Origin of the sequence: Rhizobium sp. YJ-22 (assembly GCF_029601685.1) — a bacterium.
In the GTDB taxonomy this organism is placed as follows: domain Bacteria; phylum Pseudomonadota; class Alphaproteobacteria; order Rhizobiales; family Rhizobiaceae; genus Metarhizobium.
On record NZ_JARRIR010000014.1, the window covers coordinates 1 to 113,770 of the forward strand.

The window sequence follows — 113,770 nt, forward strand, 5'->3', positions numbered from 1 at the left end:
TCGCCGATCTCGACCTTGGAGGCAAAGGTGCCCTGCGCCCAGCCGGTCAGCGCCGCCAGCATCTGGCCGGTCTGGTTGCTATCGTCGTCGATCGCCTGCTTGCCGACGATCACCAGGCCGGGCTGTTCGGCGTCTGCGACGCCCTTCAGCAGCTTGGCGACGGCGAGCGGCTCGGCCGTCTCGTCGGTCTCGATGAGGATGGCGCGGTCGGCGCCCATGGCGAGCGCGGTGCGCAACGTTTCCTCGGCCTTGGCCGGGCCGATGGAGACGACGACGACTTCCGACGCCTTGCCGGCTTCCTTCAGCCGCAGCGCCTCTTCCACGGAGATCTCGTCGAACGGGTTCATCGACATCTTCACATTCGCAAGCTCGACGCCAGAACCGTCGCCCTTGACGCGGATCTTCACGTTGTAGTCAACAACGCGTTTGACCGGGACGAGAATTTTCATGGAATGCCTCCTGAATTCATTAACAAAGCGTGCGGAAACGCTCGACCATCACATCGAGAACCTCGCCGGGATCCCGCTTCCACCAATTTTGCGCCGAGAAAATCTCGACCTCGCAGGGGCCGGCATAGCCGGCGCTCTCGACACTGTTGCGGATCGCCCTGAGATCGGCGACGCCGTCTCCCATCATGCCGCGGTCGAGCAGCACGTCATGCGTATCGGCAAGCCAGTCGCAGAGGTGGTAGCCGAAAATCCGCCCTGCTCCGGCACGCTTTAACTGGGTATCGAGATCATTGTCCCACCAGACATGGTAGACATCGACGGCAATGCCGAGGTTCGGGGCGCCGATGGCATCGCAGATGTCGAGAGCGTCCCGCACCGTCGTCAGGCAGGAGCGATTGCCGGCATAGACGGGGTTCAGCGGCTCCAGCGCCAGTTTGACACCGCGCTCGGCCGCATAGGTCACGATCTCACCGACGCGGTCGGTGAGGATCTTCAGGCTTTCGGCCGTGCCTTTGGTGCCCGGATGCACGCCGCCGACCACGATGGTCAGCACCGCAGCACCAAGGCCGGCCGCCATGTCGATGGCGGCTTTCGCGCCGTCGATCACCGTCTGCCGGTCCATCGCCTCGGCGCCGACGAGGAACGGCGTCCGGCAGAGTCCTGCGACCGAAAGTCCGGCCGCCCGCGCCCGCGCTCCGATCTCCACCGCTCTTGAGCCGATTTCTCGGCGCCAGAAGACGATGGAACCGAAACCGCGTTCCGCGCAGGCATCGATCACCCGCTCCGGCGGCCACCCTGCCCCATGGCCATCGAGATTATGGCCGAGGCTCGCCGTATTGAGGGCAAGCGCCGAGTGATCGTTGCTGAAATCGCGCATCCCCTCAGGCTCCGTAGAGCGCGAGCAGCGTCTTCATGCGCTGGACGGCAAGCGCCGGATCGCGCAGCAGGCCGCATTGATCCGCCAGCCGGAAAATCTCTACGAAATAAGGCAGCGGCCGCATGGCCTGCGCCCCGTTCAGCATGACGAAATGATCCTGAAAACCATTCAGCCAGGCGAGGAAAACGACGCCAGTCTTATAGTATTGCGTCGGCGCGCGAAAAATCAGCCGGGCGAGCGGCACGGTCGGATCGAGCGTCGCGCGGAAGCCGGCGCTGTCGCCCGCGCCCAGCCGCTCCACGGCGTAGGCCGCCGCCGGCGCCAGCGGATCGAAGATGCCGAGCAGCGCATGGGAAAAACCTTGCGCGTCGCCTTCGATGAGTTCGGGATAGTTGAAATCGTCACCGGTATACATCTTCACGCCCGCCGGCAGACGGCGGCGCATGACGATCTCCTTCTCCTTGTCGAGCAGCGAAATCTTGATGCCGTCGACCTTGGCCGCATTCTCCTCGATGACGGCGAGCGCGGCCTGCATCGCCGGATCGAAATCGGCACCGCCCCAATAGCCGGCGAGCTGCGGATCGAACATGTCGCCCAGCCAATGCAGGACCACCGGCTCGTCGCAGGTTTTGAGTACATCCGAATAGACCCGGATGTAATCCTCAGGCCCCTTGGCGACGCGCACCAGGGCGCGCGAGGCCATGAGGATGAGCCGGCCGCCGAGTTTCTGGATGGCCTCCGCCTGTTCCAGATAGGCGCGGCGCACCTCGTCGAGGCTGGTGACCGTCGTCGGGTCGAGATGGTCGGTGCCGCAGCCATTGGCGACCAGCGCGTCGGGCAGTTCTTCCCGCGTGCGGCGGATCAGTTCGAGGGCGCCGGGCCAATCGAGGCCCATGCCGCGTTGCGCCGTATCCATGGCCTCGGCGATGCCGAGCCCAAGGCCGGCGAGATAGCGGCGGAATTCCATCGTCTTGCCCCAATCGACCGTCGCCCGACCGGAAGGATCGTTGGCGGTGAAGGGATCGGCGACGACATGGGCAGCGGAATAGACGACGCGGGCGGGATTTTTGCCGAGCGTGGCGGCGGCAATCGGCGTGCCCGTCAGGTGGTAATCGGAGCGGCGGCCATCGGTATCGGGAAGCGATATCTTCATGGGAAAACCTCAGAAGCGCGGGACGAGCATGCCGGCATCGGCCGGGATTGCCAGTCCGGTGGTGTAGGGCAGCCGCCCGGATGCCAGCGAGGCGATCAGGGTGCCGATGTCGTCGGGCTGGCCGACGCGGGGAAACAAGGTGAGGCCCTGCTCGGCCCGCTCGCGATAACTGTCGATGACCGGCGCGGTCATCTCGGTGGCGATGAGACCCGGCTGGACGTCGTAGACGGCGATCTCCTCGCGCCCGAGCCGCACGGCGAGCGTCTTCGAAACCATCGATGCCGCCGCCTTCGAGGCGCAATATTCCGCACGATGCTCGGCGGCGGCGACGGCATTCGACGAGGTGACGTTGACGATCGAATGGAACAGCGGCGGCCGCTTGCGCGACAGAAGCCGCCGGGCAAAAGCCTGGCTCAGGAAAAACAGGGCCTTGGCATTGACAGAAAGGCAACGATCCCAGCTTTCTTCCGAAACCTCCAGCAGGTCGCCGCGCCTGAGGACGCCGACGCCGGCATTGTTGACCAGTGTCGTCAAGGGGCCGAGTTTCTGCTCGATCCGTTCGAGGGCGGCGTCATGCTCGCCGATGGCGGTGACATCAAAGGGCGCAGCAACGGCCGGCACACCAAGCGCCGTAATGTGCGCGACGGCGGCGGACAGTTCCGCATCGTCAGCCGGACCGTTGACGGCAACGGCAAAACCTTCGCGCGCCAGCGCCTGCGCCACGGCAAAGCCGATGCCGCGCGACGAGCCGGTGACGAGCGCGACCGGGCGGGCGACGCTCATGCCCGTGCCCCCTTCTTCAGCAGTTCGCGCGCGATGATCATGCGCTGGATCTGGTTGGTGCCCTCGTAGATCTGGGTGATCTTGGCGTCGCGGTAGAGGCGTTCGACCTCGAAGCCTCGGATGTAACCGGAGCCGCCGAAAATCTGCACGGCATCGGCGGTGCGCTGCACGGCCATGTCGCCGGCAAAACATTTGGCGATGGAGCAGGCCTTGGTCGCATCCGCGCCGGCATCGATCTTCGAGGCGGCGGAATGGACGAGCAGGCGGGCGGCCTCGATATCCTTGGCCATGTCGGCGAGCAGCCATTGCACGCCCTGGAAATCGGATATCGTCTTGCCGAACTGTTTTCGCGTGCCGGCATAATCGAGCGCGGCCTCAAGGCCGGCCTGGGCGATGCCGACGGCCAGCGAGGCGATGCCGACGCGGCCCTTGTCGAGGACGGACATCATCATGTGGAAACCCCGGCCCTCCACGCCGAGCAGGGCGTCGGCCGAAAGGCGCACATCCGAAAAATTCAGCGCGCCGACCTGGCTGGCGCGCTGGCCCATCTTGTGTTCCTTCGGCCCCTTCTCGACGCCATCGGCATGCAGGTCGACGATGAAGATCGACATGCCGCGATTGCCGGCTTCCTTGTCGGTGCGCGCCAGAACGAAGCCGTAATCGGCGACCGGCGCATTGTGGATCCAGATCTTGCCGCCATTCAGCCGCCAGCCGTCGCCGTCGCGCACCGCCGTGGTGCGGATGCCGGAGACATCGGTGCCGGCTTCCGGCTCGGTGATGCAATAGGCGACCTTGGCGCGCATGCCGAGAATTTCCGGCAGCATCGCCTGCTGGCGTTCCGTGCCGTGGCGCACCAGCAGCGACGAGATCAGCTCGATCAGGCCGCACTGATCGGCGACGGAGGCATAACCGCGGCTCAGTTCCTCCATGACGAGGGCATAGGTCAGCGTGTCGAAACCCGGCCCGCCTAAGGCCTCCGGCACGCCGATGCCGAACAGGCCGAGCTTGGCCATCTCCTCATAGAGATCAGCCGGAAAGCGCTCCTCGCGGTCCAACTCCTCGGCCAGCGGCCGGATCGTTTCATCGGCAAAGGCGCGCGCCATCTCGCGCACCTGCTCCTGCGTTTCGGTGAGATACATCGCCCTCGGCTCCCATCTAGTAACTATCTGGTTACATACATTTGCAATACCGGAGCCGTCAAGACGGAAAAATCCGCGAGACCCAAGGAAGCCGCTTGCACGGGCGTTTGGCGCATGCTTATTATTCACTAATTGGTTACTTATGGAGGAAAATCATGCATCCTGGCGAAAAGAGGAAATTCGGCCGCACGGATCTGGAGGTCACCGCATTCGGCTTCGGCACCGCGCCGCTCGGCAATATTTTCCGCGAGGTCGACGAGGCGACGTCGCTAGCCATGTTCGACCGCGCCTGGGAGGCCGGCGTGCGTTTCTTCGACAGCGCGCCGATGTATGGCCACGGGCTGGCCGAGCTGCGCACCGGCCATGCACTACGCTGGAAGAAGCGCGACGATTTCGTCCTCGCCTCCAAGGTCGGGCGGCTTCTACGGCCGGCCAAGCGCGAGACCATCGACTTCGCGCCATGGGTGAATGCGGCGCCCTTCACCATGCATTTCGACTACAGCTATGACGGCACGATGCGGGCTTTCGAGGACAGCCTGCAAAGGCTGGGGCTGGAGCGGATGGACATGTGCTTCATCCACGATATCGACGTTTTCACCCGCGGCGACGCACAGCCAGAGGTCTTCGAGCAGGCCATGGACGGCGCCTGGCGGGCGCTGGAAAAGCTGCGGTCGGAAAAGCTGGTGAAAGCCATCGGCGTCGGGGTCAACGAATGGGAAGTCTGCCATGAAGCCCTGAAGCGTCACGATTTCGACTGCTTCCTGCTGGCCGGCCGCTACACCCTGCTGGAACAGGAGGCGCTCGATACCTTCCTGCCGCTGTGCGAGGCGCGCGGCGTCGCCGTCGTCGTGGGCGGCGGCTTCAATTCGGGTATCCTCGCCACCGGGGCAAAGGACGGCGCGAAATACAATTATGCGTCGGCGCCGCGCGATATTCTGGAAAAGGTCGCCAAGATCGAGGCGGTCTGCGCCGAATATGGCGTGCCGCTTGCCGCCGCCGCGCTGCAATTCGTCGTCGCCCATCCCGCCGTCCCCTCCTTCATGGCCGGCACGCGCACGGTCGAGCAGCTGGAGCAGAACCTCGCCTGGTTCGCTCACCCGATCCCGGCCGCCTTCTGGGCGGACCTCAAGCATAAGGGATTGTTGCGCGAGGATGCGCCCGTTCCCGCCTGACCATCCGTCCCCCGCGCGGCAGAACGCCCGTGCGGGGGCCAGGTTCTGATCACGCGCCGAAACGTGGGGGACGCTTCTGCCGATAGGCCGCAAGACCTTCCGAGAGGTCGACGGATGCGGCCGCGGCCGCACCGGCCAGCGCATCCACCACCCGCTCGTTTTCCTCGCCTTCGGCAGCATTGATCAGCATTTTCGTCAGTTCCGTCGCGCGCGGCGCGCGTTGCAGCACCCGAGCGGCGGCGGCTTCGGCCGCAATCTGCCCCTCGCCCGTCGCCACGACCTGATCGACCAGCCCGAGCGCCAGCGCCTGCTCGGCCGAATAGACCTCGCCGAATAGCGCCATGCGGCGAACAAGCTGGGCGCCAAAACGCCGCGCCGCCCGCTGGGTGCCGGACCAGCCAGGAATGATGCCGAGGCCGGATTCCGGCTGGCCGATCTTCACATGCGCTTCCGCGATGCGCAGGTCCGCACAGGCGGCAAGCTCCAGCCCGCCGCCGAGTGCATGCCCGTTCAGCACCGCGATCAGCGGCACGGTCAATCGCGCCAGCGCATTGAAGGCATCGTGACCGTCGCGCAGCCAGCGGCGCGAAAACGCCTCCGCATCGAGACGGCTCCACGCCTCGATATCGCCGCCGGCGCAGAACGACCGGCCGCCCTCGCCCGAGAGGATAGCGACGCGCGCATCCGACCGCTCGATGACGCGGCAGGCCTGCAGCAGCGCGTCGATCATGTCGGCATCGATGGCGTTCAGCTTTTCCGGGCGGCGCAGCGTCAGCCGGGCAATGCGGTTGTCGATGACGAGTTCGATCCGTGGATCGCTCACAGCGCCAACCCCATGATTTCCGGCCGGAACAGGGCAACGTCCATGGTCTTGAGCGTTTTGGAGACACCGAGCGGCGTGGCCGCCTGATCGAGGATATCGCGCTGGAGATCGAGACCCGGCGCAATCTCGGTGACGACAAGCCCCTTCTGCTCAAGCCGGATCACGCAGCGCTCGGTGACATAGGTGATATCCTGCCCCTGCGCGCGGGCGCGCTTGCCGGAGAAGCTGACCTGATCGACCTTGGGCACGAATTTGGCGATGCGGCCTTCCTTGTCGATGACGAGGCGGCCATCCTCGATGCGCATCTTCGCGCCGGCATTGAAATTGCCGGAAAACACGATCCGCTTTGCCCGCGAGGTGATATCGACGAACCCGCCGGCACCGGCGGTTCGATGCGGCGTCGCCGCCAGGCGGCTGACATTGACCGAACCTTCGGCATCGATTTCGAGGAAGGACAGCAGCGAACAATCGAAACCGCCGGCCTGGAAATAGCAGAACTGGTGCGGCGAGGCGACGAAGGCCTCGGCATTCGAGGCGCAGCCGAACTTGAAATCGAGCAGCGGCACGCCACCGACGGCGCCCTGCTCGATCACCCAGGTGATCTTGCCGTGAAGCCCTTCCTCGATGAGGATGCGCGGCACGTTGGCCGAGATGCCGAAGCCGATATTGACGGCCCAATCGGCTTTCAACTCCTGCGCTACCCGGCGCGCGATCACCTTGCCGACATCGAGCGCTGGCAGGCGGAAGGTTTCGAGCGGCCGAAACAGTTCCCCCGAAATCGCCGGATCATAGGGCGTTGCCGTGGTCTGCAACTGGTCGGGGGCCTCGACGATGACATCGACGAGGATGCCGGGAACCCGCACATCATGCGGGCGAAACGTGCCGCTGGCCGCCACGCGCTTGACCTGGGCGATGACCACGCCGCCGGAATTGCGGGCGGCGAGCGCCATTTCCATGGCGCCGAGCGTTGCGCCCTCGTGTTCGAAAGTCAGGTTGCCCTTCTCGTCGGCGGTGGTGGCGCGGATGATCGCCACATCCGGCTGCAGGGCCGGGAAATGCAGCCAGTCCTCGCCGGCGAATTCGACGCGTTTGACGAGCGGCTCCGCCCGCGCGCTGGCATTCATAGCGCAGCCGTCCTGGTCGGGATCGACGAAGGTTTCCATGCCGACCTTGGTGAGCACGCCGGGGCGCTTGGCGGCCCCCTCGCGCAGCATGTCGAAGACGATACCGGAGGGCACGTTCCAGGCGGCAAGCTCCTCTTTGAGGATCATCTGCCAGACGAGCGGCGGCTCGGCATTGCTGGGGCCGGAGGGATAGGAGCCGCCGATGATTTTTCTCAGCATGCCCGGCTTGGCGATGTGATCGACGCCCTTGGTGCCAAAAAAGTCGCCGGCGGCGATCGGATGGATGGAGGTGAGGCCGCGCGGATGTCCCTCGCGGTCGAAGCGCTCGCCGAGCGCCTTCAGCACCGCATCGGGGCAGCAGAGGCCCGAGGAAGAATTGACGGCGACGACCGCACCGTCCTTGACGAGTTTTGCCGCCTCTTGCGCGCTCTTCACTTTCCTCATCGCCGAAACCTCCGTTCGCCATTGCATTAAGTAACTAACTAGTTATACATTAAATGCGATAAGATCAATCCGTCGAACGCGATTTTCCATCGCGCCACCGGCCCGCCGGGCCAATGAAGGAGGAGGCATGAGCATCTATTTCCAGAAAAGTTTCCAGCGGGGCTTCGGCACCTATCCGCTGAAGGGAGACGATCTCAGGAATGCCATCGACGCGGCCATCGCCGCCGGTTACCGGGCGTTCGATACGGCGCAGATGTATGGCAACGAGGCCGAGACCGGCGCGGCGCTCGCCGCCTGCGGCGTGGCGCGCGGCGAACTCTGCATCACCACCAAGGTGCATCCCGACAATTACACCGAGGAGAAGTTCCTCCCCTCCGTGGAAGCCAGCCTAAAGACATTGCAGGTCGAGCGCGCCGACGTGCTTCTCCTGCATTGGCCGCCGGTCGGCGGCGATGTCGCCCCGTCGCTGCGCCTGCTGCAATCCGCAAGGGACAGGGGGCTTGCCGACGCCATCGGCGTGTCGAACTATACGGCGCAGATGATGCGGACGGCCCGCGCCGTTGTCGACGGGCCGCTGGTCACCAACCAGGTGGAGTTCCACCCGCTGCTCGACCAGAAAAAGCTGCTCGCCGCCGCGACGGAAACCGGCATTCCGCTCTCGTCCTATGCATCGGTGGCGCGCGGCGAGGTCTTCAAGCACAGGCTTTTTGCCGAGATCGGCAAGACCTACGGCAAATCCGCCGCCCAGGTGGTGGTGCGCTGGATCCTGCAGAAGGGCGTGCCGCTCAACACCATGTCGACCAAGCCGGAGAATATCCGCGCCAACTTCGAAATCATGGATTTCACCCTGTCATCCATCGACATGGACCGCATCGACGCCCTGACGGCGACCAACCACCGCATCGTCAGCACGGGGCTTCTGCCCTGGGTTCCCGAATGGGACTGATGCAAAAGGGCGGCCGCGAGGCCGCCCTTTCCATTTGGAATCGGATCAAGGCTCAGGCATTGCCGCGGATCATATCCGCCGCCTTCTCCCCGATCATGATCGTCGCCGCATTGGTGTTGGAGCCGACGAGGCTCGGCATGGTGGAACTGTCGCAGATGCGGATGCCGTCGAGGCCGTGGACGCGCAGGTGCGGATCGACCACCGACATCTCGTCGCGCCCCATCTTGCAGGTGCAGGTCGGATGATAGGAGGTGCGGCCATATTGGCGCGTATAGGCGATATAGTCTTCCTGCGTGCGCACGTTCCGGTCCGGGAAACGCAGCGTCTTGATGTATTTCTGCAGGGAGGGCTGGCTGAAGATTTCCTGGCTGATCTTCACGCCTTCGGCGGAGATCTTCACGTCCTCGGGATCATCGAGGAAATTCGGATCGATGACCGGCAGGTCGCGCGGATCGGCCGAGCGCAGCGTGACCGTCCCCCGCGATTTCGGCCGCAGCGTATAGGAATTCAGCGTGATGCCGGAGGCGCCCTTCGGCACGCTGGGGACGCCGGCTTCCGCGCCGGCACCGGCGAGGAAATGGAATTGCAGGTCGGGAGAGGGATTATCCCTGTCGCCATACCAGAAGGCGCCGCCCTCCACCACGTTCGAGGTGATCGGGCCGGAGCGGAACAGGGCATATTGAATGCCCGCCCAGAGCGACCAGTGCAGCCTGTTATATTTGTCGAGGCTGTCATGGTTCTTCAGTTCCGCGACGATATCGACGCCGAAATGGTCCTGCAGGTTCCGCCCGACGCCGGCCATGTCCTGCACGACGGCGATGCCATGCTTCTTCAGCGCGTCGGCCGGGCCGACGCCCGAGAGCATCATCAGTTTCGGCGTGCCGATGGCCCCGGAGGTCAGCAGCACCTCGCTCTCCGCCCGCGCCGTCATGCGGTTACCGCCGAGCTGATAGTCGACACCGACGGCCCGACGGCCCTCGAAGACGACGCGCAGGACGAGCGCGCCGGTGACGACCGTCAGGTTCGAGCGCTTCAGGGCCGGCCGCAGATAACCGACGGCGGCCGAGCAGCGGCGGTTGTCACGCGTCGTCGTCTGGTAGACGCCGGCGCCCTCCTGCACCGGGCCGTTGAAATCCGGATTGTAGGGAATGCCGAATTCCTGGCAGCTCTGCACGAAGGCCCGCGTCATGCGCTGCGGTTCCGGGATATTCGAGACGCCGAGCGGCCCGTCCGTCCCATGCCATGCGCCGGAGAGGATCGCATTGCCCTCCGAGCGCAAAAAGTATTTCTGGATGTCTTTAAAACCCCAGCCCTCGGCGCCCTCCTCGGCCCAGCGGTCGAAATCGGCGGGAACGCCGCGTGTAAACACCTCGGCATTGATGGAGGAGCCGCCGCCCAGCACCTTGGCCTGGGCGTAGAGGATCTCGCGGTTGTTGGCGTGTTTCTGCGGCGCGGTCTTCAGACCCCAGGTCAGCGGTCCTGTCGTCATCTTGGCGAAGCCGACGGGCATATGGATCAGCGGATTGGTATCGCGTCCGCCCGCCTCGATCAGGCAGACCTTTGCGGCCGGATTTTCCGAAAGTCGCGCCGCCAGCACACAGCCGGCGCTGCCGCCACCGACGATGACGTAATCATAGCCATCAGCCATCATGCGATCCAATGCCTGCGTTTGCCGATCTCGACATGAACGGATTTCACCTGCGTATACTCCTCCACGCCGTACATGCCGGCCTCGCGGCCCCAGCCGGATTGCTTGAAACCGCCGAGTGGCATTTCGGGACCGCCGGCCATGATGGTGTTGACCCAGAAGCGCCCGGCGCGAACCCGGCGGCTCACCGTCAGCGCCTTGTCGATATTCTTCGTCCAGACGCTCGCCGCAAGCCCGTAAACGGTGTCATTGGCAAGCTGGATGGCTTCTTCCACGGTATCGAAATGCATCGAGCACAGCACGGGGCCGAAAATCTCGTCCCGCGCGATGGCCATGTCACGGGACACGCCGGAGAACAGCGTCGGCGCGATATACTGGCCGCGACCGAGATCGAGCGCCTCGCCGCCGGCCAGCAGCGTCGCGCCCGCCGCCTTGCCCTTGGCGATATAGTCGAGGATCGTGGCGTTCTGCGCTTCCGTCGTGATGGCGCCGACCTGCGTCGCTTCGTCCAGCGGATCGCCGACGCGGATCCTGGCCATCTTCTCGGCGAGCAGCTTTTCGAATTCGGCGGCGACCGAGCGCTCGACGATCAGCAGCGAGGACGAGACACAGCACTGCCCGGTGTTGAAGCTGATGCCGAAGGCAGCGCCGTCTGCGGCGTCCTCCAGATCGGAATCGGCGAAGACGATGATCGGGTTCTTGCCCCCGAGCTCCAGGCCGAGTTTCTTGAAATTGCTGTCGGCAGCGGCGTGAACGCAGGAGCGGCCGACCGCCGTCGAGCCGGTGAAGGACAGCATGTCGACATCGGGATGCTCCGTCAGCGCCTGACCGATGACGCGGCCGGAGCCGGTAATCACATTGTAAGCGCCGGCCGGCAATCCGGCTTCGTCCAGCACCTCGGCCAGCAGCAGCGTGGTGGCGGAGGTGACTTCCGAGGGCTTCACCACCATGGTGCAGCCGGAGGCGAGGATGAAGGGCACCCGCTCGCACAGGATCAGGAAGGGGAAATTCCACGGCGTGATCAGGCCGACGACGCCGATCGGCTCGCGCAACACCATGCCGAACAGGTCGTCACCCAGCGAATTGAAGCTGTCGCCATGCAGCATGCGCGCAGCCCCCGCGCCCACCTCGAAGCAGGCGATGCAATGGTCGATCTCGCCGCGCGCCTGGGAAATCGGCTTGCCGTTTTCCAGCGTCTCCCAATAGGCGATCTCGTCGCGGCGGCGGCGCAGGATTTCGGCGGCACGCAGCAGGACGCTCGCTCGCGCCGCACCCGAGAGGCCCGACCAGCGGCGATCCTCGAAGGCGCGGCGCGCGGATGCGACGGCGGCGTCGAGATCGTCGACGGTGCAGCGGACCGTGCGAGTGACCGGCAGGCCATGGCCCGGCGAGGCCCGTTCGAAATGATCAGCCCCCTCCTTCCACTGGCCGTCGATAAAGAAGCCGAAGGTGCGGGCGGCGGCGGGGGGAGAAAGGAACGGGGTCTTCTGGTCCATCGGATAGCTCCACTTCAAAAATTTACGCCGCGACGGCGATCTGCGTCTTCAGGTCTTGCGGCCGGTCGGCCAGCGTTTCGAAAGCCTGCTGGATCCGCTCCAGCGGATAGCTTGCCTTCGTGAAATCGCCGATGCGGAAGCGGCCATGCGACAGCAGGGTCAGAGCGTCGTGCATATCCTCGCCCATGCCGGCGACGGAGCCCTTGAGGCTGCCCTCCTCGAGAACGGTGCGGAGAATATCGACCGGCAGCGTTTCGCCGGGCGGCGTGATGCCGAAAAAGGCGACATGGCCGCCGCGACGGGTCAGGTCGAAGGCCTGTTCGTAAAGCTTTTTGCTGCCGACGCTCTCGATCACCAGATCGGCGCCGCGCCCGTCGGTCATCCGGCGCACGGTTTCCTTGAGTTCGGCCGGGTCGGATACCGCCGCATCCGCACCGGCCTCAAGCGCCATGCGGCAACGCTCGGCCGAGAGATCGGCGACGATGATGGGAGCTGCGCCGACGAGCCGCATCATCTGCACATGCAGGTTGCCGATTGGCCCCGCCCCGAAGATGACGACCGATTGCCCGAACGTTACCCCTGCCTTTCGGGCGGCACGGACGACGCAAGCGACTGGCTCGGTCAGGACGAGAACGTCGTCGGCGATATCGGCCGTGACCGGGATTGCGAGGCGCGCCGGCACGGCGACATAGTCGGCAAAGGCCCCATCCCGGCCGATGCCGACCTGCGTGACCTCGGCGCAGTTCAGGACCTCGTTGCGCCGGCACCAGAAGCAGGCGCCGCAGCCGATATTGATATCGACCACGACCCGCGTGCCGATATCGAGATGGCGAACATTGGCACCGCGCTCCGCAATCGTTCCACAGAATTCATGGCCGGGAACCAACGGTAGCCGGTCGGCGGCATAATGGCCGTTGAAGATATGGATATCCGTGCCGCAGATGCCGGTGCGCGTCACCTTGACCAGCACATCCTCCGGGCCGATCTCGGGCAGGGGGACGTCACGAAGTTCGAAGCGTTTCGGTGCGGTGAGGACGGCGGCACGCATGGTGGTCATCGAAGCCGTCTCACTTCACGGTGCGCAGCTTGGCGCGGTCGATGGTCAGCGCGATGGCGACGATCAGCACGATGCCGAACACCATCTGCTGGCGGGTCGCATCGATCTCGAAATAGAGCATCGAGGCGCGAATGACGGCGACGATCAGCGTGCCGACCACCGTGTTCACCACGCCGCCGACACCGCCGGTCAGCGGCGTGCCACCGACCAGCACCGCGACGATGGCCGGCAGCAGGAACCCGTTGGCAATCGTCGGCGCGCCGCCGGAGAGCTTGACGGCAAACATCAGGCCGGCGATCGCGGCGAGCGCCCCGGAGATGGCGAAGGCGAGGATCTTGTAGCGCGCCACGTTGAGCCCCGATGCGGCGGCGGCAAGCTCGCCGGCCCCCACGGCCTTCAGTGCGCGGCCGAGTGTCGTGCGGCGCTCGATGAACAGGCACAGCGCTACCAGCACGGCGGCGATCAGCAGTTCATGCGGCACGCCGAAACTGCGGCCGATCATCCAGCCGAAGGTGTCGTTGCGCTGGGCCGCGTCCATATTGAGCGCCCGCTGGCCGGAGAGCCATTGCGCAATCGAGAAGGCGATGCCGCCGACGGCGAGCGTCGAGATGAAGGACGGCACGAAAAGCCTTGTCGTCACATAGCCCGAGAGCATGCCCAGAAGAAAACCCGAGGCCACGCAGAGCACGGCGACCCAGGCGCCCATCGAGGCGAGATAGACGGAGGCGATCACCGTCACCATATTGGCCATCGACTGGGCCGAGAGATCGATGCCGCCGATATAGATGGCGAAGGTCAAGCCCAGCGCCATGATGAACAGCGGCACGATATCGCCCGCGAGACCGAGCAGATTTGACGGGCGCAGAAATCCGGGATCGGTGATGCCGACGATGGCGACGAGCACGACCAGCGTGATCCAGGGCAAATGCGGCTTGAGGCGCTGAATATCCATCTTGTCCCTCAGATCATGTAGTGCAGTAGGTCGAAGGGCGTCGGCTTGGCACCCGGCTCGCAGGGAAACTGCTTCTGGATGCGCCCGTCCTTGACGACGATGATGGTGTGCGACAGGCCGATGGCCTCCTCCAGCGTATCGGCGACCAGCACGATGCCGACGCCAGCCGCGCTCATGGCGCGGATCATGTCGTAGACATCCTCCTTGGCGCCGATATCGAGGCCGCGCGTCGGATGGTCGAGCAGCATGATATCGGAGCCGCCCGACCGCCATTTGGCGAGCACGACCTTCTGCTGATTGCCGCCGGAGAGGTTGCCGCAATCGGCGAATTCGGAATGCGCCTTGATCGACAGTTTCTTGATCCAGTCGCGCGCCAGCGCCCGCTCCTGCGCCACCCGCAGCACGCCGCCGCCGGAATGGTTCTTCATCTGCGAAAGCGTCATGTTCTCATAGACGTTCATGCCGGCGACGATGCCCTCGATCTTGCGCTCGCGCGGGACATAGCCGACACCATGGGCAACGGCCTGGCGCGGGGTGAAACCGGTGGCATCCGCGCCCTTGATGCGCAGGCGCCCGGCGGTCGCCGTCAGCATGCCATAGATGATGCGCAGGATCGCCTCGCGGCCGGAGCCTTCCGTTCCGACAAGGCACAGGACTTCGCCGGCATGCAGCTTCAGCGAGATGTCCCTGATGCGGCCGGGAAGGCCGATGCCGTCCATCTCGACCAGCACCTTGGCGTCATCATAGGGCTTCTGCAGATGCTCACGGTAATATTGCTTGTCGACGTTGCGCCCGACCATCTTGTGCTGGATGGCTTCGGCCGTCGCCCCGCCGCGCTCGACCACGTCGACCACCTCGCCGTCTTTCATCACGTAGATGCGGTCGGAGAGATCCATGACCTCGTCCATGCGGTGCGAGACGAAGATGAAGGAGGCGCGGGTCGTCAGTTCGCGCACCAGCTTGAACAGCAGTTGCACCTCTTCCTTAGAGAGTACCGACGTCGGTTCGTCGAGCAGGATGACGAGATCGCCGTCGACCCGCTCCTCCAGGGTCAAGACCTTGGCAAGCTCGACGAGCTGGCGCTGGGCGAAGGAGAGTTTCGACGTCACCATTGCGGGATCGATGTCGAGCTTCACCTTGGCGAGCTGCGCCTTGGCGGCCCGCGCCATCGCCTTCCAGTCGACGACGCCGAAGCGCACGAATTGCCGCTCGTAACCGAGAAAGATGTTCTCCATGACGGTCAGGTTGGGGATCAGCGATTGCTCCTGGAACACCATCCCGATGCCCTTTTCCATCGCCTGGCGGGGATTGGAAAACTTGACCGGCGCACCTTTGATCAACACCTGGCCGCCATCCGGCTGATAGGCGCCGTAGATGACCTTCATCAGGGTGGATTTGCCGGCGCCGTTCTCTCCGACCAGGCCGACGATCTCGCCGCGCCGGATTTGGAAATCGATGGCTTTCAGCGCGTGGACGCCGGGGAATTTCTTGTCGACCGCTTTCAGTTCGTACATGGCGCGCCTCACTTCACGAAGGAAACCATCTTGCGGTCGGTCGACAGCACGACGGCAAGGATGACGAGGATACCGAGCACGCCGGCCTGGATGAAATCGGGCAGGCCGATAACGACCATGCCGTTATCGATGACGCCGACGATCAGCACGCCGACCAGCGCATTCCACACGCCGCCGATGCCGCCCCACAGCGCCACGCCGCCGACGACCACCGAGGTGATCGAGACGAACATGAAATTCGCACCCGTCACCGATTCCGCCTGCCCGATGCGGGCGACGACCAGAATGGCCGCGATGGCATAGAAGATACCGGCCAGCGCAAAGCCGGTGACGCGGACGCGGGTGACGTTGAGACCAGAGGCATGCGCCAGATCCTCACCGCCGCCAACCGCATAGAAATTGCGCCCGAGCGTCGTGTGCGTCTGGATGAACCAGGCGACCAGCAAGAAGAAGGCCGCGACATAGACCATGAGCGGAAAGCCGAGCCAGCGCACCGTCAGCAGGCCGCGAAAGCTTGCATCGCCGACCTTGACGATATCGCCACCGGTCAGCAGCACGGCCGCCCCCGTGCCGACGAAGCCGATGGCGAGGCTTGCCATGAAGGACGGTATTTTGAGTTTCACATGCACGAGCCCGTTGAGAAGCCCGATCAGGCCGCCAAGCGCGATGACCAGCGGGATCGCGACCCAGCCGAGGCCGCCGAGCGATCCGCCGAGCCAGGCAAAGATGAAGGCGAAGGCGACCGCCGTCAGCGACACTGTTCCCTCCATCGAAAGATCGATCGAGCCCATGATGATAATGAAGGTCACGCCGATGGCGACCATCAGCGCCGGCGCCGCCGCGATCGCGATGCGGGCGAAATTCCTCAGCGAGAAGAATGTCGGATTGAGCGCCGTGAAAAAGATCACGAGTGTCAGCAGCACCAGAAACGGCGCCCATTTGATCAAGGTTTCGCGCGATAGGCGACGTGTCACGTCAGACATCCCTCTTCAGGAATTTCTCGGGGAAAGCGGCGGCAGCACAGGCGGCTGCCGCCCTGGAGCATTGCCAACCGAAGCGGAACCGCTTCGGCGTCGGGATAATGCGGTAAGAACAAAAACCGGGAGCGTCCCAGCCAAATCAGGCCTTGTACTGGATCTGGCCGTTCGACGGCCCCCAGAAATCCTTCCAGTCGTAGGCTGGCACGGAATCGAGATACTTCGCCTTGAAATCCGCTGCATCCTTGGCGGTGACAAGGATCGTCGGACCATAGAATTCGCGGTGTTCCTTCGGCTCGGCGGACGGTTTGAAGGTGCCGATGGCGGCATGATAGGCAAGCGCCGCGCTGATGCCGCCGCCCCAATGCGGATTGGTGAAGACGGTTGCCAGCAACTGGCCGTCCATCACCATCTTCACCGCCTCCGGGTTGCCGTCATAGGAAACGATCGGCATGTTCTCGATACCCTCGGCGCGCAACGCCTCGATGACGCCATAGGCGATGTTGTCGTTGGCGCAATGCACGCCCTTGATCTTGTCGCCGTAGCGGGTCAGGAACGAGGACATCAGGGCCGCGCCCTTCTGGGTGTCCCAATCGGCCGGCTGCGCATCGAGCAACTCGATCTTCGGGAAATCCTTCAGCGCGTTCTTGAGACCGGCAAGGCGCTCGACGGCCGGGTTGTTGGCGGCGATGCCGCCGAGATGCACGACGCCGCCTTCGCCGCCCATGGCCTCGAAGAGGATACGGGCGGTCTGTTCGGCCGGCTTCTCGTCCGACCAGGTCATGTGGGAGACGTAGTTGTCGCCGAAATCCCAGGGATGCAGGTCGTCCGTCTTGTTCCAGATGGTCGAGATATAGGCGCCGGCCGCCTGCACCGCCTCGACAACGGGGCGGGCATTCGGGCTGTCGTTGGGATCGCAGGCGATCGCGCAATTGCCGTTGTTCTTGGCGAGGAAGGCCTTGATGTCGGCCAGCGACTTTTCGGTCGAGCCTTCGTTGATCAGGCTGACCAGCGCGCTCTTCGGCTTGCCGAGCGACTCCACGAAAGCCTCGCCGCCGGAGACGACCGAGTTCCAGTAGGCCGAGGCCCGGTCGCGGTAGCTCCAGGCGATCGCCGGATCGGTCAGCGCCGCCCGCGCCGCGCCGTTGGCGAACAGGCCGGGCACGGCCGCAGCACCGAGACCGGCTGCCGCCGCAAACAGAAAATTGCGACGGCTGACCGTCTCGCGTTCGATGAAATCCTTGATAAAGGTCGACATTGGTTCCTCCCCAAAATCCGCGATTGAATTGCATCCGCGTTACGGCCGGCCTGATGCCCTGCAAGCGTCTCCCACGCCGCTTAACGCACTAACTAGTTACTTCTTTATTTTTACGCAAGTCAAGTGCTTTTCCATGCGGCGCCGGGTGCGATGTGCGACAACTGGCTTTGACGCACGCCGATCCATGCGTGTATGACTCCGACGACAGACATACCGACCCCGGCAAAGGACAGGCCTGAGCATGATGACCGACCAGACAGAAAAACCGGGACGCAAACCACGAATCCGCGATGCCGAAGCCACCAAGGCCCGCATTCTCGAAGCGGCGAAAAAAGAGTTTGCGAAGAATGGCTTGGGCGGTGCGCGGGTGGACGACATCGCCGAAAAGGCCAAGGCGAACAAGCGGATGATCTACCACTATTTCGAGAGCAAGGAAGGCTTGTTCCAGACCGTGCTCGAGGAGGCTTACCTCGACATTCGCAGTGCCGAGCAGAAGCTGAATCTGGAGGATCTGGATCCCACCACCGCGCTCGAAAGGCTGGTCCGCTTCACATGGGAATACTACCTCAGGAATCCGGAATTCCTGACGCTGGTCAACAGCGAGAACCTGCATCGGGCGAAGCATTTGAAGAAATCGGAGATCGTCAAATCCTCCAGCCGCAAGCTGGTCGGCATGGTCTCGGATATCCTTGAGCGTGGCGTCAAGGCAGGCGTCTTCCGCCACGGCATTGATCCCGTGCAACTCAACATCACGATCGCCGCCGTCGGATACTACTATCTGACCAACCGCTTCACCGGTTCGATCATTTATGAGCGAGACCTTATGGCCAAGGAAGCCCTGGAGGAGCGCATCCGGTTCAACATCGAAACGATCATGCACCTGGTCGCGGCTTGATATCGGCCCTCGGTCCAAACCTGGCAGCCGCCGATGCGCCCGATCTCACGGGCAATGCATTGGCGGTCCCGCACCCGCAAGCCCGGTGACGAGGACGCGACTATCGTGTGTCTTGCGCAGACCGCAAGCAGCCCGAGCATCCGCCGAGACCGTCGCGGATCGCATCGATGATCCCGTCAGCACGGTCGGACGTCAACGCACGCGGCGCCGCTGCCTCCTTTTCCCGGCAATACACCCGGAAGCCTGCTTGTTACGCCCGCTGGGTCTTCTTTTGCGCCAGAAGGACAAGTCCCGCGATGACAACCGTTCCGACGATGAAGAGGAATGCGGCGGCGGCAATCGCAGGGCTGATGTTCTCTCTGATCGTCGAGAACATCTGGCGAGCGACGGTTCGCTGGTTGGGCCCTGCGACGAAAAGGGTCAGAACCACTTCATCCAGCGAGGTGGCGAAGGCAAATACCGCGCCGGAGACGATCCCCGGCATCGCCAGAGGCAACGTCACCTGCTGGAGAACGACAGCGGGGGACGCGCCCAGACTCGCGGCCGCATTCTCCAGGCGACGGTCGATGCCCTGAAGTGCTGCCGTCACATTGACCACCACGAATGGGATGGCAATGACCGTATGGGCGATGATGACGCCCACATAGGTATTGGCAAGCCCGTACTGAGCGAACATCAGCTGCATGCCGACCCCGAGAACGACGGCAGGAACGACCATCGGCAGCAGGAAGGCGGTGCGGAAGAAACTGAAAAACAGCGATGCCGAGTTTCCACGCAGGCCAAGCGCAGCAATCGTTCCAAGGACGGTCGCCAGGATCGTCGTGCCACAGCCGATCACCAGACTGTTCAGGATCGACCGGCGCCAGGCGTTGGCCGTGAACAGCTCATGGAACCATCGGAAGGAGAACCCGGGGATCGGGTAGTTCAGGAAGATGCTGTCCGTGAACGCGAGCGGGAGGATGGCGAACAGGGGCGCCATCAGGAAAATGACGACCGCCGTCCCGAAGACTGCCTTGCTGACGGGAAGTGTTTTCATGTGCGCACCTCCTCAGAGGACAGACGGAGATAGACGACGTAGAGGATCATGGTCGCGGCCAGGAGCACGATGCCCAGAGCCCCGGCCATGCCCCAGTTTGCAGCACCGGTTGCGTAATAGGCGATCACCGAGCTGATCATCTGGTCCTTTGCGCCGCCGATGAGCGCGGGCGTGATGTAGTAGCCGAGAGCACTCATGAACACCAGGAGCGCGCCGGAGACGACGCCGCGCAGACTGAGCGGCAGAAGCACCAGGAGGAAAGCTCTGATCGGGTGGGCGCCAAGCGATGCGGCGGCGGGCATCAGGTTCTTGGGGATGCCGATCAGGACGCTGAAGATCGGCAGCACCATGAACGGCAGCAGGACGTGCGTCATCGCGATCACGACCCCAAGCCTGTTGAAAATCAAGGGCACCGGCCCGTTCGTCAAACCCAGCGTCTGCAGCGTGAGGTTGATCAAGCCGTTATCCTGCAGGATGATGTACCAGGCCGCCGTTCGCACCAGCAGCGAGGTCCAGAGCGGGAGGAGCACGGCGCCAAGAAGAAGCTGACGCTTCCAGCCCGTCGTCGAAGCCGCGACCATCGCGAACGGAAGCCCGACCGCGATGCAGCAGAGGGTCACGATGCCCGCCATGATCATCGTGCGGAACAGGGTGGTGCGGTTGGCGGACGTGCCCTCCGGCGCATCGATGATATCGCCGTTGGCATCGCGCTGGAGATCGACGGCGGCGAGCAGGTTGCGATCGGTCAGAGACGCTCCCGCCGCATCCTGAACCGCGACCCAGAAACCGGGATCGGACCAGCGCCTATCGACAGAGACGAGATCGCTGAGGTTCGGGTCCTCGATCACGGCGTTGCGTGTCTTCGTCATCAGGGTGCGGAAGCCGGATTTCGCACTGTTCAGGCGGCGTACCAGGTCACCGAAAAGCTCGTCGTTGCTGACGTTCCTGATGTCGTTCGCCAGAGCCTGCTGAGCCTCCACAGGCGGAGCGCCTTCACGATCCCAGCCATCCAAGGCCGCCGATACGGTCGGCAATGCAATCGAAGCAACCGGATCGGACACCGCCGTCTTCATCATCGTGACCAGGGGAGCCACGAAGAAGAACGCCAGGAAAAGAGCGAGTGGCGCAATGAGCGCGAAGGATGTGATGCGTTTCGAGAGCCGTGGCTGCCGGGTCATGAAACGATCCAGCATTGTTCGGGGCTGAACGACGCGATGATCTCCTGCCCGACTTGCGGGGCGACGGCCTTGCGCGTGGCCTTGACGACAAACGACCGGTGACCGGAATCGACGAGAACCTGAAGGTGGTCGCCGTGGTAGACGATATCGGTCACCCGCACCTTCAATTCGTTTTGCCCGTCGCCCGGCGAATCAAGCTCTATGCGCTCCGGGCGAACCGAAACCTTCACGTGCTGTCCAGGCTCCTGAGTCGTGGCGGATGCAACGCTGATCGGCTGGCCGCCATCCAGGATGACGTTCAGGACACCGTTCGAGCTGGAAGCAACCTTTCCGCCGAGCAGATTGGTCTCACCAATGAACTCGGCCACGAACTGGGTCTTTGGGCGGTCATAAATCTCTGAAGGCCTGCCGATCTGTTCAATCTTCCCATGATTGAAGATCGCGATACGGTCGGACATCGTCAGGGCTTCCGTCTGATCGTGCGTCACGAAGACGATGGTGAGGCCCAGGCGGTGATGAATATCGCGGATATCCATCTGCATCTGCTCGCGCAGCTTCTTGTCGAGTGCGCCCAGCGGTTCGTCCATGAGGACCACTTCCGGTTCGAAGACCAGGGCACGCGCCAGCGCGACGCGCTGCTGCTGGCCACCGGAGAGCTGGATCGGCTTGCGCTCATGGAAGGCGCCCAGTTGCACCATGTCGAGGGCCTTGGTGACACGCTCGACGATTTCGCTCCTGGACGCTCCCCGCATCTTGAGCGGAAACGCCACGTTGTCCGCAACGGACATATGAGGAAACAGAGCGTAGTTTTGAAAGACCACGCCCATGTTTCGCTTATGCGGCGGCAGCGCGTCCACGCGCTTGCCACCGACGGAAATCGCGCCGCTGGTCGGGTTTTCGAAGCCTGCCAGCATCATCAGAAGCGTCGTCTTGCCGGACCCGGATGGTCCGAGCATGCTGACGAATTCTCCCCTGCCAATAGACAGGTCGAGATTGTCAACGACGGTCACGATGCCGAACGCTTTGCTGACCTTGTCGAAATGTATGAATGCGTCGCTCATCATGACCTACGTTCGTTTGGATAACGCAACCTACCCCTCTCACATGCAAAGGATATTCCGTTGCCCGCCGAAAGCAGGCAACGGAAGTCGAGGCATGAGAATGCCGGCACTTACTGAGCGAGCCAGGCGTTGAAGCGCTGCGTCAACTCTTCCGAGTTGTCGGTCCAGAAGTCGACATCGAGCGGGATGGCGCCGCTGATGTTCTCCTCGGTGGTCGGAAGTTCCTTCTGGAACTGTTCCGGCACAAGCTTGGTCGCGCCGAGGTTCGGCAGGCCATATGCGATGAATTCGGGAAGCTTGGCCTGGTTCTCAGCCTTGCTGGCATAGGCGATGAAATCCATGCCTGCGTCCTTGTTCGGGCTGTCCTTCAGGATGACCCAGCTGTCGATGGCGTAAACGCTGCCCGGGAAGACGAAGCCGAACTTCTTGCCTTCGGTCCGGTTGATGCCGCTGATACGACCGTTATAAGCGGAGGTCATGACGACCTGGCCGGACGACAGGAGCTGGAGCGGCTGCGCACCGGCATCCCACCAGATGATGTCGGCCTTCAGCGCGTCGAGCTTCTTGAATGCCCTGTCGACACCGCCTTCGCCGCTCAAGACCTTGTAGACCTGATCAGCGGGAACGCCGTCGGCCATAAGGGCGAATTCGAGGGCGTATTTCGGGCCCTTGCGAAGGCCGCGCTTTCCGGGGAACTTCTTCGTATCCCAGAAATCGGCCCAGGTCTTCGGACCGTCCTTGAGCTTGTCGCCATCGTAGGAAAGGCCGGTCGACCAGACGATGTTGCCGACGCCGCAATCGCTGACGGCTGCGGGAAGGTATGCGGCCTTGCCGCCGAGCTTGTCCCAATCGATCTTTTCATAGATGCCGTCGGCACAACCGAGCGCCAGTTCTTCGGCTTCGACTTCGACGACATCCCAGTTCGGAACGCCAGCCTTCACCTTCGCCTGGAGAACGCCGTAACCACCATCCCAGCTTTCATCGAGAACCGGCTTGCCGGTCTGCGCTGCGAAGGGTTCGAAGAAGATTTTGCGCTGAGCATCCTGGAAATTTCCGCCCCACGACACCACGGTCAGATCGCGGGCCTGCGCACCGAAACCGCCTGCCATCAGGACGGTGGATGCAATGATAGTCGCCTTGAAAATATTCATCGGAAGCTCCCCTTGATGTTGTCGATCAGCCACTAGGAAAGCACGTTTCGGAACTTTGGGAAGCGGCGTTAACCACTGTGGTCACTATACTCACCAGCGTAGCAGCTCAGTATGTCGGTGGCGTGATCGCGCTCAAGATCTCGCTTGGGCCATCGTCGACGTTGCGGAAGCGATGCGGCAGGCGACTGTCGAAATAGTAGCCGTCCCCCGCTTTCAGAATCTTCCTCTGGTTTCCGACCGTGATCTCCACCATGCCGGACAACACCATGCCGGCCTCCTGCGCCGCATGTGTGAATTCTTCCCCCGTGTCGGCGCCGGGCGCATAGCGTTCATGAAGCATCAACAGCTGCCGATTGGGATGGTCCAAGCCGATGACCCGATAGGAAATCGTGTCGACCTTGCCAATTTCAACGAGGTCCCCCGCTGCATAGAACGGCGAGTAGGGCAAGCTGGACTGCAGATCGGAAAAGAAGCCGGTGAGTGTGGTGCCAAGCGCGTCGAGCACCGCTCCAAGCGTGTCGACCGAAGGGCTCATGCGGTCGCGCTCGATCAGAGATATCGTGGAATGCGATATCCCGGAGCGCGCTGCGAGCTCTCGAACGCCCAGGTCGCGGCGGCGCCGAAGTTCACGAAGCTTACTGCCGATCTTGGGCATTGATGAATTCCGATTCCTGCTTTTCGAAGACAATGACACCCGAAAGAGGGCCATGATACCCGGCCCACCGAACAGCGTCCGGGCTGGTGAATATAATGAACAGGTGGTTTGCGGGCAATTGCCGGGGAGCCGACCTTGAATGATGCTGACGCCCATCATCCCACACAGGAGGTTTTGATGACGTCGCGTCTCGATGCGCTGAAAGGCAAGTTCACCCAGATCAAGGAACCGACCCGAGACGCCGTCTCCGACACGGCCCCGGTCGAGAAGACCGTGAAGGACATTATCGCGAACGTGCGCGAGCGCGGCGATGCTGCCGTTCGTGAATATTCCATCGCCTTCGACAAGGCCGACGTCGCACATTTCGAGGTGACCGAGGAAGAGAAGCTGAAGGCCATTGCCGATCTCGATCCGCAGACCCGGGAAGACACCGAGTTCGCCATCGCGAACGTCCGCCGTTTCGCCGAGGCCCAGCTCGGCACGATCCTGCCGCTCGAAATCGAAAGCTTGCCGGGTCTGCATCTCGGCCACCGCGTCATTCCGATCGAGATCGTCGGCTGCTATGTTCCGGGCGGGCGTTACCCGCTGCTCTCGGCCCCGGTCATGACGATCGTTCCGGCAAAGGTCGCCGGTTGCGACCAGGTCATCGCCTGCCTTCCGCCGAATGCCCATCCGGCAATGATTGCCGGCTGCCACCTTGCTGGTGCTGACCGCATTTTCCGCGTCGGCGGCGCCCAGGCGATCGCCGCAATGGCATATGGCACCGAGACCATTCCGGCGGTCGACAAGATCGTCGGGCCGGGCAATGCGTTCGTCAACGAAGCCAAGCGCCAGGTCTTCGGCCAGGTCGGCATCGACCAGTTGGCGGGCCCGAGCGAGATCTTCATCGTCGCCGACGAGACCGCCAATCCGGCTACGCTTGCGACCGACATGCTGGCCCAGGCCGAGCATGACGTGCGCACCCGCGTCGGTCTGGTAACGACCGACCGCAAGCTCGCCGAAGAGACCATCAAGGAAGTCGAGAAGCAGCTCGAAACGCTCTCCACGGCTGCCGTCGCAGGCGTTGCCTGGAGGGACTACGGCGAAGTGACCATCGTCGATGACGAAGAAACCATGATCGCCTATTCCGACTACATCGCCACCGAGCACCTGCAGGTCCACACCCGTGACCCGCAGGCGATGGCGAAGAAGCTGCGCAACTACGGCTCCATCTTCATCGGTGAACTGGCCAGCGTCGTGTATTCCGACAAATGCTCGGGCACGAACCACACCCTGCCGACGATGGCCGCAGGCCGTTACACTGGCGGCCTCTGGGTCGGTTCCTATGTCAAGATCGCCACCCATCAGTGGCTCGACGAGCGCGGTGTTGCTGCCGTCGCTCCGGCAGCCGTTCGCCAGAGCGCGACCGAACAGCTCGAAGGCCATCGCCGCGCCGCAGCACTGCGCTTAAGCCCGAAGCAACTCGCAGCGGAATGATTTGATCCTCCCAAGCAAACGGCCGCGAAGGCGGGTGTCGCCGAGGCAATTCGGCGGCACGGACTGCTCACAAACCCCCGTCATTTTTGGCGGGGGTTTTGTTTTGGACATCGGCTGGTTGGTCGGTGCGTCATGACGGAGGGTGAAAAGCATCCTTGCGGTCAAGCGCGTGCCGGTTGATCGGATGACAGCCCCGGCTCCGATTGCGGCAATGATCCGCGCAAGGCATTGCGAGCCCGTCAAGCCGCCGGGCTGGACCCGGCGACTGGCCCCGTTCTTCCACTGGATCAGCTGTGGATTATCTTGGTGCCGAGCACGTTCAGGCACTCGCGCATGAAGGCGGCGAGACCTGTCCAACCCTTGGCGGAAACCATGTTGCCATCGACATAGGCCTCGTTCGGCTTGACGTCGACATAGATGCCGCCGACCGCAGTCACTTCGGGCTCGCAGGCGCCCAGCCCTGCGACCTTCTTACCCTTGAGGACACCAGGCACGGCCATCAGGATCTGCACGCCATGGCAGATCGTGAAGATCGGCTTTCCCGTCTCGTGGAAATGGCGAACCATGTCCTGAACGCGCTTGTCTGTGCGGATATATTCCGGGCCGCGGCCGCCGGCGGCGTAGACTGCGTCATATTCCTCGACGCGCACTTCGGAAAAGGTCTTGTTGATGTCGGCATAATGGCCGAGCTTTTCGGTATAGGTCTGGTCGCCTTCGAAATCGTGCAGCGAAGTCTTGATGCGATCGCCGGCCTTCTTGTCCGGGCAGACCACATGCACCGTGTGGCCGACAGCCTCCATCCCCTGCTGGTAGACGTAGATTTCATATTCCTCGGTGAATTCACCGGTCAGCATGAGGATTTTCTTGCCGCTCATGTCTTGTCTCCTTTGTCATGAATATGGGATGGCGCCCGGCCGTGACCGGGCGCCTGTTCGGATCAGAATGGCGAATCGGGGAAGTAGAACTGATCGGCGTTTTCCGGCGTGATCAGCGGCGCGCCGAGCAGGAACGAGCCACGGACCGGAGCCTGGCCGTTGAACTGCGCGGCGGTCATGTAGATCGCCGATTTGATCATCGACGGCGGATAGGGCGTCGAGATCGGCGTACGCTCGTTCTTTTCCTTCACCATCTCGATGATCTGCTTCATGCCGTTGCCGCCAAGCGCATATTTGATGTCCTTGCGGCCGGCATTGTCGACGGCCTCCAGCACGCCGAGCAGCATATCGTCGTCATTGGCCCAGACGGCATCGATCTTGGGATACTTCGCCAGATAGTCCTGCATCAGCTTGAAGGCTTCGTCCTGGTTCCAGTTGGCGTACTGGATATCGAGGATCTTGATGTTGGACTTGCCGATGACGTCGGAGAACCCCTTGATGCGCTCATCGTCGATGACCGTCGGGATACCGCGAAGGACGACGATCTGGCCGTCGCCACCGAGCTTGTCGACAAGCCAATGGGCCGTGTTGGCGCCGACCGCGATATTGTCGCCGGCGACATAGAGATCCTGAACCTTGGGATCGGTCAGCCCGCGGTCGACGACGGTGATGAACGTCCCCTTCTCCTTGATCTGCTCGACCGGCCCGGTCAGTTCCTCTGACGTGAAGGGCAGGATGACGAGGGCATCGAGCTTGCGGCTTGCAGAAAGGTCTTCCAGGGCGGAAACCTGGGCAGGCGCCGAGGATGCCGTCGACAGCACGACGTCGATGTTGGGGAATGCGGCCTCGATCTCCTTCTCGGCCTGCTGGGCATGGTAGACGACTCCTCCCGTCCATCCATGGGTCGCGGCCGGGATCGAGACGGCGATCGTCACCTTCTTGTCCTCGGCCTGCGCGCCGCCGAGCGGCACGGCCAGGACAATGGCGGCCGACAGCAACAATGCGGCTTTCTGCATCATAGACTTCATTTTCTCCTCCTTTGAAGTCGGTTCGGCATCGACCCTTGGGTCGATATCAGCGGTTGGCGGTAAAGCGGTGGGCCAGCATGGCGATGATGATGATCGCGCCCTGAACGGCGGCGACCAGATATTCCGAGACCATGTCGGACAGGACCATGACATTGGCGATGACCTCCAGGATGAGGGCGCCGGCGATCGTGCCGCCGATGCGTCCGCGTCCGCCGCGCAGCAGCGTTCCGCCGATCACCACCGAGGTGATGACCTGCAATTCCCACAATTGCCCGGTCGTCGGGGTCGCAGCGCCGAGGCGCGGCACGTAACAGATGGCGGCGATGGCGACGCAAACGCCCTGAATCACGTAGGCGGTGGTGCGCACGGCCGCCACGTTGACGCCGGAGAACCTGGCGACCTCGACGTTCGATCCGGCCGATGTCAGCCGCCGGCCGAACTTCGTCTTGTAGAGCAGGAAGGCGCCGGCAAGCACGACGACGGCCGTGATCAGCACCGGATAGGGAATGCCGAACAGGCTGCCGAAATAGACCGGCCGATAGGCCTCGCGCAGGCTGCGGTCGATGGGCAGCGAGCCGCCATCGGTCATGAAGGTGATGAGGGCGCGGAAGATACCCATGGTGCCCAACGTGACGATGAACGGCTCGATGCGGCCGACCGTCACGATCAACCCGTTGAACAGGCCGCAGAGCGAGCCGACAATCAGCCCGACGCCGGCGCCGATGGGGATGGCCCAGCCGCCGAAGGCAGGGGCGAGATGGTTCATCACCATGATCATGATGCCGGTGACGAAGGCCATCATCGACCCGACGGACAGATCCAGACCGCCGGAGGCGATGACGAAGGTCGCGCCGATGGCGATGATCGCGATGAAGGCGCTGCGCGTGATCACGTTGATCAGGTTGGCCGACGACACGAAGTTGGAATTGACCAGCGCGCCGACCAGCACGATCAGTGCAAGCGCGATGAAGGGCGCCAGCTCGCCCCAGCGAATGCGGCCCGCCTCGTCAGCCGGCGGGATTGTCAGGGTTGCTGCGGTGTTCATGCTCATCCTCCCGGCCGTCGCCGCTTCCACCCGTCGTGGCCGCGTAGACGACGTTCTCCTCGTTGATGTCATTGCCGCGAAGCTCGGCGACGATCCGGCCGGCCCGCATGACGAGAACCCGGTCGGCGAGGCCGACGAGTTCGGGCATTTCCGACGAGATGACGATGCAGGCCTTGCCGCCGCGCACCATCGCGTCGATGAATTCGTAGATCTGGCTCTTGTTACCGATGTCGATACCGCGCGTCGGTTCGTCGATGATCACCACGCAGGGATCGGCCAGCATCACCTTGGCCAGCAGCAGCTTCTGCTGGTTGCCGCCCGAAAGCTTGCCGGCGTCCAGCCGCAATGAGCGCACGCGGATATCGTAGTCCGTCACCGCCTGCTCAAGCCGCGCAAACTCCGCCCGCTTGTCGAGCACGGCGCGTGGATTGACGGCATCAAGCGCCTGCAGCGTGAGGTTCGGGCCGAGCTTCTCCTCCAGAAGCAGGCCTTTGCCCTTGCGGTCCTCGGTCAGGTAGACGAGGCCGGCATCCATGAGCGTGCGCACCGAGCGATGGGACATCTCCCTGCCGTTGAGGGTGACGCTCGCCGCATGCGAAGGGCGAAGCCCCATCAACCCCTCGATCAGTTCGGTGCGGCCCGCCCCGATCATGCCGCCGATGCCGAGCACCTCACCCGGGCGGATCTCGAAGGAAACCCTCTGCGCGCCATGGTCGACGGCAAGATCGGTGACGGTCAGGATCGGTGCGGCTGTCGGTTGCGGCCGCTTGTGCGGGTAGAGCATATCGAGTTCGCGGCCGACCATCAGTTCGGCCATTTCGCGCTGGCCGAGCCCCGCCGCCGGCCAGGTGCCGATCATCCGGCCATCGCGCAAGACCGTGATGCGGTCGGCCAGCGCCTGCACTTCGTCGAGGCGGTGCGAGATATAGAGAACGGCGACGCCGTGATCGCGCAGGCCGCGCACGATGTCGAGCAGCGCCGCTACCTCGTCATTGGCCAGCACGGCCGTCGGCTCATCGAGGATCACCACCTTTCGCTCGTCCAGCAACGCGCGTGCGATCTGCACGAGCTGGCGCTGGGCGAGCGGCAAGTCGCTAACGCGGTCGCGCGGCCGGGCCGTCGAGCCCACCCTCGCCAGAAGTTCGGCGGTGCGGCGGTTCATCGACCGGTCGTCCACCATGAACCCGCGGCCGACCTCGCGGCCGAGAAACAGATTTTCGGCAACCGTCAGGTCGCCCGCCAGCAGGATTTCCTGATGCACCAGCACGATGCCGGCGGCCTCCGCCTCCACGGCATTGCGAAACGCGACCGGCCGGCCTTCCATCGAGAGGCTGCCGGCGCTCGGCGCGACATAACCGGACAGGAGCTTCATCAGCGTGGACTTGCCAGCGCCATTCTCGCCGATCACCGCATGAACCTCGCCCGGCAGGATGTCGAGCGTGACGTCCGACAGTACCGTGATCTGGCCGTAGGTCTTGCCGAGCCCTTCGGCGCCGAGTGCGGCGGTCAAGGCGCTTGCCGGCGGCTCGACCGGCTTTGGAGAGACGACCGCGTTCATTCGAAGGCCGACAGCAGGCGATCACGCGAGCGCTCGATATGGAGGCGCATCGCATCATAAGCCGCCTGCGGCTCGCCGGAACGGAACGCCGCCAACAGGTTTTCGTGTTCCTCCAGAGCCTCCTGCGTGACCCGCGTGTGGAACATCAGCCGGAAGATATGCAGGTGGACATGCTGGTTCGAAAGCGTGCTGCGGATGATCTCGTTGCCCGCGATCTTCAGGATGGCGTCATGAAACTGCGCGTCGGCGCGCGCGAAGCGGGAATAGCGCGTGTTGCGGTCGACCGGCGGTTCGCCGTGCCCCATGTCGGCCGCCGAGGTCTCAAGTTCCGACAGCGCCTTCGGCGTCATGTGGACGGCGGCAAGCCGGGCAGCCTCAGGCTCGACCAGCAGGCGGAAGGCGTAGAGATCCTCGAACTGCTTGCGTGTCCATTGCGGCGCCGCGCTGTAGCCGACGAGGTGCTCCTTGCGCACAAGTCCCTCGCGCTCGAGCCGGCTGAGCGCCTCGCGGATCGGCGTCTGCGAGACGCCGAGGTCACGGGAGAGGACATCGATCGGAATACGCGCGCCGGGTGCAATCTCCAGCGACATCAGCCGATGATAGATGCTGTCGTAGACGCCATCGACCACGCTGGTTGGGCGAATGCTCGACGCCCTGCCATCCCGTTCCGCTGCAATTGCCACGCTCGCTCTCCGACTGCTTATTGACATGCGATCTTTTGTTGCAAATAAGATATCCTATGTCAAATACAATATCGTATATGATCTGATATAGGATATGAAAATGCATCATCACCCCGACCGGCTGCGACGGCTGGCGACAGGGCTCCTCGAAAGCCGGGGAACGCCGAAAGAGGCTGCACGGCTGCAGGCGGACCTGCTTGTGGAGGCGGAGTTGCGCGGATTGGCCTCGCATGGCCTTCAGCGACTTCCGCTCCTGCTCTCCCGCATCGAAAAAGGCTTGGCAAACCCCCGAACGCAGGGCGCAGAAACCTGGTCGCGTCAATCCTTCATGACTGTGGACGGCGAGCGTGGGCTCGGTCCGGTGGTCATGATGAACGCCCTGCGCCTCCTGAAGCAGCCGCTTGCGCAGACCGGAATTGTCCTCGCGGCGATCCGCAACACAAACCATATCGGCATGCTCGCCTATTACGCCGAAGCGGCGGCGCGCGATGGCCTGATCGCGCTCGTGATGTCGACGAGCGAGGCGCTCGTTCATCCCTTCGGCGGCACCGAGGCGATGCTCGGCACCAACCCGGTGGCGATCGGCATTCCCACCGGCGGCGACCCCTTCGTGCTCGATCTGGCGACGAGCGTGGTCTCTATGGGCAAGATCAACAATCACGCGCTGCGCGGCGCGCCGATCCCATTCGGCTGGGCCGTGGATGCCGAGGGACGGCCGACCGACGACCCGGTGGCGGCTCAGCGCGGCGCCATCGCGCCATTCGGCGACACCAAGGGGTATGGGCTTGGCCTCGCCATAGAGCTTCTCGTTGCCGCACTGGCTGGCTCGGACATGTCGCCGAAGGTGCGCGGTACGCTCGATGACGCCCAGCCGGCCAACAAGGGCGATCTACTGGTGCTGATCGACCCCGCTTCGGGGATGGGCGCGATCTCCGTGCTGGCGTCCTATCTCGACAGCCTGCGCCTGTCGCGCCCGCTCGATCCGGGCCGGCCGGTCGCCGTCCCGGGCGATGGCGCGCGCGCCCGCCGCGCAGCCGCGATGCGGGAGGGGATCGCGTTGCCGCAACCGCTTTTCGAACAGCTTATGGCCCTTGAGGCCGCCTGAATCACTGGAGGAGACACGGAATGAACCTATTCGGCACATTGAGGGCGCCGCGCGAACTGCTCTTCGGAGCCGGCCAACGCCATGCGCTCGGGACAGTCGCCCCAAAGCTCGGGCAGCGCGCGCTGGTCGTCACCGACGCGCGCCTTGCCGCGGACGCCGATTTGCGCGCGCTGGTCGGCCAGTTGGAAGCCGCAAACCTTGCCGTCCTGGTGGACAGCTCGACCTTGCCGGACGTCCCCGTCGAATCGGCGGTTTCGAGCGCCGACAACGCCCGCAATTTCCAGCCGGACCTCGTCATCGGCATCGGCGGCGGCTCCTGCCTGGACATGGCGAAGTGCGTCGCGCTTCTTCTCGCCCATGGCGGGCGGCCCCAGCAATATTACGGCGAACATACCGTTCCAGGACCCGTCCTGCCGCTGATCGCGATTCCCACCACCGCCGGAACGGGATCGGAGGTGACGCCCGTCGCCGTTCTGTCGGACGCGGAGCGCAGCCTGAAAGTCGGCATATCGAGCCCTTATCTCATCCCGACGGTTTCCATCTGCGATCCCGAACTCACGCTTTCCTGCCCGCCAGGGCTGACGGCGATTGCCGGCGCGGATGCGCTGACCCATGCCCTGGAGGCCTTTACCGCCATCCGCCGCGAGCCCGTACCGGGCATTGCGCAGCAGCGTGTCTTCGTCGGAAAGAACGCGCTGTCCGACCAGTTTGCGCTGAGCGCCATCGGACTTCTCTGGCAGGGGCTCGAAGCCGCCTGCAAGGATGGCGCCGATCGGGCAGCACGCGAAAAGGTCATGCTCGGCGCGACGCTCGCCGGCCTTGCCTTCGGGGTCGCCGGCACCGCCGCAGCCCACGCCATCCAGTATCCGGTCGGCGCCCTCACCCACACCGCCCATGGCCTCGGCGTCGCCTGCCTCATGCCCTATGTCATGACGTGGAACGCACCGGCCATCGAGCCGGAACTGGCCCAGATCGCGGCCGCCGCCGGATTGAAAGGCCCCGGCGAGGTCGTCCCCGCCCTCGCCGCCCTCTTCGCGCGCATCGGGATTCCCGCGACCCTGCGCGATCTCGGCCTTGCCGAAGAACGGATCGACTGGGTAGCCGAGCAGAGCTGCGGCATCACCCGCCTTATCCAGAACAATCCCCGCCCGCTGAACGCGCAGGAGATGCGCAATCTCGTCGCCGCCGCTCATGGCGGAGACCGCGCAAGCCTCACCTGATCTGAAAGGACAACCCATGACGTTCCATGCCAAGGTTTCCGGCTATGCCGATCCCGCCCTTCACGCTCACGGCCTCTATATCGGCGGCGCCTGGCACAGCGGCGGCGGCATTCCGGTTCTCGACCCTTCGACCGGAAGCACGCTTGCAGAAGTGGCAGACGCCTCGATCGACGACGCTCTCCGCGCCGTCGATGCGGCGCAGGCCGCCGCGGCCGGATGGCGCGCCACCCCTGCCCGCCAGCGGGCAGAGATCCTGCGCCGCTGGTTCGAACTGATGACGCAGCATGGCGAGGAGCTCGCCATGCTGATCTCGCTCGAAAACGGCAAGGCGCTGCCCGATGCGCGCGGCGAGGTGGCTTATGCGGCGGAATTCTTCCGCTGGTATGCCGAGGAAGCGGTGCGCATTCCGGGCGAATATCGCCACACACCATCGGGTTCGCACAACATCCTCGTGGACCACGAGCCGATCGGCATCGCCGTGCTGATCACCCCGTGGAATTTTCCGGCCGCCATGGCCACCCGCAAGATCGGCCCGGCGCTTGCCGCCGGCTGCACGGTGATCCTCAAGCCCGCTTCCGAGACGCCGCTGACGGCCTATGCCATGGCGCGTCTTGGCGAAGAGGCCGGTGTTCCGGCCGGCGTCGTCAACGTTCTGACGACCAGAGACGCTGCCGGCGTCACCAATGCCATGCTGGCCGATCCGCGCGTGCGCAAGCTGTCCTTCACCGGCTCGACCGGCGTCGGCCGCACCCTGCTGGCCGAAGCGGCCAGGTCGGTCGTCAGTTGCTCGATGGAGCTTGGCGGAAACGCGCCCTTCCTCGTCTTCGACGACGCGGATCTGGATGCGGCGCTCGACGGGGCGATGATCGCCAAGATGCGCAATGCCGGGGAAGCCTGCACGGCGGCCAATCGCTTCTATGTGCAGGCCGGCATTCACGACACCTTCGTTGCGGGATTGACGGCGCGCATGGCCGCGCTCAAGGTCGGGCCCGGCTACGATCCGGCCACGCAATGCGGCCCGATGATCACGACCAACGCCGTGCGCAAGATCGACCGGCTGGTTTCCGAGGCGGTGGCTGCCGGCGCTCGAGCCACGACCGGAGGCAAGCCATTGACTGAGAACGGCTATTTCTATCCCCCGACGGTGCTTGAAAACGTACCGGTCGACGCCGCCATCGCCCGTGAGGAGATCTTCGGCCCGGTCGCGCCGGTCTACAGGTTCGAAACCGATGACGAGGCGGTTCGCCTTGCCAACGACACCGAATACGGCCTGGCGGCCTACATCTATTCCGGCGACCTGAAGCGGGCGCTCAGAGTCGGCAAGCGTCTCGAAACCGGTATGCTCGGCATCAACCGGGGACTGATGTCCGACCCGGCCGCGCCGTTCGGCGGCGTCAAGCAAAGCGGGCTCGGCCGCGAAGGCGGCGTGACCGGCATTCTTGAATTCATGGAAGCAAAATATTACGCGGTTGAATACTGACGTGAGGGGAGCCAGAGGATGACGTCACAAGATCTTTACCGGATTCGCGATTTCGTGCCCGATTTCGACGCGATTGCCGCCGAGTTCGCGGCACGTAGCCGCGCGCTTTCGGCAAACGCGGACATGCTGGCGGATATTCGCTACGGTTCGCGGCACCGGGAAATCCTCGATGTCATCCTCCCGGCGAGCCCCAGAGCCGGCGCGCCGCTGCATGTCTTCGTTCACGGCGGATACTGGCGCTCCGGCGAAAAGGAAAACTATCGTTTCGTCGCCGCGCCGGTTCTGGCCGCCGGCGGTATCGCTGCCCTTGTCGAATACGATCTGATGCCGGGCGAGCGTCTCGACGTGCTGGTCGGCCAGGTGCGACGGTCCGTCGTCTGGCTCCAGCAGCATGCCAGCGATTTTGGCGCCGATCCGGCACGGCTGTCGGTCAGCGGCCATTCGGCAGGCGCACATCTCGCCTCATTCCTGGCGGCGACCGGCCCGGCAGAAACGGAAGCGCCGCGGTTGCCCGATTTGAAAGGGCTCCTGCTGATCAGCGGCATCTATGACCTCTCGGGAATACCGGACAGCTTCCTTCGGGATGAAGCCCGGATGACACCGACCGAAGCACAGGCCTGGTCACCTCTGACCTCGCAGCAACGAGCATGCCCCAAGCGCATCATAGCCTTTGGCGGTGACGAGACGCCACCGTTCCACGAACAGGCGTCGGAGTTCCAGGCGCGGCTGAACAATCAGAACAACCAATCCCGGCTCCTCTCGGTGCCCGGTCTCAACCATATGAGCGTGGTCCTCGACCTGGCTGATCCGGATGGCGAACTCGGTCGCTGCCTCGCGGATATGGTCTCCTCAAGCTGACGCTTCAGGCCCGCAGGGATGCGCCAAGAGAAGGCGGACCGCGTTCGACACAACCAAGTTCCAGAAGCCAGTCGAGGACGGCCGACGCCCTCGGCGTGAGCGGCCGGCCTTTCCTGTAAACCAGCAGGAAATCGTTCTCGGTCGTCTGAAACTCTTCCAGCGGGCGCACCAGTGCGCCGCTGGCGACGAGATCGCCAACCGAATGTTGCCAGCCGAGGCCGATCCCTGCCCCGGCCAGGACGGCGTGGACGACAAGGATGTAGTTGTTGAAAGTCGAGGCGCCGCTGGAAACGGCGTAGTCGATGCCATAATGGGCCAGAAATTCCCGCCACGTATGGCCTTCGTGATAGTGACTGTCCAGATGAAGCAGGTTGTGCGCCAGAAGCGCCGCGAGCGATGATATCGGTCCATGCTTCGCCAGATAGTCGGGACTGCAAACGGGAAACATCGTCTCCCGGGTGAACGGCAGCACCTCATAGCCAGGCCAATCCACGCGCCCGTTCGTAATCGCCATCGATACTCCATCGGCTGGCAATTCGAGCTTCTTGTCGGAATTGTAGAGCTGCATCTCGATACGGGCGTCGTTGCCGGGATAGGTGGAGATCCGCGGCAGAAGCCAGTAGGTGCCGACGGTGATGGACGCATAGACCTTGATGTCCGACGCCGCCGTCGAATGGATCTCCAGCGCCGCACGCTCGATCTGGTCCAGCCCGGCTTCGACCGATCGATAGAGTTTTTCCCCGTCATCCGTCAGTTGCAGTTGCCGGTGTTTGCGATGAAACAGCGATGCGCCGAGGCCGGTTTCAAGCTGGCGGATGGCATGGCTGATGGCGGCCGGCGTGACGTTCAGCTCTTCGGAGGCCTTTGTGAAGCTTTCCAGGCGCGCGGCCGCGTCGAATACGTAGAGCAGGTTCCCCGAGGGGATGAAGCGGCGCATGTCTCGCATGAGCTGAATTCAACCAAATATGAGTTTTTTTGCCAGTCACAGTCGTGCTTCTTTGCACTAGCAATAGCTGACAGTCAAATTCTGTTTGCAGATTGCCAGCTGTCCGGGGAGGTGGCGGGATGGAAATGCTCCATGCGGAAGGCATTCGCAAGTCGTTCGGCCATCTCGAGGTCCTGCGCGACGTCAGCCTGACGGCGAACAAGGGCGATGTCATCTCGCTGATCGGCGGCAGCGGCTCGGGCAAGTCGACATTCCTGCGATGTCTCAACTGTCTGGAGCATCCGACCCGGGGCGAGATCCGCGTCGACGGCGAAGCGATCGTCTTCAGGCCTGACGGCAATGGCAACATGGAGCCGGCCTCGAAGGCGCAGATGCGCCGCATCCGCTCCCGGCTGGCGATGGTGTTCCAGAGCTTCAACCTGTGGAGCCACATGACGCTGATCGAAAACGTCATCGAGGCGCCGATCCATGTTCTCGGCGTCGAGCGCCGGCAGGCGGTCGATGAGGGGCTGCGGCTGCTGGAGCGCGTCGGTCTCCACGACAAGCGCGACGTCTATCCGGCCTTCCTGTCGGGCGGGCAGCAACAGCGCGGCGCCATCGCACGTGCGCTGGCCGTCCAGCCGCTCGCCATGCTGTTCGACGAGCCGACCTCGGCGCTCGATCCCGAGCTGGTCGGCGAGGTGCTGAAAGTCATCCGGGAGCTCGCGGAGGAAGGCAGGACGATGATCCTTGTCACGCATGAAATGTCCTTCGCGCGCGAGGTCTCCAGCCAGGTGCTTTTCCTCCATGGCGGCCGGGTCGAGGAAGCGGGAGCGCCGGCGGAGGTCTTCGGCAATCCCACCTCCGAACGGCTCGCACGCTTTCTGGGCAATCTCAATTAACGTTCCAAGACAAAAAGGGGAGTAGAATGAAGAAAATCATGCTGGGCATGATCGCGGGCGCCGTGCTCGCGATGACCGGAACCGCCTATGCCGAAAAGACCCGTGTCGGCTTTGCGCCGGAGCCTTATCCGCCGTTCTGGGTGGCGGATGCCAACGGCAACTGGACGGGCTGGGAGGTCGAGATGATCGATGCGGTCTGTGCCGAAGCCAAGCTCGACTGCGAACGCGTTCCCGTCGCATGGGAAGGGATCATTCCCGCCCTTCTCGGCGGCAAGATCGACATGATCATGAACTCGATGCGCATCAACGACGAACGCCGCAAGGTCATCGATTTCTCCGACAAGTATTACGAGGTGCCGACCGTGGTCGTGGCCGCCAAGTCCGCCACGATCGACACGACGCCCGAGAGCATGGACGGCAAGGTCATCGGCGTTCAGGTCTCGACCGGCCAGCAGGCCTATGCGGAAAAGAACTTCGCCGCACACGCCTCCGACATCCGCGGCTACAACACCCAGGACGAGGCCTACCAGGATCTCGCCGCCGGCCGCATCGACGTCGTCATCGACGGCGTGGTCGCCATCAACGAGTTCCTCAAGTCGCCATCCGGCGCCTGCTGCGAATCCAAGGGCGTGCTCAAGCGCGATCCGTCGACGCTTGGCGAGGGTTATGGCGTCGGCCTGCGCAAGGACGATGCCGCGCTCAAGGCGAAGATCAACGCCGCGATTGCCACGATCCGCAAGAACGGAACCTACGACGCCATCACCAAGAAGTATTTCGACTTCGACATCTACGGTGGCGACTGAGAGCTGCGCCCGGGGTTCGATGCCCCGGGGCCTGATGCTGGAGAACGACGATTAACGAACTGTTCGACACGATCTGGTCTCCCGCCGCCGCCAGCATCGAGCTGCTGACGGCGGGAGGGTGGGCGAGCGCCATGCTCGTCGGACTCATGCGCTCCCTGACCATCGCCTTCGGCGCCTTTGCCCTCGGACTGGTCATCGGCGTCGCCGGCGCGCTGGGCAAGCTCGGTGGCGGCGGCGCGACGCGGCAGGCCCTCGACCTTTATACGACGATCGTGCGGTCGGTGCCGGAGCTGGTGCTGATCCTCATCGTCTATTTCGCCGGCGCCGATCTGATCAACGGCGTGCTCACCGCCTTCGGCCAGGAGAAGATCGATTTCAACGGGGCGGTCGCCGGGATCGTCGTGCTGGCCGTCGTGCAAGGGGCCTATTCCACCGAGGTGATCCGCGGCGCAATCCTTTCCGTTCCCTACGGCCAGATCGAAGCGGCCCATGCCTACGGCATGTCGCCGTGGCTGACGCTGCGGCGCGTCACGCTGCCGGCGCTGCTGCCCTTCGCCCTGCCGGGGCTCTCGAACCTCTGGCTGATCGCGATGAAGGATACGGCATTGCTCGCGGTGCTCGGCTTCGGCGAGCTGACACAGGTCACCCGCCAGGCGGCGGGCACCACGAAAGCCTATTTCACCTTCTTCATCGCCGCCGGCGGCATGTATCTGCTGGCGACGATGCTCTCCAATCTCCTCTCCCGCCGGCTGGAAGCCTGGGCGACGAAGGGCGTGGCGCATGTCTAGCGGATCAAATGGAATGGTCCATCGCGAGAAAGTCGCCGCCGGGCGCCTTCGCATGGATACGGGCACACTGACGCCCATCGTGGCGGCCGCCGTTCTCGCCATCTATGCCGCGCTGCGGATGCGCTGGGATTGGCTCGGCGATTATTATCCGCTTCTGGTGCGCGGGCTGGGCATGACGGTGCTGCTGGTGGTCATCACCAGTTCGCTCGGCATGCTCCTGGCGATCCCCATCGGCCTCGTGCAGGTGGTCGGCCCGAAATGGCTGGCGCTGCCGGCGCGCGCATTTTGCACCGTGATCCGTGGAACTCCGCTGCTGCTCCAGCTCTGGCTGCTCTATTACGGCCTTGGATCGCTGTTCCCGCAGTTTCCCTGGATTCGCGAATCCGGACTGTGGCCGATCCTGAGGCAGGCGTGGCCCTATGCATTGCTCGGGCTGACACTATCCTATGCGGCCTATGAGGGCGAGGTTTTCCGCGGCGCCTTCAAGGGCGTGCCCAAGGGCCAGCTCGATGCCGCGCGGGCCTATGGCATGTCCGGCTTCCTGACGTTCCGGCGCATATGGCTGCCGCAGGCCTTCCGCCGGGCGATGCCGACGCTGGCCGGAGAAACGATCCTCCAGCTTAAGGCCACGCCGCTGGTGGCGACGATCACGGTGGTCGATGTCTATTCGGTGGCCGCACAGGTTCGCCAGCAAACCTATCTGACATACGAGCCACTTCTCCTCATCTGCGCGATCTACATCGTCTTGGCGGTGGTGATCACCAGGGTCTTCACCCTTCTTTCCGGGAAAAGCCGGGACAACACTGCATTCCGCAAAACCTGACGGCAAAAGAGCACGCATCATGTCACTTACTCTGGGCAAAAGCCTGAAAGCGCGACTTCGCAGCGAAAAGCCGGTCTTCGGCGCTTGGGTGGGAATTCCCCATCCCATCGTCATTGAACTGATGGCGCGGGCGCAGTTCGGCTTCCTCCTCCTCGACGGCGAGCATTCTCCAATCGACGTCAACGCGCTCGGGGGCCTTCTGCCGGCAGCCGAACTGCACGGCGCGCCGACGATCTTCCGCACGCGGTCGAAATCGGCCGGTGACATCAAGGCCGCGCTCGATGCGGGCGTATCCGGCATCATGGTGCCGATGATCGAAACCGCGGAGGAAGCCGCGTCGATCGTTGCCCATTGCCGCTATGCACCGGCGGGCGCGCGTGGCATCGGCCCTTGGCGGGCCTCGGGTTATTACGAGGATTTCGACGCCTATCTTGCGGGCGCCAACGACGCGACGACGCTGTTCCTGCAGCTCGAAAGCGTCAAGGGTCTTGCCAATCTGGAGGCGATCCTGGCCGTGGAAGGGTTCGACGTCCTGTTCGTCGGTCCGGCCGATCTCGCCAGCTCGCTGGGGCTGCCGATCGGCCGGTTCGATGGCGAACTGCGCAAGGTGTTGCGCCGTGTCGCCGAAGCGGCGCGGCGGGCGGGCAAGCTGGCGGCCATCGATGCGCCGAACACGTCCCTCATTCCCGATCTGATCGATATGGGTTATTCGCTCTTCACCATCGGTTCCGACACCGGCTTCGTCCAGGCATCGGGGCGCAGCCTGGTCAGCGAGCTGGCCGCCATCGCGGAAAGGTAAGCATATGGTCGATCTCGATGACATCAGGCAACTCGTGGGCGCGCGCAACGTCGTGGACGGGCCGGCGCTGCGCCAGCGGCCGCAGGACTTCTGGATTCATGCGCCGACCGAGGCGCTGGGACTGGCACGGCCGGCGGACGTGCGGGAACTCTCCGTCCTGCTCGGGCTCTGCCATGCGCAAGGTCAGGCCGTCATCGTCGAGGGTGGGCGCACCAATCTCGTGAGCGCGACGCAATCGACGGCCGAAACGCTGCTGATCTCGCTCGACCGCCTCGACGACATCGACGCGCCGGACCGGCAGGCAATGACCGTCGAGGTCGGCGCCGGCGCGATCGTCGAGACGATCCAGCAGCGCTGCGTCGCCGACGGCCTTCGTTTCGGCCTCGATTTCGGGGCAAGGGGCAGCGCCACGCTGGGCGGGGCGCTCTCCACCAATGCCGGCGGCTTCCAGGCGCTGCGCTACGGGGTGGCGCGCGACCAGGTTCTCGGCCTCGAATGCGTGCTGGCGGACGGCACCGTGCTCAGCCATCTCACGCCCTTCGTCAAGGACAATACCGGCTACGACCTGAAGCATCTGTTCATCGGCTCGGAGGGAACGCTCGGCGTCATCACGCGGGCCGTGCTCAAGCTGCATCCCGCGCCACAATCGGTCAACACCGCCCTGCTCGCCTTCGGGAGTTTTGACGCGGTCGCGGAAACGCTCGGCCTGATGGGGCGTGATCTGCACGGCACGCTGTCCTCCTTCGAGATCATGTGGGCCGAGTTCTTCCATTTCAACGTCGATGCGCTCCTGAACGGGCGCTCGCCGATCACAGGCCGCTTTCCCTATTATGTCCTGTGCGAATCGGAAGGCTTCGAGGCCGACGTGGATGCAGCACTCTTCGAGAGCGTCGTCGGCCGGGCCGTCGAGAAAGGGCTGGTCGCCGATGCGGTCATCGCATCTTCCTCGCGCCAGCGGCAGGAACTGTGGAAGATTCGCGAGGATTTCGAAGCCGAGATGCGCCTGTTCACGACGATGATCGATTTCGATGTGTCGCTCCCGCTCGGCCGCATGGAGGCTTTCGTCGACGACGTCGCGCGCTGCCTGAACGAGGAGGTGCCCGATAATCTCGGCCTTCATGTGCTCGGGCATCTTGGCGACGGCAACCTGCATGTCACGACCGGCCTTCCCACGCCGGAAGGCAAGAGCGCGGTCCGCCGGCTGGTCTACGGACTGATTTCCCACTATGGCGGATCGATCTCAGCCGAACACGGCATCGGCCTCGCCAAGCGCGACTATCTGCATCATTCCCGGACGGCGGCGGAGGTCGCCACCATGCGGCTGCTGAAGAATGCGCTCGACCCGAAGGGCATCCTCAATCCCGGCAAGATCATCTGACTTGCCGTCACAGCCATGAAGGCTCCGATTTTCAACCCGACTGGAAGACGATGTTCAAGCCGCCCCTCGACAAGATCGTGAATACCGACGACCTGGAGCGTTCGGCCAGACGCTATCTCCCAAGGATGCTCTACGACTGGATCGCCGGCGGGGCGGGCGACGAAAGCGGCCTGCGCGAGAATAGCGAAACCTTCCGGCGCTTCCGCTTCCTGCCGCGCTATCTGCGTGACGTCAGCGCCTGTTCGATTTCCAGGCGCGTGCTCGACCGCGTGTTCTCCGGGCCGCTGGGGATTGCCCCAATGGGCTATGCGGGCCTGTTCCGGCCGCAGGCGGAGCTGTTCTTCGCGCGGACGGCGAAGCGACATGACGTGCCCTATATCATGTCCGGCGTCAGCGTCGCCTCGATGGAGGCCGCCGCCGAGATCGCCGGCGCGAACCTCTGGTACCAGCTTTATACGACTGCCGACGACGCCATCAATACCGACATGATCCGGCGTGCCGAGGCTTGTGGCTGCGGCGCGCTGGTGATCACGGTGGACATTCCCGTGGCGGCCAAGCGCGAGCGCGACATCCGCAACGGCATCGACATTCCGCCAAAACTCTCCGCACGGACCATCCTCGACGGCCTGCTTCATCCGGGCTGGACGCTGCGCTATCTTCGCACGGGCGGCCTGCCGGTGATGGAGAACTGGGCGCCCTATCTGCCCAAGGGCTCTTCCGGGCTCGATGTCGCGAAATTCTCGATCGAGCACGGCTATGCGCTACAGACCTGGGACCACCTCCGGCGGTTCCGCCAGCTCTGGCCGGGCGCGCTCGTCGTCAAGGGCATCCTGCATCCGGAGGACGCGCGCCTTGTGCGCGAGGAAGGAGCGGACGCGATCATCGTCTCCAACCATGGCGGTCGGCAGTTCGATCGCGCGGCACGGTCCATCGATTGCCTGCCGGCGATCCGAGCGGCCGTTGGACCGGATTTTCCGGTGATGTTCGATGGCGGCGTTCGCCGGGGATCGGATATCCTCGCGCTGCTGTGCCTTGGGGTCGACTATGTCTTCGCCGGTCGGGCCTTCCTCTACGGCGCCGCCGGCCTCGGACAAGACGGCGTCGACCGGGCGATGGAGATATTCAACGACGAACTCTCTGGCCTGATGCGGCAGATCGGATGCTTCGACCTGGATAGCCCCAGTCTGGAAGCCGTCATGATCGACAGCTTCGAACAGACCAAACGCCATCCTTGAGGAATGACATGAAACAAGACCGAAAGCCTCACATTGGGCTTGTCGCACATTTTCCTGGCTATCGCCGGAGAGGCAATAGATCTTTCGGATCAATCTTCATCCTGTTGCCGCCGGCCGGGCCTGCTCGCCTCACTCGCCACCGCCCTGCCGAAGTGTCAGCGCCAGTTTTGCGCGCGCCGCAAGGCATCCTGGAAGCGGTGGCGGAGGTCCGGCGTGAAGGCTTGCGGTCGAAACAGCGTTGCCGGTTCGGTTTCAAGACTTAATGTTCGCCCAAGAGCCAGTGCAGCGAGCGAAGCAGCGCCGAAGGCGGTTCGCTCTGCAAAACCGTCGACCCTGATCGTCTTGCCGAGGCAATTCGCCAGGAACTGCGCGAAATAGCGGTTGTTCGACAGGCCGCCGTCGATGGAAAGCGTGTCTCCTATCGGGCAGATGTCTTCCATGGCCTCGATGACGTCGGCGGTCAGGAAAGCGATACCTTCCAGCAACGCCTGGCGCATGTCCGCCTTGCCCATATCCGGTTGCAGGCCGAGTAGGATGGGCGCGGCGCTCCTGTCCCAATGCGGGCAGCCGAGGCCGGAAAACAGCGGCGCAAACACCAGCCCGCGCGCGATGGCCGATCGGTCCGGCACGGCATCGAAATCCGCCAGTTTCTCGGCCAGCCCGGCCCGCAAGGCCCATTCCACCGCCGAGCCGGCATCCTGCACGCCGCCGTCGATGGCATGGACGGGGCCGTTCCCGAGGTTCCAGGCGAGCGTCGGCAATATCCCCTTGTCGAGGGCTCCGCGATGCAGCGTGCCGCCGGTGACGGCGAGCGCGAAGGCGCCGGTGCCGAAGGTGATTTTCGCATCGCCGTTTCCCCGCGCGCCATGGCCGTAAAGGGCGGCCTGCTGATCGACGATGGCGGCGGCGACCGGGACGCCGCCGACGGCGCCGAAACCGGCGATGTTGGTGCGTATCTCCGGCAGGCTTTCCGGCGGCACGCCGAACAGGGCGCAAAGCCGGCTATCCCATTGCCCGGTTTCGATATTCATCAGCCCGGTGCGCGAGGCCGTGGCGCAATCGGTGGCGAAGGCGCCGGCGAGGCGGTCGAGGAAGTAGGCATCCGTGGTGCCCATCCGCAGCCGGCCCTTGGCCGCTGCCCGTTTCACCGCCTCGTTTTCCCGCAGCAGCCAGCCGAGCTTGGAGGCGGAGAAATAGGGGTCGAGCGGCAGGGCGGCGAGATCGCGGCTGAGCGCCGCCGCATCGGTCTGTGCCATCCGAGCGAGGTCTTCGGCGGTGCGCACATCTTGCCAGACGACGACCGGCGACAGCGGTTCGCCACTGCGGGCATCCCAGGCGAGGCAGCTCTCGCCTTGATTGTCGAGCGCGATGGCATCGACGTGGCCTGCGGCATCAACGAGCGCGGCGATATTGGCGAAAATTTCCGAGGCATCCTGCTCCACCCGGCCGGGCTGCGGATGGCGGGTCCGGTGCCTGCGGGCGCCGACCGGCCTGTGCCGGCCGTCCTCGAACAGGATGGCGCGGGTGGAGGTCGTGCCCTGGTCGATGGCCAGAATGCGCATCAGCTTTTTCCTTTCCGCACGGAAACGACGAGCGGCGCATCGCCCGATATCGGCAGTTGCGCGCGGGGAATGCGCACGCGCCGCTCCGGGCCGCTTGAAATGCGGGTGTTATACAGGCAGACGCCGGATTGCGTCACGGAGAGTTCGCCGGAAACCCAGTCGCTCAGGCGCAGGTCGAGATGCGAAAAGGCTTTCGGGCCGCTCCCCGTCAGTTTTTGCGGATAGACATATCCGATCCCCTCGCCCGCATGGACGGCGAGGGAGGCCGTTTGCGCCGCCGCGCCGGCAAGGTCGGCGGCGATGACCTCGGCGACGCGCCGGCCCTCGGCCCAGCACCAGCCGGCCGTTTCGACGCCGCGCAGGGCATTGCCGGCCGCATAGACGCCGGGCAGGCTGGTGCGGGCATGATCGTCGATCTCGGGGCCGCCGGTTCCGGCCGCGATCCGCCCGCCGGAAAGCCGCAGCAAGGCGGCTTCAGGCGTGAAACGACCGCTGAACAACACGCCGTCGCAGGCAATCTCGCGGACCGAGCCGTCGGTGAAATTGCGGATTTTGACGCCCTCCACCTGCGATGCGCCGATGATATCGGCGATCTCCGCGCCGCAATGGACGGGAATGCCCAGCAGCGGCGGCAGCCAGCGGAAAGGCCAGCGCGCGATGGGTTTCGGGCCGCTTTCGATCAGGGCGGCGACCGTGCCGCCGACGCCGCGCATGGTCAGGATCGCCGACATGGCGACCAGTTCCGTGCCGACGACGACCGGGTTCCTGAACGGTCGCCGGTGCCGGAGATAGACCATGTCCTGCAAAGCGGCGGTGTTGATGATACCGCTCGGGCGACTTCCCGAGGCCAGCAGGCCGGCGCGGGTGGTTTCGCGCGCGCCGGTGGCGAGGAGCACGGCGCGCGCCCTGCAGCGATAGACGCCTTCGGGCGAGGCGATCAGCAGCGACGGCCCCGCCTCGACGGCGAGCACGGAATGGCGCAGCCGGATCTGCGCGCCGGCGGCGAGCGCCGTTTCGGTCAGGCGGCGGCCATAGGCGCGACCGCCCATGATCCGGGAAAATTCCCGCATGCCGAAGGGTGAATGGCCGCAATGGCGCGGCACGCCGCCGCTCTCCGTCTGGCGTTCGAGAAGCACGACGCGGCCGACGCCGAGCGCGGCCAGGCGGGCGGCGGCGGCCAGCCCCGTCGGCCCGCCGCCGACGATCAGCACATCGGCGGTTTCGGCCGGCGTCTCGACCACCGGCAGGAAGGCGGCCGGCGCGTTCATAGCGCCTCTCCCAATCCCGCCAGCCTGTCGCCGGCAAGCTCAGAAAGGCGGCCGAGGCAATTGAAGCCCTGACAGCGGCCCATGGCGCAGCGGGTGCGGCGCTTGAGGCCGGCGAGATCGCGCGGCGGCGGCGAGGAGGCCAGCGCGGCGGTGACTTCCCGGTCGGTCACCATTTCGCAATGGCAGAGGATTTCGCCATAGCCGGGCGTCGACCAGTCGCGCGGCAGATGCTCGGCGAGGTTCGGCATCACCGGCGGTTTCGGCGCATCCTGCGGCACGCTGTCTTCGCCGAGGATCAGACGGGCGACCAGTTGCGCCAGCCCCAGCGACGCGGTCATGCCGGTCGAGCGGATGCCGCCGACCGTCAGCCAGTTACGGTCCGGTTCGTGGCGGATGCGGTATTCCTTCCTTTCGGTCGCGGGGCGCAGGCCGGCATAGACGGCGGTGACCGGAATATCCTTCAGCCCCGGCAGCATGGCTTCGGCGCGGGCCAGCAGCTTTTGCAACTCCGCCCGCTCGACGGTCGGGCGGTCGCGATCCTGTTGCTCCTCGGCGGTCGGGCCGATGATGACATTGCCGAAGGCTGTGCGGCAGAGGACGACGCCCTTGGTGGTTTCCGAGGGCACAGGCAGGATGATGGCGTCAACCAGCCGGCTGGCCGCCTTGTCGTAGACGGCGAACTGGCCCCTGCGTGGCCGGATTTCGAAGCTGGCATCGCCCAGCAGCCGCTGTTCGATGAGATCGCCGCCGAGGCCGGCGCAATTGACGATATGACGGGCCGTCCAGCGGGCCTTCACGGTTTCGACGGTCCAGCGCGCGCCATCGAAAGCGCCGCGCAGCACCTCGTCCTTGAAGGAAAAGACGGCGCCGGCGGCAATGGCCTGGCGGGCATAACCGAGGAAAGGCGACCAGGGATCGATGACATATTCGCCAGGCACCAGCAGCGCGCCCAGCGCGGACGGGTCGAGGTTCGGCTCGCGCCGGCGCACATCGCCCGCATCCAGCAGCACCACATCGGCGACGCCGTTGCGGCGGGCGATTTCGGCAAGCTGCGGCAGGCGCAAAAACTCGGCCTCGTTCCAGGCGACGACCATGGCTCCGGTTTCGAGCAGCGGCAGGTTGAAATCGGCGCGGAGGCCAAGATATTCGCGGTAGCCGACCTGCATGCAGTCCAGTTCCAGACTACCCTCCGGCGCATCGAAGCCGGTGTGGAGGATGGCGCTGTTGGCCTTGCTGGCGCCGGAAAGGATATCCGTGCCCTTTTCCAGAACCAGCACCCGGCATCCTGCCAGCGCCAGCCGCCGCGCGGCGGCGCAGCCGACGGCGCCGGCGCCGATGATGGCTATGTCGAAAATATCCATGGACCCTGCCCGTCTGGCTGGAACTCAGCGCCCGATGACGCTATTCATGGGCATACACTAGCCAAGATTGCCCGTTCGGTCAATCTTAAAGACTGATCGGTCACGACATGACACCGGAAGCCAGACGCGACGGCATCGTCGAAATCGTCAATCGCGACGGCAAGGCAAGCGTGGAGGCGCTGGCCGAAACCCTCGAGGCGTCGCGCGAAACCATCCGCCGCGACCTGAGCGAGCTGGATCGCCAGGGGCTGCTGCGCAAGGTGCATGGCGGCGCGACGGCGGCGGAGCCCTCCGGCTTCGAGAAGGCGGAGGGGGCGCTTGCCGCCCGCATGACCCAGAACCTCACCCGAAAACGCGCCATCGCCCGCAAGGCCGCAGGCCTGTTGAAACCGGGCGACAGCCTGTTCATCGACACCGGCTCGACGACGCTGATCTTTGCCGAGGAATTGCCGCAGATCGCCGGGCTGACCGTCATTACCAACTCCGCCGCCATCGCCGCATTGGCGATAAAGGCCGAGGATTCGCGGGTTTTCCTGATCGGCGGCGAATATCGGCGCGGCGGACAGGAAAGCGTCGGCGACATGGCGGTGCGGCAGATCGGCGAGTTTCGCGCCGCTTACGCCTTCCTCACCGTCGCCGCCTATGGCGCCGGCGGTTTCATGGATCACGACCTGCAGCAGGCGCAGGTGGCGCGCGCCATGGCGCGACAGGCGGCGCAGCCGGTGGTGCTGGCCGATTCCAGCAAGATGGCCCGGCTCGGCGTCTTCGAGGTCGTGCCCGCAGCCGCGCCCGTCTCGCTGGTCACCGATACGATCTCGCCGGCGCTCGCCGCCGATCTGGCCGAGCGCGGCGTCACGGTGCTGCTGGCTGGCGCATAAATATTTCACGACCGAACAGTCATAAGTATTGACCGAACGGTCATTTGCTGCCAATCTGCATACGACTGCAAATTGGAGGACAGGATGAGCGAACAGGAAGGCAAGCGCCCGGCCAAGGCAAACGAGGCCCAGCCGGCAGCACGGCCGGCGTCCGAAGCGCGACAGGGTCGCGCAAAATTCCGCGCGCTGGAAGCCCGCCATATGCCGCGCGACTTTTCGATTTCGCTGGATGCCTATCGGCGCGGCGGCACCGATGCCTTTCTCGGCAAGACGCCGGCCCATGCCGCGCGCCAGCCGATGCGCGGCTTCGAGCCGCAATACGCCAATATCGTCGACTACATCATCCGTATCACTCACCAGATCTGGGAGGAGAAGGATATTGGCTATATCTACGACACCTACAGCCATGACTGCATGGTCTGGGGCGAGCTTGGCCTTGCTGCCGGCCGCGATCTGGTGGTCCAGCATGTCATCGAGCAGAGCAACGCCTTCCCGGACATGCGCATCCTCGCCGACGAGGTGATCTGGGCCGGCGACGACGAGGTCGGTTTCCACACCTCGCATCGTTCGCAGATCATCGGCACCAATACCGGCTACAGCACCCACGGCGCGCCGACCGGCAAGCGCATCCAGTTCCTGTGCATGGCCAATTGCGTGACGCGCGACAACGAGATCTTTTACGAGCATGTGGCCTACGACACCTGCTTCCTCGTCAAGCAGCTCGGCTTTGATCCGCTGGAGACGGCGCGCCGCGCCGGCGAGGCGCTCGGCGACAATGTGCTGCCGGCCGATTTCCTCAGCAGCGAGCCCGGCCGCACCATCGGCCAGTCCAAGCCCGAACAGGTGCCGATCCCCGACCGCATCGGCGACAATCCGGAGGAATTCGTGCGCGCCGCGGCGCAGACCATCTGGAACCGGCGCAACTTCGCCGCCGTCGACAAGGTCTATCATCCCGGCATCGTCTCCGAAGTCACCGGCGGCCGGGTCTTCCATGGCACCGGCCAGCTTCGCTCCTTCATGCTCTCGCTGATGGCGATGTTCCCCGATGCGCTCTATTCGGTCGACGACCTTTACTGGATGGGCAATGCCGAGGAAGGCTTCCTCGTCGCCCAGCGCTGGTCGATGCTCGGCTCGCATCGCGGCCATGGCCGTTACGGCGCCCCGACCGGGCGGGAAGTCAGCCTGTGGGGCATCACCCATTGGGTGATCGAGAACGGCCGCGTCACCAAGGAATGGACCACCTTCAACGAGTTCGGCGCGCTGACGCAGATCCTGCGTTAAGCCTTTCGCATCGGCGCGGGGTCTCTCGCGCCGATTCTTTTGCGTAGCTATTGCATACGTATGCAAATTGTCATAACGTAACTCTCAATCGTCCGAGGAAAGGCGATGAGCGAACGTGCAGCCTTCGCTGCCAAGAGAAAGAGAGAAGGGAACATGAAAAGATCGGGACTGCTTGCCACCACCGCCCTCCTGCTCGCCGCGGGCATCTTCTCCGCCGCCCCGGCAAAAGCCGATTGCGGCATCGAGAAGGGGTCGGTGCGCATCCTATCCAACGATTTCGAGGCGCTGCGGCTCATCGCCTCCGAGGCCGAGAAATGTTCGTCCGCGACGGTCAAGGTCAGCAAGAACCAGACCACCGAGCACAAGAACCTGCAGGTGCCGGCGCTGAAGGTCAATCCGGCCCAGTATACGGTCGCGGTCATCGCCAACAATTCCATCGTGCCCCTGCTCAATGACGGCCTGGTGCGCCCGCTCGACGATCTCGTCGCCAAGTATGGTGCCGACCTGCAGCCGAACCAGCTCATCAAGATCGACGGCAAGGTGATGGCGATCGCCTTCATGGGCAATTCGCAGCATCTCTTCTTCCGCAAGGACATTCTCGAAAAGGCCGGCGTCCAGCCGCCGAAATCCTATGAGGATATCCTCGCCGCCGCCAAGGCGATCAAGGAGAAGGGCCTGATGGAGCATCCGCTGGCCGCCTCCGACAAGGCCGGCTGGGATCTCGCCGCCGAATTCGTCAACATGTATCTCGGCTATGGCGGAGAGCTGTTCAAGGCCGGCTCGGCCGAGCCGGCGATCAACAACGAAAAGGGTCTCGCCACCCTGAAGATGATGAAGGATCTGACCGCCTATATGGGGCCGGATTACATGACCTATTCGGCCGACGACATCATCAAGACCTACGTCGCCGGCAAGACCGCGATGATGAACGGCTGGGGCTCACTGGCCGGCAGCGTCATCGACAAAACCAAGGCCCCGGCCGAGATCGCAGAGAATACCGTGCTGGCGGCGGCGCCCACGGTGGGCGGCGGCTCGGTCCCGGCGGCGGCGCTGTGGTGGGATGGCTTTGCCATCGCCAAGAATATCTCGGACGAGGATGCCGAAGCCTCCTTCCGCGCCATGGTCCATGCCGTGCGTCCCGAAGTCGCCGACAAGAATCCGGATATCGCCACCTGGCTGACGAAGGACTTCAAGCCGAGCGCCGGCGCGGTCGGCGTGCTGGCCACCGCAAACGGCGGCGCGCAGCCCTATCCGATGCTGCCTTATATGGGCCTGCTGCACACCGCGCTCGGTTCCGAGCTTGCCGACTTCATGCAAGGGCGCGAAAGCGCCGAGGATGCGTTGCGCGATACGGAAGCGGCCTATACGGCTGCGGCCCGCGAAGGCGGCTACCTGAAGTAAGCCCGTCCGGGAAAACGGCCGGCGGCGGGCGCCATGTCCGCCGCCACGATTCAAAACGCGCAGACGGTCACGCTTTTCCAAGCGTTCGACACCGGCTGCCGCCACCGTCTTGCAGGAGGGCCTATGCCGCATCGGGCATTCTTCGCCTTTATATTGCCGTCGCTCGTCGCGATGATCCTGTTCATCGCGTTGCCGATCGCCTCGGTCGCGGTCCAGTCCCTGTTCGTCCAGCACGAAAAGGTGGTGGTCGAAACGGAGACCTGCGCCCCCTTCGGCGGCTGCAAGAAGGAGACGCGCGTCGATTCCGACGCCACCGCCAAGCTGCGTCATGACGAGCCGCTCGGCAAGTTCAACGGCTTCGGCACCTATCTCGACCGCAATCATCTCGCGGTCGGCGAAATCAAGGCGATCCTCGCCAGCAGCACCGGCATCGGCAATGTCGTCACGCAGATCTACAACCTGCCCTTCTACAAGGCGCTGTCCTTCACGCTGACCTATACGTTCATCGTCACGCCCTTTGCCATGCTGCTCGGCTTCTGCATCGCGCTCGGCGTCAATACCCTGCCGCCGCTCGCCAAGGGGCCGGTGATCTTCTTCTCGCTGCTGCCGATGATCGTCACCCCGCTGGTCGGCGCGCTGATCGTCTATTGGATGGTATCGACGCAAGGCATCGTCGGCGCAACGCTGCAGAACCTGTTCAACGATCCGACGCTGTCGCTGAAATCCTCCTCGGTGCTGACCTGGCTGACGCTCCTCGCCTACGGCATCTGGCACAATGCGCCCTTCTCTTTCGTCGTCTTCTATGCCGGCCTGCAGACCGTTCCCGACGACACGCTGGAATCGGCGATGATCGACGGCGCCAGCCGATGGGAGCGCATCCGTTTCGTCATCGTGCCGCATCTGATGCCGCTCGCCACCTTCGTCGCCCTGGTGCAGCTGATGGACAATTTCCGGGTGTTCGAGCCGATCGTCGGCTTCAGCGCCGATGCCAACGCCACCTCGCTCTCCTGGTCGATCTACAACGACCTGCACAGCCAGGTGGACCAACTGTTCGGCTCCGCCGCCGCGACCTCGATGCTGACCATTACGGGCGTGATCATTCTCCTGTCGCCGGTGCTGGTGCGCACCTGGCGCGAATTCAACCGTCGCTGAGGAGGCCGGCATGTCGATCGCCAATCGCAAACCCTTTCCACTTGCCCTGATCTCCGTCGGCTTCGTGATCGTCTGGGTGTTCCTGGCCGCCTTCCCCTTCATCTGGACGGTCTGGGGCTCGTTCAAGGTGGAGCAGGACTTCTTCTCGCGCGAAACCTGGTGGAATGCAGTGACCGGCCTGCGCACCATCGCCCAGACCGGCTCGGCCTTCACCGGCGACGGTTATTACGGCGCCTGGGTGACGCGGGACTTCATGTCCTCGGTGTTCAACACCGCCATCGTCACCGTCTGCGTCGTGGTCATTTCGCTGACCTTCGGCACGCTCGGCGGCTATGCGCTGGCGCGCTCCGGCCATCGCTACACCTTCTGGATCCTGATGGCAGCGCTGGTCTTCCGCGCCATGCCGCATATCACCCTGGTCTCCGGCTATCTGCTGCCCTTCTTCCAGATGAACATCTGGGGCTACCTGCCGACCTCGATCATCGTGCTCGTCGCCATCAACCAGCCATTCACGCTGTGGATGCTGCATTCCTTCTTTCTGTCGATCCCCAAGGATCTCGATGAGAGCGCGCTGGTCGACGGCTGCTCGCGCTTCCAGGCCTTCCGGCTGGTGGTCATTCCGGTCATGTGGCCGGGGGTCATCACCACAGGCCTGTTCTCCTTCCTGCTTGCCTATAACGACTTCGCCGTCACCGCGATGCTGCTGTCGCAGCCGAACCAGACGATGGTGCCGAAGATCGCAAGCTTCCTCGGCACGGTGCAGCAGGAAGGCAATGTCATGTTCGCGGTGGCCGCCGTCGTCTCCGCCACCGCCCCGCTTTTCCTGCTGGTGATGTTTTTCCAGCGCCAGATCGTCAGCGGCCTCACCGCCGGCGCAGTCAAAGGATAATCCCCATGGCCGAAATCCGATTGAAGAACGTTTCCAAGCGCTGGCACAATTTCATCGGCGTCGACAACTTCAACCTGACGATCCCCGACCAGGAGTTCCTGGTCCTGCTCGGCCCCTCCGGCTGCGGCAAGACCACGACCATGCGCATGATCGCCGGGCTGGAGGATATTTCCGAAGGCGAGATCTGGCTCGGCGACCGGCTGGTCAACAAGCTGGAGCCCAAGGACCGCGACATTTCGATGGTCTTCCAGAGCTACGGCCTCTATCCCAACATGTCCGTCTACGAAAACATCCGTTTCCCCTTGCGGGTGCGAAAAGTTCCCAAGGAACTGCACCACGACAAGGTGATGCAGGCGGCGCGCATGGTGGAGCTGACCGAATTCCTCGATCGCCGCCCGGCCGCCCTTTCCGGCGGCCAGCGCCAGCGCGTCGCGCTCGGCCGCGCCATCGTCCGCCAGCCGAACGTCTTCCTGATGGACGAGCCGCTGTCGAACCTCGATGCCAAGCTGCGCGTCTCGACCCGCGCCCAGATCAAGCACCTGCAGCACGAATTGAAGGTGACCACCATCTACGTCACCCATGACCAGATCGAGGCGATGACGCTGGCCGACCGGGTGGTGGTGATGAGCAAGGGCGTCATCCAGCAGGTGGGCACGCCGACCGAGATCTACGACAACCCGGCCAATACCTTCGTCGCCTCCTTCATCGGCTCGCCGGCCATGAACCTGATCGACGGCGATATCGCCGACGGCGTCTTCCGCGCCGAAGGCGTCACCATCGGCGGCTTGCAGAAGGATGTGAAAGGCCCGGTCACCCTCGGCTTCCGCGCCGAGGATGCCAGCCTTGCCGGCGAAAGCGGCGAGCTTGCGGCGGACGTCTATTCGATGGAACTGCTCGGCGAAGCGACGATGGCGAGCTTCCGCATCGGCTCGAAGCTCGTCTCGATCAAATCGGACAAGACCTATCGCGCCGGCATTGGCGAGCGCATCCGCGCCGCCATCCCGGCCGGCATCTGTCACCTTTTCGACGCCCGGAGCGGCGCCCGCCTTTCCCGCGCTGCGGGGCACTGAACAACGAACCGGATCGGGCCGCGATTGCCCGCATCCGCCAGGGAGAAAGCGATGACCATTACCTATCTCAAGCGCGGCAAGCCGGCAGCCGAGCGCGCCGATGACGATGCCAAGGTGCGCGCGATCGTCGAAACCACGCTGAAGGATATCGAGACCCGCGGCGATGCCGCCGTGCGCGAGCTGTCGGAGAAATTCGACAAGTTCTCGCCGCCCTCCTTCCGCCTCACCCCCTCCGAGATCGAGGCCGCCGTCAACAAGGTCTCGACCCGCGACATGGCCGATATCGAATTCGCCCAGACGCAGATCCGCCGCTTTGCCGAGGCGCAGCGGGCATCGATGCTCGACATCGAGGTCGAGACCCTGCCGGGCGTCATCCTCGGGCACCGCAATATCCCGGTGCAGTCGGTCGGCTGTTATGTGCCGGGCGGCAAGTTCCCGATGGTCGCCTCCGCGCATATGTCGGTGCTGACCGCCTCCGTCGCCGGCGTGCCGCGCATCGTCGCCGCCGCGCCGCCGCAGAAGGGCGAGCCGCATCCCGCCATCGTCGCCGCCATGCACAAGGCCGGCGCCCATGAAATCTACGTGCTCGGCGGCATGCAGGCTGTCGGCGCCATGGCGCTCGGCACCGAGACGATCCAGCCGGTCGACATGCTGGTCGGCCCCGGCAACGCTTTCGTTGCCGAAGCCAAGCGCCAGCTTTACGGCCGCGTCGGCATCGACCTGTTCGCCGGCCCGACCGAGACCATGGTGATCGCCGACGACACGGTCGACGCCGAAATCTGCGCCACCGATCTGCTCGGCCAGGCCGAGCACGGCTACAATTCCCCGGCCGTGCTGGTCACCAATTCGGACAAGCTGGCGCGCGCGACGCTTGCCGAAATCGACCGGCTGCTCGCCATCCTGCCGACCGCCGACACGGCCTCCGTTTCCTGGCGCGATTACGGCGAGATCATCGTCTGCGACACCTACGCGGAAATGCTCGACGTCGCCAACGACATCGCCTCCGAGCATGTGCAGGTGATGACCGATCGCGACGACTGGTTCCTGGAGAACATGCATTCCTATGGCGCGCTGTTCCTCGGGGCCCGCACCAATGTCGCCAATGGCGACAAGGTGATCGGCACCAACCACACGCTGCCGACCAAAAAGGCCGGACGCTATACCGGCGGCCTCTGGGTCGGCAAGTTCCTCAAGACCCATTCCTACCAGAAGGTGACCACCGATGCGGCCGCCGCCGAAATCGGCGCCTATTGCTCGCGGCTCTGCCTTCTGGAAGGGTTCGTCGGCCATGCGGAACAGGCCAATGTCCGCGTGCGCCGCTATGGCGGCGGCAATGTCGCCTATGGCGCCGCCGCCGAATGATCAACCCCTTGCCGGATCAGGCGCCCTGCCCGATCCGCAACCGCTGACACAGAAAGAGCGCCGATGATCGACCTGCCGAAAACGCCTTCCTTCCGCCTCGACGGCAAGCGAGCGCTGGTGGCCGGCGCCTCCTCCGGCATCGGGCTGGGCGCCGCCGTGGCGCTGGCCGAGGCCGGCGCGCATGTGACGCTCGCCGCCCGCAGCGCGGACAAGCTCTCCGAAGCGCTGGAGGCGATGCGGGCGCGGGGATTTTCCGCCGACGCCGTCTCGCTCGATGTCGCCGACGTCGTCGCCACGGAAGCCCTGGTGGAAGACGCCGAGCCCTTCGACGTCATGGTCAACAGCGCCGGCCTCGCCCGCCATGGCCCGGCGGTCGAGACCAGCCCTGCGGATTTCGATGCGGTATTCGGCGTCAATGTCCGTGGCGCCTACTTTCTGACGCGGGCGGTGGCAAAACGGCTGATCGCGGCGGGACGGCCGGGCTCGCTGATCAACATCTCCTCGCAGATGGCCCATGTCGGCGGCATCGACCGCGCCGTCTACAGCGCCACCAAGCATGCCGTCGAGGGCTTTACCAAATCCATGGCCATCGAATGGGGCCCGGCCGGCATCCGCGTCAACACCATCTGCCCGACCTTCGTGCGCACGCCGCTCACCGAGCCGACCTTCTCCAATCCCGAGCGTGTGCGGTGGATAAAGGAGAAAATCAAGCTTGGGCGTATCGCGTCGGTTGAAGACATTATGGCAGCCGTCGCCTATCTTGCAACCGACGCCTCGTCGATGGTGACGGGTTCGGCCTTGATGGTCGATGGGGGATGGACGGCGGACTGATGGCGAACGAGAAGGTGACATCCAACGATGTGGCGCGGCTGGCGGGTGTCAGCCAGTCGGCGGTCTCGCGCTTCTTCACGCCCGGCACCTCGGTTTCGAAGCGCACCGCCGAGAAGATCAAGGCCGCCGCCGAACAGCTCGGCTATCGCCCCAACGTGCTCGCCCGCTCGCTGATCACCGGCAAGAGCCGCATCATCGGCCTCGTCGTCGCCTATCTCGAAAACTACTTTTATCCCGATGTCGTCGAGCGGCTGTCGCGTTCACTGCAGGACCAGGGCTATCATGTGCTGGTGTTCATCTCCTCGCTGGCCGCCGACAAGGTGGAGGAGATCACCCAGGAGATCCTCGATTATCAGGTGGACGGCATCGTACTGGCCTCGGCCAACATGTCGTCGGAACTCGCCGCGCGCTGCCATGCGTCGGGCGTTCCCATCGTGCTGTTCAACCGGCTGCAGGACGACGAGCGCCTGTCGGCGGTGACCTCGGACAATCTCGGCGGCGGCAGGCTGCTTGCCCGCCACCTGATCGACACCGGCCGCCGCAAGCTCGCCTATATCGCCGGCTTCGAGGGCGCCTCCACCCAGCGCGACCGCGAGCGCGGCTTTCTCGAAGGGCTGGCGGAAGGCGGCTTGCAGCTTTTTGCCCGCGACGTCGGCAATTTCCGCTACGAGGAAGCGCAGGCTGCGGCACGGCGGATGTTTTCCGGCACGGAGCGGCCGGATGCCGTCTTCGTCTGCAACGACCACATGGCCTTCGCGGTTATGGATGTGCTGCGCTTCGAACTCGGCCTGAAAATTCCCTGGGACGTCTCCGTCGTCGGCTTCGACGACGTGCCGCCGGCACGCTGGCCGGCCTATGACCTGACGACCATCCGCCAGAACGTCGACGACATGGTGGCCGAAACCGTCAACATCCTGCTGACCGCCATCGAGGAGCGGGATACGCCCGCCCGACGCGTCTGTCTCGACGGCGCGCTTGTCGTCCGCGGCTCCACTGCGTCAGTCGACATCAATTCCTGATCCGATCTTGTGACCCCCGGCCCGAACGGCCGGGAGCCGCAGCCAACCGCGAACAAAAATTGCATACGTATGAAAGGCTAGGAAAATGCAGATCTCCCAGGCAGAAATGGAAAAGCGCATCGTCCGCTATGGCGAATTGAAGCCCTGCCGCACCGCATTCATCGATGCGCATACACCGGGCTCGAACCAGAAAGAAAACTTCACCATCATCGGCGGCGGCGTCTCCGAAAGCGCCGATCAGCATGTGCATATCAAGGATACGCCCGGCTTCAACATCGGCGCCGCCGGCCAGCCGCCGAAATGCCGCAACTCGCTGCATTCGCATCGCACGGCCGAAGTCTTCTTCGTGCTGAAGGGGCGTTGGCGCTTCTTCTGGGGCCGCTGGGGCAATGCCGGCGAAGTCGTTCTCGAAGAAGGCGATATCTTCAATATCCCCACGGGTATCTTTCGCGGCTTCGAAAACATCGGCACCGACTACGGCATGATCATGGCCATCCTCGGCGGCGACGATGCCGGCGGCGGCGTCATCTGGGCGCCGCAGGTGATCGAGGACGCGAAGGATCACGGCCTCGTTCTCGGCGAAAACGGCAAGCTCTATGACAGCAAAAAGGGCCAGTCATTGCCGGACGGTATCAAGCCGATGCCGCTTTTGACCGACGACGAGCTGAAAACCTTCCCGGAAACGCCGGTGCGCGACGTGGTGCGCGATTACGTCGCCCGCTACTGGGATCTGATGGCGCTGGCCGGCAAGGAGCCGGCGCGGGTGATCGGCGAAAACGCGCTGCTGCGCGACAAGCCGGGTTTCGAGGTGGAGCTTCTGACCCGTGGCTCGATCCCGGAGGCGCCCTATGCCGTCGATCGTCACGAAGTCCTGATGGTCATGCGCGGCCATTGGCGCCTGACATGGGACGGCGGCGAAAGCATTCTCGCGCCCGGCGACACCTGCGCAGTACCGCCCGGCCTCAGACACGCGCTTGCCCCGTCGATGACCGGCGAAGCCAGCCTCTACCGCGTGGTCAGCACCGCCGACAAGGCCGGCCCGACCTGGAAGGCCTGAGACATCCCATCCCTCCGCGATGCTTGACCGTCGCGGAGGGACACGCTTTTTTCGAAGACAGGAGGCAGCGGCCATGGACGACCAACTTCTCACCCTCTTGCGTTCGGTGGATACGCCGACCGTCTGCAATGCCATCGAGGTCGCCCAGGGCAAGCGCGGCTTCAACGCTTTCACGCGCGGCACCTTCATCGCCTCGCGGCCGGAAGCGCCTGCCATCGTCGGTTATGCCCGCACGGCGAAGATCGCGGCGGCGGTGCCGACCACCGAGGATCCCGCGACCATCCGCACCCGGCGCATGGATTATTACCGCCATATGGCGAGCGGCCCGCGCCCCAGCCTCGCCGTGGTCGAGGATCTGGATTTTCCCGATGCCGTCGGCGCCTATTGGGGCGAGATCAACGCCAATATCCATCGCGGCTTCGGCATGTCCGGCGTCGTCACCAATGGCGTGATGCGCGATCTCGGCGACGTGCCCGAGGATTTCCCGATGATATCAGGCTCGATCGGCCCCAGCCATGCCTTCGTCCGCGTCGAGGCGATCGGCGTTCCCGTCACCGTCTTTGGGCTGACCGTTTCGCCCGGCGATCTCGTCCATGCCGACCGGCATGGGGCGCTGGTCGTGCCGCCGGAGATCGTTCCGGTTCTGGCCGAGGCCATCGAAAAACTGCGGCTGACCGAACGCCTGATCATCGAATCCTCCAAGGCCGCCGATTTCGATTTCGAAAAATTCGAAGCCGCCTGGGCGCGTTTCGAAGCGGCGCGCACCTGAGAGAAATGCCGATGGACAAGGACAAGCCGCCGCTCATTGACGATATCGAGGCCGCAGCCGCGCGCGACGGCATTCACCTTGCCAAAGAGCGTACGCCCTTCGTGCTGGAAGGCGCGCGCTTCCTCCATGACGCCGCCCGGCGCAACGAACGCCTGATCGCCGAGACCGACGGGGTGGACGAGCCTTGAGCGCGCTGCCCGACCTTTCCATCCCCGAGGCCGCGTCAGCCCTGCGCCAACGGCAGATCTCCTCCGTCGAACTGACCGAGGCCTGCCTTGCGCGGATCGACGCCCGCGATCCGACCTATCGCTCCTTCGTGCATGTGGCGGCCGAGCAGGCACTCGCCGCCGCCCGCGCCGCCGATGCCGCCCTTGCGCACGGCGAAGACCTTGGCCCGCTGCATGGTATCCCCATCGGCATCAAGGATCTGTTCGATACCGCCGATATGCCGACAACCTATGGCTCCGACGTCTTTTCCGGGCACCGCCCGCAGGCGGATGCCACCGTCGTCGCCCGGCTGCGCGCTGGCGGCGCCATCATCCTCGGCAAGCTGGAGACCTATGAATTCGCCATGGTCGGCCCGGTCTTCGACCGCTCGACGCCGCCGGCCGCCAATCCATGGAAGCCGGATCGTTTCACCGGCGGTTCCTCTTCCGGCTCCGCCGCCGCCGTCGCCGGCGGCCTGCTGCGCACCGCGCTCGGCAGCGATACCGGCGGCTCGGTGCGAAGCCCCGCCGCCTATTGCGGTGTCGTCGGCTTCAAGCCGACCTATAGCGCCCTACCACTCGACGGCATCTTTCCGCTGTCGCCGAGTTTCGATCATGTCGGTTTTCTCAGCGCCTCGGTGACCGAGGCACTGCTGACCTTCGACGCCATTTCCGGCCGCGCCAAAAAACTGGCCGGCAATCCCTTGCCCGATCTCACCGGCATCCGCGTCGGCTATGCACGAAACTGGTTCGCGGTCGACCCGCAGACCCATCCCGCCATGCTCCCGGCACTGGATGCGGCCGCCTCGTTATTCTCCCTGCTCGGCGCCCGGGTCGAGGAACTCCCGCTTCCCGACGTCTCCCGCTTCGAAGCCGCCGGCGCCGTCATCATCCATGCCGAGGCCTATGCCGGCCACAAGGCGCTGATGGCGCAGCATGGCGAGCGCTACAGCCGCAAGGTTTTCCAGAACATCCTCTCCGGCCTGCTGCTCGACGAAGCCGATCTCGAAACGGCGCGGCAGGCAGCCGTGCGCCTCACCGGCCAGGTCGATGCGCATTTCCAATCCGGCCATGACGTCATCCTGACCGCCAACACGCTGACGCCGGCCCTGCCCTTCTCCCATTTCCAGACGGATACCGCCGTCTGGACGCCGATGCGCACGCTGGCCTTCAACGTCACCGGCCATCCGGTCTTCGCCCTGCCCGCCGGCTTTCACGAGGGCCTGCCGCTCGGCCTGCAACTCGTCGGCCCGCGCAATGGCGAAGCCCGTCTCGGCGCGATTGCGCAGGCCTATGAAGCCGCGACCGATTTCGCGGCGATCAAACCGCCCCTTCCCTGAACCGCATCGAAAAAGGCCCGGATCGCTCCGGGCCATTAGGCTACCGACAAAGTCCCAAAATCTCTCCACCACATACTTGGCCTTGGGCCGAGTATCCAGGCACGCAAAATAAATCCATTTCCGTCAATGGCTTGGTGAGCTTGGGCAGATCCTTGGGACAAGCCCAAGGATGACGTCGGAGCGGGGGACAAGGTTTGTCCGCGGTCTGATGGCCCGGATCGCTCCGGGCCTTTCACTTATCAGCCGACCTTTTTCTGCAGTCGGTCCAGCCGCAACTGCGCGGCGCGGCGATGGCCTTCCAGGCTTTCGCTGGCGCTCTGGCGCGCGGCGGGCGGGGCCACAGTGGCGACGCCGCGCTCGTCCAGCCACTGATGCGTGGCGATCTTGACATAGGCGCCTACCCACAGGCCGCCGGTATAGCGGCCGGCGCCCATGGTCGGCAACGTATGGTTGGTGCCGCAGCACTTGTCGGAATAGACGACGCTCGCCAGTTCGCCGATGAACAGTGAGCCATAATTGCTGAGTTTTCGCGCGGTCGCCTGCGCATCCGCCGTGTGAACCTGCAGATGCTCGGCGGCGATGAAATCGGAATAGGCGATCATCGCTTCCTCGCTGTCGCAGACGACGATTTCACCATAATCGCGCCAGGCCTGACCGGCCACCGGCGCGGTCGACAGCGTTTCGAGCTGCCGCTCGACTTCCTTCAGCGTCGCGGCGGCAAGGCCCGCATCGGTGGTGATCAGGCCGACGCGGGTTTTCACGTCATGCTCGGCTTGGGCAAGCAGGTCGGTGGCGATCATTTCCGCATCGCCCGTGCTGTCTGCGACGATGAAGATCTCCGAGGGGCCGGCAAGCTGGTCGATGCCGACGGGGCCGAACACCTGGCGCTTGGCCTCGTTGACGAAGGCATTGCCGGGGCCGACGATCTTGTTCACGGCCGGCACCGTTTCCGTGCCGTAGGCCATGGCGGCAATCGCCTGCGCGCCGCCGATGCGGAAAATCCGGTCGGCGCCGGACAGATGACAGCCGGCAATCATCGCCTTGTGCGCATTCGGCGGCAGGCAGGCGACGACCTCGGCGCAGCCGGCGACCTTGGCCGGCACGATGGTCATGATCGGCGCCGAAAGCAGCGGATAACGCCCGCCCGGTACATAGCAGCCGACCCGCTCGACCGGAATGACCCGGTGGCCGAGATGCAGGCCCGGCAGCAGCTCGATCTCCAGCGGCTGGATGGTCTTCAGCTGTGCTTCCGCAAAGTGGCGGACGTTGGAAATCGCAAATTCCGTATCGGCCCGCGTCTGCGGATCGAGGCCGGCCAGCGCCTCCTCGCGCTCCTGCGGCGTCACCTCGAACACGTCGAGATCGGCCTTGTCGAACTTGCGGGAATAGTCGCGCACCGCCTCATCGCCGCGCTTGCGCACATCGGCGATGATTTCGGCGACCAGCGTTTCCACCGAGGCGTTGTCGCCTATCGAATCGCGCTCCGGGGCCTTCGCATAATGGGTGCCGGCGACCGGCGTCTTCCTGTCCTGGTTCATGATTGCTCCGCTTTCATTTGAGGTCTCGGCCCGGCAGCCGGATTTTTCCACGCATCTACCCGGTCCGCGCGGGCGGTCATCCGGCGGTCGACAAGGCGCGCAAATCTGCTGCTTTCGTTCGGCAATTTGTTATTGCATACGTATTCAAAATCTGCCAGTCTTTTTTCCGACAGCATGATCGAACGTGTCGAAGAGGGTCGAACCGAGATATTCTCGCGGCCGCCTTCCGTTCGAGGGATGCAGGAGACCGGACTGCCCGCGATGAAATTTCTGAAAGACACGACCGCCGATTCCAAGGGGATGCCGCTCGTCCTCCTGCCGGGTACCGCCTGCGACGAGCGGCTGTTCCTGCCGCTTGTGGAGCGCCTCGATCATGAGGGGCCGATCCTGACGGGCGGGATGCGCGGCGCGCGCAGCATGCCGGCCATGGCGCAAAAGCTGCTGGCCGAGGCGCCGGAGCGGTTTTTGCTGCTCGGCTTTTCGCTGGGCGGCATCGCGGCGCTGGAGATCGCCGCGCAGGCGCCCGAGCGCCTCGCCGGCCTGATCCTGATCGACACGACGCCGCGTCCGGATCCGCAGGCCAATGCCGCCCCGCGCCGGGCGGCGCTCGCCAAGGCGCGGGACGAGGGCATGGCCGGCTATATTCTCGATGCCTGGCCGCGCCTCGTCGCCTCCGGAAATATGCAGGACGAAGACCTCAGGCGGCTGCTCGTCGACATGGCGGTCGCCGCCGGCGCCGAGGCGCTGGACGAGCAAACGGAGATGGCGATCCACCGCGCCGACAGCCGCGCGCGCCTGAAGGACGTCGCCTGCCCGGCGCTGGTGCTGGCAGGCGCCGAGGAGCAGGTTTGCCCCATCGAGGCGCATCGGGAGATCGCCGACGGCATCGCCGGCGCCGAATTTCACGCAATCGACGGCGCGGGGCATTTTTCCCCGCTTGAAAAGCCCGATGCCGTCGCATTCCATATTCGCCAATGGCTGGCTTCCGGCTCAGCCTCGGCGTCGCAATCCGGCCGGAGCCGACAAGGAGCAGACATGAGCGAGAATGACGTGAAATCAACCAAGCCCGCCGCCCTGAAAACCCGCGAGCCCGTGGAGCAGGTGCTGCAGGTCGAGCGGCGCGACTATATGGATCTGGCGCCCGTCGACCGGCCGCGCAGCCAGTCGCTGGAAGGCTTCGACGACATCTATACCGATATCGTCGATTACATCGTGCGCTGCACGCACCGCATCTGGGACGAGCGCGATATCGGGCTGATCTACAGCCACTACACCCATAATTGCGTTCTCTACGGCACGCTCGGCACGATCTACAATCGCGAGGACGTGGTGCGCGACACCATCCAGCGCCTCGTCTCGCTACCGGAGCGGCGCGGCATGGCGACCCAGGTCCTGTGGTGCGGCAACGACCAGGAAGGGTTCTATACCTCGCATCTGGTCACCGGCTCGGGCCGGCATACGCAATACGGCCATTTCGGCCAGCCGACCGGGCGCACCTTCGTGTCGCGCACGATTGCCGACTGCATGATCCATCGCAACAAGATCTATCGCGAATGGGTGGTGGCCGATACCATGGCGATCATCAAGCAGCTCGGCCTCGACCCCAACGCCTTCGCCGAGCGCTTCGCCAAGGCCGCCTTCGACAAGGGGCTGCTGTCGCTCGATATCGGCGAGAACCGCCGCCTGCTCGGCCAGTATCCGCCGGAAGCGGTCGCCGACACCTCGATTGCCCACAACGAGCTGGAAGCCGAAACGCTGCAATGGCTGCACGAAGTCTTCAACCAGCGCATGTTCGGCAAGATCAAGGATGTCTATGCGCCGAACTGCCAGTATCACGGCCCGCTGATGAAGGAACTCTACGGCATCGCCGCCGTGACCCACCAGCATCTCGGCCTGATCGGCTCGATCCCGGATGCCGCCTACATGCCGCAGCATATCTGCTCGACCCCTTGCGAGGAAGGCGGCGTCAAGGTCGCCGTGCGCTGGCTGATGGAAGGCCATCACCTCGGCTACGGCATCCTGCAGGAACTCGGCGATCCCACCGGCGCGCGCCTGCAGGTGATGGGCATGACCCATTACCACTACAAGGACGGCAAGATCGTCGACGAATGGAACGTCTATGATGAGCTGTCGCTGCTGACGCAAGTCAAGCTCGCCAAACTGGCCGCCGACGCCCAGCATCCGGCCTGAAGCCCGCACCCCGATCGCGGCGACGGCTGACGCCGAGTGCCGACGGCACGAGACCGACAAGGCTATGTCCGCGTCAAGATGATGCGGGCATACGCCTCGTGGCCCAATCGATTGCGAGCATGGCCAGCGTGCTGTTTCGAGCAGGTCTCAATCCTCCGTCTCTCCAGAAGGGTAACAGGACTGAACGCAAAGCGGGCTTGACGCTGCAGATCGATGGCACAAGAATGACGCCGTTTCGGATCGTGCAGCAGGCAGGAGAATGCCGGCAATCATCACGGCCGCACCACGGCATCTGCCGCGACGACGCGATTGGGTGGAGGGCTCGGATGCATTCTGCAACATCTTACGGACATCCGCCGAGCGGCGCCCTGCAGGGACTGGATTTGGCCCCTCTCTACGAAAACTGTCTGTTTCGCTCCGATATCCGCAAGGAAACCTACAACAGCATTGCAACGGAATTATGTGACTACAAGCTGATATGGCGTGGGGGCTCGGTCGATGCGCGCGGATACCGGGCGCGCACCAGAAACCTCTCGGCTTGCGTGATCCAGTATGGCGATGAGGTGACCATCACCCCACGGCTCTATTCCGATTTCGTCCTTGCGCATGTCTGCCTGCGCAAGGGCATCGAAATCACGGCCGACCGCGCCACCACATTCGTGCCCGAAGGCAGCGTCTACTTCAGTTCGCCGCGAACCAATATCTCGCTGCGCTGGCAGGAAGGCTGCGAGCAGCTCCTGCTGCGCGTTCCCCTCGATATGATCGATCCCACCGGTCGGCATTGCGATTTCGGCTCCGGCATGGTGCTGGCGAAGTCGATGACGCCGTTGTTCGTCCACCAATTGAACACCGCGCTCGCCATTTCCCATCGCGGTGGAAGCATGTCCCATTTCGACGCGTGGACGGATCATGTCGAACGGGGGCTGGCGCAATTCGTCGGCATGCATCTGCGCGGCCCCGCGACACACCGGCCAGGATCCGCCCCGCCGACGCGCACGGAGGGCGTGGATTGGCGCGAACGGCTGGAAGCCTTCATCGATGCGCGCATGCGCCGGCCGATCGGTCTCGACGACCTGATGCAGGCAACCGGCCTCGGGCGCAGCCAGCTCAACGCCTTGTGCCATCGCGCCTTCGGCTGCGCGCCGATGGAGCTGGTGCGCCGGATGCGGTTGCAGGCGCTGAAAGCCGAGTTGGAACGCAATCCCGGCCAGGATCTGACGACGCTGGCGCTGAGCTACGGTTTCGACCATCAGGGCCGCTTTGCGCAGTATTATCGCGGCGCCTTCGGCGAACTGCCGCGCGATACCCGCAGGCGATTGCTCTGAAAACCGGAAAAAGCGGATATTGCGTGCCGCCGGTGCCGGAAGAACCGGATATCGTCCGCTCGCCGGTCCATCTAGCATTCCCCGTAAGCCGCCACGACGGCGGACAGACAAGGGGATGCAGACATGACCTATTCCAAGCCGGAGATGAAACCCCGCTACGAGAACTATATCGGCGGCGCCTGGGTGGCTCCCGTCGAGGGTCAATATTTCACCAATCACTCACCGATCGACGGATCGGTCATCGCCGAATTTCCGCGCTCGTCGGCAAAGGACGTCGCCAAGGCGGCGAAGGCGGCGTGGGAGGCCGCTGCTGGCTGGGGCGCGACCTCGCCGGCCCAGCGCTCCAACATTCTTCTGAAGGTGGCCGACCGCATCGAAGCGCATGCGCAAGAGCTCATGCATGTCGAATGCTGGGGCAACGGCAAGCCTCTGCGCGAATGCATGTTCGTCGATATCCCGATGGCGGTGGATCAGATCCGCTATTTCGCCGCCGCGATCCGCGCCGATAGCGGCGAGAGCGCCGATATCGACAGCGACACGGTCAATCTGGAGGTCTACGAGCCCTTCGGCGTCGTCGGCTGCATCATCCCCTGGAACGCGCCGCTGCTGATGGCAGCGATGAAGCTCGGCCCTGCGCTGGCGGCCGGCAATGCCGTCATCCTGAAACCGGCGGAAAACACGCCCTATTCGATCACGCGCGTTATGGAGCTGATCGCCGACCTGCTGCCGCCGGGCGTCCTCAATATCGTCCAGGGCTACGGCGCCGAGGCGGGGGCGGCCCTTGTTGCCAGTCCCGACGTCAGGAAGATCGCCTTCACCGGCTCGGCTGTCACCGGAAAGGCGATCATGAAGGCGGCGGCCGAGAACCTGACGCCGGTGACGCTCGAACTCGGCGGCAAGTCGCCGAACATCTTCCTTCCCTCGATCATGGATGCCGACGACGCGCTTCTGGACAAGGCGATCGAAGGCTTCCTGATCTATCTTTACGACCAGGGCGAAGTCTGCGCCTCGCCGACGCGGGCGCTGGTGGCGGAGGATATCTACGAGCCCTTCATGGCCAGGGTGAAGGAGCGGATCGCCAGAGTCGGCATCGGTCATCCGCTGGAAATGACGACCGGCATCGGCGCCATCACCTCCAAGGCGCAATTCGACAAGATCATGGGTTACCTTGAGCTCGGAAAGCAGGAAGGCGCCAAGGTGATCCATGGCGGCAATGCCTACAACCAGGCAGATGGCGGTTATTACATCGAACCGACCATCCTCGAAGGCACCAACGACATGCGTACCTCGCGCGAGGAGATCTTCGGCCCGGTCACCAGCGTCATCCGCTTCAAGACCGAGGAAGAGGCGCTGCGGCTCGCCAATGACAGTCCCTACGGGCTGACGGCCGGCGTCTGGACGCGCGATTATCACCAGATGCAGCGCTTCGCCCGCGGCCTGGAAGTCGGCAAGGTATGGTGCAACTGCTATTACCTCTGGCCCTCGCACACCTCCTTCGGCGGCTACAAGAATTCCGGCTTCGGTCGCGAGATGCACAAGTCGGCGCTCAACAATTATCGTCATACCAAGAGCATCGTGCATTCCTATGGCACGCAGGCTTTCGGCTTCTTTTGAAAAGCAAGAACGAGGGGAATCCGATGAGAAACGAACGACTGACGGACGGGCTTCGCCATGCGATGCTCGACAAGCTCGAGGCATCGATGCTGAACGGCGCGATCGGGCGCCGGCGCTTCATGCAATGGTCGCTGGCGCTCGGGGCATCGTTTGCCGCGACGCGGGCGCTGGCCGACCAGCTGGCAGATGCGCGCGCCAATCAGGACGAGCGCGCCAACAGGCTGGCCGATACCTATGAGGTGGTGATCTGCGGCGGTGGCACGTCGGGCTGCGCGCTGGCCGGCCGCCTCGCCGAGGCCGGCGTCAACGTCCTGCTGATCGAAGCCGGCGGCTGGGACACCGCGCCGAGTGTGCTCGATCCGCGCCTGTGGTTCACCAATCTCGGCACGCCGCTCGACTGGGGCGATATCTCGGTCCCGACCAGAAGCGTCAACGATCGCGCCGTCGCCTCGCACATGGCCAAGGTTCTCGGCGGCGGAAGTTCGATCAACGCCACCATATGGGTTCGCGGCCATCGCAACAATTACGAGGACTGGGCCGCCGCCTCCGGTGACGATGCCTGGGGCTACGAAAGCGCCCTGAAGATCTTCAGGCGGGTCGAGAACTGGCAGGGACCGGACGATCCGAGATATCGCGGCAAGGGCGGCAAGATCTGGGTGGAGTCCTCGCAGGATCCGCTGCCGGTGGCGCCCGCCATGCTGGAGGCGGTCAAGAGCCTCGGAATGCCGGTCTATGCCGATCTCAACGGCGCCCGCGAGGAGAGCGCCGGGGGCTTTGCGCTGATGAACCACATCATCCGCGACGGGCGGCGCCAGAACATGGCCAAGTCCTATCTCTATCCGCTGCTCGACAAGGCGAACCTGACGGTCCTGACCGGAACGCATGTCAACAGGTTGATCGTCGAGGGTGGCAAGGTAACCGGCGTCGAGGCCGTGCGGGACGGCAAGACCCTCCGTTTGCGGACGTCGCGCGAGGTCGTACTGTCCCAGGGCGCCATCCGCACGCCGAAGACCCTGATGCTTTCGGGCATCGGCGACCGCGACCATCTCGCCGAGCATGGCATCGCCTCGCGCGTGCACGCGCCCGAGGTGGGGCGGAATTTCCACGATCATATCCTGCATGGCGGGTGTATCTGGGAATCCCCCGAGCAGATGGCACATCGCAACAGCGGCGCCGAAGCCTCAGGCTTCTGGAAGAGCGACGACAGCCTTGCCACGCCCGATCTCAACATCGTACAGATCGAGCTGCCCTATGCATCCGAGGTCGTGGCGAAGGACTATGCGCCGCCGAACAATGCCTGGGCGCTCTGCGCCGGTCTCGTCGATCCCAAGAGCCGCGGCCATGTGCGGCTGAAATCCGCCGATCCCGCCGACGCGCCGATCGTGACCGCCAATCTGCTGGAGGACCCGGCCGACCTGATGGCCCTCAAGAAAGGCATCGACCTCTGCCGCCGGATCGGCAACGCCCAGCCCATGGCGGCCTGGTCGAAGCGCGAAGTGGCGCCGGGCAAGGATCTCGACGATGCGGCCAAGGGAGATTTCGTCCGCAACGGCACGACGACCTTCTTCCATCAGGTCGGCACATGCCGCATGGGCAAGGACGACCGGGCCGTGGTCGATGCGGCGCTCAAGGTGCGCGGCATCGAGGGCCTGCGCGTCGTCGACGGCTCGATCATGCCGAGGATCAGCACCTGCGCGACGATGGCGACCTGCGTCTTCATCGGCGAGCGCGGCGCCGACATCATCCTCGCCGGCTGATCATCACTCCCCGCGAATGCCGCTGTTGCCGGCGGCATTCGTGTCGCTGTATGGGCGGGAAACACGAAGACCGGCCCCCGCATCAGTAAGAACACAATGTCAGAGCATTGCCGGTGAACCCGTATTCACCGGCAATGCTCCATCGCCACCGGGACCGGCTGCCTGCCAGCCCGTCCGCGGGTTGCAGGCAGCGGGGTACAGTCCTTGCGGTGGGCGATTCCGGGGGTTCGCGGCTTATGGGCGATCTCCCCGATTTCCGGCCAAAAGCGGGGTAGGATGGGCCGATTGCGAAGGCCCGGGCATCGGCTGGTCTGGATGGCGCCCTCCCTTCAGGACGACGTAGATTGCCGGGATGACCAGCACCGTCAGCGCCGTCGAGGAGGCGAGGCCGAAGAGCAGCGAGATCGCCAATCCCTGAAAGATTGGATCGGCGAGGATCACGGCAGCCCCGATCATGGCAGCGATGGCGGTGAGCAGGATGGGCTTGAAGCGAATCGCACCCGCTTCCAGCAAAACCTCCAGAAGTGATCTGTCGAGGTCGCTGGCATGGCGGACAAAATCGACAAGCAGGATGGAATTGCGCACGATGATCCCGGCCAGCGCAATGAAGCCGATCATCGAGGTCGCGGTGAACGGCGCCCCGAACAGCCAGTGCCCGCCCAGAATGCCGATGAAAGTCAGCGGAATCGGCGTGAGGATGACGAGCGGCAGCCTGAAGGAGCCGAACTGGGCGACGACCAGGATATAGATGCCGAGGATCGCGACCATGAAGGCGGCGCCCATGTCGCGGAAGGTCACCCATGTCACCTCCCACTCGCCGTCCCACAGCAGCGTCGGGCGGCTCTCGTCTTCAGGCTGGCCATGCAAGGAGATCGTCGGCTTGGGCAAACCGCCCCAATCCGCCTTGGCGATGGCGTCGTCCACGGCGATCATGCCGTAGATCGGCGCCTCGTAAGCACCGGCAAGCTCGGCCATGACCATCTCTGCTGCCCGCCCGTTATGACGAAAGATCGGGTACGAGGCGGGCTCGTGCCTGACGGAAACCACATCGCCAAGTTCGACCACACCGCGCCCGCCCGGCAGCGCGTTCGCCGGAACGGGCGTGGTCAGCACGCGTTCATCCACCACCGCGCCGGACTTCGGCAGCCCGAGTCGGATGGCGATGGGCTGGCGCCCGTCGCTGCGATGCGAGTAACCGACGGTGCTGCCGCCATAGAGATAGCGCAGCGTATCGTAGACGTCCGACTGTTCGACGCGATAATATTCGAGATTGTCCTGATCGATCGCGATGCGTACGCGCTCCGGCCGATTGTGGTAGCTGTCATCGACATCGACGATGAACGGCACGCTCTCGAATGCCTGCCGGACCTTTGCGGCCACGGCTCGCCGGGTTTCCGCGTCAGGCCCGTAGATCTCGGCCAGCAAGGTGCCGAGGACCGGCGGCCCTGGCGGCGGCTCGACGACCTTGACGACGGAACCCGCGGGAAGGTCGAGATCGTTGAGGCGCTGGCGGATATCGAGGGCAATCGCGTGGCTGGCACGTTTCCGATCGTCCTTGCCGAGCAGGTTGACGGCGATATCGCCCTGCTCCGGGTTCGACCGCAATCCGTAATGGCGCACCAGACCGTTGAAATCGAAGGGTGCGGCGGTGCCGGCATAGGTTTGAAACGAAACGATTTCCGGCACGGCTTGCAGCCGGTTCGCGATCGCCTGCAGCGTCCGGTCGGTGTCCTCGACGGCCGCCCCCTTGGGAAGATCGACCACGACCTGAAGGTTGGCCTTGTTGTCGAAAGGCAGAAGCTTCACCGTGACGTGTTCCGTATAGAACAGGCTGAGCGAGGCGAGCGTCGCCACACCGACGAGAAGGAGAAAGATCCACGCACGCGCCCTGGTTCTGAGAATCGGCCGCGCCACCATGACATAGAAGCGTCCGAGCCGGCCGCCGGCCTCGTCGTGCGCGGCGTTCTGATGGGAGCCGCCAGTCCTCATCATCAGCCAGGGCGTCAGCACGACCGCGACGAAGAAGGAGAACAGCATGGCTGCTGAGGCATTGGCCGGGATCGGGCTCATATACGGCCCCATCATGCCCGATACGAACAGCATCGGCAGCAGCGCGGCCACCACGGTCAACGTCGCGACGATGGTCGGATTGCCGACCTCGGCAACGGCGTCGATCGCCGCCTGGACATATGAACGGCCATCGCTCATGGCACGGTGACGGGCTATGTTCTCGATGACCACGATGGCGTCATCGACCAGGATGCCGATCGAAAAGATCAACGCAAACAGGCTGACGCGATTGAGCGTATACCCCATGATCCACGAGGCGAACAGCGTGAGCAGGATCGTGGTCGGAATGACCACGGCGACCACCAGTGCCTCGCGCCAGCCGATGGCGACCGCCACCAGAACGACGATCGAGACGGTCGCGAGGCCGAGATGGAAGAGAAGTTCGTTCGCCTTCTCATTGGCGGTCTCGCCATAGTTGCGGGTGACCGTCATCTCGACATCCTCGGGAAAGATCTGGCCGCGCACCTGCTCGAGGCGATGCACGATCTCTCCGGCAATGACGACGGCGTTGGTCCCGGGCCGCTTGGCGATGGCCAGCGACACCGCCGGCGCCCGATCCAGCCCTTCGGCGGTCTTGCGGATATCGGTGACCCGGTTCTCGGCCGGAGACGTCGCCAGCACGACCTTGGCGACATCGCGAACATAGACGGGACGACCGTCGCGGGCGGTCAGCAGGATATTGCCGATTTCCGGCAGGGCCTGCAGCGTCTGGCCGGCGACGACGACCCGCTGCTGTGTGTCCTCACGTACGGTCCCGATGCGGAACGACCGGTTCGCCCCTTCGATCTTGGCGGCCAGTTGCTGCAGGGTGATGCCGTAGAGCGACAGCTTTTCGGAGTCGGGCTCGACCCGGAACTGCTCGGGCTGCTCGCCGACGATATAGGTGAGTCCGATATCGGGCAGTTTCGAGACTTCGACCTGAAGCTCGCGCGCCAGCCGCGTCAGCCCGTTGGTCGTCCAGCGTGACTTTGCCTCCGAGGTCGGCCGGAGCGTGACGACGACAATTGCGACGTCATCGATGCCACGCCCGACAATCAGCGGCTCGGAGATGCCGACGGGCATGCGGTCCATATTGGCGCGGATCTTCTCATGTACGCGCAGGATGGCCGCGTCGGCGGAGGTGCCGACATTGAAACGCGCCGTGACGAGCGTGTCGTCGTCCTCGGTCTGAGAATAGATATGCTCGACGCCATCGATGCTCTTGACGATCGTCTCCAGCGGCTCGGTGACGAGCTTGACGGCATCCTCCGCCTTCAACCCGTCAGCGGCGACGCGGATGTCGACCATCGGCACCGAGATCTGCGGCTCCTCCTCTCGCGGCAGCGTGACGAGGGCGATCAGCCCGAGCGCAAGCGCGGCCAACAGGAACAATGGCGTGAGCGGTGAGGTGATGAACGTGCGGGTCAGGCCGCCGGCGATTCCCAGCTTCATGGCGTAACGACCCGATCGCCCGCATGCAGCCCGGTGAGCACTTCGACCAATTGCTTTCCGTCGTTGTCAAAGGTTTCGCCGAGGATGACGGCGACATCCATTTCGGTGCCGTCATTGACGGCACGCACATAATCTATCCCGTGGATCGTCCTGATCGCCCCGGAAGGCACGGCGAGAACGGTACGCTTGCCGACCGGGATCGACACCAGCGTCCGTTCGTTGACGAAATAGTCGCCGATCCCCGCGACCTCGACATCGGCTATGACCCGCCCGTCGGCGATCTCGGGATAGACCTTGACGATCTTGCCTTCACGGGCTGCGGCCTCACCTCCGGCCGAATGGGGCAGGCCGCGTCCGCCGACGAGGACATCGGAGCCCTGCACGATCTCCGTCGCGTGGCGCTCCGGCAGCGACAGGCGCAGATAATAGGGGCCGGGCGCGATGCGGGCGATCTCCTCGCCGGCAAGGACAACGGAACCGGGTGTCACCGGCACGGTCAGCACGCGGCCTGTCGCCGGCGCCAGCACGTCCCCTTCCCGCGCGCTCTGCGCGATGACGGACTTCTCGGCATTCGCCGCCGCGATCTGATTGGTCACCACCTCGAACTGCATCCGGGCCGTATCGAGATTGGCCTGCGAGCCGGTTCCGGAGGTCCTGAGCTGCTGGGCCCGCTCGAGCTGCAGATGCGCGTTCTCGAGCTGGGAATTGAGGGCCTCGATCTTGGCATCCGCGGCGTTGAGCTGAAGCGCGAGCTTGTCATCCACGATCAGCGCGGCGACTTCCCCTTCCCGGACCTGATCGCCCTCGTGGATCCGGATTTCCCGCACGGTGCCGCTGATGCGGGCGCGAGCCGGCACCACGATGCGGCTTTCGACCTGGCCGAAAACGGCTTTCATCTCGGCAATCATCAGCGGCTGGACGACGAATTCCGCAGCCCAGGATTTCGGGGGCGCGATCGCTGTCGTCGCGGCAAAGGCGACGGCGGCAAAACGGACAATGGGTCGAGGCATGGACAATGGAGGCTCTTTCGTGCAGCGCCCTTGAGGTGCTGCATCACTATTGAACGGGATGACGGGGCGGTTGCGCCCCGGTTATTGAAAGGCGCTTCCGGCCCTGACGCCGAATTTTCGGAAGGCGATCGCCGCAGGGCAGAAACCCGTTACCGACGCCTGCATCAGGTTCAGTCCGACGAAGGCGTTCAGCAGGTACCACCAGGGCGAGACATAGACGCCGAGGGCCAGGGACAACAGGACCATGAAGCCGGCAAACATCATTACGGCGCGATCGATTGTCATTGATGTATTCCTTCTTTTGTCCGGACCCGCGGTTATTCCGCAGTCTCGATGTGGATTTCCTTCAGCTTCTTGATGCCGAACATGTCGAGCACCAGATTCTCGTAGAAGGTTTCGGCCTTGCCTTGCCGGACCTTGCGCAAGAAATACTTCTCGAACCCGACTTTGGCGGCGTGAACCCATTTTCCCTGCGAGGACCAGTTCACGTTGCGCGGCGGAATCTGCGGCTGGGCGACGAAGGCGATGCCTTCGTCGCCGAAGTCGGCAAGGCACACGGCATTCCAGCTCGCGACCGCCTTGGGCTTCTCGCCCTTCAGCAGAGATGCTATGTTCTCGGCCGTCGCGGTGACCATGGATTCGATCATGAAACCCGTCTTCGGCACGCCGACCGCAAGCGGCGTCTTGTCGAGCGGGGGAATGGCGACGCACACACCGACTGCGAAAATGTTCGGAAAGGCCGGATTGCGCTGGTGCTTGTCGATGGTGATGAAACCGCGCGGGTTGGTCAGACCCTCGATGCCGTAAACGGCGGGAACGCCTCGGAAAGCCGGCAGCAGCATTGAGAAGGAGAAGGGCAATTCATGCACCGCCTTGATGGAGCCATCGTCGTTGACCTCCTCGACGACAAGCCTGTCGGCCTCGGCCTTCGTCGTGCGCGCGTTGGTGATCCACTTGATGTGGCGCTCGCGCAGGGCGCTTTCGATCAATCCCTTGGTGTCGCCCACCCCGTCGAGCCCGAGATGGCCGATATAGGGTTCCGGGGTCACGAAGGTCATCGGCACGCGGTCGCGGACGCGCGCATTGCGCAGCGCGGTATCGAGAATGAAGGCGAACTCGTAGGCCGGCCCGTAGCAGGAGGCGCCTTGCACGGCGCCGACCACTACCGGTCCCGGCGCCTTCACCAAGGCATCGAAGGCGGTCTTGGCCTGCAGGGCGTGGTCGGTCTGGCAGACCGATTGGGTGAACCCCGCGGGGCCGAGCCCCGGCACTTCGTCGAAGGCAAGCTCCGGTCCGGTCGCGATGACGAGATAATCGTAGTCGATGACATCGCCGCCATTGAGACGGATCCGGTTCGAAGCCGGCTCGATTCGCTCCGCCCCTTCCGGTCGCAGCTCGATGCCGCGCTGCTTCAGCACCGGGACGAGATCGACGGTGATGTCGTCAGGCTTCCTCCAGCCGACCGCAATCCAGGGATTGGAAGGCACGAACGAGTAGTGCGAGCCAAGGTTGACGACGGTGATCCGATCTTCGCGCCGCAGCTTGGTCTTCATCTCGTAAGCCATGATGATGCCGCCGAGGCCTGCGCCGAGAACGACGATGTGAGACATGACATTTCCTCCGATGCGCGAGCGGCCAGCCTCTTCCGGCGGTATCCCGCGTGTTCTTTTTCCCTCGGCATGACGCGGGCCGGCATGGCCGGCCCCGCACCCCCGGTGGAGAAAGCCTCCCGACCTTCTATCCTTGCATATAACATTCAAAAAATGTAAATTCAATACTATGAATGTATCAGATATGATCCCCGCGGCCAATTCGGCGGCCGAACTGATGCGTAGCCTGTCTCATCCGCAGCGCCTGCTGGTGCTGTGTTCCCTCGTGGCTGGAGAGAAGTCGGTCAGCGAGTTGCGCCAGGAACTCGATATCGACCAGGTGCCAATGTCGCAGCAACTGATGCGGCTGAGGTCGGATGGGCTGGTCGAGGCGCGCCGCGAAGGCACGACCGTTTATTATTCGATTGTCCGGCCGGAGGTTCTGATCGTCGTTGGCGCGCTTCAGGACGCTTTCTGCCCGCCAAACGCAGCGAAGCAATCGCCTCTGTCGCGCCAGACGTGATGCGACGGCGACGGTCGGGAGGGTCTGGATTTCCCTCGGCTGTGGCTAGAGGCTCAAGACTGGATGATCCAGGCGATCATCCAGTCTTTTCATGGACAGCTTCGAGAATGGAAGACCCATGGCCCGCGCCTGGGCGCTACCGATCCCGATCGGCGGCGGGCTCGCAATACGACCGGTAGAGCGCGTTCAGCACATTGCGGGCGGGCTCGCTTTCAATCCGATACCAGATCGTCTGACCGTCGCGGCGGCCGGCAATCAGCCTGTCGCGGCGCAGCAGCGCCAGATGTTGCGACACGGTCGAATCGCGGATGCCGAGGAACCCGGCGAGCTGGCCTACGGATTTCTCGCTGTCCACCAACTGGCAAAGGATCAGCAGCCGGTGCCGGTTGGCGAGCGCCTTGAGGAGTTCGCTGGCATCGTCGGCCGCGACTTGCATGATTTCCGGATTAATTTTCATTATTGCGAATATACAATAACCTGAATATTATTTCCAACAGAAAGCGACGAGGTTCCGGGCTCGCAGTTGCCCGTTTTGGAAAGCGACGTGCCATGAACGCGAGCCGCAACATTGTCTGCTCCCATTGTGCGACTGTGAACAGGGTCAGCGCCGGCCGCGATCCTCTGTCGGCCCGATGCGGTACGTGCAAGGCGCCGCTGTTCGAACACCATCCCGTCGACGCCGATGCGACGATGTACGAGAAGCAGGTGACGCGAAATGACATTCCGGTCCTTGTCGACGTCTGGGCGCCGTGGTGCGGACCGTGCCGCATGATGGCGCCGGCCTATGCAAAGGCAGCAGCCGAACTCGAACCTGACATGCGGCTCATCAAGCTCAATTCGGATGCCGAGCCCGGAATCGCCGCGACGCTTGGCATCCGCGGCATTCCGACAATGATCCTTTTCCGGAACGGCATCGAACAGGGGCGCGTTTCCGGCGCGATGAGCACCCGGCAGATCGTCGAATGGGCCAGACGCCATCTTCCCTCGACATGATGACTATGGTGGTGGCGCCATCCGCGAGGTGACCGCGCCGCGTCTCGCGACAACAAGCGGGGAACGGATGCGATGCCGTCGAAAGGCCTCTATCGGGCCAAGGCGGCCCCGGCGCTTTCCGGCGATGGAAATCGGCGGGCGCCGGTGGAACCGAAGCACGGGGTATGCCATTACCAGCAGCCATTTCTCCATATGGCCGTTTAACCCCTGGGAGTTCGGAATGCAGACAAATGCGCGCGAGGGCCTGACCACGCGTTCTCTGGTGGCGCTGGCTATCCTGAACTTCTTTTTGGCCGATGCACGTGACGGCCTCGGCCCCTTCCTCGACGGATTCCTGGCGACCAGGGGCTGGTCGCCGATGACGCTTGGTATCGTCGCGACGCTGGGCGGCGTGCTCGGGATGGTCGCCACGCCTCTGTTCGGCGCCTGGGTCGATGCATCCAAGCGCAAACGCACATTGATCGTCATTCCCGTCGTCCTGGTGACCGCCGCGGCGCTGTGGACGCTTGCCAGCCCCGGCAACGCCTCGGTGTTCGGCGGCCAGTCCGCGACGGCGATCGTCGGCGCCGTCATAGGCCCGGCCTTGATGGGCCTGACGCTCGGTCTGGTCGGGCAGAGGCGGTTTTCGCGCCAGGTTTCCAGAAACGAATTCTGGAACCATCTCGGCAATGTCGTCTCGCTGGTGGCAATCTATCTGGCGACGAGTCTGTTCGGCATGGCCGGGATCGTCTGGATGATGGTTTTCAGCGCCGCCGCCGCGATCGCGGCGGTGATAGCGATCGACCCCCATGCGATCGACAACGACGTGGCGCGCGGCCTTGCCCATGACGACGGCGCGCCCGGCCCGTCCGGTTATTCCGTCCTCGTCGGCAGCAAGGGTCTGGTCCTCCTGGCGCTGGTTCTGATGATCTTCCACTTCGGCAATGCGCCGATCAGCCGTCTGATCGCCCAGGACTTCTCGATCCAGCTCGGCACCCCCTTCCGAACGACGGCCATCACCACCGGCGTTTCCCAGCTTTCGATGATCGTGATGGCCCTGGCTGCCCCGTTCCTCATTCGCCGGTTCGGTCTGGCGACCGTCTTCATGATCGCATTGCTGGCACTGCCGATCCGCGGCGCGATCGCCGGGTCGACGGGCGCTTTTGCCGTTATCTTTCCGGTGCAGATACTCGACGGCATCGGCGCCGGATTGATCGGAATTGCGACGCCGATTGCCGCGGAGCGGATCCTGTCCGGCACCGGGCGGTTCAATGTCGGGCTTGCCGCGGTCATGACCGTGCAGGGAATCGGCGCTTCCCTCAGCAATGTCGTGGCCGGATGGCTCACGAATTTGGGTGGATACGGGCTCGCTTACTGGGTACATGGTGGCGTCGCGGCGCTTGCGGTGGCGGCGTTCCTTGTGGGACAGAAGAGCATCGCGCCCCCGGCGGAAAACGAAGCCGCTCGGGATGCAGAAGCGCTGGCGACACCTTGATCATGTGCTCTGGTTTGGAAGAGATACAGTATGAATGCATTGATGATGACCTGGGCGATCGCCGGTGCGACGGCGTTCGGCGTGATCACCCGGCCGTTTGCGCTTCCTGAAGCGATATGGGCCGTCATCGGCGCCGCGCTTCTCGTCGCGCTGGGGTTGATCGGCATTTCCGATGCCTGGGTCGGCATTCTCAAGGGACTCGATGTCTATCTCTTCCTCATCGGCATGATGCTGCTTTCCGAACTGGCCCGGCGCGAAGGACTGTTCGATTGGCTGGCATCGATCGCCACGGCGCATGCGAAGGGCTCCCCCCGGCGCCTGTTCATATTGATCTATTGCGTCGGCATCGTCGTCACCGTCTTCCTGTCGAACGATGCGACCGCCGTGGTGCTGACGCCGGCGGTCTATGCGGCCTGCCGGGCGGCAAGGGTCAAGGATCCGATGCCCTATCTCCTGATCTGCGCCTTCATCGCCAATGCCGCCAGCTTCGTGCTGCCGATTTCCAACCCCGCCAACCTGGTGATCTTTCGCGGCGAGACGATGCCCTCGCTTCTGCGGTGGCTGTCGATCTTCGCGCTGCCGTCGATCGCCTCGATTGCCGTGACCTTCCTGGCGCTGTATGCAAGCCAGCGCTCGGCCCTCGCCGCAGACAGCCTGGCCAGCGACATACACGAAACCGAGTTGACGCCAACTGCAAAACTCGCCGCGCTGGGATTGTGCATCACGGCGGTGTTGCTTTTGGCGGCCTCTGCCCTCGGCCTCGATCTCGGACTTCCGACATTCGTTGCGGGTTGCCTGACGACGGCATCGATACTGCTGATCACCCGGCAGAGCCCCACTGCCACCCTCAAGGAAATTTCATGGAGCGTTCTGCCACTGGTCGGCGGCCTCTTTGTCATCGTCGAGGCTCTCAACCGAACCGGGCTAATCGATCACCTCGCCGGATATCTTGCCGAAGGGGCGCGTGATTTTCCGGCGCAGACCGGCGCCATGGCGGGTGTCGTGGTGGCGCTGGTGTCCAATCTGGTCAACAATCTGCCGGCTGGGCTGGTGGCGGGTAGCGCCGTTCAGGCCGCGCAGGTGCCCGACAAGATCGCCGGCGCCGTGCTGATCGGCGTCGATCTCGGTCCCAATCTGTCGATCACCGGCTCGCTGGCGACGATCCTGTGGCTGACCGCCATGCGGCGGGAAGGTCTGGATATCGGCGCATGGCGCTTCCTCAAGATCGGCGTCGTGGTCATGATCCCAGCCCTTGCCGCCTCTCTGGCAACGCTGGCGATACTATAGGGATTGACCGGGATTATCGATATAAAACAAAAGCTTCCATGAAAATTGGGATGTAGCGCCTCAGTTTCTGCCCTGGAAACATTGACAGGCATTGTCCGGTTATGCAGGCTGTCGCCGTTGAAGAAAGGGGACGCGCCATGAGCAAAAACTCGATTCGCAACGAGGTCCGAAGGAAGCTTGCAGCGGCTGAGCCGAATGAAGCAGGCGTTCGCATCGTGAACAGCGGACTTCTCGCCAGCACGCTTCTGCGGCTTTATCCGAACGTCTTCGAAAAAGACGATCTGCTTGACCACATCCATGACGAATGCCGCAAACAGGATGTCGTCTTTATCGGCTGATACGATCCGGAACCCTCGTCTGCCGAGAGGCGGCCGAGGGGCTGGCCGCATCTGATCGACCCGTCCATTCCGCCGCCACCCACGCCGGCGGGTGGTTTCACAGTCCCACCGCCTTCATCGACCTTGCCGCCAAGCCGACACGTCAAATCTGCGGTCTGAGCGAACCATCCTGAAATGAAGCGGCGACCACCTTGCCAACCCGATGAATGCGAATGAACCGGCCGATCACCAACACGCCGGGGTTTCATCACGTCGTGACGTGACATTCGCGGACGATTCGCTAATATCATCTATTCTGAACCCAAGATGAATGAAACGGGCAAGGCGCGATGAGAGAGAAGAAAATTTTGCATATCGAGAAAGCGCTGTCCCGCCGCTGACTCGGCGGGACGATCCTGAGGTCATCGAAACGAGCTTTCGAGACACATCCGCCTGCCTTCAAGCTTCATCTGGTCGTCATCGCCGGCATGACTGGTTTCCGCCAAGTGCCCGAGGGCGACAGACGGCTCATCTCGGGGGGCAGTCATTTCGCGGATGAAAGAACAGGAGCGTTTTGATGGTGGATATGCGTACGGAACTCAGCCTTTGGATCGAGTGCGTCGAAGCCATCCTCATCGACAGGGGGGTTCTGGATGAGGACGGCCAGCTTGCATGGGAAATCGATTCCCAGTTTCCCAAGGAAATCGAAGATGCGCTTGACGGGTTTATCGAAAACCCGATCGAACTCGTCGGATTGCTGAGAATCTCGAGGGATGCCCGGGACGGACGGCCTTTGTCGCCCGCTGTCCTGAGCGCCGCTCACCTCATGGCGCGGGAAGTGTTGCAGGCCTTGCAAAGCAGCGAGATTGCCGATGAGAGCCCCTCGATGTCACGGCATTGACATGCGAGCGCGCTCATGCGGACCGTGAAAGACCCGCAAAAGCACGTCGAACGGCCATCCTGGCGTTCATCGCGGATGGGGCGGCCGCGAGAATGATGCGTCTTGATGCCACCGTTTTCGAAGGCCACTTCCCGCCTGCCAAAAGCCCCTGCGCGCCGATACACGGAAAGATAGGCCCGTCAGTCTTTTTGCCACATTAACTTTTGCCGTCGCAGCTTATATGCTCAGCAGGAACTTGGCCGCCCAGCCTGACTTGAGCCTCTCCACCGGAGATATCCATGTTCGAGCATTTCGACGCACTCGTCCTTGCCCGCTTCCAGTTCGCCTTCACGGTCTCTGCCCACATCATCTTTCCGGCCTTTTCGATCGGGACCGCGAGCTACCTCTTTGTCCTCGAAGCACTCTGGCTGAAAACGAAGGACAAGACCTATCTGGAGCTCTTCGATTTCTGGAAGACGATCTTTGCCGTCGCATTCGGCATGGGGGTGGTTTCCGGTATCGTCATGTCCTACCAGTTCGGCACGAACTGGGCCGTGTTTTCGGACAAGGCCGGGCCTGTGATCGGCCCGTTGATGGGCTACGAGGTGCTGACGGCTTTCTTCCTCGAGGCAGGTTTCCTCGGCGTCATGCTGTTCGGGCTGAAGCGCGTCGGCCCCGGCCTGCATTTCCTGGCGACGGGCATGGTGGCGCTGGGCACGCTGATTTCGGCGACGTGGATCCTCGCCGTGAATTCCTGGATGCAGACGCCGACCGGCTTCGCGATAAACGAGAACGGGCAATTCATCCCGGTCGATTGGTGGGCGGTCATCTTCAATCCGTCCTTTCCCTACCGTCTTGTTCACATGGTGCTTGCCGCCTACCTGACGACCGCCTTTGTCGTCGGCGCGGTCGGCGCCTGGCATCTCCTGAAACGAACCGCGCCGCTTCGCGCCTATACGATGTTCTCCATGGCCATGTGGATGGCGGCGATCGTTGCGCCGCTGCAGATCCTCGCCGGCGACGCGCACGGCCTCAACACGCTCGAACATCAGCCGGCCAAGGTGATGGCGATGGAAGGGCATTTCGACAGCCACCCGAACGGTGCGCCGCTGATCCTGTTCGGCATTCCCAATCAGGCGGAAAAGCGGGTCGATTACGCGGTCGAAATACCCAAGCTCTCCAGCCTGATCCTCAAACACGGTCTCGACGAACCGCTTGCAGGGCTCGACACCATCCCCGAGGACAAGCAGCCGCCGGTCGCCATCGTCTTCTGGTCGTTCCGGCTCATGGTCGGGATCGGCTTCGCGATGCTGGGGATCGGCATGTGGTCGCTGCTCTGTCGTTACAGGGGAACGCTGGACTCCAACGTCTGGCTGCATCGGGTGGCGGTCGCCATGGGGCCGGCGGGGTTCGCTGCGGTGCTCGCCGGCTGGGTGACCACGGAAGTCGGCCGGCAGCCGTTTACGATCTACGGTCATCTGCTGACGGCCGAGTCCCATTCGCCGATCGCCGCCCCGGCGGTCGCCACGTCCCTGATCGCATTCATCGTCGTCTATTTCTTCGTCTTCGGCGCTGGCACGTTCTACCTTCTGCGCCTCATGGCGCGCCTTCCGCGCGATCCCTCCCCCGAACTCATGGAAGGCCCGATCCGCACGCGCGGCATTACCCCCGGCCCCGCTCATGGAGGCACTCATGGTCATTGATCTCGCATTCATCTGGGCCGCCATCATCGCCTTCGCGGTCCTTGCCTATGTCGTGATGGACGGCTTCGACCTTGGCGTCGGCATTCTGTTCGCACTGTTTCCCGACAAGAAGGATCGCGACGTGATGATGAATTCCGTCGCACCCGTCTGGGACGGAAACGAAACCTGGCTGGTCCTGGGCGGCGGCGGGCTGCTTGCGGTTTTCCCGCTTGCCTACGCCACGATCCTCCCGGCGCTTTACATGCCGCTGATCGCCATGCTGCTCGGCCTCATCTTTCGCGGCGTCGCCTTCGAATACCGGTGGCGAACGAAACGCTGGGAACGTGTCTGGGATGTCGCCTTCGCAGGCGGCTCGCTCGTTGCAGGTTTCTGCCAGGGCATCGCGCTGGGCGCGCTCGTCCAGGGGATTCCCGTCGTCGACCGCGCTTACGCAGGTGGCTGGTGGGACTGGTTGACGCCATTCTCGGTTGCCACCGGCATCGCCCTGCTGATCGGCTACACGTTGCTCGGCTCGACATGGCTGGTGATGAAGACGGAAGGCGAACTGGCCGCACGCGCACGCCGCCTGGCAATGCGGCTCGCCTTTGCGACGGTAGCGGCGATGGGCGTGTTCAGCCTGTGGACGCCATGGCAGCGCCCGCTCTACCTCGATCGCTGGTTCGGATTTCCGACCGCGATCTTCAGCGTCATCGTGCCGCTGCTGGTGCTTGGCTGTCTCTATCTCATCGTCCGCGGCTTGCGCACCGGCCGGGACGCGCAGCCGTTCCTGGCAGCGCTCGGCTTGTTCATCCTCGGCTATGCCGGGATCGGTATCAGTTTCTATCCCTATATCGTGCCGACCTCCCTGACGATCTGGGATGCGGCCGCTCCGCCTGCAAGCCTGTCGTTCCTCCTGGTCGGCGCGCTCGTGCTCGTCCCGATCATCCTTGCCTATACGGCCTATGCCTACTGGGTGTTCCGCGGGAAGGTCCGGCACGGCGAGGGATATCACTGATGCAGCGATCTGCGCCTTGGGGACATCGCATCCTGTGGTTTGTCGCATTGTGGTGTCTGGGCGTCCTGGCCACGGGCGCCGTCGCCTTTGCCATCCGGCTTTGGCTTTACCAGCCGCACTAAGGGGCAAAAAGCCGGCAACCTCACCCGCGGCAATGGCTGCCGCGGGCGCTTTCGAAACGGCATGGCGTTCGCGACTCCGTCAGCCCGCTGCCAGGCATCGTTTCAACGCCTTCGCCGCGATGTCGATCTCCTCCTCGCTGGATGCGGCAAAGCCGACGAGAAGCGCCTTTCGCGGCGATGCCCGGTTTGCGTAATAATAGGAAAGCTGTTCGACGCCGAGATTGTTGTGACGGCAACGGATCAGGATCGCGTCCTCGTCCACCGACTGGTCCCGGTAGTAGCAGAGATTGTAAAATCCCGATGCGAATTCGGGCGGCTCGAAGATATCGGCAAAATCGGACCGCAGGATTTGCAAAAGCCGGTTCTGGCGCCTGGCATATATCCGGCGCATCCGGTGCAGATGACGGGCATAATGGCCGTCCTCGATGAAGCGGCCGACGATCTGCTCGGTGAACTGGGGCAATGCCCTGTAGCGCACCTGGATCAGCCGGCGGCATTTTTCCGCAAGCGCCCGCGGCATGATCATGTAGCCGACACGCAGAGATTGCAGCAGCGTCATGCTGAAGGCACCGATATAGATGACCTGGCCGGAGCGATCGAGCGCCTTCAGCGGCGGGATGGGACCGCCCCGATAGCGGAACTCGCTGCCCAGATCGTCTTCGATGATCAGGGTATCGCGGTCGGCGGCCCAGTGCAGCATTTCCAGCTTTCGTTTCATCGGCATGGCGATCGTCATCGGCTGCTGCTTGGCCGCAGTGACGAAGGCAAGCTTGACGTCGCGGCTGGCGACGGTATGCGGATCAGGCCCCGATGCATCGACATGCATCGGCTCGATCCTGCAAGCGGCTGACTGGAAGATCGACCGGATCGCGGCCATGCCCGGCTCTTCGAAGGCGACGGTGTCGCCGGGATCGAGCAGCAGTTCGGCGAGAAGCGTCACGGCATGATGGGCGCCCAGCGTGGTCACCACGTCCTCTGGCTCGCAGCGGATACCGCGACTGACGGCGATGTGGCGGGCAATCTGCTCTTCGAGCAGCGACGGCCGCAGGATCTCGCGATAATTGACGATGCGGAAATCGCCTTGCGCATAGACCTCCTTCGTCAGCCGCGACCAGATGTCTACCGGGAACAGCCGATGATCGGGCGTCGCCATGTGCAGTTGCTGCGATCCGTCATTGAGGGTCAGGGAAGTGCGCCATGTCAGCGCCTGCCCGCGCCGGGAAAGCCGCTTTTCGAACCGGTCCGGGATCGCGTTTGCGTCTTCCGGGGAGGCGTGAGTGTTTGTGGACTGGCGACGGGGCACGGTTTCCACATAGGTGCCGCTGCCACGCGCGGACCTGAGATAGCCTTCCGCGACAAGCTGGTCGAGCGCCGTCACGACGGTGAAGCGGGATACGCCGAGGCTCTGCGAGAGAACCCGCGACGACGGGATGCGCATTCCGCCAGGGATCGCGCCCGACAGGATCATCTCCCGCAAGCCGTCATAGAGCTGCAGGTAAAGAGGCCGTGCGCTCTGCGCATCGAGCATCAGGCCATCCAGGCTGGAGCCGTCGATCGTCCGTACCATTGCACCGCCTCACCTTATGGCCGGGCCGTGACAAGTGGACTGGCCATTTTCGCGTTTTCTGGATATGTATACAGCACTCTTGGCGATTAATATCCATCGCAGAAGCAAATGGCGAGGCAGCGGACGAGCCGCGGCCGAAACCGTTTCGCCCATATCGAGGGACTACCGATGGATGAACTTAGCTATCTTTCCGGCCTGGTTGCGAAAGGCCGGATGTCGCGCCGGGATTTCCTTGGGCGCAGCGCCGCCTTGGGGGTCGGCCTTGCGGCGGCGGGGTCGTTGCTGTCGACCGCCGCCAGAGCACAGGGGCCGGTGCGCGGCGGCACGATCAGGCTCGGAATGCAGGGCGGCGCGTCCACCGACAGCCTCGATCCGGGCCTTGCAACCAATCAGGTCGCCGCGATCGTCTGCCACCTCTGGGGCGAGACCCTCGTATGGCTGGCGCCGGACGGTTCGCCGATTCCGGTCCTTGCCGAAGGATGGAGTGCTTCGCCCGATGCGAAAACCTGGACCTTCAAGATTCGCAAGGGCGTGCAGTTCCACAACGGCAAGACCCTGACGCCGGAAGATGTGGTCGCGACGCTCGAACGGCATTCGGATGCGAGCGCCAAGTCGGGCGCGCTCGGCGTCCTCAAGGGCGTCGAAACCATCAAGGCGGATGGCGAAACCGTCGTCATTACGCTCAAAGAAGCCAATGCCGACATGCCATTCCTGATGAGCGATTATCATCTGGTGATCCAACCTGGCGGCGCGAAGGACAATCCCGAGGCGGCGATCGGCACCGGACCCTACAAGCTCGCCGCCAGCGAGGCGGGCGTGCGCTATAACGCGACCCGGTTCGAAGATTACTGGGACCGCGAAAACGCCGGCTTCGCCGAACAGGTGGAGGTCGTCGTCATCAATGACGCCACGGCACGCATCGCCGCCCTGCAGGGCGGGCAGGTGCACATGATCAACCGGATCGAGCCGAAAACCGTTTCCCTTCTGAAAAACATGCCGAGGGTGACGATCCGGAACATATCCGGCCGTGGCTTTTATCCCTTCAACATGTTCTGCGACACGGCGCCCTTCGACAACAAGGATCTTCGCCTTGCGCTGAAATATGCGATGGACCGCGAGACGATGATCGAGCGTATCCTGCGCGGCTATGGGTCCGTCGGCAACGACACGCCGATCAACAAGGCCTATCCACTTTACGAGGAAATCGAGCAGCGCGCCTACGATCCGGAGAAAGCCGCCTTTCACTTCAAGAAATCGGGACATGACGGCGCGGTCTTGCTGCGTACATCGGAAGTGGCCTTTCCCGGCGCCGTCGATGCGGCGGTGCTGTATCAGGAAAGCGCCAAGAAGGCCGGCATCGCCATCGAGGTCAAACGCGAGCCCGGCGACGGTTACTGGTCGAACGTCTGGAATGTGCAGCCCTTCTCGACCTCCTACTGGGGCGGTCGCCCGACCCAGGACCAGATGTATTCCACCGGCTACATCTCATCTGCGGACTGGAACGACACCCGTTTCAAGAACGAGGCCTTCGACAAGATGGTGGTCGCCGCGCGCGCGGAACTGGATGAGACGAAGCGGCGTGCGATGTATCGCGACATGTCGGAGATGATGCGCGACGAAGGCGGCCTGATCGCGCCGATGTTCAACGATTTCATCGACGGCGTCAGCGCGAATATCCAGGGCTGGGTGGACAATCCCGCCGGCGAACTGATGAATGGCGACGCGCCGCTGCGCTGCTGGCTTAGCGCCTGAGCGCGACACCCGGATCGAACGCACCGCCCCCGGGGGCGGTGCTTCACATCATGCCAAGGACCCCAAGATGCCGCTTCGCAACAAACTTCTGCTCATCATTCTCGACGGCCAGCCCTGGCGCAACGCAAGACGGCTGATGGGCAATCTGGAAGGCTGGGTGGAGGCCGGCGAAGCCCGCGTCTGGAAGATGCGCTCGGTTCTGCCCTCGACCTCCGCCTCCTGCTATGCCTCGATCCACACCGGCGTGCCGCCGCAGGTGCATGGCGTGCTTTCGAACGAAACCCTGTTCCGCGTCGAGCAGCCGGACATCTTCTCCGAAGTCGCCAGGGCCGGCGGCAGGACGGGCGCCGTGACCCATTCCTTCTGGTCGATTTTCTTCCAGCGCGCGCCCTTCGACATGGTGCGCGACATCGAATATGACGATGCGGAAGGGCCGATCCATCATGGCCGCTTCCACACCATGACGGGCTACAACCACCAGAACCAGATGACGCCCAGCGATCTCGACCTGTTTGCGACGCTGACCATGCTGACCGAGCGCCATGCGATCGACTACGGCATCCTGCATACCTGCACGCTCGACAGCATGGGGCATCGCTATGGCCATGATTGCGCGCAGATGGACCATGCCTGCTTTACCATCGACGCACAGCTTGCGGCCTTCCTGCCGCGCTGGCGCAGAAACGGCTACGAGGTCATCGTCACCGCCGATCACGGCCAGACCAACCGCGGCCACCATGGCGGTCATGACGACGAGATGCAGGACTTCGCCTTCTACTGGTTCGGCGGCGGCGAAGGCCCTCCGGCCGAGACCCTCCTGAACCAGCTTCAACTCGCACCGACAGTGCTGTCACGCATGGGCGTGGAGCCGCCCGCAAGCATGCAATACAAATCCTTTCTCACCTGAGCGAGTGGATCACGGATACGCCTGGTTCGGCTTCGGCACCCGGCTCGACAGTTCGCCGGTCAGGTTGCTGACTCGTCGATGGTGTTCCCACGCCAGTATCGATCGATGATATGCCGACCGTTTTGCAGAATCCGGTCTCCGGTCTCCGGATCGCCTCCAGCGAGCGTTCGCGGATCGCCGCCGCACAGGCGAACGAACAACATCTGCTGGGCTGCGAACGCGAAATAGTCCTGATGCGTCGGCTCGAATTCGAGGCCGGCGGAACGAACCGCCTCCGATGCGCCTGCGGCCGCATCCGCGACCGCCTTTTCGATTGTCTCGAACAGCGCCATCTCGGCCGCCTCCCGTATATCGAGGAATTTTCGTTGCTCGGGGGACAAAACGGGGCAGCGATCGTTCGACATGGGATCTCCGGGACATTTGGGCGCGGATGCGGATGCATCCTGGCCGGTTGGCGACGCCAATATGCCACGCCAATCCAGTCAACGCCTATGGCAATCTCCACGTTTTCCAAACTGTCGCGGTTGTCGCCTGCTGGGATAACGACCGTTTCGCCGCCTGTCGCAAGCGTCAGCGGAGCGGCGTGACGCCGCCCGCCACACCGGCCAGAATGGTGTCGAACACCGCGATCTCGGCTGCGGAGACCTCATGGGCGCGGTCGGGAAGAATATCGCATCGCAGCCGCGCCCGCGCCCTGGCGAGAGCTTCGGCGGCGCTGGCAAAAGCATCGACCGGGATCCAGGCATCCCTGTCCGAGCCGGTCAGGTAAACCGGCAGGCAATCGAGGTCGGCGAAGGGACGCTCGCAAGCAGGCGTTCCGACACGGCAGCCGGTGAGATTGACCATGGCGCCCTGCCATGGACCATGACGCATCGCATATTCCAGCGCCAGGCAGGCGCCCTGGCTGAAGCCGCCGATGACGAGCGGCGGCGGTTGCGCCGCATCCCGCGGGAGGCGGTCGACCAGGCCGCGAACATGATCGACGGATCGCTGCAGCTGCTCGCGGGTGACGTCCGTCAATGCTTCCGTGGCGCGCGCGCCGTACCAGCTGTTGCCGGTCGCGCGCGGCAGGATGAAGGCGATGCCCTCAGTCGCGGTCAGCCGGGCGATCACCTGCTCCGCCATGTCCTCGGGCGATTGCGTGCGCCCGTGGATGAAGATGCAGTGGACAAGGGCCTCCCCGGGCGGCGCGCCGAGGAGGAGAGGCGTTTCATGTGTCGGCATCGGTCAGGCTCAGAAGTTGGCCGGTTCCAGTCCGGCGATCAGTTCGTCCCTGCGATGCTCGAACCATGGCGGGAAGACGAGCGTGGAGCCGATCTTGTCGGCGGGTTCATCCAGTGCCCAGCCGCCTTCCACCGACCAGGCGATTTCGAACAGCGCACCGCCCGGCGAGCGGACGTAACAGGACTTGAAGTAATTGCGGTCCTTCTGATCGGAAACGTCGGTGAAGCCGAGTCCTTCCAGATGCGCCTTCAGCTTGAGCTGGTTTTCCTCGCCGCCGGTGTTGAGCGCCAGATGATGGATGGTGCCGCCTGCAAGCGTCCAACTCCCCTGCGGACCGCTGGCCTCATGCAGGACCTCGACCACGCTGCTCGGCCCCAACGCATTGGGAACGGAGAACATCAACCCCTCGTCGCTGTCGGCCTCCTTGGTCATCGACATGCCGACGGTCAGGAAATCGTCCATGGCGGTGCGGTCGAACACCGCGATCGCCGCGCCGTAGATGCCCTTTATGCCGTGTTCGGCGGCAACACCCTGGGCCTCGTTGACGATCGGGGGCCGGCTGTCGGCCGGGCTCTCCACCAGTTCGTGCGGGATGCCGCACGGATGCTTGAAGGCGACGCGCGTGATGCCGAAGCGTGAAATCGTCGATGCCTCGATTCCCTTGCCGTTCAGACGGTCGACCCAGTAACCGGCCGAACCGACCGGGATCGCCTGCTGGATGATTTTCGACTGGTTGGTGCCGCGCTTGCCGTAGACGGCCGGCTTGCGAAACGGGAAAGTCGTGATGATCGTCGACGCGTCGCCGTTCCTGGAACCGTAATAGAGATGATAGACGGGAATGGTGCCGTCGAACAGCACGGTGCGCTTGACCGAGTAAAGGCCCAGCGCTTTCGTGTAGAAATCGTAATCCTCCTGCACGCCATCGGTGCAAAGCGTCAGATGGTGATATCCGCTGACAAGGGCCATCGTTCTCCTCCTTCGAGCAAACCCTGGAACCGGCCGGCTGCAGCTCCTCCACTACAGGCCGGAAACGAAGATCGCCGCCGGGAATGCCGGATGACCCTCGATGGTTCGAACTATAATCGCCGGAGATCGCACCGTTGATGAGAATATTCATGAATGTTATAGCGGAATGCTATGAAGATCGTGGAACATCATCTCGTCCAACTCGCCGCCGTCATCGAAACCGGCGGCGTGACCGAAGCCGCGGCCATGCTGGGCATGACGCAGTCGGCGGTCTCGCGTACCCTGTCCATTCTCGAAAAGCGCATCGGTGAGCCGCTCTTCGTGTCCGGCCGCCGCCCGATGCAGCCGACGGCGCTCGGCGAGCAGCTCGGCCAGCAGGGAAAATCGATTCTCTCGTCCTCCCGCAAGGCGATGGAGATCATCCGCAGTTTCAAATCCGGCTCCTCCGGCCGCGTGCGGATCGGCGGTGTGCCGTTTTTCATGGATGCGGTCGTCTCGCCGATGATCGCCTCCTTCCAGCGCAGCGAGCCTGGCATCATGGTGCACCAGTCCTACGGCAATTATTCCGATCTGGTGGCCGAACTCGATTCCGGCCAGATCGACCTGGCGGTGACGCCGACGGGATCGGTGGATCTGAGTGCGGCCCACCACTTCGAGCCGATCCTGCCGGCGCGCAACGTGCTTGCCTGCGGCGCGGGCCATCCGCTGGTGCGCAAGCGCAGCCTGGCGACCGAGGATATCGTCAACTATCCCTGGGTGGCGCCGCTTCCGGGCTCGCCCCTGGTGCTAGACCTGCACAATATCCTGCTGACGCTCGGTCTTGCGGAAGTATCGGTGCGTTATGCCGGCGGATCGCTGCTCAGCGTGATGAATTACCTGGCCGGCACCGACGCGCTGACCATCCTGCCGCTGTCGGTCGCCTATGCCTTTCGCGGCGAAAGCAAGATCTCCATCATCCCGCTCGATATCCCGCAGCCGGAGCGGGCGCTGGGCATCATGACCCGCAAGAAACCCTATTCGAACCCGGCCGGGCGAAAGTTCCTCGGGCATCTCAGGCGCGAATTCGCTGAATTGCGCCATGTCATCGAAAAATACGAAAGGACGTTCCGCTGGGCGCACGGTCCCTTCATGGCCGACCGGGACAGGGCGGCCTCTCCCTGGTGAAACCGGCGGAGATGCGCCGCCGGTTTCTCTCAAGTCTGCTTCAGGCCTTGACGTCCGCGGGCCACGCCAGCACGAAGTCGTATTCCACCTCCCAGAACCAGCCCTCGAATTCCAGCTGCCGGGCGCGCTCGGCGTCGTCCACCCGGCGGAATTCCGCCAGCAGGCTTTCCTTCACACCGAACACGGCATCGGAATTGATGTAGGGATCGTCCGGATCGAAGATATGGGTGGTCAGGGTCTCGAAACCGTCCGCCTTGAGGATGAAATGCAGATGCGCCGGCCGGTAGGGGTGGCGCCCGAGCGCACCGAGCAGCTTGCCGACCGTGCCATCATCCGGGATCGGATAGAATTTCGGCTTGACGGCCCGAAACCAGTAGCGACCGTCGGCGCCGGTGCGGAAGACGCCGCGCAGATTGAAGTCCGGCTGGATGCCCTTCTGCTGGACGTCGTAGAAACCCTCGTCATTCGCCTGCCAGACGTCGAGCACGGCGTCGGCGACCGGCTGTCCCTGCGTGTCGAGGATCCGCCCATGGATGAACATGTCCTCGCCCTTGTGGTCGAGGCAGATGTTCGCGCCCATCGGCATCTCCGGCGCATCGGCGACGTGGAACGGTCCAAGCACCGTCGATTCTGAGGCGCCGGACGGTTTGCGGTTGTTGATCGCATCCACCAGCATGGATACGCCGAGCACATCCGACAGGAGGATGAATTCCTGCCGCCATTCATTGCACAAATGGCCGGTTTTCGTCAGGAACATGATGGTCTGGAACCATTCCTCCTGCGTCGGCTCGATTTCCTTGACCGCTTCATGCAGCTTGCGGGTGATGACCTCCATCACCTGCTTCAGACGCGGATCGGCGGCATTTGCGTTGCGGCCGGTGACCACCTCGACCGAATTCTCTTCGGTGAAGAACCCCTTTTCATGTGTTTCCATGGCAAATCCTCACAGGGCCAGAATGGATGTCAGCGCCCGGCGCAGCTCGGCGAGCGGATCGGCGGCGGCGGCTTCGCTGCGCCAGCAGACATGATGGTCGGGCCGCACCAGCACGATGCCGCTGTCGCTGACCTCGCGCTGCCGCGCCCAGTCGCCATGCAGATCCTGCCAGACCTGGCGCGGGCCGATGACATGCGCGGCAATATCGAGACCCAGCTCGGCGCCGAGCTGTCCTGCCGCCTCGACCCATCCGTGCCCGCCGATGCCGGTCAAAACGGTAAAGCGACCCTTGCCGCACAGGTCGAGCGTCGAGAGCCTGCTGCCGTCCTGCGCAAACAGCCAGGCATGCGGCAGGCGCGCGCCCGGCCATGTCGTCGGCTGATAATGCAGCTCGGCATCCTTTTCGAAGGCCGGCGCCGGCTGACCGCCGGTCACGACCGCGTCGGAGACATAACGCTGGTTCATCTCGACGCCATGGGCGTCGAATTCATAGACCTTGGCGGCGATCGCCTTGCGGATGGCGGCGCGTTGCTCCTCGGCGGCCGGGGTGTCGTCGCAGCGTGCATCCATGTTCTGCTGCATCTTCACCGGGTCGATGGAATCGAGCAGGCCGAGCGCCTTGAAGATGGGGCCGAATTCCTCGATCGACTTGTTGGCGCGGGTGACGATCTGCTTGGCCACGGGGGCGCGCTCCTGCTGGTAGCTGTCCAGCAGGCGGGGTCCCGCCTTGCCCTTCAGCACGAGGGAAAGCTTCCATGCAAGGTTGAAGGCATCCTGGATCGAGGTGTTGGAGCCAAGCCCGTTCGATGGCGGATGGCGATGCGTGGCGTCGCCCATGCAGAAGACACGGCCGCTCTGCATCGTCGTCGCATACATGTTGTTGACCGTCCAGGTGGAGACAGACTGGATCTCGACCGGCAGGTCCGGTTCGCCGACCAGATCGCGCACCACCTTGGTGGCGAAAGCCGTATCGACCTCGGGCGCCGGCTGGTTGATGTCATAGCCCCAGACGATCAGCCATTCGTTCCACGGCCGCACCATGCGCACCAGCCCCATGCCGATGCCGCCGACATCCGCGCCCGGCTGCACCACCCAATAGAGTACGGAAGGACGATGGGCGACATATCGGGTCAGGTCGGCCTTGAACAGGATGTTCATCGATCCCCCGACCCCCATCCGTCCCTCGAAGCTCAGGCCGGCATCCTCGGCGACCTTGGAGTTGCCGCCGTCGGCGCCGATCAGATATTTCGAGCGGATCGTCAGCTCCCGGCCCGTCAGCCGGTCGCGGCAGGTGGTGGTGACCCCGTCCTCATCCTGGCGGTGGCTCAGATATTCGGTCGACATGCGCGCCTGCGTGCCGCGCGAACAGGCGGTCTTGAACAAGAGCGGCTCCATGAAGGTCTGCGGCAGGTCGTTCATGTGCGACGGCGACGAGAGCTGGTGCTCGGCGCGGCTGAGCGGATGCATGCCCCAGCTTTTCATGCGGCCGATCTCTTCTCCGGCCAGCGAGGTGCAGAAGACGTTTTCGCCCATCAGTTCCTGATGGGTGGCGAAGAGATAGGCTTCGTCCTCCACATCGCGGCCGAGATCGCGCAGCACCTCCATGGTGCGCTGGTTGGTGATATGGGCGCGCGGCGTATTGGCCAGCCAGCGATAGCGGTTGATCGCCATGTTCTCGATGCCGTAGCTGGCCAGCAGCGCTGCGCAGGCCGAACCGGCCGGGCCGGTTCCGATGATGAGAACGTCAGTTTCGATGTCAGCCATGCGGCACTCCCTTGATCGTCTGTGCGTTGTGTGTGCCCGTCAGGATGCGACGGACAGGAAAAAGCTGAATTCCGGTGCGGTTGGCAAAAAGGCCCCACAGGCCGCTGGGGGCGAAAAGCATGATGACGATGCCTATGAGGCCCAGGATCAGCAGATACCATGAGCCGTAATCGGCGAGCAGGTTGCGAAGGACGAAGAAGACAACGACGCCGACGATGGGACCCTCGATCGTCCCGATGCCGCCGATCACCACGATGAAAATCACATAGGCCGTCCAGTCGGGAACGGAGAAGGCGGCGTCGGGCGAGATGCGGGCCTTCTGGACATAGATCAGCGCGCCGGTCAGCCCCGTCACCAGGGCGACGACCAGATAGACGAAGGACTTGATGCGGAGCGGATCGACCCCGATCGAACGGGCTGCCTCGCGATTGTCGCGAACTGCCGCAAGGCCCAGCCCGTGCCGCGAGCGCAGGAGCCTGTAGATCAGCCCGACCGTGGCGACGGCCAGCAGCAGCGCCAGCCAGTAGCAGACGATATCGGTCGCCTGCGCGGCGCGTACCCCCAGCCAGTCGGAAACGAGGCGCACGCCGGCCATATCCCGTGTCGCCCCGGAGGGCAGCGAGGTGCCGGTGCCGCCGCCGAGCGCCTTCCATTGCGCCAAAGACAGGCGCACCACCTCGGCGATCACCCAGGTGCCGACCGCGAAATAGGCGCCCTCGAGGCGGAAGACGAAGAAAGCGGTGGGCACGGCCAGCGCCGCCGCCGCCAGTCCGCCGATCAGAATGCCGGCAAGCGGGTCGAGGCCGAGCAGGCTGACGGCGGCGAACATGGCATAGGCGCCGAAGCCGACGAAAGCCTGCTGCCCGACGGAGACGAGGCCGGCATAGCCCGCCAGCAGGTTCCAGCCCTGCGCCAGCACCAGCATGGTGAGAATGAAGAACAGATCCTGAAGCACGGCGCGCGTGGCGAAAAACGGAACAGCGAAGGCCAGCGCGACGACGACCAGCGCGGCCGCGGCCGAGACGGAAGAGGCGCGCGTGCGCATGGAAACGGTCCAGGCCGGGGATGGCAGCGTGTGATCGTTCATCTTAATCCACCGCCCTTGGGAAGAGCCCGCGCGGGCGGGCGAGCAGAACCAGAAGAAATGCGACATGGCCTGCGAGAATCTGCCATTCGGGATTGATCGCCGCGCCGATCGTCTGCGACACGCCGAGAATGATACCGCCGGCAAGCGTGCCCCAGAACGACCCCAGGCCGCCGATGATCACCGCCTCGAAGGCATAGATCAGCCGGGCCGGGCCCATGGTCGGATCGAAATTGGCGCGGGTGCCGAGATAGAGCGCGGCGATGGTGACCACCATCATCGCCAGCCCGGTCGCGGTCGCGAAGATGCGATCGGCGCGGATGCCCATCAGGCCGGCGGTGGCGCGGTCGTCGGAGGTGGCGCGGAAGGCGCGCCCGAGAGCTGTGCGGTAGAAGATCAGGTTGAGCGCGACGATGACGCCGATAGCGGAGAGGAACGTCAGGAGCGGCATCGTGCCGACGCTGACCGGACCGAACTGCAGCGAGGCGGTTTCCAGCGCGCCGGCCGGGATGCGGCGGCTATCGGCGGAAAAGCCTTCGAGCAGGCCGTTCTGAATGACGATCGACAGCCCGAAGGTGACGAGCAGAGGCGGCAGGATATCCTTGCCCAGCGTGCGGTTGAGAACGACGAACTGCAGGGCCCAGCCGAAGGCGAACATCGCCGGCAGGGCAAGCGCCGCCGCCACGAAGGGACTGAGGCCCAGCGCCGAGGCGAGAAGCAGGACGAGGAAGGCGGCAAGCACGATCAGATCGCCATGGGCAAGATTGACGAGCCGCATGATGCCGAAGACGAGGCCAAGGCCGGCGGCGAACAGCGCGTAGAGACCGCCAAGCAGCACGCCCTGAACGATAGTATCGAGCCAGTTCATGTCGTGTGCGCTCCAAAATAGGCTGCATGAATGGCATCGCGCGTCAGTGACGACGGCGTGCCGGTGAGCGTCACGCGCCCTTCCATCAGGCAATAGACCCGGTCGGCGACCGCCAGCGCCTGGCCGATATCCTGCTCGACGACGACGATCGAGGCGCCGCCGGCGCGAATCTTCGGAAAGGCCGCGTAGATGTCCCGGATCACGACCGGCGCGAGACCGAGGCTGATTTCGTCGCACAGGAGGATGCGCGGATTGGACATCAGCGCCCGGCCAATGGCCACCATCTGCTGCTGGCCGCCCGACAACGCCGTGGCGGGGCTGTCGCGGCGCTCTTTCAGCACCGGAAAGAGATCGTAGACCGTGTCGAGCGTCCAGACCCGGCCGCTGCGGCCATAGCATCCGACCAGCAGGTTTTCCTCCACCGAAAGCGAGGGAAACAGCTTGCGGCCCTCCGGAACCATGGCGATGCCGAGCCGAACGATCTCCGGAGCGGCAAGGGCGCCGATCCCGCGTCCTTCGAAGCGGATCTGATCGGCGCTATTGGCGATCAGCCCGCAGATCGAGCGCATCAGCGTCGACTTTCCGGCGCCGTTCGCCCCGATGACGGCGAGGGTCTCCCCCTCTTCCAGACGCAGGTCGACGCCGAACAGCGCCTGGAAATCGCCGTAAAAGGCGGTCAAGCCTTGGGTTTCCAGCAGGCTCATCACACTTCGATCCCGAGATAGATTTCGCGCACCGCCCTGGACTCCATGATGTCCCCCGGCTGGCCGATGCCGATCACCTTGCCGAAATGCAGGACGAGCAGACGGTCGACGACGGAGGTCAGCGCATGCAGCACATGCTCCACCCAGATGATCGAGACGCCGCGGCGATGGACGGCCCGGATCGTTTCCACCAGTTCGTGACATTCGCCCTCGGTCAGGCCGCCGGCGATCTCATCGAGCAGCAGCAGCCGGGGATCGGTCGCAAGGGCGCGTGCAAGCTCCAGGCGCTTGCGCTGCAGCAGGCCGAGGCTGCCGGCAAGCTGGTTTGCCCGCCCGATCAGCCCGGTTGCGACGAGAATGTCGGCGCAGTAACCGCCGACATCGGATTCGGCCCGGCGCGATCCGAATGCGGCGGCCACCAGCAGGTTTTCAAGGACGGTCAGCTTTTCGAAAGGCTGCGGTATCTGGAAGGTGCGGCCAATGCCGGCAAGGCAGCGCGCCATCGGCGCCTGCCGGGTGATATCGGCGCCATCGAAGGCAATCGTGCCGGAATCGGCGTGGAAGTTGCCGGTGATCAGGTTGAACAGCGTCGATTTTCCCGCCCCGTTCGGGCCAATGACGCCAAGCGCTTCGCCCTTTTCCAGCGCAAAGCTCACCTGATCGGCAACTTTCAGGGCGCCGAAGCTCTTCGAAACCGTGTCGAGCGCAAGTATGGGCATTCCGATCCTCCTCACCGGGCCTGTCTTCCCTCGTGGCGTGACGCGGCGCGAGCCTCGTCACGCCCCCGGTCCCGTCAGGCGATGGCTTCCATCTTGCCGCCGGTCGGAATGGCCGGGGCCGTCTGGTTGTCGGTGATGACGAGGTCGTAGCCGCCGCCCTCCTTCAACCGCCACTGGCCGCCGACCAGCGGCGTCTTGGCGACGTTCCTGGCGGCGAAAGGCGGAAGATTGGCGCCGTCCCAGGCCACCGGCCCGACGATGGTGTCGAGTTTCGTGGCGGCGATCGCGGCGATCACCGCCTGTGCATCCGTGGGATCGGCCCGTTTCATGACATCGACGGCCAGTTCGAACAGGGCGTGGACGAAGCCGATCGGCTGCGTCCAGGGCCGGCCCGTCGCCTTGGTGAACCCTTCGGCGAGCGCTGCCGCGCTGTCACCCGTCAACGACGACTTGAAGGGATGGCTGGCCGACCACCAGACCTCGCAGGACAGGTTGTGACCGTTCCTGCCCAGCGCTTCCACCGATTGCGGGAAGAGGATGGCCTTGCCGATCGAGGCGATCCTGGGCTTGAAGCCCTGCTGCTGCGCCTGGTTCCAGAAGGTGGTGAAATCCGGCGGGATCATCACGCCGGTGACGATCTCGCAACCGCCGGATTTGAACGTGTTGATCTGGGCGGAGAAATCGTCGGTCAGATTCTGGTAGCGGCCCGGATCGGTCAGCGTATAACCGCCCTTGTCGAGCACCGGCGGAAAACCGACCGTCTTGTCGCCCCAGGCATTGCCGTCGCCGTCATTGGGAAACAGTCCGCCGACCTTCTTGTTGGTTTCGAGCTGACCCCACATATTGGTATAGACGGCGATGACGTCTTCCAGCCCCCAGAAGAAATGGAAGACGCTGTTGAAGGGTTTCCACGACGACGGATCGCCGGGATTGGCCTGCTGGCCGATGAACCAGGGTTGCCAGGGGGCGGCCGTCGAGATGCAGGGCACTTCCTCCGCCTCGCAGGTCGTGGCCACCGGATTGGTGGTCTCCGGCGTGGAGGCGACGAGCATGAGATGCACCTCGTCGTCGACGATCAATTGCTTGGCGACTTCCGCAGCGCGGTTCGGATTGGACTGGCTGTCCTTGACGATCACCTCGAATTCGAGGCCGGCGGCCTTGGTGGCGGCCATGAAGCCGTCGACGATGAACTTGTCGGCCTCGGCGAAGGCCGCAAGCGGTCCGGTCTGCGGGCTGACATAGCCGAGCTTGATCGCGCCGCCCCTGGCAAGCGCCGGCATGGATAGGCCGGATGTCGTCGCCAACGCCCCGGTGGCGGCGGCGGTCTTGATGAAATCGCGTCTCGTGAACATGAAATTTCCTCCTCCCAAAGAAAATCAGTACGGCGGTCGATGTCCCGCCCAGGCATTCTGCAGCAGCGAACGGATGGATGCGCGCTCGACGGAACGCGGGTTCCAATAGGGATTCTTCGTGGCGATGTCGGCGGCGCGATCGAGGTCTGCCTCGCTCAGGCCGAAATCCTTCAGCGCCATCGGCGCTCCGATGGATTGCGCGAAATCATACAATGCCTGGCCGGGCGTACCGCCGAAGATCTCGCCGACGGGCGCCATCGCTTCCGGCACGGCTTCGGCATTGAAACCGATCGTATGCGCAAGCATGATCGAATGTGTCTCGGCATGCGGCGTATCGAAGCTGCCGCCGAGCGTATGGCAGAGCTTGTGATGCAGCGACATGGTGATCTGGCCGAGCACCGTGCCGCAAAGCCAGGCGCCGTACAGGGCCTTTTCGCGAGCGGTGGCGTCCCCCGGATTGCCGACGATGGCCGGCAGCGCCTGTCGCAAGGCGCGCATGCCCTCGATCGCCATCATCGTGGTGATCGGGTTGCGATCGGGGGCGTAGAGGCCTTCGGCCGCATGCGCGATGGCGTTCAGGCCGCTGGTGACGCTCATGCCGACCGGAAGGCCCAGCGTCAGGTCCGGATCGTAGATCACCACCTCTGGCAGAACCTTGGGGCTGCGCAGGGTCGTCTTCACGCCGTTTTCGGTCTGGCCGAGGATGGGCGTGACCTCCGAGCCCGCATAGGTCGTCGGCACGACGATCTGGGCGATGTCCGTGCGCAATGCCATGGCCTTGCCGAGACCGGTCGTGGAGCCGCCGCCGAGCGAAACCACGCAATCGGCCTGCAGCGCGTCGGCTCTTGCTACCGCCCGCTCGCTCACCTCCACCGGCGTATGCATCGTCGCATCGGTGAAGACGCCTGCGGAAAGAGCGCCCAGGCGCTGCGACAGAGCCTCGGCATCACCGGCCTGATGCGGACTTGACAGCACCAGGACGCGCCGGCGGCCGAGCGTCTCGACCCATTTGCCGACCTCGGCGCTCGTGCCGCGCCCGAAAACGATGCGTGCGGCGCTGCCCTGGTAGGAGAATGTCATCGTCATGTCGCCAGCCTTTCCTTTTTTGCCCGAACCATCACGAAGGTGAAATCCAGCGACCAGCGCTGCCCGCTCTCATCGGCCTTGAATTCGCCGATCAGGTCCTGCTTGACGCCGAACAGGGCGTCTTCGCTCAAATGCGGGTCGCAGCCGTCGTAGACATGGGTGCTGATGGTTTCGAAGCCTTCGGCCTTGATGAGGAAATGCAGGTGCGCCGGGCGACGCAAGGGAAAACCGATGCTGCCGAGCATGCGCCCGACCGGACCGTCGCAAGGCACGGCATAGCCCCCCGGGCGCACCGTCCGGTAATGGAAACCGCCGCCGGCATCCGTGCAGAAAACGCCACGCAGATTGAATTCCGGCTGCTGGTCCGGCTGCTGGTTTTCGTAGAAACCTTCACCGTTCGCCTGCCATGTCTCGACGGTCGCGCCGGCGATGGGATCGCCGTCGAGATCGAGCACCCGGCCCTTCACGTCGAGAGGAACGCCGACGCCATCGAGGCAGATGTCGGCGCCGAGCGGCAGCCGCGGCGCGTCTGCGCGGTAGAAGGGGCCGCGCACCGTGTTCGGCGTCGCCCCCTTGGGACGGCGCGTGTTGATCTCCTCGATGAGAGCGCTGACGCCCAGGAGATCGGAAAGCAACACCCATTCCTGGCGCCGGTCGTCGCTGGCATGGCCGACATCGGTCAGGAATTCCAACGCCTTGCGCCAATCGGCCGCCGAGGGCCGTGCTTCGCGGATCAGGCTGTGCAAATGCTCGACAAGGGAAATCATGAATGCCGGCAGCCGCCCGGCCTCGGCATGCTTTCTGAGCCGCTCCGCCACCAGCCGCGCGGAATTGCCCTCGCTGAACGATATGTCTGCCATGTTTCCTCCGATGACGCCAATCTAGCAGGCGGGAATTGGGCGCTTGATAATTTTTTTCCCAGTTAATATGCATTATTGCTATGAAGATCGACGAGCGACATCTGGTGCAACTGGCGGCGGTGGTCCAGGCGGGGGGCGTGACCGAGGGCGCGATGATGCTCGGCCTGACGCAGCCCGCCGTATCGCGCACTCTCGCCGCGCTGGAAAAGCGGCTGGGCGAGCCGCTGTTCATCCGCGGGCGCCGGCCTCTGCAACCGACGCCGCTTGGCCGGGCGCTGGCGGATCATGGCCAGGCGATGCTCAACGCCTCGCGCAAGGCATCCGCCCTTGTCGAGGGGTTTCGCCATGGCCGCACCGGCCTCGTTCGCGTAGGCGGCACGCCGTTCTTCATGGATGCGCTGATCGCCGGCATGGTCGCCGGGTTTCAGAACGCATTTCCCGATGTGCGCATCGAACAAAGCTATGGCTATCTGCCGGAGCTTCGCGCCGCCATCGTCGCCGACCGGATCGACCTCGCCATCTGCCCGATCGACATGTTGGACGAAGGGTCGGGCATGCGCTTCCAGGAACTGCTTCCCGGCCGTAACGTCGTGGCCTGCCGTATTACCCATCCCCTGCTGCTCAAGCGCAGGCTCAACGGTCCGGAATTGCTGGACTATCCGTGGATCGCGCCACCGCCAGGCAGCCCGCTGCTGGCCGACCTGCGCAGCCTCGTGCTGTCGCTTGGCGCCACCGAAACCAAGATCCGCTATGCCGGCGGATCGCTGACCAGCGCCATCAACTACATGAAGGCAAGCGATGCGTTGACGATCCTGCCCCATAGCGTGGTTTTCGCCTACCGCAACGACAAGGCCATCACCGCCTTGCCCGTCAACATTCCCCATCCCGAGCGTGCGCTCGGCCTGCTGCAGCGCACCGAGGATCTGAGCGCCCCGGCGACGGAGGCGTTTGCCGCCCATATCCGCAAAAGCTTCGAAAACCTGACGCATCTGATCAAGCGCCATGAACAATCGGTGATCTGGGGCCTGTGAAGCCGGCGACGATCGCCGGCCCCTGCATCAGAAGGTGGCCGAATCGTCGGGCCACAGCAGGATCGGCGCGCGCCCGCCGCCGCTGACCGGCCGGAGCCCGTGCCAGCCGCGATTGGCGTAGACCAGCGCCTCGTCTTCCCGCGTCTCGTGGGAATGGGCCGAAACCTCCAGCAGTTCCGCGGTGACGAGGCAGGCTCCCGGCGCTTCCAGACGACCGCGGATGACGGCCCGGAACCGCAGATCCACTTGCGGATAATAGGGCTCGCCGCCCGCAAGCCTTGCCCATTCCACCTCGGAGCCGAACCGGTCCTTGCCGCTGGTCGCGCAGAGCCGCGCCAACTCCATGTCGGCCCGGCGCACGAAATGCACCACGACGGAGCCGGCGCGCCGGACCGCCCGCGCGCTCGCGGAATGATCCGACAGCGAAAAGGCGATGGTCGGCGGAGAGACGCTGACCGAGATCAGCGAACTGACCGTCAACGCCACCGGTCCGTCGCCCGGATCGGCGGTGATGATCGCCACGCCGGACGGGTGGTGGCGGAAGGCCGCGAGGAAGGCGGCGGCCACGTCGGGTGGCGAAGCCGCCGCATCGCCACCCTGTGTCCCGCCGCTGCGGTTCGAGGCCACGGTCACTTCTTCTCGACCAGATCGTAGAACTGCCAGCTGCGCGCGCTCCAGAGGCCGGCGATTTCGCGGCCGGCGGCGCCGACGATGTTCGGGTTGATGGTGAAATGGTTGGCGGCCGTCAGCATTTCGCGGTAGGTGCGCTGCATGACGCCCTTGCGCAGCGATGCCCCGCCAGCGGCGCGATAGACGAACTGGCAGGCATCGACCCCGGCTTCATGCACCTCGGACTTGGCCAGATGCACCATGCTGATCTGGCGCGTCGAGACCCGGTTGCCGGCCTCGATCGACGCCTCGATGTCGCGCCAGACCTCGAACAGGAAGGCGCGGGCGGCGCGCACGCGCGCTTCGGCGCGACCGTAGTCGAACCAGAACTTGTCGCTTTCACCGAGCAGGCCGGCGCGCCCCGTCTTGGTCACCGCATATCTGGCCATCTCGTCGAGGATCCGCCGCGAGGCGCCGATCGCCCAGCCGGAATGGCCGATGGCGGCGAGGCCGACGACGCCGAGGCTGAAGAATTCCTTCTGGCGCTGCGGTTCGGCCGTCAGGATCGGAAAGACCATGTCATCGGGGATGAACACGTCGTTGGCGGCGTAATCGATGCTGCCGGTGCCTTGCAGGCCGAGCACTTCCCAATTGCCGAGAAGGTCGTGATCCTCGACCGGCGCATGGGCGCATAGCACGATCACATCGCCGTTTTCGTCCTTGGCCGGCTGGCCGCCGCCGTCGTCGAGCAGGGCCGCCGTATGGGTGTAGGTCGCGTGATAGATGCCGCTGGCATAGGCCCACTTGCCATTCAGGCGATAGCCACCCTCGACCTTCTTCAGCATGCCCGTGGGCGTGCCCTGGCCGGAAAAGCGGTTTTCATGGCCGGGGCCGAAAAGGCGTGAGATCGCGCTGTCCGGCAGGAAGGCGGCTGACATGGCGCCGATGCAGGCATGCACCATCGAAACCCAGCCGGCGGCGCCGCTGTGATAGGTGATCGCCTCGATCAGCTGCAGCCCCTGCGTCGGCGAGAGCTGCGCCCCGCCCAGGGCCTCGGCGGCGAAGATATGCGACATCCTCAGCGGCTTCAGGGCCTCGAAGGTCGCTTCGTCGAGCTTTCCGAGCTTTTCGGTGTCGCCGGCATGCTCCTCCAGGATCGGCCCGATCTGGCGAACCTGTTCCATCAGCCCGGCGAAATCCGTTGTGGTGCCCCAATAGGCGGATGTGTGTTTGATCGGTGCGTTCATCTCTGTTCCTCCTTGATGGATCGATCGATGGACAGGGCGGCTGCCTCTGCGGTGCGCCCCGTCGTGTCTTCGGCCGTTTCGCGGCTCTCCTCAGCCGGCCAGGAAATCGCCGATCGCGGTCACGATGCGGGGATCCTCCTGCATGGCGAGATGCCCGACCTCCTCGACCATCAGCAGGCGGGCGTGGGGAATGGCTGCAACCCAAAGCGGCGCCTGCGAGGCCGGCAGCATCCGGTCCTTCTCGCCCCAGACGACCAGCGTTTCGTTGGGAATTCGGCTCAGCCAGCGCCCGAGATTGGGGTGACCCATGCCATGGACCTTGAGAATATTGCCGAGGGCAGGGCCTTCCTTCTCGCGTGCCGCGACGAAGTCCTCCACGGAAGCGCATTCCGCGCCGCCGGGAAAATAGCGCGCCGCCACCTCGGCCCTGTGGGCGAGATAGGCGGGAAACGCGTCCGGCGCGATCGACGACAGGGCGGCGCCGGGATGGTCTGGATGGTTGAGACCGGCCGGCGCGTTCAGCACCAGACGGTTAAACCGTTCGCCCGCGACGACAGCCATCTCCGCCGCCATCCAGCCGCCCATCGAGTGGCCGACGAGATGCGGCCGGTCGAGACCGAGCGCCGAGATCAGCCGCAGATTGTGGACGATGATGTCCTGCATGCCGTTGACATGTGGTGCCTCCGCGCTTTCGCCGAAGCCGGGGTGGAAAGGCAGGTAGACCCGGAAACGGTCCGCCAGCCCTCTCGCCCAGTCATGCCCCTCGATGGTCGCCGCGCCGTGCAGGGCAAGCACGGCAGGCCCCTCGCCGATCGCTTTGACGACGGTGGAAACGCCGTCGATATCCAGAGTCAGGGTTTCGAAATCCATGGTCTTCTCCTTGCAGATCGTTGCGTCAGCCGGCCGCGGGCGTGATCAGCACCTTGCATTGCGTGGTGCGCCGGCGCAGCGCTTCGAAAGTCGCGGGAACGTCGGGCAGATCGATTTTCGCGGTGATCAGCGCCTGGGGGCGATAGCGGCCGGGACCCAGCGCATCGAGCGCCATCTCGAATTCCGCCATGTTGAAGAACACAGCGAAGATCAGCCGGATTTCCTTCGACAGCGCCGCGAAGGGATCCCAGTCGTCGCCGCCGACGCACAGGCCGACGCCGACCACCGTTCCATGGACGCGCACCAGGCGGCAGGCCGCGTCGATCAGCCCCCGCTTGCCGACGCATTCGAACACGATATCCGGCGCCCCCTCGGCCAGACGCGCAAATTCGGCGCCGAGATCCGGCCCGGAGAGTGCGAAGCCGGTGGCGCCGACCGCGGCGGCGCGCGCCTCCTGGTGCCGGTTGAGATCGGCGACGATGACATGGCCGGCGCCCAGCCGCCGCGCCCAGAAGGCGACGAGAAGGCCGATCGGCCCCGCGCCGAGGATCAGGACCCGGTCGCCCGGCTTCAAACCCGAACGGATGACCGCATGCAGGCCAACGGCCACCGGCTCGGCGAGGGCACCCTCCTCGGTCGGAAGGTCGTCCGGCAGGCGTCGGCACTGGCGGGCGGCAACCGTGGTGAGTTCGGCATAGCCGCCGCCGATCAATTGCATCTGTGCGCACCAGGCGGGCTCTCCGCTGCGGCAGCTGGCGCAATGGCCGCAGCCGCGCATCGGCGCCACGGCGATGCGATCACCCGGCTGAAAATCGTCGACCGCCTCGCCGCAGCGCACCACCTCCCCGGCGAATTCGTGGCCGAGCACGCCAAGCCGCGCCAGGCCGAAGGTCTGCGGATCCTCGGTCATGTGCAGGTCGGAACCGCAAATGCCGCAGGCGGCGATGCGGATCAGCACCTCGTCGGGGGCGGGTTGCGGCTGCTGGATGTCGTCGATCATCAGCGGCAGGCCGACCGCATCGAAAAGTGCCGCTTTCATCGCTTGTCCTCCACGAGAATGCGCCGGGTCGGAAACCACGGGGCATCCACCCTCCTGCAGATCAGCCCCCAGATGCCGCCGCGGGCAAACAGCGCCATGAACAGGGTGAGCAGGCCGAGAACGACGAGATAGGTGGCGCCGTATTCGCCGAACCAGCGGTCGGCGAAGAAATAGATCAGCGCGCCGATGATGACCCCTTCGAGCGAGCCGAGGCCGCCGACCATGACGATGAAGATGGCGATATTGGCCCAGTTCGGATCATAGGCGGAGGGCGGGGTGATGCGCAGCTGCGCCATGAAGTAGATGGCGCCGGCAAGACCCGTTCCGGCTGCGGCCGCGACCCAGATGAGGAAGCGGAGCCGACCGACGGCGACGCCCTGACTGGCGGCGGCGACCGGATTGTCGCGCAGCGCGATCAGCGCCAGCCCATAGCGCGAGCGCAGCAGCCAATAGCTGCCGCCGACGGTGACGAGCAGCATGAGGGCGCAGAGAATGCTGACTCCGACGGCCCGCTCCGTCGCGGAATAGCTTGCCATGACCCGCAGGCTCATGCCGGCGCCGGCATTCACATAGCCGAAGACCGACGTCGCAAGCCGCATCACCTCGGCGATCACCCAGGTGCCGATCGCGAAATACGGCCCGTCCAGCCGGTGCAGGAGCCCGTAGGTGGGAATCGCCAGAAGCACGGGCGCGATCATCGCCAGCACGACGGCGACGAAGGGATTGAGGCCCCAGAGTTGCGCCATGATGAACAGGGCATAGGCGGCCACGCCGACAAAGGCCTGCTGGCCGACCGAGACGATGCCGGCATACCCGGCCAGCAGGTTCCACATCTGGGCGACGGCGATGTAACAGCACAGTTCCACGACATCGCGGATCTGCCCTTGCGTCGCCCAGAGCGGCATAGAGGCGATACCGCCGAGAGCGGCGATGGAAACGACGGCCGCGACGATGCTCGAGGCCGTGCGGCGCTGGACCCGGACGGCGGGTGGATCGAACAGATCGGCAGCGGATACGGCGGATGCGTCTGTCAAAGCCTCAATCCTTTCCGAGAAGACCCTGCGGCCGCAGGGCGAGAATGAGGAGGAAAACGAGGTGCCCGGCAAGGATCCCGAAGCCGGGATCGATGCGGAAACCGATCGACTGGCTGACGCCAAGCACCATGGCCCCGAGAAATGCCCCCCAGATCGAACCCATGCCGCCGATGATCACGGCCTCGAAGGCATAGATGAGCTGAAAGGCGCCATCGGCCGGCGCCACCGTCGCCCGCATCGACTGGAAGACGGCGGCGAAACCGAGGATCGCCACCGCGACGGCGGTCGCGCCCGCATACGCGGCCTTCGGATCGACCCCGGTCAGCGCAGCGGCCTCGACATCGGCCGAGGCCGCCCGCAGCGCCCGGCCGAAGCGGGTATAGCGCAAGGTCGCGTCGAGCCCGCCCGTCAGCGCCGTCGCAGTGACGAGCACGATCACCGGCAGCACGCCGACATACAGTGTCCCGAACTGGTATGAGGCCTGGGCAAGGCCGCCGGCGTGCAGCGAGCGTGTATCGGCCGACCAGACTTGCAGCATGGCGTTCTGCAGCGCCACCGACAGGCCGAAGGTGGCGATCAGCGACGGCAGCGGATCGGCGCCGACGACCCGGTTGAGAATCAGCCGCTGCAGAAGCAGGCCGAGGATCGCCCCGAGCGCGACCAGCGCGACCAGAACCGACCAGGGGCTCAGGGAAAAAGCCGATGCGATGCTGATGCCGGTGAGCGCCAGCAGGATCATCAGATCGCCATGGGTGATGTTGACGATGCGCATGACGCCGAACATCAGCGCCATGCCGAGCGCGTACTGGGCGTAGAGACCGCCGAGCAATATGCCCTGGACGATGCCGTCAAGCCACTGCATGAACGCCTCCGAAATACGCCTCGCCGATCGCCTCGCGCGAGATCTGCGCCGAAACCCCCGTCAGACTGACGCGGCCCTCGAGCATGCAATAGAGCCGGTCGGACGACGAACGCGCCAGGCCGACATCCTGCTCGACCAGCACGATGGCGGTGCCGCCGGAGGATATGGAGGGAATCGACTGATAGATTTCCCGGACGACCTTGGGCGCCAGGCCGAGACTGATCTCGTCGCAGAGAAGCAGGCGCGGCTGGTTGAGCAGCGCGCGGGCGATCGCCACCATCTGCTGCTGCCCGCCCGACAGCGATTGAACCGGGACCGCCTGCTTGTCGCGCAGGATGGGAAACAGGTCGTAGACCCTTTCGAGCGTCCAAGGCGTCCCTTTCGGCGCGGCCGCATGATCGATCGCCACCTTGAGATTGTCGAGGACCGACATGCCGGCGAAGAGGCGCCGTCCCTCAGGCACGATCGCGACGCCGGAGGCGACCATGCGGTTCGGCCTGTGACCGCCGACCGGCCGTCCCTCGAGACGAACCATGTCCGGGGCCACGCGCAACAGGCCCATGATGGATTTCAGCAAGGTGGATTTTCCCGCCCCGTTCGCGCCGATCAGGGCCACGACCTCGCCGTGGCCGATCTCGAAATCGATGCCGTAAAGCGCCTGGAAATCGCCGTAGCGCGCCACCAGGCCATGCGTGGACAAAAGCGTGTCGCTCATCCCTCGATCCCCATGTAAACCCGCCTGACTTCCGCATCCTGGATCACGTCGGCAGGGGCGCCCTCGGCGATCTTCTCGCCGAAATTCAGGACCATCATCCGATCCGCGACCGCGAGCAGCGCATGCAGCACATGCTCGATCCAGACGATGGTGACGCCGCGATCGCGGATACGGCGGATGAGCTTGACGAGCGCTTGGCCCTCCTCGTCGGTGAGGCCGCCGGCGATCTCGTCGAGCAGCAGCAGTTTCGGCGCCGATGCCAGCGCGCGCGCCAGTTCCAGCCGCTTGCGGTCGAGAAGCGTCAGCGAGCCGGCAGACCGGTTCGCCTTGTCGATGAGTTCGCAATCGCGCAGGATCTGTGCGCAGAAGGAATAGCTTTCAGCTTCCGTCTTGCCGCCGCCGAACGAGGCGGCGACGAGCAGATTCTCGAAGGTGGTCATGCCGACATAGGGGCGCGGGATCTGATAGGTGCGGCCGATGCCGATCCGGCAGCGCCGGTTGGACGGCTGGCCGACCAGCGACTGGCCGTCGAAGATCAGTTCGCCGCCGTCGATGCGCAGGTCGCCGCTGACGAGATTGAACAGCGTCGTCTTACCCGCGCCGTTCGGCCCCAATATCCCGAGCACCTCGCCGGCGCGAACGTCGAAGCTGACATCCTGCACGACGCGAAGCGCGCCAAAGGCTTTGTTCAGCCCCCTGGCTTCCAGAAGAATGCTGTTTGCCATGCTCCTCCGTTCCCCTTGCAACTGCCGGCGCGGCTTTCTTGATTGCCGCTGCCGGCCGATCAGCGTCGCCGGCTCGATGCGTCGAGCAAGGCGCTTCCGGCGACCTCGTCAGGCCGCCGACCAGGGCATGATCTTCATCTTCTGTTCGGGTTCGAAGAGCTTGCTGACGGCATTGTCGACGATCTTCAGGTCATAAGGCCATTTCTCGCCCTTGACCCACTGCCCGCCGAAGATGGGTGTGGTCGAGACGTTCTTGTGCGGACCGGAAGAAAAATCGACCGGACCGACGACGGTCTGGAGCTTGGTCGCCACGAGAGCATCGCGAATGGAGCCGCGATCCAACGGGTTCGAGGCGCGCTTCAACACATCGAGCGCGACCTCGAAGAGCGCGTGGCTATAACCCAGCGGCTGCGTCCACTGCTTCTTGGTTTCGCCTTCCCAACGATCGGCGATCTCGCGGCTCGTCGAGCCGTCGATCGTGGACTTGAACGGGAATGCCGGCGTCCACCACACTTCCGAGGACATGCCGTCGCCGAGCGGCCCCATCGCCTGCACGCCGGAGGGGAAAAGCAGCGCCGCAGCCACCGTCACCGCCTTCGGCTTGTAGCCCTGCTGGGCGCACTGATTGACGAAGGTCTTCAGGTCGTCGGGATAAGTGATGCCGCCGATGATCTCGCAGCCGGCCTGCTTGAAGGCGTTGATCTGGGCGGTATAATCGTTGGTGCGCGGCTGGAAGAAGCCGGGAACGGTGATCTCGAAGCCGGCTTTCTGCGTCGGCGCGGGGAGACCGTAGTCGTTGTTGCCCCAGGTCTCGCCGTCGGCGTTCTGCGGAAACAGCATGCCGACCTTGCGATTGGTGTCGAGGGTGTTCCACAGGCCGACGAAGGTGTTGAGCGCCTCGTCAAGGCCCCAGAAGAAATGGTAGGTCCAGTTGAACGGCTTGTCCTTGCCGCCACGCGGAAAGATGACCGCCTGCCAGGGCGCGCCGGTCGAAAGGCAGGGGCATTCGTAAAGCTCGGCCTGATCCGCCGCGGGGCTGACCGTATCCGTCGTCGAGGCCGGCAGCACCATGTGCACCTCCTGATTGAGGATCAGGTCCCCGGCCACCTCCGCCGCCCGGTTCGGGTCGGACTGGCTGTCGCGCATCAGGATCTCGATGTCGAAATGGCCGGCGGGCGTGTCGATGCCGTTCTTCAGCGCTTCCTTGACCTTGGCCAGCGCCCAGCCGTCCGTTTCACCGAACAGCGCCAGCGGCCCCGTCGCCGGGGTCACGAAGCCCAGCTTGATCGTGCCGGCGGATTGCGCGCGCGCCACCAGCGGCGCACTGAGCGCCGAAGCAGCAACCGAAGCGCCGATGCCCTTCAGCACCGTGCGGCGCGACGGGTATGAGAATCCGTTCAGGTCCACCATAGTCTCCTCCCTGTGGTCGAACATGTCATGCCATGATGATCGGCCGCTCCTGCCGGCCGCCATCGGGTCATTTGATGCGGTGCATCGAGCCCCCGTCGATGACCATCTGGCTCCCCGTGACATAGGACGAGCACGGCGAGGCCAGGTAGAGGGCAAGGCCCTTGATGTCCTCGGGGTCGCCGATCCTGCCGATCAGCGACTGCTCTTCGAATGCCTTGCGATCCGCCGGTATCTTCAGACGGCCGCCGGCAATGTTGGTCATGAACGGACCGGGCGAAATGCAGTTGACAAGGATGCCGAAGACGCCGAGTTCCATCGCCATCTGTCGAACGAAGTGATCGACGCCGGCCTTGGCCGGCATGTAGGGCGTTCCGACGATCGCTTCGTTGATCTGGCCGGCGATCGAGGATGTGACGATGATGCGGCCGCCTCCGGTCGCCTTCATGTGGCGCGCGGCATGTTTTACCGTCGTATAGACCGATGTCAGATTGACTTCGATCACCCGGTCCCAATGATGATCATCGAGCACGTCGATGGCGCCGTCAGGAATGCGCTCGCCGGTCGTCGACAGAAAACCGGGGCCGGCATCGATGCCGGCATTGGCGAAGACGACGTCGATGCGTCCATGGCGCTGCGCGACCGCGTCGAACGCCTCCGCCATACGCAGGCGGTCGGCAACGTCGACAGCCTGGCCCCAGACCTGTGCGCCGTTGCGCCCCAGTTCGGCCACGACCGCGTCGAGCTGGGCGGAATTCAGATCGAAAATGCACACGCGTGCGCCATGTTCGGCCATCACTTCCGCATAGGCGCGTCCTATGCCGCTGGCGCCACCCGTAACGATGACGGACTTGCCGCGAACGTCGAACATCTCCTGTAAATTCGCCATGTCTGCCCTTCCTCCCATGGCAAAGCTAACAGCCTTCCGCCAGCGGTTTGATGATTTCTCGCGAGATTAATATATCGAAATGCTATGCAGTCAGCGCCCTTCCCGCGAAGTGGCCCGTGACGAATCACGGCTTGCGAGCAGTTGCGGGAGAGATCGAGATAGCGGTGGAAATCGTCTTCGAAACGCGGCGACGGACCTGCAACACGATGCGGCCACGCTCACGGCCGGGATAAGCTCCGGCCGCGGTAAAACAGGCCAAGTTCTACGTCGGCAGTCGCCAGACGGCAGGGCGTTCATCGACATTACAACCGCGTCATCGCGCGGGAACGGCCAAGCTCACATAGGCGGCTTGCACCGCCGCCGGCGCATTGCCGGCTTGGGTTCGGACGGGATGCGCTGCGAGAATTATCACTCTGCGCGTAAAATAGCCTCGGCTGCTTTCTCGGCAATCATGATGACGGGCGAATTGGTGTTGCCCGAAACGATCGTCGGCATGATCGAGGCATCGACGACGCGCAACTTTTCCAGCCCGTGCACGCGCAACACCGAATCCACCACCGCCATCGGATCGCTTCCCATCTTGCAGGTGCCGACGGGGTGGAAGATCGTCGTGGCGATATCGCCGGCGCGGCGAATGAGGTCTTCGTCGCTCTGGTATTCCCGTCCGGGAAGCATCTCCTGCGGACGGAAACGGGAGATCGCCTGGGTTTCCATCAATCGACGCGCATGGCGGATGGCGCGGACCGCCAGCAGCCGGTCGCCCGGCGTCGAGAGGTAGTTGGGCCGGATTTCCGGGGCCGCCGTGACATCCTGCGTCGTCACATGCACGGTGCCGCGACTTTCCGGGCGCAGATTGCAGACCGAAACGGTTACAGCGGGATAGCGATGCAGGGGTTCGCCCAGCCGGTCGGTGCTAAGCGGCTGGACGTGATATTCGAGATCCGCCGTCGCCACCGCCGGATCGCTCCTGGCGAAAATGCCCAGCTGACTCGGGGCCATGGAGAGGGGGCCGGACCGGCGGATTGCATATTGCAGGCCCATGCCGGCGCGGCTGAAGAGATTGTGATAGATCTGGTTCAATGTGCGTGCGCCCTCGATCTTGAAGACGGTGCGGATCTGCAGGTGGTCCTGCAGGTTTTCGCCGACGCCGGGCAGCGCATGATGAATGGGAATGCCAAGCGCCGAAAGGACTTCCGGCCGGCCGACACCTGACAGTTCCAGGAGTTTCGGCGAGTTGATCGCGCCGGCCGCCAGCACCACCTCGCGTGTGGCGCGCGCCATGCAGGCGCGGCCAGCGCGGCGGAAACGCACGCCGGCTGCCGCCTTGCCGTCGAATTCCAGCCGCTCGGTCTCCGCGCCGGTCAACACGCGCAGGTTCGGCCGCTTCATCGCCGGGCGCAGGAAGGCCTTGGTCGTGTTCCAGCGCAGGCCGCCCTTCTGGTTGACCTCGAAATAACCGGATCCCTCATTGTCGCCCCCGTTGAAGTCCTCGGTCTTGGGGATGCCGAGTTCCTCGGCCGCATCGCGAAATGCATCGAGGATCGGCCAGGACAATCGCTGCCGCTCGACGCGCCATTCGCCGCCGGCGCCGTGCAGGGCCGATCGGCCGCGATAATTGTCCTCAGACTTCAGGAACCATGGCAGAACATCGTCCCAACCCCAGCCGGCATTGCCCGCCTGCCGCCAGGCATCGTAATCGGCGGCCTGCCCGCGCATATAGATCATGCCATTGATGGAAGAGCAGCCGCCCAGAACCTTGCCACGCGGATAGTTCAAGGCGCGGCCGTTAAGGCCGGCCTCCGCCGCCGTCTTCATCATCCAGTCGGTGCGCGGATTGCCCATGCAGTAGAGATAGCCGATCGGCACATGCACCCAGTGATAGCGATCCGAGCCGCCGGCCTCGAGCAGCAACACCCGGTTTTTCGGATCCGCCGAAAGCCGGTTTGCGAGCACACAGCCGGCCGATCCGGCGCCCACGACGATAAAATCGTAAACGCCTTCATCCAGCGGTGACTCACTCATGGACATGCCCCCTCCACTTCTCCTCAAAGACTTTGCATCCAGGAAAAGCCGCCGGAGCGACCGCATCGCTTGTGCAAAAGCCCTTGACAACCCGTAGCGGCGATTGGAGCGGCCGGCAAGACCGCGATCCGGTGGACTATGTCGATAGCGGGGGCGATCGGAGCGGCCCGACCTTCTTTACATCCTCAGCAATTGGGTGATCTGGGTGTTCGCCCCAGGCGGGGCCGCTGCCCACCTATCTCGCATTCTTCATCGACATCCTGAAGGTGGAACTCATGGATTATGCCTGCCGAAATACACCGCCGGTTCCCAAGGCGGGATCCCTCCCGAAAGGGAGGGAGGAAATGGCAAATCAGCGACAGACGCGAGTTTCCTTGACGATCACGCGACCGTGACGAACCATTTCGACGCGCTTGGTGCGGCAATTGGCGTGGCGCATATGGCGACGTTCCCGCTCGCGGCGCATTTCATGGCGTTCGTGGCGGTGCCAGCGGCGATCGCGGTAGTCAGCCCGTTCGTAGCTGCCGCCATCGTCGGTGGTGATGGTGAGTGACTGGGCCTTGACCGGAACGGCGCTCATGGTGCTTGCGCCGGCGAGGCTCGCCAGAATGACAAAAATAAAGCGTTTCATCGTCTTCTCCTGTTTGATTCCGGTCCCGAGATGCTCTGATCTGTCCATCAAGGTTCCAGGCACCGGGAGAACACGCGAAGCGCAATGATGGTTCCGCATCGGACTTCAGTCCGAAACCTCTTGGGACGTTGGACCGGGAGGCTGCGGCCAGCGCTCCAGCGCCGCGCGTCCGGCATCCGTCAAACCGTAGATGCCGCGGTCGAGCCGCTCGAACCAGCCATAGACGTTCGACGGCAGGATCTTCTCCGCTTCCGCCACCGTTGCCCGGACGTCGCGCAGGCGCAACGGCCCCGCCGCCAGCGCGGCCGCACATCCAAGCGCCTGCTGGCGATAGGCGGTCATCAGCGGCGCGCGCGTGCCGCCGCCGAGCGCCGGATCGCCGCGCCGGTTGCGGTGCTCTCGCATCAGACGCGAGCGCCGTTTTGGATTGGTGCGCGGCATCGGCGAAACCGAGGCGACGATGACATCGACATCGCCCGCATCGGAAACGCCGAGCATGCCGACGCCGAGCCGGCGGCAGAGATCGCGGTAACGCCTGTCCGCCTCGCGGCCCCTGCCCCGGGCCGAAATGCGCGCGGCAATCCACACCTCGTCCGACACCGTCGCCCGGTCGACGGCCTGCAGGATCAGTTCGAGATTGAAGCTGAGCTTGAGCTCGCAGACCACAACGACCGGCGGATCGTCCTCGCTGAGGCCGACGAGGTCG

104 protein-coding genes (1 of these 104 cut by a window edge) are annotated in these 113,770 nt (G+C 64.2%); 44 read left to right on the plus strand and 60 right to left on the minus strand.

The window, feature by feature from the left end; genetic code table 11:
* From P7F60_RS25055 to P7F60_RS25075, 5 genes are all read right to left on the minus strand, one after another.
* The coding region (locus P7F60_RS25055) for an electron transfer flavoprotein subunit beta/FixA family protein (protein WP_277920431.1) at positions 1-449 on the minus strand (449 nt) is incomplete at its 3' end.
* 19 nt (positions 450-468) lie between these two features.
* Positions 469-1,326: a sugar phosphate isomerase/epimerase family protein gene (locus P7F60_RS25060; RefSeq protein ID WP_277920432.1), complete on the minus strand. Its 858-nt coding sequence runs from the start codon at positions 1,324-1,326 to the stop codon at positions 469-471.
* A gap of 4 nt (positions 1,327-1,330) precedes the next feature.
* Entirely contained in the window at positions 1,331-2,479 is a 1,149-nt protein-coding gene (locus tag P7F60_RS25065) for a dihydrodipicolinate synthase family protein (RefSeq protein WP_277920433.1), read from the minus strand.
* 9 nt (positions 2,480-2,488) lie between these two features.
* On the minus strand, positions 2,489-3,262 hold the full coding sequence (locus P7F60_RS25070; protein ID WP_277920434.1) for a 3-ketoacyl-ACP reductase: 774 nt from the start codon (positions 3,260-3,262) through the stop codon (positions 2,489-2,491).
* Positions 3,259-4,401: an acyl-CoA dehydrogenase family protein gene (locus P7F60_RS25075; protein ID WP_277920435.1), complete on the minus strand. Its 1,143-nt coding sequence runs from the start codon at positions 4,399-4,401 to the stop codon at positions 3,259-3,261. Before P7F60_RS25075 ends, P7F60_RS25070 begins: the two co-directional genes overlap by 4 nt.
* Positions 4,402-4,556: 155 nt before the next feature.
* Here P7F60_RS25075 and P7F60_RS25080 point away from each other — a divergent pair, with 155 nt between their 5' ends.
* On the plus strand, positions 4,557-5,573 hold the full coding sequence (locus P7F60_RS25080; RefSeq protein ID WP_277920436.1) for an aldo/keto reductase: 1,017 nt from the start codon (positions 4,557-4,559) through the stop codon (positions 5,571-5,573).
* 49 nt (positions 5,574-5,622) lie between these two features.
* Here the strand turns inward: P7F60_RS25080 and P7F60_RS25085 are convergent, their stop codons facing one another.
* Both P7F60_RS25085 and P7F60_RS25090 read right to left on the minus strand, forming a co-directional pair.
* Positions 5,623-6,396: an enoyl-CoA hydratase/isomerase family protein gene (locus tag P7F60_RS25085; protein WP_277920437.1), complete on the minus strand. Its 774-nt coding sequence runs from the start codon at positions 6,394-6,396 to the stop codon at positions 5,623-5,625.
* Complete coding sequence (locus P7F60_RS25090) at positions 6,393-7,964, minus strand: acyl CoA:acetate/3-ketoacid CoA transferase (protein ID WP_277920438.1); 1,572 nt, start codon at positions 7,962-7,964, stop codon at positions 6,393-6,395. The genes P7F60_RS25085 and P7F60_RS25090 overlap by 4 nt, the downstream gene beginning before the upstream one ends.
* Positions 7,965-8,091: 127 nt before the next feature.
* On the opposite strand from P7F60_RS25090, the gene P7F60_RS25095 reads away from it, so the two are divergent.
* The gene (locus tag P7F60_RS25095; protein ID WP_277920439.1) at positions 8,092-8,910 is read left to right on the plus strand and encodes an aldo/keto reductase; all 819 of its coding nucleotides are present in this window, start codon (positions 8,092-8,094) and stop codon (positions 8,908-8,910) included.
* 52 nt (positions 8,911-8,962) lie between these two features.
* Here P7F60_RS25095 and P7F60_RS25100 read toward each other — a convergent pair whose 3' ends face one another.
* The 7 genes from P7F60_RS25100 to P7F60_RS25130 all read right to left on the minus strand — a co-directional run bounded on the left by P7F60_RS25100 (position 8,963) and on the right by P7F60_RS25130 (position 17,812).
* A complete protein-coding gene (locus tag P7F60_RS25100) occupies positions 8,963-10,558 on the minus strand; it encodes a GMC family oxidoreductase N-terminal domain-containing protein (RefSeq protein ID WP_277920440.1) in 1,596 nt (531 codons plus the stop codon).
* Entirely contained in the window at positions 10,558-12,054 is a 1,497-nt protein-coding gene (locus P7F60_RS25105) for an aldehyde dehydrogenase family protein (protein ID WP_277920441.1), read from the minus strand. The genes P7F60_RS25100 and P7F60_RS25105 overlap by 1 nt, the downstream gene beginning before the upstream one ends.
* Before the next feature lie 22 nt (positions 12,055-12,076).
* A complete protein-coding gene (locus P7F60_RS25110) occupies positions 12,077-13,111 on the minus strand; it encodes an alcohol dehydrogenase catalytic domain-containing protein (protein ID WP_277920442.1) in 1,035 nt (344 codons plus the stop codon).
* A 10-nt stretch (positions 13,112-13,121) separates the two neighbouring features.
* Positions 13,122-14,063, minus strand: a complete 942-nt coding sequence (locus tag P7F60_RS25115) for an ABC transporter permease (RefSeq protein WP_277920443.1) — start codon at positions 14,061-14,063, stop codon at positions 13,122-13,124.
* Between the two features lie 8 nt (positions 14,064-14,071).
* Positions 14,072-15,577, minus strand: a complete 1,506-nt coding sequence (locus P7F60_RS25120) for a sugar ABC transporter ATP-binding protein (RefSeq protein WP_277920444.1) — start codon at positions 15,575-15,577, stop codon at positions 14,072-14,074.
* An 8-nt stretch (positions 15,578-15,585) separates the two neighbouring features.
* A complete protein-coding gene (locus tag P7F60_RS25125; RefSeq protein ID WP_277920445.1) occupies positions 15,586-16,560 on the minus strand; it encodes an ABC transporter permease in 975 nt (324 codons plus the stop codon).
* A 136-nt stretch (positions 16,561-16,696) separates the two neighbouring features.
* Positions 16,697-17,812: a sugar ABC transporter substrate-binding protein gene (locus P7F60_RS25130; RefSeq protein WP_277920446.1), complete on the minus strand. Its 1,116-nt coding sequence runs from the start codon at positions 17,810-17,812 to the stop codon at positions 16,697-16,699.
* A gap of 244 nt (positions 17,813-18,056) precedes the next feature.
* Here P7F60_RS25130 and P7F60_RS25135 point away from each other — a divergent pair, with 244 nt between their 5' ends.
* On the plus strand, positions 18,057-18,707 hold the full coding sequence (locus tag P7F60_RS25135; RefSeq protein WP_277920538.1) for a TetR/AcrR family transcriptional regulator: 651 nt from the start codon (positions 18,057-18,059) through the stop codon (positions 18,705-18,707).
* 250 nt (positions 18,708-18,957) lie between these two features.
* Here P7F60_RS25135 and P7F60_RS25140 read toward each other — a convergent pair whose 3' ends face one another.
* The 5 genes from P7F60_RS25140 to P7F60_RS25160 form a co-directional block, all read right to left on the minus strand.
* Positions 18,958-19,743, minus strand: a complete 786-nt coding sequence (locus P7F60_RS25140; protein WP_277920447.1) for an ABC transporter permease — start codon at positions 19,741-19,743, stop codon at positions 18,958-18,960.
* Positions 19,740-20,921, minus strand: coding sequence for an ABC transporter permease (locus P7F60_RS25145; RefSeq protein WP_277920448.1), 1,182 nt, complete (start codon positions 20,919-20,921; stop codon positions 19,740-19,742). Before P7F60_RS25145 ends, P7F60_RS25140 begins: the two co-directional genes overlap by 4 nt.
* Positions 20,918-21,982 (minus strand): ABC transporter ATP-binding protein, encoded by a 1,065-nt coding sequence (locus P7F60_RS25150; protein WP_277920539.1) that lies wholly within the window; start codon positions 21,980-21,982, stop codon positions 20,918-20,920. Before P7F60_RS25150 ends, P7F60_RS25145 begins: the two co-directional genes overlap by 4 nt.
* Positions 21,983-22,092: 110 nt before the next feature.
* Complete coding sequence (locus P7F60_RS25155) at positions 22,093-23,133, minus strand: ABC transporter substrate-binding protein (protein ID WP_277920449.1); 1,041 nt, start codon at positions 23,131-23,133, stop codon at positions 22,093-22,095.
* Positions 23,134-23,239: 106 nt separating this feature from the next.
* Positions 23,240-23,788 carry a cupin domain-containing protein gene (locus P7F60_RS25160; protein WP_277920450.1) on the minus strand — a complete coding sequence of 183 codons (549 nt, stop codon included), beginning with the start codon at positions 23,786-23,788 and terminating at the stop codon, positions 23,240-23,242.
* A gap of 177 nt (positions 23,789-23,965) precedes the next feature.
* Between P7F60_RS25160 and hisD (P7F60_RS25165) the strand changes: the two genes are divergently transcribed.
* Positions 23,966-25,264, plus strand: a complete 1,299-nt coding sequence (gene hisD, locus P7F60_RS25165; protein WP_277920451.1) for a histidinol dehydrogenase — start codon at positions 23,966-23,968, stop codon at positions 25,262-25,264.
* A 287-nt stretch (positions 25,265-25,551) separates the two neighbouring features.
* On the opposite strand, the gene P7F60_RS25170 is transcribed toward hisD (P7F60_RS25165), so the two are convergent.
* The 5 genes from P7F60_RS25170 to P7F60_RS25190 all read right to left on the minus strand — a co-directional run bounded on the left by P7F60_RS25170 (position 25,552) and on the right by P7F60_RS25190 (position 30,480).
* The gene (locus P7F60_RS25170; protein WP_277920452.1) at positions 25,552-26,139 is read right to left on the minus strand and encodes a DJ-1/PfpI family protein; all 588 of its coding nucleotides are present in this window, start codon (positions 26,137-26,139) and stop codon (positions 25,552-25,554) included.
* Positions 26,140-26,201: 62 nt separating this feature from the next.
* Entirely contained in the window at positions 26,202-27,167 is a 966-nt protein-coding gene (locus P7F60_RS25175) for a substrate-binding domain-containing protein (protein WP_277920453.1), read from the minus strand.
* A gap of 46 nt (positions 27,168-27,213) precedes the next feature.
* Positions 27,214-28,212, minus strand: a complete 999-nt coding sequence (locus P7F60_RS25180; RefSeq protein WP_277920454.1) for an ABC transporter permease — start codon at positions 28,210-28,212, stop codon at positions 27,214-27,216.
* The gene (locus P7F60_RS25185; RefSeq protein ID WP_277920455.1) at positions 28,175-29,770 is read right to left on the minus strand and encodes a sugar ABC transporter ATP-binding protein; all 1,596 of its coding nucleotides are present in this window, start codon (positions 29,768-29,770) and stop codon (positions 28,175-28,177) included. Before P7F60_RS25185 ends, P7F60_RS25180 begins: the two co-directional genes overlap by 38 nt.
* Complete coding sequence (locus tag P7F60_RS25190; RefSeq protein ID WP_277920456.1) at positions 29,767-30,480, minus strand: GntR family transcriptional regulator; 714 nt, start codon at positions 30,478-30,480, stop codon at positions 29,767-29,769. Before P7F60_RS25190 ends, P7F60_RS25185 begins: the two co-directional genes overlap by 4 nt.
* A gap of 73 nt (positions 30,481-30,553) precedes the next feature.
* Here P7F60_RS25190 and P7F60_RS25195 point away from each other — a divergent pair, with 73 nt between their 5' ends.
* Genes P7F60_RS25195 through P7F60_RS25210 form a run of 4 tightly spaced genes read left to right on the plus strand, consistent with a single transcriptional unit; the run spans position 30,554 to position 35,116 of the window.
* Positions 30,554-31,558, plus strand: a complete 1,005-nt coding sequence (locus P7F60_RS25195) for an Ldh family oxidoreductase (RefSeq protein ID WP_277920457.1) — start codon at positions 30,554-30,556, stop codon at positions 31,556-31,558.
* Between the two features lie 20 nt (positions 31,559-31,578).
* Entirely contained in the window at positions 31,579-32,778 is a 1,200-nt protein-coding gene (locus P7F60_RS25200) for an iron-containing alcohol dehydrogenase (protein WP_277920458.1), read from the plus strand.
* Between the two features lie 16 nt (positions 32,779-32,794).
* Positions 32,795-34,258, plus strand: coding sequence for an NAD-dependent succinate-semialdehyde dehydrogenase (locus P7F60_RS25205; protein ID WP_277920459.1), 1,464 nt, complete (start codon positions 32,795-32,797; stop codon positions 34,256-34,258).
* An 18-nt stretch (positions 34,259-34,276) separates the two neighbouring features.
* Positions 34,277-35,116: an alpha/beta hydrolase gene (locus tag P7F60_RS25210; protein ID WP_277920460.1), complete on the plus strand. Its 840-nt coding sequence runs from the start codon at positions 34,277-34,279 to the stop codon at positions 35,114-35,116.
* A 4-nt stretch (positions 35,117-35,120) separates the two neighbouring features.
* Here P7F60_RS25210 and P7F60_RS25215 read toward each other — a convergent pair whose 3' ends face one another.
* The gene (locus tag P7F60_RS25215) at positions 35,121-36,062 is read right to left on the minus strand and encodes a LysR substrate-binding domain-containing protein (protein WP_277920461.1); all 942 of its coding nucleotides are present in this window, start codon (positions 36,060-36,062) and stop codon (positions 35,121-35,123) included.
* Positions 36,063-36,181: 119 nt separating this feature from the next.
* On the opposite strand from P7F60_RS25215, the gene P7F60_RS25220 reads away from it, so the two are divergent.
* The 7 genes from P7F60_RS25220 to P7F60_RS25250 all read left to right on the plus strand — a co-directional run bounded on the left by P7F60_RS25220 (position 36,182) and on the right by P7F60_RS25250 (position 42,769).
* Positions 36,182-36,943: an ATP-binding cassette domain-containing protein gene (locus P7F60_RS25220; RefSeq protein WP_277920462.1), complete on the plus strand. Its 762-nt coding sequence runs from the start codon at positions 36,182-36,184 to the stop codon at positions 36,941-36,943.
* A gap of 26 nt (positions 36,944-36,969) precedes the next feature.
* Positions 36,970-37,746, plus strand: coding sequence for a transporter substrate-binding domain-containing protein (locus P7F60_RS25225; RefSeq protein ID WP_277920463.1), 777 nt, complete (start codon positions 36,970-36,972; stop codon positions 37,744-37,746).
* Positions 37,747-37,877: 131 nt separating this feature from the next.
* Entirely contained in the window at positions 37,878-38,534 is a 657-nt protein-coding gene (locus P7F60_RS25230) for an ABC transporter permease subunit (RefSeq protein WP_347276897.1), read from the plus strand.
* A 52-nt stretch (positions 38,535-38,586) separates the two neighbouring features.
* Positions 38,587-39,357, plus strand: coding sequence for an ABC transporter permease subunit (locus tag P7F60_RS25235; protein WP_277920464.1), 771 nt, complete (start codon positions 38,587-38,589; stop codon positions 39,355-39,357).
* A 19-nt stretch (positions 39,358-39,376) separates the two neighbouring features.
* Positions 39,377-40,156 (plus strand): aldolase/citrate lyase family protein, encoded by a 780-nt coding sequence (locus tag P7F60_RS25240; protein WP_277920465.1) that lies wholly within the window; start codon positions 39,377-39,379, stop codon positions 40,154-40,156.
* A gap of 4 nt (positions 40,157-40,160) precedes the next feature.
* Positions 40,161-41,534, plus strand: a complete 1,374-nt coding sequence (locus P7F60_RS25245; protein WP_277920466.1) for an FAD-binding oxidoreductase — start codon at positions 40,161-40,163, stop codon at positions 41,532-41,534.
* A 50-nt stretch (positions 41,535-41,584) separates the two neighbouring features.
* Entirely contained in the window at positions 41,585-42,769 is a 1,185-nt protein-coding gene (locus P7F60_RS25250) for an alpha-hydroxy acid oxidase (protein ID WP_277920467.1), read from the plus strand.
* A 155-nt stretch (positions 42,770-42,924) separates the two neighbouring features.
* Here P7F60_RS25250 and P7F60_RS25255 read toward each other — a convergent pair whose 3' ends face one another.
* Genes P7F60_RS25255 through P7F60_RS25265 form a run of 3 tightly spaced genes read right to left on the minus strand, consistent with a single transcriptional unit; the run spans position 42,925 to position 46,960 of the window.
* Positions 42,925-44,331, minus strand: a complete 1,407-nt coding sequence (locus P7F60_RS25255) for an FGGY family carbohydrate kinase (RefSeq protein WP_277920468.1) — start codon at positions 44,329-44,331, stop codon at positions 42,925-42,927.
* Complete coding sequence (locus tag P7F60_RS25260; RefSeq protein ID WP_277920469.1) at positions 44,331-45,599, minus strand: FAD-dependent oxidoreductase; 1,269 nt, start codon at positions 45,597-45,599, stop codon at positions 44,331-44,333. The genes P7F60_RS25255 and P7F60_RS25260 overlap by 1 nt, the downstream gene beginning before the upstream one ends.
* Positions 45,596-46,960, minus strand: a complete 1,365-nt coding sequence (locus P7F60_RS25265) for an NAD(P)/FAD-dependent oxidoreductase (RefSeq protein WP_277920470.1) — start codon at positions 46,958-46,960, stop codon at positions 45,596-45,598. Before P7F60_RS25265 ends, P7F60_RS25260 begins: the two co-directional genes overlap by 4 nt.
* A 107-nt stretch (positions 46,961-47,067) precedes the next feature.
* Between P7F60_RS25265 and P7F60_RS25270 the strand changes: the two genes are divergently transcribed.
* From P7F60_RS25270 to P7F60_RS25330, 13 genes are all read left to right on the plus strand, one after another.
* Complete coding sequence (locus tag P7F60_RS25270) at positions 47,068-47,838, plus strand: DeoR/GlpR family DNA-binding transcription regulator (protein WP_277920471.1); 771 nt, start codon at positions 47,068-47,070, stop codon at positions 47,836-47,838.
* A gap of 84 nt (positions 47,839-47,922) precedes the next feature.
* Positions 47,923-49,119 carry an ester cyclase gene (locus P7F60_RS25275; protein ID WP_277920472.1) on the plus strand — a complete coding sequence of 399 codons (1,197 nt, stop codon included), beginning with the start codon at positions 47,923-47,925 and terminating at the stop codon, positions 49,117-49,119.
* Positions 49,120-49,272: 153 nt separating this feature from the next.
* A complete protein-coding gene (locus P7F60_RS25280; protein WP_277920473.1) occupies positions 49,273-50,520 on the plus strand; it encodes an extracellular solute-binding protein in 1,248 nt (415 codons plus the stop codon).
* Positions 50,521-50,643: 123 nt separating this feature from the next.
* Positions 50,644-51,672 carry a sugar ABC transporter permease gene (locus P7F60_RS25285; protein ID WP_277920474.1) on the plus strand — a complete coding sequence of 343 codons (1,029 nt, stop codon included), beginning with the start codon at positions 50,644-50,646 and terminating at the stop codon, positions 51,670-51,672.
* Positions 51,673-51,682: 10 nt separating this feature from the next.
* Positions 51,683-52,561 carry a carbohydrate ABC transporter permease gene (locus P7F60_RS25290; protein ID WP_277920475.1) on the plus strand — a complete coding sequence of 293 codons (879 nt, stop codon included), beginning with the start codon at positions 51,683-51,685 and terminating at the stop codon, positions 52,559-52,561.
* Between the two features lie 5 nt (positions 52,562-52,566).
* Positions 52,567-53,631 (plus strand): sn-glycerol-3-phosphate ABC transporter ATP-binding protein UgpC, encoded by a 1,065-nt coding sequence (gene ugpC / locus P7F60_RS25295; protein WP_277920476.1) that lies wholly within the window; start codon positions 52,567-52,569, stop codon positions 53,629-53,631.
* 51 nt (positions 53,632-53,682) lie between these two features.
* The gene (hisD, locus tag P7F60_RS25300; protein WP_277920477.1) at positions 53,683-54,993 is read left to right on the plus strand and encodes a histidinol dehydrogenase; all 1,311 of its coding nucleotides are present in this window, start codon (positions 53,683-53,685) and stop codon (positions 54,991-54,993) included.
* A gap of 63 nt (positions 54,994-55,056) precedes the next feature.
* The gene (locus P7F60_RS25305; protein WP_277920478.1) at positions 55,057-55,824 is read left to right on the plus strand and encodes an SDR family oxidoreductase; all 768 of its coding nucleotides are present in this window, start codon (positions 55,057-55,059) and stop codon (positions 55,822-55,824) included.
* Positions 55,824-56,843 (plus strand): LacI family DNA-binding transcriptional regulator, encoded by a 1,020-nt coding sequence (locus tag P7F60_RS25310; RefSeq protein WP_277920479.1) that lies wholly within the window; start codon positions 55,824-55,826, stop codon positions 56,841-56,843. The genes P7F60_RS25305 and P7F60_RS25310 overlap by 1 nt, the downstream gene beginning before the upstream one ends.
* Before the next feature lie 85 nt (positions 56,844-56,928).
* A complete protein-coding gene (locus P7F60_RS25315) occupies positions 56,929-57,900 on the plus strand; it encodes a cupin domain-containing protein (RefSeq protein ID WP_277920480.1) in 972 nt (323 codons plus the stop codon).
* Between the two features lie 73 nt (positions 57,901-57,973).
* Positions 57,974-58,669: an RraA family protein gene (locus tag P7F60_RS25320; protein ID WP_277920481.1), complete on the plus strand. Its 696-nt coding sequence runs from the start codon at positions 57,974-57,976 to the stop codon at positions 58,667-58,669.
* A gap of 11 nt (positions 58,670-58,680) precedes the next feature.
* Entirely contained in the window at positions 58,681-58,857 is a 177-nt protein-coding gene (locus P7F60_RS25325; RefSeq protein WP_277920482.1) for a hypothetical protein, read from the plus strand.
* Positions 58,854-60,215, plus strand: a complete 1,362-nt coding sequence (locus P7F60_RS25330) for an amidase (protein ID WP_277920483.1) — start codon at positions 58,854-58,856, stop codon at positions 60,213-60,215. The genes P7F60_RS25325 and P7F60_RS25330 overlap by 4 nt, the downstream gene beginning before the upstream one ends.
* Positions 60,216-60,454: 239 nt before the next feature.
* On the opposite strand, the gene hisD (P7F60_RS25335) is transcribed toward P7F60_RS25330, so the two are convergent.
* Positions 60,455-61,753, minus strand: a complete 1,299-nt coding sequence (gene hisD, locus P7F60_RS25335) for a histidinol dehydrogenase (protein ID WP_277920484.1) — start codon at positions 61,751-61,753, stop codon at positions 60,455-60,457.
* Positions 61,754-62,014: 261 nt separating this feature from the next.
* On the opposite strand from hisD (P7F60_RS25335), the gene P7F60_RS25340 reads away from it, so the two are divergent.
* From P7F60_RS25340 to P7F60_RS25355, 4 genes are all read left to right on the plus strand, one after another.
* On the plus strand, positions 62,015-63,943 hold the full coding sequence (locus P7F60_RS25340; RefSeq protein WP_277920485.1) for an alpha/beta fold hydrolase: 1,929 nt from the start codon (positions 62,015-62,017) through the stop codon (positions 63,941-63,943).
* A gap of 326 nt (positions 63,944-64,269) precedes the next feature.
* A complete protein-coding gene (locus P7F60_RS25345) occupies positions 64,270-65,268 on the plus strand; it encodes an AraC family transcriptional regulator (RefSeq protein WP_277920486.1) in 999 nt (332 codons plus the stop codon).
* A 123-nt stretch (positions 65,269-65,391) separates the two neighbouring features.
* Positions 65,392-66,882, plus strand: coding sequence for an aldehyde dehydrogenase family protein (locus P7F60_RS25350; RefSeq protein WP_277920487.1), 1,491 nt, complete (start codon positions 65,392-65,394; stop codon positions 66,880-66,882).
* Positions 66,883-66,905: 23 nt separating this feature from the next.
* Positions 66,906-68,639, plus strand: coding sequence for a GMC family oxidoreductase N-terminal domain-containing protein (locus tag P7F60_RS25355; RefSeq protein WP_277920488.1), 1,734 nt, complete (start codon positions 66,906-66,908; stop codon positions 68,637-68,639).
* 234 nt (positions 68,640-68,873) lie between these two features.
* Here the strand turns inward: P7F60_RS25355 and P7F60_RS25360 are convergent, their stop codons facing one another.
* From P7F60_RS25360 to P7F60_RS25375, 4 genes are all read right to left on the minus strand, one after another.
* Positions 68,874-72,140, minus strand: a complete 3,267-nt coding sequence (locus P7F60_RS25360) for an efflux RND transporter permease subunit (protein ID WP_277920489.1) — start codon at positions 72,138-72,140, stop codon at positions 68,874-68,876.
* Positions 72,137-73,150 (minus strand): efflux RND transporter periplasmic adaptor subunit, encoded by a 1,014-nt coding sequence (locus P7F60_RS25365; RefSeq protein ID WP_277920490.1) that lies wholly within the window; start codon positions 73,148-73,150, stop codon positions 72,137-72,139. Before P7F60_RS25365 ends, P7F60_RS25360 begins: the two co-directional genes overlap by 4 nt.
* An 81-nt stretch (positions 73,151-73,231) precedes the next feature.
* Positions 73,232-73,435, minus strand: coding sequence for a DUF2892 domain-containing protein (locus P7F60_RS25370; protein WP_277920491.1), 204 nt, complete (start codon positions 73,433-73,435; stop codon positions 73,232-73,234).
* 32 nt (positions 73,436-73,467) lie between these two features.
* Positions 73,468-74,760: an FAD/NAD(P)-binding oxidoreductase gene (locus P7F60_RS25375; protein WP_277920492.1), complete on the minus strand. Its 1,293-nt coding sequence runs from the start codon at positions 74,758-74,760 to the stop codon at positions 73,468-73,470.
* 217 nt (positions 74,761-74,977) lie between these two features.
* Between P7F60_RS25375 and P7F60_RS25380 the strand changes: the two genes are divergently transcribed.
* Positions 74,978-75,262, plus strand: a complete 285-nt coding sequence (locus P7F60_RS25380; protein ID WP_277920493.1) for a metalloregulator ArsR/SmtB family transcription factor — start codon at positions 74,978-74,980, stop codon at positions 75,260-75,262.
* A gap of 136 nt (positions 75,263-75,398) precedes the next feature.
* Here P7F60_RS25380 and P7F60_RS25385 read toward each other — a convergent pair whose 3' ends face one another.
* Positions 75,399-75,719: a metalloregulator ArsR/SmtB family transcription factor gene (locus P7F60_RS25385; protein WP_277920494.1), complete on the minus strand. Its 321-nt coding sequence runs from the start codon at positions 75,717-75,719 to the stop codon at positions 75,399-75,401.
* A gap of 92 nt (positions 75,720-75,811) precedes the next feature.
* Between P7F60_RS25385 and trxC the strand changes: the two genes are divergently transcribed.
* The 7 genes from trxC to cydB all read left to right on the plus strand — a co-directional run bounded on the left by trxC (position 75,812) and on the right by cydB (position 82,910).
* Positions 75,812-76,255, plus strand: a complete 444-nt coding sequence (gene trxC, locus P7F60_RS25390) for a thioredoxin TrxC (protein ID WP_277920541.1) — start codon at positions 75,812-75,814, stop codon at positions 76,253-76,255.
* Between the two features lie 220 nt (positions 76,256-76,475).
* Positions 76,476-77,729: an MFS transporter gene (locus tag P7F60_RS25395; protein WP_277920542.1), complete on the plus strand. Its 1,254-nt coding sequence runs from the start codon at positions 76,476-76,478 to the stop codon at positions 77,727-77,729.
* Between the two features lie 30 nt (positions 77,730-77,759).
* Positions 77,760-79,016, plus strand: a complete 1,257-nt coding sequence (locus P7F60_RS25400) for an arsenic transporter (protein ID WP_277920495.1) — start codon at positions 77,760-77,762, stop codon at positions 79,014-79,016.
* A 137-nt stretch (positions 79,017-79,153) separates the two neighbouring features.
* Entirely contained in the window at positions 79,154-79,354 is a 201-nt protein-coding gene (locus tag P7F60_RS25405) for a hypothetical protein (protein ID WP_277920496.1), read from the plus strand.
* Between the two features lie 556 nt (positions 79,355-79,910).
* Complete coding sequence (locus P7F60_RS25410) at positions 79,911-80,234, plus strand: hypothetical protein (protein WP_277920497.1); 324 nt, start codon at positions 79,911-79,913, stop codon at positions 80,232-80,234.
* A gap of 278 nt (positions 80,235-80,512) precedes the next feature.
* Positions 80,513-81,916 (plus strand): cytochrome ubiquinol oxidase subunit I, encoded by a 1,404-nt coding sequence (locus P7F60_RS25415; RefSeq protein ID WP_277920498.1) that lies wholly within the window; start codon positions 80,513-80,515, stop codon positions 81,914-81,916.
* On the plus strand, positions 81,906-82,910 hold the full coding sequence (gene cydB / locus P7F60_RS25420) for a cytochrome d ubiquinol oxidase subunit II (protein ID WP_277920499.1): 1,005 nt from the start codon (positions 81,906-81,908) through the stop codon (positions 82,908-82,910). The genes P7F60_RS25415 and cydB overlap by 11 nt, the downstream gene beginning before the upstream one ends.
* 201 nt (positions 82,911-83,111) lie before the next feature.
* Here cydB and P7F60_RS25425 read toward each other — a convergent pair whose 3' ends face one another.
* The gene (locus tag P7F60_RS25425; protein WP_277920500.1) at positions 83,112-84,599 is read right to left on the minus strand and encodes a PLP-dependent aminotransferase family protein; all 1,488 of its coding nucleotides are present in this window, start codon (positions 84,597-84,599) and stop codon (positions 83,112-83,114) included.
* A gap of 168 nt (positions 84,600-84,767) precedes the next feature.
* On the opposite strand from P7F60_RS25425, the gene P7F60_RS25430 reads away from it, so the two are divergent.
* Together P7F60_RS25430 and P7F60_RS25435 are read left to right on the plus strand one after the other, a co-directional pair.
* Positions 84,768-86,351 carry an ABC transporter substrate-binding protein gene (locus P7F60_RS25430; protein ID WP_277920501.1) on the plus strand — a complete coding sequence of 528 codons (1,584 nt, stop codon included), beginning with the start codon at positions 84,768-84,770 and terminating at the stop codon, positions 86,349-86,351.
* A 67-nt stretch (positions 86,352-86,418) separates the two neighbouring features.
* Positions 86,419-87,258, plus strand: a complete 840-nt coding sequence (locus P7F60_RS25435; RefSeq protein ID WP_277920502.1) for an alkaline phosphatase family protein — start codon at positions 86,419-86,421, stop codon at positions 87,256-87,258.
* A 59-nt stretch (positions 87,259-87,317) separates the two neighbouring features.
* Here P7F60_RS25435 and P7F60_RS25440 read toward each other — a convergent pair whose 3' ends face one another.
* The 3 genes from P7F60_RS25440 to P7F60_RS25450 form a co-directional block, all read right to left on the minus strand.
* Entirely contained in the window at positions 87,318-87,662 is a 345-nt protein-coding gene (locus P7F60_RS25440; RefSeq protein WP_277920503.1) for a hypothetical protein, read from the minus strand.
* Positions 87,663-87,828: 166 nt separating this feature from the next.
* On the minus strand, positions 87,829-88,482 hold the full coding sequence (locus P7F60_RS25445) for an alpha/beta fold hydrolase (protein WP_277920504.1): 654 nt from the start codon (positions 88,480-88,482) through the stop codon (positions 87,829-87,831).
* Positions 88,483-88,491: 9 nt separating this feature from the next.
* Positions 88,492-89,448, minus strand: a complete 957-nt coding sequence (locus tag P7F60_RS25450; protein WP_277920505.1) for a VOC family protein — start codon at positions 89,446-89,448, stop codon at positions 88,492-88,494.
* Positions 89,449-89,619: 171 nt separating this feature from the next.
* On the opposite strand from P7F60_RS25450, the gene P7F60_RS25455 reads away from it, so the two are divergent.
* Positions 89,620-90,612 carry a LysR family transcriptional regulator gene (locus P7F60_RS25455; protein WP_277920506.1) on the plus strand — a complete coding sequence of 331 codons (993 nt, stop codon included), beginning with the start codon at positions 89,620-89,622 and terminating at the stop codon, positions 90,610-90,612.
* 40 nt (positions 90,613-90,652) lie between these two features.
* On the opposite strand, the gene P7F60_RS25460 is transcribed toward P7F60_RS25455, so the two are convergent.
* The 9 genes from P7F60_RS25460 to P7F60_RS25500 all read right to left on the minus strand — a co-directional run bounded on the left by P7F60_RS25460 (position 90,653) and on the right by P7F60_RS25500 (position 99,983).
* Entirely contained in the window at positions 90,653-91,546 is an 894-nt protein-coding gene (locus P7F60_RS25460) for an intradiol ring-cleavage dioxygenase (protein ID WP_277920507.1), read from the minus strand.
* A gap of 9 nt (positions 91,547-91,555) precedes the next feature.
* Positions 91,556-93,310 carry an FAD-dependent monooxygenase gene (locus P7F60_RS25465; RefSeq protein WP_277920508.1) on the minus strand — a complete coding sequence of 585 codons (1,755 nt, stop codon included), beginning with the start codon at positions 93,308-93,310 and terminating at the stop codon, positions 91,556-91,558.
* Positions 93,303-94,397, minus strand: coding sequence for a branched-chain amino acid ABC transporter permease (locus P7F60_RS25470; RefSeq protein WP_277920509.1), 1,095 nt, complete (start codon positions 94,395-94,397; stop codon positions 93,303-93,305). The genes P7F60_RS25465 and P7F60_RS25470 overlap by 8 nt, the downstream gene beginning before the upstream one ends.
* A 1-nt stretch (position 94,398) precedes the next feature.
* A complete protein-coding gene (locus P7F60_RS25475) occupies positions 94,399-95,262 on the minus strand; it encodes a branched-chain amino acid ABC transporter permease (protein ID WP_277920510.1) in 864 nt (287 codons plus the stop codon).
* The gene (locus P7F60_RS25480) at positions 95,259-95,966 is read right to left on the minus strand and encodes an ABC transporter ATP-binding protein (RefSeq protein ID WP_277920511.1); all 708 of its coding nucleotides are present in this window, start codon (positions 95,964-95,966) and stop codon (positions 95,259-95,261) included. Before P7F60_RS25480 ends, P7F60_RS25475 begins: the two co-directional genes overlap by 4 nt.
* Entirely contained in the window at positions 95,966-96,685 is a 720-nt protein-coding gene (locus P7F60_RS25485; RefSeq protein ID WP_277920512.1) for an ABC transporter ATP-binding protein, read from the minus strand. Before P7F60_RS25485 ends, P7F60_RS25480 begins: the two co-directional genes overlap by 1 nt.
* A gap of 74 nt (positions 96,686-96,759) precedes the next feature.
* Entirely contained in the window at positions 96,760-98,037 is a 1,278-nt protein-coding gene (locus tag P7F60_RS25490) for an ABC transporter substrate-binding protein (RefSeq protein WP_277920513.1), read from the minus strand.
* Between the two features lie 24 nt (positions 98,038-98,061).
* Positions 98,062-99,123 (minus strand): maleylacetate reductase, encoded by a 1,062-nt coding sequence (locus P7F60_RS25495; protein WP_277920514.1) that lies wholly within the window; start codon positions 99,121-99,123, stop codon positions 98,062-98,064.
* The gene (locus P7F60_RS25500) at positions 99,120-99,983 is read right to left on the minus strand and encodes a dioxygenase (protein ID WP_277920515.1); all 864 of its coding nucleotides are present in this window, start codon (positions 99,981-99,983) and stop codon (positions 99,120-99,122) included. Before P7F60_RS25500 ends, P7F60_RS25495 begins: the two co-directional genes overlap by 4 nt.
* Positions 99,984-100,063: 80 nt before the next feature.
* Between P7F60_RS25500 and P7F60_RS25505 the strand changes: the two genes are divergently transcribed.
* Positions 100,064-101,014 carry a LysR family transcriptional regulator gene (locus tag P7F60_RS25505; RefSeq protein ID WP_277920516.1) on the plus strand — a complete coding sequence of 317 codons (951 nt, stop codon included), beginning with the start codon at positions 100,064-100,066 and terminating at the stop codon, positions 101,012-101,014.
* 27 nt (positions 101,015-101,041) lie between these two features.
* On the opposite strand, the gene P7F60_RS25510 is transcribed toward P7F60_RS25505, so the two are convergent.
* The 13 genes from P7F60_RS25510 to P7F60_RS25570 all read right to left on the minus strand — a co-directional run.
* Positions 101,042-101,641 carry a flavin reductase family protein gene (locus tag P7F60_RS25510; protein WP_277920517.1) on the minus strand — a complete coding sequence of 200 codons (600 nt, stop codon included), beginning with the start codon at positions 101,639-101,641 and terminating at the stop codon, positions 101,042-101,044.
* A gap of 2 nt (positions 101,642-101,643) precedes the next feature.
* Positions 101,644-102,870, minus strand: a complete 1,227-nt coding sequence (locus P7F60_RS25515) for an acyl-CoA dehydrogenase family protein (RefSeq protein WP_277920518.1) — start codon at positions 102,868-102,870, stop codon at positions 101,644-101,646.
* A 90-nt stretch (positions 102,871-102,960) separates the two neighbouring features.
* Positions 102,961-103,740, minus strand: a complete 780-nt coding sequence (locus P7F60_RS25520; protein ID WP_277920519.1) for an alpha/beta hydrolase — start codon at positions 103,738-103,740, stop codon at positions 102,961-102,963.
* A 25-nt stretch (positions 103,741-103,765) separates the two neighbouring features.
* Positions 103,766-104,779, minus strand: coding sequence for an alcohol dehydrogenase catalytic domain-containing protein (locus P7F60_RS25525; RefSeq protein ID WP_277920520.1), 1,014 nt, complete (start codon positions 104,777-104,779; stop codon positions 103,766-103,768).
* A complete protein-coding gene (locus tag P7F60_RS25530; protein ID WP_277920521.1) occupies positions 104,776-105,813 on the minus strand; it encodes a branched-chain amino acid ABC transporter permease in 1,038 nt (345 codons plus the stop codon). Before P7F60_RS25530 ends, P7F60_RS25525 begins: the two co-directional genes overlap by 4 nt.
* 4 nt (positions 105,814-105,817) lie before the next feature.
* Positions 105,818-106,675, minus strand: coding sequence for a branched-chain amino acid ABC transporter permease (locus tag P7F60_RS25535; RefSeq protein ID WP_277920522.1), 858 nt, complete (start codon positions 106,673-106,675; stop codon positions 105,818-105,820).
* Positions 106,662-107,390, minus strand: a complete 729-nt coding sequence (locus P7F60_RS25540) for an ABC transporter ATP-binding protein (protein WP_277920523.1) — start codon at positions 107,388-107,390, stop codon at positions 106,662-106,664. The genes P7F60_RS25535 and P7F60_RS25540 overlap by 14 nt, the downstream gene beginning before the upstream one ends.
* Positions 107,387-108,115, minus strand: coding sequence for an ABC transporter ATP-binding protein (locus tag P7F60_RS25545; RefSeq protein ID WP_277920524.1), 729 nt, complete (start codon positions 108,113-108,115; stop codon positions 107,387-107,389). The genes P7F60_RS25540 and P7F60_RS25545 overlap by 4 nt, the downstream gene beginning before the upstream one ends.
* A 108-nt stretch (positions 108,116-108,223) precedes the next feature.
* Complete coding sequence (locus P7F60_RS25550) at positions 108,224-109,525, minus strand: ABC transporter substrate-binding protein (RefSeq protein ID WP_277920525.1); 1,302 nt, start codon at positions 109,523-109,525, stop codon at positions 108,224-108,226.
* A gap of 67 nt (positions 109,526-109,592) precedes the next feature.
* Positions 109,593-110,411, minus strand: coding sequence for an SDR family NAD(P)-dependent oxidoreductase (locus tag P7F60_RS25555; protein WP_277920526.1), 819 nt, complete (start codon positions 110,409-110,411; stop codon positions 109,593-109,595).
* Positions 110,412-110,819: 408 nt separating this feature from the next.
* Complete coding sequence (locus tag P7F60_RS25560; RefSeq protein WP_277920527.1) at positions 110,820-112,433, minus strand: GMC family oxidoreductase; 1,614 nt, start codon at positions 112,431-112,433, stop codon at positions 110,820-110,822.
* A 352-nt stretch (positions 112,434-112,785) separates the two neighbouring features.
* The gene (locus P7F60_RS25565) at positions 112,786-113,064 is read right to left on the minus strand and encodes a hypothetical protein (RefSeq protein WP_277920528.1); all 279 of its coding nucleotides are present in this window, start codon (positions 113,062-113,064) and stop codon (positions 112,786-112,788) included.
* 105 nt (positions 113,065-113,169) lie between these two features.
* On the minus strand, positions 113,170-113,770 hold the 3' portion of the coding sequence (locus tag P7F60_RS25570) for a DUF2161 family putative PD-(D/E)XK-type phosphodiesterase (RefSeq protein ID WP_277920529.1). The gene runs 80 nt beyond the window's last position; the window shows 601 of its 681 coding nt (coding positions 81-681); its start codon lies beyond the right edge, outside the window; it ends in the stop codon at positions 113,170-113,172.

Excerpts from the sequence above, each read along its gene's own strand:
- P7F60_RS25155 (WP_277920449.1), bottom strand. The coding sequence starts at position 23,133 with ATGAATATTTTCAAGGCGACTATCATTGCATCCACCGTCCTGATGGCA.
- P7F60_RS25515 (WP_277920518.1), bottom strand. The coding sequence starts at position 102,870 with ATGAACGCACCGATCAAACACACATCCGCCTATTGGGGCACCACAACG.
- P7F60_RS25080 (WP_277920436.1), top strand. The coding sequence starts at position 4,557 with ATGCATCCTGGCGAAAAGAGGAAATTCGGCCGCACGGATCTGGAGGTC.
- P7F60_RS25340 (WP_277920485.1), top strand. The coding sequence starts at position 62,015 with ATGAAATTTCTGAAAGACACGACCGCCGATTCCAAGGGGATGCCGCTC.
- P7F60_RS25535 (WP_277920522.1), bottom strand. The coding sequence starts at position 106,675 with ATGCAGTGGCTTGACGGCATCGTCCAGGGCATATTGCTCGGCGGTCTC.
- P7F60_RS25465 (WP_277920508.1), bottom strand. The coding sequence starts at position 93,310 with ATGGCTGACATCGAAACTGACGTTCTCATCATCGGAACCGGCCCGGCC.
- P7F60_RS25205 (WP_277920459.1), top strand. The coding sequence starts at position 32,795 with ATGACGTTCCATGCCAAGGTTTCCGGCTATGCCGATCCCGCCCTTCAC.
- P7F60_RS25310 (WP_277920479.1), top strand. The coding sequence starts at position 55,824 with ATGGCGAACGAGAAGGTGACATCCAACGATGTGGCGCGGCTGGCGGGT.
- P7F60_RS25230 (WP_347276897.1), top strand. The coding sequence starts at position 37,878 with ATGCTCGTCGGACTCATGCGCTCCCTGACCATCGCCTTCGGCGCCTTT.
- P7F60_RS25200 (WP_277920458.1), top strand. The coding sequence starts at position 31,579 with ATGAACCTATTCGGCACATTGAGGGCGCCGCGCGAACTGCTCTTCGGA.
- P7F60_RS25280 (WP_277920473.1), top strand. The coding sequence starts at position 49,273 with ATGAAAAGATCGGGACTGCTTGCCACCACCGCCCTCCTGCTCGCCGCG.
- P7F60_RS25110 (WP_277920442.1), bottom strand. The coding sequence starts at position 13,111 with ATGACCACCATGCGTGCCGCCGTCCTCACCGCACCGAAACGCTTCGAA.
- P7F60_RS25565 (WP_277920528.1), bottom strand. The coding sequence starts at position 113,064 with ATGAAACGCTTTATTTTTGTCATTCTGGCGAGCCTCGCCGGCGCAAGC.
- P7F60_RS25475 (WP_277920510.1), bottom strand. The coding sequence starts at position 95,262 with ATGAACTGGCTCGATACTATCGTTCAGGGCGTGCTGCTTGGCGGTCTC.
- P7F60_RS25095 (WP_277920439.1), top strand. The coding sequence starts at position 8,092 with ATGAGCATCTATTTCCAGAAAAGTTTCCAGCGGGGCTTCGGCACCTAT.
- P7F60_RS25235 (WP_277920464.1), top strand. The coding sequence starts at position 38,587 with ATGGATACGGGCACACTGACGCCCATCGTGGCGGCCGCCGTTCTCGCC.
- P7F60_RS25470 (WP_277920509.1), bottom strand. The coding sequence starts at position 94,397 with ATGAACGATCACACGCTGCCATCCCCGGCCTGGACCGTTTCCATGCGC.
- P7F60_RS25315 (WP_277920480.1), top strand. The coding sequence starts at position 56,929 with ATGCAGATCTCCCAGGCAGAAATGGAAAAGCGCATCGTCCGCTATGGC.
- P7F60_RS25355 (WP_277920488.1), top strand. The coding sequence starts at position 66,906 with ATGAGAAACGAACGACTGACGGACGGGCTTCGCCATGCGATGCTCGAC.
- hisD (WP_277920451.1), top strand. The coding sequence starts at position 23,966 with ATGACGTCGCGTCTCGATGCGCTGAAAGGCAAGTTCACCCAGATCAAG.
- P7F60_RS25255 (WP_277920468.1), bottom strand. The coding sequence starts at position 44,331 with ATGCGCATTCTGGCCATCGACCAGGGCACGACCTCCACCCGCGCCATC.
- P7F60_RS25120 (WP_277920444.1), bottom strand. The coding sequence starts at position 15,577 with ATGTACGAACTGAAAGCGGTCGACAAGAAATTCCCCGGCGTCCACGCG.
- P7F60_RS25545 (WP_277920524.1), bottom strand. The coding sequence starts at position 108,115 with ATGGCAAACAGCATTCTTCTGGAAGCCAGGGGGCTGAACAAAGCCTTT.
- P7F60_RS25425 (WP_277920500.1), bottom strand. The coding sequence starts at position 84,599 with ATGGTACGGACGATCGACGGCTCCAGCCTGGATGGCCTGATGCTCGAT.
- P7F60_RS25540 (WP_277920523.1), bottom strand. The coding sequence starts at position 107,390 with ATGAGCGACACGCTTTTGTCCACGCATGGCCTGGTGGCGCGCTACGGC.
- P7F60_RS25435 (WP_277920502.1), top strand. The coding sequence starts at position 86,419 with ATGCCGCTTCGCAACAAACTTCTGCTCATCATTCTCGACGGCCAGCCC.
- P7F60_RS25325 (WP_277920482.1), top strand. The coding sequence starts at position 58,681 with ATGGACAAGGACAAGCCGCCGCTCATTGACGATATCGAGGCCGCAGCC.
- P7F60_RS25070 (WP_277920434.1), bottom strand. The coding sequence starts at position 3,262 with ATGAGCGTCGCCCGCCCGGTCGCGCTCGTCACCGGCTCGTCGCGCGGC.
- hisD (WP_277920484.1), bottom strand. The coding sequence starts at position 61,753 with ATGAACCAGGACAGGAAGACGCCGGTCGCCGGCACCCATTATGCGAAG.
- P7F60_RS25170 (WP_277920452.1), bottom strand. The coding sequence starts at position 26,139 with ATGAGCGGCAAGAAAATCCTCATGCTGACCGGTGAATTCACCGAGGAA.
- P7F60_RS25490 (WP_277920513.1), bottom strand. The coding sequence starts at position 98,037 with ATGTTCACGAGACGCGATTTCATCAAGACCGCCGCCGCCACCGGGGCG.
- P7F60_RS25105 (WP_277920441.1), bottom strand. The coding sequence starts at position 12,054 with ATGGACCAGAAGACCCCGTTCCTTTCTCCCCCCGCCGCCGCCCGCACC.
- P7F60_RS25455 (WP_277920506.1), top strand. The coding sequence starts at position 89,620 with ATGAAGATCGTGGAACATCATCTCGTCCAACTCGCCGCCGTCATCGAA.
- P7F60_RS25440 (WP_277920503.1), bottom strand. The coding sequence starts at position 87,662 with ATGTCGAACGATCGCTGCCCCGTTTTGTCCCCCGAGCAACGAAAATTC.
- P7F60_RS25460 (WP_277920507.1), bottom strand. The coding sequence starts at position 91,546 with ATGGAAACACATGAAAAGGGGTTCTTCACCGAAGAGAATTCGGTCGAG.
- P7F60_RS25380 (WP_277920493.1), top strand. The coding sequence starts at position 74,978 with ATGCGTAGCCTGTCTCATCCGCAGCGCCTGCTGGTGCTGTGTTCCCTC.
- P7F60_RS25375 (WP_277920492.1), bottom strand. The coding sequence starts at position 74,760 with ATGTCTCACATCGTCGTTCTCGGCGCAGGCCTCGGCGGCATCATCATG.
- P7F60_RS25175 (WP_277920453.1), bottom strand. The coding sequence starts at position 27,167 with ATGAAGTCTATGATGCAGAAAGCCGCATTGTTGCTGTCGGCCGCCATT.
- P7F60_RS25525 (WP_277920520.1), bottom strand. The coding sequence starts at position 104,779 with ATGAAAGCGGCACTTTTCGATGCGGTCGGCCTGCCGCTGATGATCGAC.
- P7F60_RS25520 (WP_277920519.1), bottom strand. The coding sequence starts at position 103,740 with ATGGATTTCGAAACCCTGACTCTGGATATCGACGGCGTTTCCACCGTC.
- P7F60_RS25060 (WP_277920432.1), bottom strand. The coding sequence starts at position 1,326 with ATGCGCGATTTCAGCAACGATCACTCGGCGCTTGCCCTCAATACGGCG.
- P7F60_RS25480 (WP_277920511.1), bottom strand. The coding sequence starts at position 95,966 with ATGAGCCTGCTGGAAACCCAAGGCTTGACCGCCTTTTACGGCGATTTC.
- P7F60_RS25125 (WP_277920445.1), bottom strand. The coding sequence starts at position 16,560 with ATGTCTGACGTGACACGTCGCCTATCGCGCGAAACCTTGATCAAATGG.
- P7F60_RS25495 (WP_277920514.1), bottom strand. The coding sequence starts at position 99,123 with ATGACGATGACATTCTCCTACCAGGGCAGCGCCGCACGCATCGTTTTC.
- P7F60_RS25445 (WP_277920504.1), bottom strand. The coding sequence starts at position 88,482 with ATGCCGACACATGAAACGCCTCTCCTCCTCGGCGCGCCGCCCGGGGAG.
- P7F60_RS25180 (WP_277920454.1), bottom strand. The coding sequence starts at position 28,212 with ATGAACACCGCAGCAACCCTGACAATCCCGCCGGCTGACGAGGCGGGC.
- trxC (WP_277920541.1), top strand. The coding sequence starts at position 75,812 with ATGAACGCGAGCCGCAACATTGTCTGCTCCCATTGTGCGACTGTGAAC.
- P7F60_RS25195 (WP_277920457.1), top strand. The coding sequence starts at position 30,554 with ATGCATCATCACCCCGACCGGCTGCGACGGCTGGCGACAGGGCTCCTC.
- P7F60_RS25320 (WP_277920481.1), top strand. The coding sequence starts at position 57,974 with ATGGACGACCAACTTCTCACCCTCTTGCGTTCGGTGGATACGCCGACC.
- P7F60_RS25400 (WP_277920495.1), top strand. The coding sequence starts at position 77,760 with ATGAATGCATTGATGATGACCTGGGCGATCGCCGGTGCGACGGCGTTC.
- P7F60_RS25550 (WP_277920525.1), bottom strand. The coding sequence starts at position 109,525 with ATGGTGGACCTGAACGGATTCTCATACCCGTCGCGCCGCACGGTGCTG.
- P7F60_RS25450 (WP_277920505.1), bottom strand. The coding sequence starts at position 89,448 with ATGGCCCTTGTCAGCGGATATCACCATCTGACGCTTTGCACCGATGGC.
- P7F60_RS25560 (WP_277920527.1), bottom strand. The coding sequence starts at position 112,433 with ATGAGTGAGTCACCGCTGGATGAAGGCGTTTACGATTTTATCGTCGTG.
- P7F60_RS25220 (WP_277920462.1), top strand. The coding sequence starts at position 36,182 with ATGGAAATGCTCCATGCGGAAGGCATTCGCAAGTCGTTCGGCCATCTC.
- P7F60_RS25100 (WP_277920440.1), bottom strand. The coding sequence starts at position 10,558 with ATGGCTGATGGCTATGATTACGTCATCGTCGGTGGCGGCAGCGCCGGC.
- ugpC (WP_277920476.1), top strand. The coding sequence starts at position 52,567 with ATGGCCGAAATCCGATTGAAGAACGTTTCCAAGCGCTGGCACAATTTC.
- P7F60_RS25395 (WP_277920542.1), top strand. The coding sequence starts at position 76,476 with ATGCAGACAAATGCGCGCGAGGGCCTGACCACGCGTTCTCTGGTGGCG.
- P7F60_RS25215 (WP_277920461.1), bottom strand. The coding sequence starts at position 36,062 with ATGCGAGACATGCGCCGCTTCATCCCCTCGGGGAACCTGCTCTACGTA.
- P7F60_RS25065 (WP_277920433.1), bottom strand. The coding sequence starts at position 2,479 with ATGAAGATATCGCTTCCCGATACCGATGGCCGCCGCTCCGATTACCAC.
- P7F60_RS25430 (WP_277920501.1), top strand. The coding sequence starts at position 84,768 with ATGGATGAACTTAGCTATCTTTCCGGCCTGGTTGCGAAAGGCCGGATG.
- P7F60_RS25090 (WP_277920438.1), bottom strand. The coding sequence starts at position 7,964 with ATGAGGAAAGTGAAGAGCGCGCAAGAGGCGGCAAAACTCGTCAAGGAC.
- P7F60_RS25260 (WP_277920469.1), bottom strand. The coding sequence starts at position 45,599 with ATGAACGCGCCGGCCGCCTTCCTGCCGGTGGTCGAGACGCCGGCCGAA.
- P7F60_RS25225 (WP_277920463.1), top strand. The coding sequence starts at position 36,970 with ATGAAGAAAATCATGCTGGGCATGATCGCGGGCGCCGTGCTCGCGATG.
- P7F60_RS25265 (WP_277920470.1), bottom strand. The coding sequence starts at position 46,960 with ATGGATATTTTCGACATAGCCATCATCGGCGCCGGCGCCGTCGGCTGC.
- cydB (WP_277920499.1), top strand. The coding sequence starts at position 81,906 with ATGGTCATTGATCTCGCATTCATCTGGGCCGCCATCATCGCCTTCGCG.
- P7F60_RS25345 (WP_277920486.1), top strand. The coding sequence starts at position 64,270 with ATGCATTCTGCAACATCTTACGGACATCCGCCGAGCGGCGCCCTGCAG.
- P7F60_RS25275 (WP_277920472.1), top strand. The coding sequence starts at position 47,923 with ATGAGCGAACAGGAAGGCAAGCGCCCGGCCAAGGCAAACGAGGCCCAG.
- P7F60_RS25160 (WP_277920450.1), bottom strand. The coding sequence starts at position 23,788 with ATGCCCAAGATCGGCAGTAAGCTTCGTGAACTTCGGCGCCGCCGCGAC.
- P7F60_RS25505 (WP_277920516.1), top strand. The coding sequence starts at position 100,064 with ATGAAGATCGACGAGCGACATCTGGTGCAACTGGCGGCGGTGGTCCAG.
- P7F60_RS25405 (WP_277920496.1), top strand. The coding sequence starts at position 79,154 with ATGAGCAAAAACTCGATTCGCAACGAGGTCCGAAGGAAGCTTGCAGCG.
- hisD (WP_277920477.1), top strand. The coding sequence starts at position 53,683 with ATGACCATTACCTATCTCAAGCGCGGCAAGCCGGCAGCCGAGCGCGCC.
- P7F60_RS25135 (WP_277920538.1), top strand. The coding sequence starts at position 18,057 with ATGACCGACCAGACAGAAAAACCGGGACGCAAACCACGAATCCGCGAT.
- P7F60_RS25285 (WP_277920474.1), top strand. The coding sequence starts at position 50,644 with ATGCCGCATCGGGCATTCTTCGCCTTTATATTGCCGTCGCTCGTCGCG.
- P7F60_RS25500 (WP_277920515.1), bottom strand. The coding sequence starts at position 99,983 with ATGGCAGACATATCGTTCAGCGAGGGCAATTCCGCGCGGCTGGTGGCG.
- P7F60_RS25485 (WP_277920512.1), bottom strand. The coding sequence starts at position 96,685 with ATGCCCATACTTGCGCTCGACACGGTTTCGAAGAGCTTCGGCGCCCTG.
- P7F60_RS25385 (WP_277920494.1), bottom strand. The coding sequence starts at position 75,719 with ATGAAAATTAATCCGGAAATCATGCAAGTCGCGGCCGACGATGCCAGC.
- P7F60_RS25150 (WP_277920539.1), bottom strand. The coding sequence starts at position 21,982 with ATGAGCGACGCATTCATACATTTCGACAAGGTCAGCAAAGCGTTCGGC.
- P7F60_RS25245 (WP_277920466.1), top strand. The coding sequence starts at position 40,161 with ATGGTCGATCTCGATGACATCAGGCAACTCGTGGGCGCGCGCAACGTC.
- P7F60_RS25410 (WP_277920497.1), top strand. The coding sequence starts at position 79,911 with ATGGTGGATATGCGTACGGAACTCAGCCTTTGGATCGAGTGCGTCGAA.
- P7F60_RS25270 (WP_277920471.1), top strand. The coding sequence starts at position 47,068 with ATGACACCGGAAGCCAGACGCGACGGCATCGTCGAAATCGTCAATCGC.
- P7F60_RS25075 (WP_277920435.1), bottom strand. The coding sequence starts at position 4,401 with ATGTATCTCACCGAAACGCAGGAGCAGGTGCGCGAGATGGCGCGCGCC.
- P7F60_RS25250 (WP_277920467.1), top strand. The coding sequence starts at position 41,585 with ATGTTCAAGCCGCCCCTCGACAAGATCGTGAATACCGACGACCTGGAG.
- P7F60_RS25415 (WP_277920498.1), top strand. The coding sequence starts at position 80,513 with ATGTTCGAGCATTTCGACGCACTCGTCCTTGCCCGCTTCCAGTTCGCC.
- P7F60_RS25240 (WP_277920465.1), top strand. The coding sequence starts at position 39,377 with ATGTCACTTACTCTGGGCAAAAGCCTGAAAGCGCGACTTCGCAGCGAA.
- P7F60_RS25190 (WP_277920456.1), bottom strand. The coding sequence starts at position 30,480 with ATGTCAATAAGCAGTCGGAGAGCGAGCGTGGCAATTGCAGCGGAACGG.
- P7F60_RS25290 (WP_277920475.1), top strand. The coding sequence starts at position 51,683 with ATGTCGATCGCCAATCGCAAACCCTTTCCACTTGCCCTGATCTCCGTC.
- P7F60_RS25365 (WP_277920490.1), bottom strand. The coding sequence starts at position 73,150 with ATGCCTCGACCCATTGTCCGTTTTGCCGCCGTCGCCTTTGCCGCGACG.
- P7F60_RS25130 (WP_277920446.1), bottom strand. The coding sequence starts at position 17,812 with ATGTCGACCTTTATCAAGGATTTCATCGAACGCGAGACGGTCAGCCGT.
- P7F60_RS25185 (WP_277920455.1), bottom strand. The coding sequence starts at position 29,770 with ATGAACGCGGTCGTCTCTCCAAAGCCGGTCGAGCCGCCGGCAAGCGCC.
- P7F60_RS25145 (WP_277920448.1), bottom strand. The coding sequence starts at position 20,921 with ATGACCCGGCAGCCACGGCTCTCGAAACGCATCACATCCTTCGCGCTC.
- P7F60_RS25360 (WP_277920489.1), bottom strand. The coding sequence starts at position 72,140 with ATGAAGCTGGGAATCGCCGGCGGCCTGACCCGCACGTTCATCACCTCA.
- P7F60_RS25140 (WP_277920447.1), bottom strand. The coding sequence starts at position 19,743 with ATGAAAACACTTCCCGTCAGCAAGGCAGTCTTCGGGACGGCGGTCGTC.
- P7F60_RS25305 (WP_277920478.1), top strand. The coding sequence starts at position 55,057 with ATGATCGACCTGCCGAAAACGCCTTCCTTCCGCCTCGACGGCAAGCGA.
- P7F60_RS25350 (WP_277920487.1), top strand. The coding sequence starts at position 65,392 with ATGACCTATTCCAAGCCGGAGATGAAACCCCGCTACGAGAACTATATC.
- P7F60_RS25115 (WP_277920443.1), bottom strand. The coding sequence starts at position 14,063 with ATGGATATTCAGCGCCTCAAGCCGCATTTGCCCTGGATCACGCTGGTC.
- P7F60_RS25370 (WP_277920491.1), bottom strand. The coding sequence starts at position 73,435 with ATGACAATCGATCGCGCCGTAATGATGTTTGCCGGCTTCATGGTCCTG.
- P7F60_RS25555 (WP_277920526.1), bottom strand. The coding sequence starts at position 110,411 with ATGGCGAATTTACAGGAGATGTTCGACGTTCGCGGCAAGTCCGTCATC.
- P7F60_RS25210 (WP_277920460.1), top strand. The coding sequence starts at position 34,277 with ATGACGTCACAAGATCTTTACCGGATTCGCGATTTCGTGCCCGATTTC.